The organism is Streptomyces sp. NPDC058685 (assembly GCF_042714725.1).
GTDB lineage: Bacteria > Actinomycetota > Actinomycetes > Streptomycetales > Streptomycetaceae > Streptomyces.
In genome coordinates this window covers 1-106,273 of record NZ_JBHXSL010000019.1, presented here as the reverse complement: position 1 = coordinate 106,273, position 106,273 = coordinate 1, and the positions used below count along the sequence as shown (strand labels likewise).

Annotated in this window: 87 protein-coding genes and 1 pseudogene; 45 read left to right on the top strand and 43 right to left on the bottom strand. The window is 70.8% G+C overall.

All coding sequences use genetic code 11. The features are described from left to right. Positions 1 to 126: 126 nt before the first annotated feature. Positions 127 to 1,350 (bottom strand): saccharopine dehydrogenase family protein, encoded by a 1,224-nt coding sequence (locus ACFWU3_RS18150; protein WP_384438016.1) that lies wholly within the window; start codon positions 1,348 to 1,350, stop codon positions 127 to 129. 176 nt (positions 1,351 to 1,526) lie between these two features. Here ACFWU3_RS18150 and ACFWU3_RS18145 point away from each other — a divergent pair, with 176 nt between their 5' ends. Next, positions 1,527 to 2,243: a TetR/AcrR family transcriptional regulator gene (locus ACFWU3_RS18145; RefSeq protein ID WP_384438014.1), complete on the top strand. Its 717-nt coding sequence runs from the start codon at positions 1,527 to 1,529 to the stop codon at positions 2,241 to 2,243. 88 nt (positions 2,244 to 2,331) lie between these two features. Here the strand turns inward: ACFWU3_RS18145 and ACFWU3_RS18140 are convergent, their stop codons facing one another. Next, positions 2,332 to 3,303 (bottom strand): hypothetical protein, encoded by a 972-nt coding sequence (locus ACFWU3_RS18140; protein WP_384438011.1) that lies wholly within the window; start codon positions 3,301 to 3,303, stop codon positions 2,332 to 2,334. Positions 3,304 to 3,568: 265 nt separating this feature from the next. Here ACFWU3_RS18140 and ACFWU3_RS18135 point away from each other — a divergent pair, with 265 nt between their 5' ends. The 9 genes from ACFWU3_RS18135 to ACFWU3_RS18095 all read left to right on the top strand — a co-directional run bounded on the left by ACFWU3_RS18135 (position 3,569) and on the right by ACFWU3_RS18095 (position 14,365). Next, positions 3,569 to 5,827 carry a heavy metal translocating P-type ATPase gene (locus tag ACFWU3_RS18135; protein ID WP_384438008.1) on the top strand — a complete coding sequence of 753 codons (2,259 nt, stop codon included), beginning with the start codon at positions 3,569 to 3,571 and terminating at the stop codon, positions 5,825 to 5,827. A gap of 218 nt (positions 5,828 to 6,045) precedes the next feature. Continuing rightward, the gene (locus tag ACFWU3_RS18130) at positions 6,046 to 6,405 is read left to right on the top strand and encodes an NADH-quinone oxidoreductase subunit A (RefSeq protein ID WP_384438005.1); all 360 of its coding nucleotides are present in this window, start codon (positions 6,046 to 6,048) and stop codon (positions 6,403 to 6,405) included. Next, entirely contained in the window at positions 6,396 to 7,733 is a 1,338-nt protein-coding gene (locus tag ACFWU3_RS18125; protein WP_384438002.1) for a hypothetical protein, read from the top strand. Before ACFWU3_RS18130 ends, ACFWU3_RS18125 begins: the two co-directional genes overlap by 10 nt. Then, entirely contained in the window at positions 7,726 to 8,640 is a 915-nt protein-coding gene (locus ACFWU3_RS18120; protein ID WP_384437999.1) for a complex I subunit 1 family protein, read from the top strand. Before ACFWU3_RS18125 ends, ACFWU3_RS18120 begins: the two co-directional genes overlap by 8 nt. Before the next feature lie 18 nt (positions 8,641 to 8,658). Further along, entirely contained in the window at positions 8,659 to 9,222 is a 564-nt protein-coding gene (locus ACFWU3_RS18115; protein WP_384437996.1) for an NADH-quinone oxidoreductase subunit J, read from the top strand. After that, a complete protein-coding gene (locus ACFWU3_RS18110) occupies positions 9,219 to 9,524 on the top strand; it encodes an NADH-quinone oxidoreductase subunit NuoK (protein WP_384437993.1) in 306 nt (101 codons plus the stop codon). The genes ACFWU3_RS18115 and ACFWU3_RS18110 overlap by 4 nt, the downstream gene beginning before the upstream one ends. Beyond that, positions 9,521 to 11,416: an NADH-quinone oxidoreductase subunit L gene (locus tag ACFWU3_RS18105; RefSeq protein ID WP_384437990.1), complete on the top strand. Its 1,896-nt coding sequence runs from the start codon at positions 9,521 to 9,523 to the stop codon at positions 11,414 to 11,416. The genes ACFWU3_RS18110 and ACFWU3_RS18105 overlap by 4 nt, the downstream gene beginning before the upstream one ends. A gap of 7 nt (positions 11,417 to 11,423) precedes the next feature. After that, positions 11,424 to 12,929, top strand: coding sequence for a NuoM family protein (locus ACFWU3_RS18100; RefSeq protein WP_384437987.1), 1,506 nt, complete (start codon positions 11,424 to 11,426; stop codon positions 12,927 to 12,929). Next, a complete protein-coding gene (locus ACFWU3_RS18095; protein WP_384437984.1) occupies positions 12,926 to 14,365 on the top strand; it encodes an NADH-quinone oxidoreductase subunit N in 1,440 nt (479 codons plus the stop codon). Before ACFWU3_RS18100 ends, ACFWU3_RS18095 begins: the two co-directional genes overlap by 4 nt. A gap of 81 nt (positions 14,366 to 14,446) precedes the next feature. Here ACFWU3_RS18095 and ACFWU3_RS18090 read toward each other — a convergent pair whose 3' ends face one another. The 4 genes from ACFWU3_RS18090 to ykgO all read right to left on the bottom strand — a co-directional run bounded on the left by ACFWU3_RS18090 (position 14,447) and on the right by ykgO (position 16,065). Beyond that, positions 14,447 to 15,142: a lysophospholipid acyltransferase family protein gene (locus ACFWU3_RS18090; RefSeq protein WP_384437981.1), complete on the bottom strand. Its 696-nt coding sequence runs from the start codon at positions 15,140 to 15,142 to the stop codon at positions 14,447 to 14,449. A 202-nt stretch (positions 15,143 to 15,344) separates the two neighbouring features. After that, positions 15,345 to 15,608 carry a type B 50S ribosomal protein L31 gene (locus tag ACFWU3_RS18085; protein ID WP_328862641.1) on the bottom strand — a complete coding sequence of 88 codons (264 nt, stop codon included), beginning with the start codon at positions 15,606 to 15,608 and terminating at the stop codon, positions 15,345 to 15,347. A 56-nt stretch (positions 15,609 to 15,664) separates the two neighbouring features. After that, complete coding sequence (gene rpmG, locus ACFWU3_RS18080) at positions 15,665 to 15,829, bottom strand: 50S ribosomal protein L33 (protein WP_313942455.1); 165 nt, start codon at positions 15,827 to 15,829, stop codon at positions 15,665 to 15,667. A gap of 113 nt (positions 15,830 to 15,942) precedes the next feature. Beyond that, positions 15,943 to 16,065 (bottom strand): type B 50S ribosomal protein L36, encoded by a 123-nt coding sequence (ykgO, locus tag ACFWU3_RS18075; protein ID WP_028801377.1) that lies wholly within the window; start codon positions 16,063 to 16,065, stop codon positions 15,943 to 15,945. A gap of 158 nt (positions 16,066 to 16,223) precedes the next feature. Between ykgO and ACFWU3_RS18070 the strand changes: the two genes are divergently transcribed. After that, positions 16,224 to 18,116: a Na+/H+ antiporter NhaA gene (locus ACFWU3_RS18070; protein ID WP_384437976.1), complete on the top strand. Its 1,893-nt coding sequence runs from the start codon at positions 16,224 to 16,226 to the stop codon at positions 18,114 to 18,116. A 114-nt stretch (positions 18,117 to 18,230) separates the two neighbouring features. Beyond that, positions 18,231 to 18,659, top strand: coding sequence for an ATP-binding protein (locus tag ACFWU3_RS18065; RefSeq protein WP_384437973.1), 429 nt, complete (start codon positions 18,231 to 18,233; stop codon positions 18,657 to 18,659). A gap of 23 nt (positions 18,660 to 18,682) precedes the next feature. On the opposite strand, the gene ACFWU3_RS18060 is transcribed toward ACFWU3_RS18065, so the two are convergent. Next, positions 18,683 to 19,513, bottom strand: a complete 831-nt coding sequence (locus ACFWU3_RS18060) for a SigB/SigF/SigG family RNA polymerase sigma factor (RefSeq protein ID WP_384438083.1) — start codon at positions 19,511 to 19,513, stop codon at positions 18,683 to 18,685. 254 nt (positions 19,514 to 19,767) lie between these two features. Continuing rightward, positions 19,768 to 20,118, bottom strand: coding sequence for a PRC-barrel domain-containing protein (locus ACFWU3_RS18055; RefSeq protein ID WP_384437970.1), 351 nt, complete (start codon positions 20,116 to 20,118; stop codon positions 19,768 to 19,770). Positions 20,119 to 20,458: 340 nt separating this feature from the next. Between ACFWU3_RS18055 and ACFWU3_RS18050 the strand changes: the two genes are divergently transcribed. After that, positions 20,459 to 21,223: a YqjF family protein gene (locus tag ACFWU3_RS18050; protein WP_384437968.1), complete on the top strand. Its 765-nt coding sequence runs from the start codon at positions 20,459 to 20,461 to the stop codon at positions 21,221 to 21,223. Between the two features lie 9 nt (positions 21,224 to 21,232). Here ACFWU3_RS18050 and ACFWU3_RS18045 read toward each other — a convergent pair whose 3' ends face one another. From ACFWU3_RS18045 to ACFWU3_RS18030, 4 genes are all read right to left on the bottom strand, one after another. Next, complete coding sequence (locus ACFWU3_RS18045) at positions 21,233 to 22,342, bottom strand: DUF475 domain-containing protein (RefSeq protein ID WP_384437965.1); 1,110 nt, start codon at positions 22,340 to 22,342, stop codon at positions 21,233 to 21,235. 69 nt (positions 22,343 to 22,411) lie between these two features. After that, a complete protein-coding gene (locus tag ACFWU3_RS18040) occupies positions 22,412 to 22,774 on the bottom strand; it encodes a UBP-type zinc finger domain-containing protein (protein WP_384437962.1) in 363 nt (120 codons plus the stop codon). 15 nt (positions 22,775 to 22,789) lie between these two features. Next, on the bottom strand, positions 22,790 to 24,283 hold the full coding sequence (locus ACFWU3_RS18035; protein ID WP_384437959.1) for an ATP-binding protein: 1,494 nt from the start codon (positions 24,281 to 24,283) through the stop codon (positions 22,790 to 22,792). After that, positions 24,280 to 25,938 (bottom strand): FAD-dependent oxidoreductase, encoded by a 1,659-nt coding sequence (locus ACFWU3_RS18030; RefSeq protein WP_384437956.1) that lies wholly within the window; start codon positions 25,936 to 25,938, stop codon positions 24,280 to 24,282. The genes ACFWU3_RS18035 and ACFWU3_RS18030 overlap by 4 nt, the downstream gene beginning before the upstream one ends. 202 nt (positions 25,939 to 26,140) lie before the next feature. Here ACFWU3_RS18030 and ACFWU3_RS18025 point away from each other — a divergent pair, with 202 nt between their 5' ends. Both ACFWU3_RS18025 and ACFWU3_RS18020 read left to right on the top strand, forming a co-directional pair. Beyond that, positions 26,141 to 26,545 carry a YciI family protein gene (locus tag ACFWU3_RS18025; RefSeq protein ID WP_384437952.1) on the top strand — a complete coding sequence of 135 codons (405 nt, stop codon included), beginning with the start codon at positions 26,141 to 26,143 and terminating at the stop codon, positions 26,543 to 26,545. Between the two features lie 130 nt (positions 26,546 to 26,675). Then, complete coding sequence (locus ACFWU3_RS18020) at positions 26,676 to 27,929, top strand: RNA polymerase sigma factor (RefSeq protein WP_384437949.1); 1,254 nt, start codon at positions 26,676 to 26,678, stop codon at positions 27,927 to 27,929. Positions 27,930 to 27,955: 26 nt separating this feature from the next. Here ACFWU3_RS18020 and ACFWU3_RS18015 read toward each other — a convergent pair whose 3' ends face one another. The 6 genes from ACFWU3_RS18015 to ACFWU3_RS17990 all read right to left on the bottom strand — a co-directional run bounded on the left by ACFWU3_RS18015 (position 27,956) and on the right by ACFWU3_RS17990 (position 35,598). Further along, positions 27,956 to 29,419, bottom strand: a complete 1,464-nt coding sequence (locus tag ACFWU3_RS18015) for a glucoamylase family protein (RefSeq protein ID WP_384437946.1) — start codon at positions 29,417 to 29,419, stop codon at positions 27,956 to 27,958. A 219-nt stretch (positions 29,420 to 29,638) separates the two neighbouring features. Further along, on the bottom strand, positions 29,639 to 30,838 hold the full coding sequence (locus tag ACFWU3_RS18010) for a glycoside hydrolase family 1 protein (protein ID WP_384437943.1): 1,200 nt from the start codon (positions 30,836 to 30,838) through the stop codon (positions 29,639 to 29,641). Positions 30,839 to 30,890: 52 nt separating this feature from the next. Then, a complete protein-coding gene (locus ACFWU3_RS18005) occupies positions 30,891 to 31,748 on the bottom strand; it encodes a carbohydrate ABC transporter permease (RefSeq protein WP_384437940.1) in 858 nt (285 codons plus the stop codon). Further along, on the bottom strand, positions 31,745 to 32,671 hold the full coding sequence (locus ACFWU3_RS18000) for a carbohydrate ABC transporter permease (protein ID WP_384437937.1): 927 nt from the start codon (positions 32,669 to 32,671) through the stop codon (positions 31,745 to 31,747). Before ACFWU3_RS18000 ends, ACFWU3_RS18005 begins: the two co-directional genes overlap by 4 nt. Positions 32,672 to 32,673: 2 nt before the next feature. After that, the gene (locus ACFWU3_RS17995) at positions 32,674 to 33,918 is read right to left on the bottom strand and encodes a sugar ABC transporter substrate-binding protein (protein ID WP_384437934.1); all 1,245 of its coding nucleotides are present in this window, start codon (positions 33,916 to 33,918) and stop codon (positions 32,674 to 32,676) included. Between the two features lie 618 nt (positions 33,919 to 34,536). Next, positions 34,537 to 35,598: a LacI family DNA-binding transcriptional regulator gene (locus tag ACFWU3_RS17990; protein WP_384437931.1), complete on the bottom strand. Its 1,062-nt coding sequence runs from the start codon at positions 35,596 to 35,598 to the stop codon at positions 34,537 to 34,539. 437 nt (positions 35,599 to 36,035) lie between these two features. Between ACFWU3_RS17990 and ACFWU3_RS17985 the strand changes: the two genes are divergently transcribed. Both ACFWU3_RS17985 and ACFWU3_RS17980 read left to right on the top strand, forming a co-directional pair. After that, a complete protein-coding gene (locus ACFWU3_RS17985; RefSeq protein ID WP_384437928.1) occupies positions 36,036 to 38,363 on the top strand; it encodes a chitinase C-terminal domain-containing protein in 2,328 nt (775 codons plus the stop codon). Between the two features lie 269 nt (positions 38,364 to 38,632). Then, complete coding sequence (locus ACFWU3_RS17980) at positions 38,633 to 40,306, top strand: lysyl oxidase family protein (RefSeq protein ID WP_384437925.1); 1,674 nt, start codon at positions 38,633 to 38,635, stop codon at positions 40,304 to 40,306. A gap of 64 nt (positions 40,307 to 40,370) precedes the next feature. Here ACFWU3_RS17980 and ACFWU3_RS17975 read toward each other — a convergent pair whose 3' ends face one another. From ACFWU3_RS17975 to rhaI, 4 genes are all read right to left on the bottom strand, one after another. Further along, on the bottom strand, positions 40,371 to 41,849 hold the full coding sequence (locus ACFWU3_RS17975) for a glutamate-cysteine ligase family protein (protein WP_313942476.1): 1,479 nt from the start codon (positions 41,847 to 41,849) through the stop codon (positions 40,371 to 40,373). Between the two features lie 126 nt (positions 41,850 to 41,975). Further along, positions 41,976 to 43,487, bottom strand: coding sequence for a rhamnulokinase family protein (locus ACFWU3_RS17970; protein WP_384438080.1), 1,512 nt, complete (start codon positions 43,485 to 43,487; stop codon positions 41,976 to 41,978). Between the two features lie 154 nt (positions 43,488 to 43,641). Continuing rightward, on the bottom strand, positions 43,642 to 45,681 hold the full coding sequence (locus tag ACFWU3_RS17965) for a bifunctional aldolase/short-chain dehydrogenase (RefSeq protein ID WP_384438077.1): 2,040 nt from the start codon (positions 45,679 to 45,681) through the stop codon (positions 43,642 to 43,644). A gap of 5 nt (positions 45,682 to 45,686) precedes the next feature. Next, positions 45,687 to 46,847 (bottom strand): L-rhamnose isomerase, encoded by a 1,161-nt coding sequence (gene rhaI / locus ACFWU3_RS17960; protein WP_384437921.1) that lies wholly within the window; start codon positions 46,845 to 46,847, stop codon positions 45,687 to 45,689. A gap of 255 nt (positions 46,848 to 47,102) precedes the next feature. On the opposite strand from rhaI, the gene ACFWU3_RS17955 reads away from it, so the two are divergent. From ACFWU3_RS17955 to ACFWU3_RS17920, 8 genes are all read left to right on the top strand, one after another. After that, the gene (locus ACFWU3_RS17955) at positions 47,103 to 48,668 is read left to right on the top strand and encodes a sugar ABC transporter ATP-binding protein (RefSeq protein ID WP_384437918.1); all 1,566 of its coding nucleotides are present in this window, start codon (positions 47,103 to 47,105) and stop codon (positions 48,666 to 48,668) included. Beyond that, a complete protein-coding gene (locus ACFWU3_RS17950; protein WP_384437915.1) occupies positions 48,665 to 49,702 on the top strand; it encodes an ABC transporter permease in 1,038 nt (345 codons plus the stop codon). The genes ACFWU3_RS17955 and ACFWU3_RS17950 overlap by 4 nt, the downstream gene beginning before the upstream one ends. Further along, on the top strand, positions 49,699 to 50,691 hold the full coding sequence (locus ACFWU3_RS17945) for an ABC transporter permease (RefSeq protein WP_384437912.1): 993 nt from the start codon (positions 49,699 to 49,701) through the stop codon (positions 50,689 to 50,691). The genes ACFWU3_RS17950 and ACFWU3_RS17945 overlap by 4 nt, the downstream gene beginning before the upstream one ends. Before the next feature lie 59 nt (positions 50,692 to 50,750). After that, entirely contained in the window at positions 50,751 to 51,836 is a 1,086-nt protein-coding gene (rhaS, locus tag ACFWU3_RS17940) for a rhamnose ABC transporter substrate-binding protein (RefSeq protein WP_384437909.1), read from the top strand. A 14-nt stretch (positions 51,837 to 51,850) separates the two neighbouring features. Further along, positions 51,851 to 52,201, top strand: coding sequence for an L-rhamnose mutarotase (locus tag ACFWU3_RS17935; protein ID WP_384437906.1), 351 nt, complete (start codon positions 51,851 to 51,853; stop codon positions 52,199 to 52,201). Then, complete coding sequence (locus ACFWU3_RS17930) at positions 52,198 to 53,640, top strand: arabinose isomerase (protein WP_384437903.1); 1,443 nt, start codon at positions 52,198 to 52,200, stop codon at positions 53,638 to 53,640. Before ACFWU3_RS17935 ends, ACFWU3_RS17930 begins: the two co-directional genes overlap by 4 nt. Then, positions 53,640 to 54,674 (top strand): LacI family DNA-binding transcriptional regulator, encoded by a 1,035-nt coding sequence (locus ACFWU3_RS17925; protein ID WP_384437900.1) that lies wholly within the window; start codon positions 53,640 to 53,642, stop codon positions 54,672 to 54,674. The genes ACFWU3_RS17930 and ACFWU3_RS17925 overlap by 1 nt, the downstream gene beginning before the upstream one ends. Before the next feature lie 126 nt (positions 54,675 to 54,800). Continuing rightward, entirely contained in the window at positions 54,801 to 58,070 is a 3,270-nt protein-coding gene (locus tag ACFWU3_RS17920; protein WP_384437897.1) for a family 78 glycoside hydrolase catalytic domain, read from the top strand. A gap of 64 nt (positions 58,071 to 58,134) precedes the next feature. Here ACFWU3_RS17920 and ACFWU3_RS17915 read toward each other — a convergent pair whose 3' ends face one another. From ACFWU3_RS17915 to ACFWU3_RS17900, 4 genes are all read right to left on the bottom strand, one after another. Further along, entirely contained in the window at positions 58,135 to 58,371 is a 237-nt protein-coding gene (locus ACFWU3_RS17915; RefSeq protein ID WP_384437894.1) for a chaplin, read from the bottom strand. A gap of 247 nt (positions 58,372 to 58,618) precedes the next feature. Continuing rightward, positions 58,619 to 59,530, bottom strand: a complete 912-nt coding sequence (locus tag ACFWU3_RS17910) for a GlxA family transcriptional regulator (protein WP_384437891.1) — start codon at positions 59,528 to 59,530, stop codon at positions 58,619 to 58,621. Next, on the bottom strand, positions 59,527 to 60,135 hold the full coding sequence (locus tag ACFWU3_RS17905; RefSeq protein WP_384437888.1) for an isochorismatase family protein: 609 nt from the start codon (positions 60,133 to 60,135) through the stop codon (positions 59,527 to 59,529). Before ACFWU3_RS17905 ends, ACFWU3_RS17910 begins: the two co-directional genes overlap by 4 nt. A gap of 111 nt (positions 60,136 to 60,246) precedes the next feature. Continuing rightward, entirely contained in the window at positions 60,247 to 61,170 is a 924-nt protein-coding gene (locus ACFWU3_RS17900) for a glutamate ABC transporter substrate-binding protein (RefSeq protein WP_384437885.1), read from the bottom strand. A gap of 403 nt (positions 61,171 to 61,573) precedes the next feature. On the opposite strand from ACFWU3_RS17900, the gene ACFWU3_RS17895 reads away from it, so the two are divergent. Beyond that, positions 61,574 to 62,386, top strand: a complete 813-nt coding sequence (locus tag ACFWU3_RS17895; protein ID WP_384438074.1) for an SAM-dependent methyltransferase — start codon at positions 61,574 to 61,576, stop codon at positions 62,384 to 62,386. 141 nt (positions 62,387 to 62,527) lie between these two features. On the opposite strand, the gene ACFWU3_RS17890 is transcribed toward ACFWU3_RS17895, so the two are convergent. Beyond that, entirely contained in the window at positions 62,528 to 63,430 is a 903-nt protein-coding gene (locus ACFWU3_RS17890; RefSeq protein WP_384437882.1) for a helix-turn-helix domain-containing protein, read from the bottom strand. An 87-nt stretch (positions 63,431 to 63,517) separates the two neighbouring features. Then, positions 63,518 to 63,733, bottom strand: coding sequence for a DUF397 domain-containing protein (locus ACFWU3_RS17885; RefSeq protein WP_356700758.1), 216 nt, complete (start codon positions 63,731 to 63,733; stop codon positions 63,518 to 63,520). A 311-nt stretch (positions 63,734 to 64,044) separates the two neighbouring features. Between ACFWU3_RS17885 and ACFWU3_RS17880 the strand changes: the two genes are divergently transcribed. Then, positions 64,045 to 64,455: an ATP-binding protein gene (locus ACFWU3_RS17880; protein WP_384437877.1), complete on the top strand. Its 411-nt coding sequence runs from the start codon at positions 64,045 to 64,047 to the stop codon at positions 64,453 to 64,455. A gap of 164 nt (positions 64,456 to 64,619) precedes the next feature. Here ACFWU3_RS17880 and ACFWU3_RS17875 read toward each other — a convergent pair whose 3' ends face one another. After that, complete coding sequence (locus ACFWU3_RS17875; protein WP_384437874.1) at positions 64,620 to 65,147, bottom strand: MarR family transcriptional regulator; 528 nt, start codon at positions 65,145 to 65,147, stop codon at positions 64,620 to 64,622. An 83-nt stretch (positions 65,148 to 65,230) separates the two neighbouring features. On the opposite strand from ACFWU3_RS17875, the gene ACFWU3_RS17870 reads away from it, so the two are divergent. Beyond that, positions 65,231 to 65,626 (top strand): HGxxPAAW family protein, encoded by a 396-nt coding sequence (locus ACFWU3_RS17870; RefSeq protein ID WP_384437871.1) that lies wholly within the window; start codon positions 65,231 to 65,233, stop codon positions 65,624 to 65,626. A 590-nt stretch (positions 65,627 to 66,216) separates the two neighbouring features. Here the strand turns inward: ACFWU3_RS17870 and ACFWU3_RS17865 are convergent. Then, on the bottom strand, positions 66,217 to 67,491 hold the full coding sequence (locus ACFWU3_RS17865) for a 4-hydroxybenzoate 3-monooxygenase (RefSeq protein ID WP_384437868.1): 1,275 nt from the start codon (positions 67,489 to 67,491) through the stop codon (positions 66,217 to 66,219). Between the two features lie 146 nt (positions 67,492 to 67,637). Between ACFWU3_RS17865 and ACFWU3_RS17860 the strand changes: the two genes are divergently transcribed. Then, positions 67,638 to 69,563 (top strand): glycoside hydrolase family 5 protein, encoded by a 1,926-nt coding sequence (locus ACFWU3_RS17860; protein WP_384438071.1) that lies wholly within the window; start codon positions 67,638 to 67,640, stop codon positions 69,561 to 69,563. Positions 69,564 to 69,579: 16 nt separating this feature from the next. Here ACFWU3_RS17860 and ACFWU3_RS17855 read toward each other — a convergent pair whose 3' ends face one another. Both ACFWU3_RS17855 and ACFWU3_RS17850 read right to left on the bottom strand, forming a co-directional pair. Next, positions 69,580 to 69,723 carry a hypothetical protein gene (locus tag ACFWU3_RS17855; protein ID WP_384437865.1) on the bottom strand — a complete coding sequence of 48 codons (144 nt, stop codon included), beginning with the start codon at positions 69,721 to 69,723 and terminating at the stop codon, positions 69,580 to 69,582. Between the two features lie 101 nt (positions 69,724 to 69,824). Beyond that, positions 69,825 to 70,643 carry a methyltransferase domain-containing protein gene (locus ACFWU3_RS17850; protein ID WP_384437862.1) on the bottom strand — a complete coding sequence of 273 codons (819 nt, stop codon included), beginning with the start codon at positions 70,641 to 70,643 and terminating at the stop codon, positions 69,825 to 69,827. A 138-nt stretch (positions 70,644 to 70,781) separates the two neighbouring features. Between ACFWU3_RS17850 and ACFWU3_RS17845 the strand changes: the two genes are divergently transcribed. Further along, a complete protein-coding gene (locus tag ACFWU3_RS17845) occupies positions 70,782 to 71,243 on the top strand; it encodes a GNAT family N-acetyltransferase (RefSeq protein ID WP_384437859.1) in 462 nt (153 codons plus the stop codon). Positions 71,244 to 71,387: 144 nt separating this feature from the next. On the opposite strand, the gene ACFWU3_RS17840 is transcribed toward ACFWU3_RS17845, so the two are convergent. After that, positions 71,388 to 72,065 carry a winged helix-turn-helix transcriptional regulator gene (locus ACFWU3_RS17840; protein WP_384437856.1) on the bottom strand — a complete coding sequence of 226 codons (678 nt, stop codon included), beginning with the start codon at positions 72,063 to 72,065 and terminating at the stop codon, positions 71,388 to 71,390. Positions 72,066 to 72,242: 177 nt separating this feature from the next. On the opposite strand from ACFWU3_RS17840, the gene ACFWU3_RS17835 reads away from it, so the two are divergent. After that, positions 72,243 to 73,091: a class I SAM-dependent methyltransferase gene (locus tag ACFWU3_RS17835; RefSeq protein ID WP_384437853.1), complete on the top strand. Its 849-nt coding sequence runs from the start codon at positions 72,243 to 72,245 to the stop codon at positions 73,089 to 73,091. 15 nt (positions 73,092 to 73,106) lie between these two features. On the opposite strand, the gene ACFWU3_RS17830 is transcribed toward ACFWU3_RS17835, so the two are convergent. The 3 genes from ACFWU3_RS17830 to ACFWU3_RS17820 all read right to left on the bottom strand — a co-directional run bounded on the left by ACFWU3_RS17830 (position 73,107) and on the right by ACFWU3_RS17820 (position 76,069). Further along, a complete protein-coding gene (locus tag ACFWU3_RS17830; protein ID WP_384437850.1) occupies positions 73,107 to 74,051 on the bottom strand; it encodes an NAD-dependent epimerase/dehydratase family protein in 945 nt (314 codons plus the stop codon). Between the two features lie 82 nt (positions 74,052 to 74,133). Further along, positions 74,134 to 74,799, bottom strand: coding sequence for a hypothetical protein (locus tag ACFWU3_RS17825; protein ID WP_384437847.1), 666 nt, complete (start codon positions 74,797 to 74,799; stop codon positions 74,134 to 74,136). Between the two features lie 220 nt (positions 74,800 to 75,019). Further along, positions 75,020 to 76,069: a glutathione S-transferase family protein gene (locus ACFWU3_RS17820; RefSeq protein WP_384437845.1), complete on the bottom strand. Its 1,050-nt coding sequence runs from the start codon at positions 76,067 to 76,069 to the stop codon at positions 75,020 to 75,022. Positions 76,070 to 76,578: 509 nt separating this feature from the next. On the opposite strand from ACFWU3_RS17820, the gene ACFWU3_RS17815 reads away from it, so the two are divergent. Further along, a complete protein-coding gene (locus tag ACFWU3_RS17815) occupies positions 76,579 to 78,273 on the top strand; it encodes a S8 family serine peptidase (protein ID WP_384438068.1) in 1,695 nt (564 codons plus the stop codon). A gap of 189 nt (positions 78,274 to 78,462) precedes the next feature. Further along, positions 78,463 to 81,369 carry an AAA family ATPase gene (locus ACFWU3_RS17810; protein ID WP_384437841.1) on the top strand — a complete coding sequence of 969 codons (2,907 nt, stop codon included), beginning with the start codon at positions 78,463 to 78,465 and terminating at the stop codon, positions 81,367 to 81,369. Between the two features lie 29 nt (positions 81,370 to 81,398). Here ACFWU3_RS17810 and ACFWU3_RS17805 read toward each other — a convergent pair whose 3' ends face one another. From ACFWU3_RS17805 to ACFWU3_RS17795, 3 genes are all read right to left on the bottom strand, one after another. Continuing rightward, a complete protein-coding gene (locus ACFWU3_RS17805; protein WP_384437838.1) occupies positions 81,399 to 84,776 on the bottom strand; it encodes a pyruvate carboxylase in 3,378 nt (1,125 codons plus the stop codon). A 308-nt stretch (positions 84,777 to 85,084) separates the two neighbouring features. Further along, positions 85,085 to 86,143, bottom strand: coding sequence for an NAD(+)/NADH kinase (locus ACFWU3_RS17800; protein WP_384437835.1), 1,059 nt, complete (start codon positions 86,141 to 86,143; stop codon positions 85,085 to 85,087). Between the two features lie 237 nt (positions 86,144 to 86,380). Beyond that, positions 86,381 to 88,564, bottom strand: coding sequence for a discoidin domain-containing protein (locus ACFWU3_RS17795; protein ID WP_384437832.1), 2,184 nt, complete (start codon positions 88,562 to 88,564; stop codon positions 86,381 to 86,383). Positions 88,565 to 89,474: 910 nt separating this feature from the next. Here ACFWU3_RS17795 and ACFWU3_RS17790 point away from each other — a divergent pair. Further along, the gene (locus ACFWU3_RS17790; RefSeq protein ID WP_384437829.1) at positions 89,475 to 89,741 is read left to right on the top strand and encodes a hypothetical protein; all 267 of its coding nucleotides are present in this window, start codon (positions 89,475 to 89,477) and stop codon (positions 89,739 to 89,741) included. Positions 89,742 to 89,774: 33 nt separating this feature from the next. Here ACFWU3_RS17790 and ACFWU3_RS17785 read toward each other — a convergent pair. Next, positions 89,775 to 89,909, bottom strand: a pseudogene (locus tag ACFWU3_RS17785) (transposase); the annotation flags it as partial. Positions 89,910 to 89,974: 65 nt separating this feature from the next. After that, on the bottom strand, positions 89,975 to 91,027 hold the full coding sequence (locus ACFWU3_RS17780; RefSeq protein ID WP_384437826.1) for a LacI family DNA-binding transcriptional regulator: 1,053 nt from the start codon (positions 91,025 to 91,027) through the stop codon (positions 89,975 to 89,977). A 795-nt stretch (positions 91,028 to 91,822) separates the two neighbouring features. On the opposite strand from ACFWU3_RS17780, the gene ACFWU3_RS17775 reads away from it, so the two are divergent. The 4 genes from ACFWU3_RS17775 to ACFWU3_RS17760 all read left to right on the top strand — a co-directional run bounded on the left by ACFWU3_RS17775 (position 91,823) and on the right by ACFWU3_RS17760 (position 96,048). Continuing rightward, positions 91,823 to 92,740 carry a nitroreductase/quinone reductase family protein gene (locus ACFWU3_RS17775; protein WP_384437823.1) on the top strand — a complete coding sequence of 306 codons (918 nt, stop codon included), beginning with the start codon at positions 91,823 to 91,825 and terminating at the stop codon, positions 92,738 to 92,740. A 212-nt stretch (positions 92,741 to 92,952) separates the two neighbouring features. Continuing rightward, complete coding sequence (locus ACFWU3_RS17770) at positions 92,953 to 93,441, top strand: beta-class carbonic anhydrase (RefSeq protein WP_384438065.1); 489 nt, start codon at positions 92,953 to 92,955, stop codon at positions 93,439 to 93,441. A 100-nt stretch (positions 93,442 to 93,541) separates the two neighbouring features. Continuing rightward, positions 93,542 to 94,900, top strand: a complete 1,359-nt coding sequence (locus ACFWU3_RS17765; protein WP_384437821.1) for a bifunctional o-acetylhomoserine/o-acetylserine sulfhydrylase — start codon at positions 93,542 to 93,544, stop codon at positions 94,898 to 94,900. Further along, positions 94,897 to 96,048 carry a homoserine O-acetyltransferase gene (locus tag ACFWU3_RS17760; RefSeq protein WP_384438062.1) on the top strand — a complete coding sequence of 384 codons (1,152 nt, stop codon included), beginning with the start codon at positions 94,897 to 94,899 and terminating at the stop codon, positions 96,046 to 96,048. Before ACFWU3_RS17765 ends, ACFWU3_RS17760 begins: the two co-directional genes overlap by 4 nt. Positions 96,049 to 96,146: 98 nt before the next feature. Here ACFWU3_RS17760 and ACFWU3_RS17755 read toward each other — a convergent pair whose 3' ends face one another. Next, complete coding sequence (locus ACFWU3_RS17755) at positions 96,147 to 96,620, bottom strand: hypothetical protein (RefSeq protein ID WP_384437818.1); 474 nt, start codon at positions 96,618 to 96,620, stop codon at positions 96,147 to 96,149. A gap of 330 nt (positions 96,621 to 96,950) precedes the next feature. Here ACFWU3_RS17755 and ACFWU3_RS17750 point away from each other — a divergent pair, with 330 nt between their 5' ends. From ACFWU3_RS17750 to ACFWU3_RS17730, 5 genes are all read left to right on the top strand, one after another. Beyond that, positions 96,951 to 99,659: a glycoside hydrolase family 97 catalytic domain-containing protein gene (locus ACFWU3_RS17750; RefSeq protein ID WP_384437815.1), complete on the top strand. Its 2,709-nt coding sequence runs from the start codon at positions 96,951 to 96,953 to the stop codon at positions 99,657 to 99,659. Between the two features lie 111 nt (positions 99,660 to 99,770). After that, complete coding sequence (locus tag ACFWU3_RS17745; protein WP_384438059.1) at positions 99,771 to 100,748, top strand: zinc-binding dehydrogenase; 978 nt, start codon at positions 99,771 to 99,773, stop codon at positions 100,746 to 100,748. Positions 100,749 to 101,015: 267 nt separating this feature from the next. Next, positions 101,016 to 101,414 carry a YybH family protein gene (locus ACFWU3_RS17740; protein WP_384437812.1) on the top strand — a complete coding sequence of 133 codons (399 nt, stop codon included), beginning with the start codon at positions 101,016 to 101,018 and terminating at the stop codon, positions 101,412 to 101,414. Positions 101,415 to 101,482: 68 nt separating this feature from the next. Further along, positions 101,483 to 101,866 (top strand): metalloregulator ArsR/SmtB family transcription factor, encoded by a 384-nt coding sequence (locus tag ACFWU3_RS17735; RefSeq protein ID WP_384437809.1) that lies wholly within the window; start codon positions 101,483 to 101,485, stop codon positions 101,864 to 101,866. Beyond that, on the top strand, positions 101,863 to 102,363 hold the full coding sequence (locus tag ACFWU3_RS17730; protein WP_384437806.1) for an SRPBCC family protein: 501 nt from the start codon (positions 101,863 to 101,865) through the stop codon (positions 102,361 to 102,363). Before ACFWU3_RS17735 ends, ACFWU3_RS17730 begins: the two co-directional genes overlap by 4 nt. Positions 102,364 to 102,435: 72 nt before the next feature. On the opposite strand, the gene ACFWU3_RS17725 is transcribed toward ACFWU3_RS17730, so the two are convergent. Further along, positions 102,436 to 103,098: a TetR/AcrR family transcriptional regulator gene (locus ACFWU3_RS17725; protein WP_384437804.1), complete on the bottom strand. Its 663-nt coding sequence runs from the start codon at positions 103,096 to 103,098 to the stop codon at positions 102,436 to 102,438. A gap of 161 nt (positions 103,099 to 103,259) precedes the next feature. Between ACFWU3_RS17725 and ACFWU3_RS17720 the strand changes: the two genes are divergently transcribed. After that, on the top strand, positions 103,260 to 104,591 hold the full coding sequence (locus ACFWU3_RS17720) for a YncE family protein (RefSeq protein WP_384437801.1): 1,332 nt from the start codon (positions 103,260 to 103,262) through the stop codon (positions 104,589 to 104,591). Positions 104,592 to 104,812: 221 nt separating this feature from the next. Continuing rightward, entirely contained in the window at positions 104,813 to 106,186 is a 1,374-nt protein-coding gene (locus tag ACFWU3_RS17715) for a hypothetical protein (protein ID WP_384437798.1), read from the top strand. Positions 106,187 to 106,273: the final 87 nt, after the last annotated feature.

Below are 106,273 nucleotides of genomic sequence, written 5' to 3'. Positions count from 1 at the left end.
TTCCCGGGGGTTTGCGCCCACTTTCGGGGGGGCTTCTCTCCCGGGGGGGGGGGGTTTTGTGGCCCCCGGCCCCGGGGGGGGGGGGGGGGGGTGCATGAGCGCGGCCCGCACACCGGCACCGGCCGGTCACTGCTCCCGCATGCCCCAGGGCGAGCCGTACTCCGTCAGCAGATCCAGGAACGGCCTCGCCGGCAGCGCCTCGGGACCGAGGATCCCGCTGCCCGACCAGGCGCCGGACGCGAGCAGTTCGAGGGCGACCACCGGGTTGATCGCGGTCTGCCACACGACCGCCTGCGAGCCGTACTCCCGCATGGACCACTGGTTGTCGACCACGTGGTACAGGTAGACCTCGCGCGGGCGGCCGTCCTTGGTGCCCTTGACCCAGGTGCCGGCGCAGGTCTTGCCGTGCATCCGCTCCCCCAGCGTCGCCGGGTCGGGCAGGCACGCGGCCACCACGTCCCGCGGTGAGACCTGAACGGTCCCGGATCCGTCAGCCGCGGGCACCGGCACGGGGTCGGTCCGGTCGAGTCCCAGCAGGTGCAGCGTCTGCAGGGTCCGGATGAAGTCCTCGCCGAGGCCGTACTTGAAGGTGACGCGGCGTGCCTCGACCCAGCGCGGTACCAGCAGCACCTCTTCGTGCTCGACGTTCACACACTCCACCGGGCCGATGCCCTCGGGGAAGTCGAAGACCTCGGGCTCGCTGAAGGGGGCGGTGGTGAACCAGCCGCGGTCGGCCTCCCAGACGACCGGCGGGTTGAGGCACTCCTCGATCGTCGTCCAGATGCTGAAGGACGGGGCGAAGTCGTAGCCGTCGACGGTGAGGTTGGCTCCGTCGCGGATGCCGATCTCCTCGATCTCGTCGAAGAGTTCGTCGGCGGCGTGCCGGGCGAACACATCGGACAGACCCGGCTCGACGCCGATGCCGACGAGTGCGAGGGCGCCCGCCTTCTCCCAGTCCTCGGCGCGCTCGAACTGGCTGTCGCCGAGCTTGACCCCGCACAGCTCGTGCGGGCGCTCCGGGTGCGGGCGGGACAGGGACATGGCCATGTCCAGGTAGTTCGCCCCGGCGGACAGGGCCGCCTGGAAGAGCGGCATGACGAATCGCGGGTCGGTGGCGTTGAGCAGCACGTCGCAGTTCTCGCGCCGGAGCAGGGCGGCGACGGCGGACTCGTCGCTCGCGTCGATCCGCTCGGCGCTGAAGCGCTGGTCGGGCGCGAGGGCCGCGACGGCGGACTCGGCCCGCGCGAGGTCGTAGTCGGCGACGACCAGGTGGTCGAAGAAGGAGCGGCGGGCCGCGATCCGGGTGATGGCGGTACCGACCCCGCCGGCCCCCACGAGCAGTACACGCATGGCAGATCTCCGTTTCCAGGCACAGCCTGCAAGGCGCTGCTCCAGATTGCGGCGCCTGTCTTCATTCGATCCAACGCGTGCGCCACTATTCACGTCAATGGTGTTGGCATAAGGTCGACACGCCAGGACGCGGCCGTTTCGTGAGCCGTGGCCGGCTCGTGGCGAAGGAGCGCGCAGTGGCCAAGCCCGTCGTGCCGGAAGAGGCCCGGCGACGGCGCCGACCGACGAAGAACGGCGCGGTGCTGTCCGAGCAGGTGATCATCGACACGGCACTGCGCATGTTGCGGGAGCACGGCAGCGCCGGACTCACCGTCCGCCGCCTGGGGATCGCACTCGGCGCGGATCCGAGCACGCTGTACCGCTACTTCCGCGGTATCGACGATCTGACCCTGGCCATCGGGGACGTCCTCGTGGGGCGGGCCGTGGCGGGCTGGAAGGCCACCGGGGACTGGCGGCCGGACCTGCGGGACCTGGGGCTGCGGATCCACTCCGCATACCTCGGACATCCACAGGCCGCGGTGCTGACCGCGAGCCGGGTGAGCGGAAGGGCGCACGAGGTGGCGGCCGACGAGACGATCCTGGGAGTGCTGCGCACCGCCGGCTTCCCGGACGCGGGCGCCGTGCGGATCTATCACGCGTTCATCGACCAGGCGCTGGCGTTCTCGGCGCTCGACGCGGCCTCACTGGCTCTGCCGACGGCTGCCCGGGAGTCGGACGAGGAGGTCTGGCAGGCCACGTACGCGCGGCTGCCCGCCACCACGCATCCGCATATCGCGGCCACCGCGCACCTGCTCGTCGCGCGGATGAACGACAGCGCCTACCCCGCCGCACTGGAGATGCTGCTCGACAGCGCGGCGGCGCAACTGGGCCGTGCCGGATTCCCGGGCTCCTGATGCGCGCGGTGAGCAGGTGACCACGCGATGGACACGTGAGGAGCGCCAATTTCTCCGGCGCTCCTCGGTGCCCTGTTCAGATACCGGATCAGTGTCCATGCCCTCCGGTCCCACCGGTCTCGGCATGCCCGTCGGTCTCGGCCGGTGAGGATTCCTGTGGCGCGACGCCGACGCCCGCCTCGACCGTGAAGGCGGCGGTACGGACGGTGCCGTTGTGCCGGAAGTCGAGGAAGAGTCGGTAGGTGCCCGAGCTGGGAGCGGTGGCCGTGAACGAGATGCCCGGCCCCGGCCGGGTGCTGCCGTCGCCGGGCTCGCCGTTCGGGTGGACGTGGAGATAGGCGAGGTCTCCGGAGCGCAGGGCGACGAGGTGGCCGTAAGCACCGAGGTAGGGCTGGAGGTCGGTGACCGGCCGGCCGCCGCGGGCGACGTTCAGGGTGAGACGGCCGGCCTTGCCGGGCCGGAGGGTGCCGCCCAGGGTGACGGTGTAGCCGTCGACGGTCGCCGTCCGCGAGGGCCCCGGCATCTCCGCGGCCTTGAAGGGACCGGCGACGGGCAGATCCGCGCCGAGGGTGAGGTTCTTAGCGCCCTTCCCTCCGGGGGTGAAGTCGGCGAACACCCGATAGGAGCCCGCGGCGGGGAGGGTGACCGGGGTGGACCACGTGCCGTCGGAGGCCCTCGACGGGTGCAGGTGCTGGTAGGTGACCAGGTCGCGTGAGGCGAGGATCAGATGCAGTTCCTTGTCGTGCTCCCGTTGGAAGGCCTTGACCTGACGGCCTTGCCGGTCGCGGATGGCGAAGCGCAGTTCATCCTTCTCCCCGGCACGCAGGCCCGCCGTCTTCAGTTCGAGGCTGTAGCCCGCTTCGGAGATCTGGAGTCCTCCTGCCGCGGTGCCGGCCGAGCCGCCGCCGGGGTCCGGTGAGTCGTCCCCGGTGTGGCGGGAGTGAGCGGCGGGCTCGGGCTCGGACGTGAGGGGACCGACGGCGTTGCCGAGGCCGTAGGCGGCCCCGAAGGAGGCCACGAGGGCGGTGCCGAAGCCAGTGATCTTCACGACGGTATGCATGACGGTCCTTCCTGCGGGGCCCCCGGCTGGGGCTGCCTCGCCGAGCGTATACCCCTCGGGGGTATATGCAAGCGATCGGGGAACCGTTTGCCAAAAATACCGGGCAGGGGTATACCTGAAGACCTTCAGGGTACCCCCTGGGGGTATCAGATCGCATCTCCAGGAGGCACCCATGTCCCCGCCGCCGGGCCACCCGACCCCCCTGCCGGACAGGCCCGCGAGCCCGGCGCCCCGCCCTGTGCACCCACCAGCCCGAGGAGCAGTGATGACTGGCACGGTCACCGAAACCGCCGAGGTCGAACTCGCCATCGGCGGGATGACCTGCGCCTCGTGCGCGGCCCGGATCGAGAAGAAGCTCAACCGCATGGACGGTGTCCGGGCCACGGTCAACTACGCCACCGAGAAGGCCAAGGTCGTCTACGGCAGCGACCTGGAGGTCACCGATCTGATCGCCACCGTCGAGGCCACCGGATACACGGCCACCGAACCGGCACCTCCGCGCACCGCGCCCGGGACCGGCGAGGAGGGCGGCGCACCCGCGGAACCCGACGAGCTGCGGACGCTGCGGCAGCGACTGGTCACCGCCGTCGTGCTCGCCGTGCCGGTCATCGCGATGGCGATGATCCCGGCACTGCAGATCGAGTACTGGCAGTGGCTCTCCCTCACCCTCGCCGCCCCTGTCGTCACCTATGCCGCCTGGCCCTTCCACCGGGCCGCCTTCACCAACGCCCGGCACGGCGCGGCCACCATGGACACGCTGATCTCGGTCGGCACCTCCGCCGCCTTCCTGTGGTCCCTGTGGGCCCTGTTCTTCGGCACCGCCGGCACGCCCGGGATGACGCACCCCTTCGAACTCACCATCGGCCGCAGCGACGGCGCCGGGAACATCTACCTCGAAGCGGCGGCGGGCGTCACGGCGTTCATCCTCGCCGGCCGTTATTTCGAGGCGCGTTCCAAGCGCACGGCGGGTGCCGCCCTGAGGGCTCTCATGGAGCTGGGGGCGAAGGATGCCACCGTGCTGCGCGACGGACGGGAGGAGACCGTGCCCGTCTCCGAGCTGACGGTGGGCGACCGCTTCCTCGTCCGGCCCGGCGAGAAGATCGCCACGGACGGCACGGTCGTCGAGGGCTCCTCGGCGATCGACGCGTCGATGCTCACCGGTGAGTCCGTGCCCGTGGACGTATCCGCAGGTGACAGCGTCACCGGTGCCACTCTGAACACCTCGGGCCGTCTCGTCGTGCGCGCCACCCGCGTCGGCGGTGACACGCAACTGGCGAGAATGGCACGGCTGGTGGAGGACGCCCAGAACGGCAAGGCGGCCGCCCAGCGCCTCGCCGACCGGATCTCCGCGGTGTTCGTCCCCGTGGTGATCGCCCTCGCGCTCGGCACGCTCGGGTTCTGGCTCGGCAACGGCGCGGGGCTGACGGCCGCGTTCACCGCGGCCGTCGCCGTACTGATCATCGCCTGCCCCTGCGCCCTGGGGCTCGCCACACCGACCGCGCTGATGGTCGGCACCGGACGCGGTGCGCAGCTCGGCATCCTCATCAAGGGCCCCGAGGTCCTGGAGACGACCCGGACCGTCGACACCGTCGTCCTCGACAAGACCGGCACCGTGACCACCGGCACGATGACGCTGCTCGACGTCCACGTCGCCGAGGGCACGGACGAGACCGAGGCGCTGCGACTGGCCGGCGCTCTCGAGCACGCCTCCGAACACCCCGTCGCCCGGGCCGTGGCGGCCGGAGCGTCCGGCCGGGTCGGCGTCCTGCCGGTGCCGGAGGACTTCGCGAACATCCCCGGGCTGGGCGTCCAGGGCATCGTGGAGGGCCACGCGGTCCTGGTCGGCCGCGAGAAGCTGCTGAACCAGTGGGCGATCGAGCTGCCCGCCCAGCTCGCCCGCGCCACCCGCGAGGCGGAGGGCGCCGGGCGGACGGTGATCGCGGTCGCCTGGGACGGGGAGGCCCGCGCCGTCCTCGCAGTCGCCGACGCGGTCAAGGACACCAGCGCCGAAGCCGTACGACGGCTGCGCGGTCTCGGGCTCACGCCGATCCTGCTCACCGGCGACAACGCGGCAGTCGCCCGTGCCGTCGCGGCCGAAGTCGGCATCGACGAGGTGATCGCCGAGGTGATGCCCGAGGACAAGGCCGATGTCGTCAAGAGGCTTCAGGCCGAGGGCCGTTCCGTGGCGATGGTCGGTGACGGTGTCAACGACGCCGCCGCCCTCGCCCGGGCCGACCTCGGACTCGCGATGGGTACCGGTACCGACGCCGCCATCGAAGCGGGCGACCTCACCCTCGTACGAGGTGACCTGCGGGCCGCGGCGGACGCGATCCGGCTGTCCCGCAAAACACTCGGCACCATCAGGTCCAACCTCTTCTGGGCCTTCGCCTACAACGTGGCAGCCCTGCCGCTCGCGGCCGCCGGGCTGCTCAACCCGATGATCGCGGGCGCGGCGATGGCGTTCTCCTCGGTCTTCGTCGTGGGCAACAGCCTGCGACTGCGCAGCTTCCGGGCCACCGTGTGATGGCGGCCGGCCAGGAATCGCCGTCGTACCCGATCTCCCTCCCCCATACCCCCTGCCCGTATAAGCTCGCGCCGACCGCCCCTGCGCCGCGGAGAGTTCGCCTCGGCCCGCTCCCGGGGCCACCCGGGGATGCTCCGGGGAGTCGCGTCCGCACCGGTGCACGGCGGTCCGTGCGCCGACTGCGGCGAAGGTGAGGCGAGCGCGGGAGGGGCGATCTGATGGCGGGTGCGGACTGGCTTCCGGTGCTCCTGCTGCTGGGGGTGGCCTCGGCGGGCATCGCGGTCGTGTACGCGGTCGGCGGTGTGCTGCGGGTCGTACGGGAACCCCTCGTGGACGTGATGCCGTTCAGCGGAGGCCTGAGTCCGCAGGAGCACCCCTTCTCCCGCTTCCACGTGCGCTGGTACCCGGTGACGATGATCTTTCTCGCCTTCGACATGGAGATGCTGTTCATGTACCCCTGGACGCTCGTCGTCGGCGAGGTCGGCGTCACCGCCGTGGTGGAGATGTTCCTCTTCCTGGGCATCCTGCTGGCCGCGGTGGGCTACGCATGGCGGGAGGGCGCCCTGCGATGGACCTGAGGAAACGAATCCTGCGGACAGCGCTGGCCCGGCCCGCCGTCCTGCCGGCGGTCTGCCCGGGTGCGACCGGGTCCCGGGTCCTCCTGGAACGCGAACTGCGGTCGCGCGGCTGGCCCTTGGCCGCCGGCCCGGCGACGGCGAACCTCCTCGCCGTGGTCGGCCGTCCCGATCCCGCCCGGATGGACTGGTGCGAGGGCCTGTGGCGCGCGATGCCCGCCCCGCGGGCCCGCATCGTCATCGTCGCTCCCGAACAGATCGCGCGCGGTCTCGACGCGGGCGCTGCCGCACTGCTGCGCCCCGCGGCCGCCGGCCCTCCACTCCCCCGTCCCGGTGCGCGGCCGGAGGACCACCGGCACGGGTCCGCGCCGCACACCGCTCATGAGGGACACGGTGAGGACGGGTCGCGTCACGGCACGCACGAGACGCACGGACGTCACGGCGCGCACGAGACGCACGGCGAGCCCGTTGGCCACGGCGGACACGGCGACCGCTCAGCGCACGGCGGGCATGAGGGTCACGACATGGCGATGGAGGTCTCCGGCCTGCCCATGGCCGACCGCGCCGACGACCGGGACGGGCTGCGGCTCGATCAGCTCCATGTCCCTCTGGGACCCGCCCTGTTGGACTGGCCCGCGGGTCTGGTGCTTCGGCTCTCCTTGCAGGGTGACGTGGTGCAGCGCGTACACGTCGAGCGGATCCCCGCCCTCGCCGGCGACGGGCGACCGTTCTGGGACGAGCCGTGGCTGCGCGCCGCGGCCGGTGAGGAGGTGCCCGGCGGACTGGCGGCGCGACGGCTGTGCGCGGCTCATCTCGACAGCGTGGGCCGCCTGTTGGCGGTGGCCGGCTGGCCCGCACAGGCGCAACAGGCCCGGGCCGCACGGGACACCGCGCTGGAGGGGGCTCCGGCGAAGCATGTCGTGGCGGCGGTCTCGCCGTTGGTGCGCAGGGTCGGCCGTTCGCGGACCCTGCGATGGCTGACCGGAGGGGTGGGCGTGCTGGACGCGCGCACGGCCGCGGCAGCGGGCGTCTCGGGCCCTGCGCTCGCCGCGGGCGGAGATGTCTGGGACCGCTTGGACATGTGGCTCGACGAAGCGGCTCACGCCGCCGCGATGTGCGAGGAGACCGCCCCCCTCGACGGTTCGGACCCGATCGGACCGCGCGGCGCTCTCGACGGCCCGATGCCGCCGTCGCAGGCGCTGCTCGACGTACTCCCCCGGCTCCTGGAGGGCGCGGAGTTCGCGAGCGCCCGGCTCACCGTGGCCAGTCTCGACCCCGATCTCGACGAACTCACGCAGAGCGTCGCGGCGATGACGGTGACTCATGACTGAGACGACCTCGCTGTGGTCGGTCCTCGTCCTGCCCTGCGTCCTGGTGCTGGTCGCCGCGTGCGCGGCGACCGCCGATGCCGCGCTGGGGTCGGGGCCCGGCGGTACGCGGCGCGCGGGGCCCGGGCGTGAGGTCCTGCGGCTCCTGGTGCAGCAGCGCCGTACGACGAACGCCTCGGACCACCTGCTGCTGCGTGTGGGTGTGACGCTTCTGCCGGTGGCCGCGGTCCTCGCCGGGGTCGTGGTGCCGCTCGGCTTCACGGCGGTGAGTGATCTCCCCGACGGGATCGTGTGGTTCAACGCGATGGAGGCCCTCGCCTGGGCGGCGGTCTGGCTGACGGGTTGGGGGCCGAACTCGGCCCTGTCGATGATCGGTGGCTACCGGTTCCTCGCCCAGGGCCTGGCGTACGAGATCCCGCACATGCTGGCCATCACGACCGCCGCGCTGGGAGCGGAGTCGCTGCGCGTCGGCGCGGTCGTCGACGCGCAGGCCGGGCTCTGGTTCGCGGTGTGGATGCCGGTCGCGTTCGTCGTCTATCTGGCGAGCGCGCTGGCGATGGCGTTCTGGGGTCCTTTCGACCAGCCCGTCGGCAGCGACGCGGCCGGCGGGGCAGCGGCCGAACTGTCCGGAGTGGAACGGGTGCTGTTCCTCGGCGGGCGCCGGCTGCTGCTCACGGTGGCCGCGGCCACCGCCGTTCCGCTGTTCCTCGGCGGCGGCCACGGACCGTGGCTGCCGGGCTGGGTCTGGACCCTGATCAAGACCGCGGCGGTCCTTGCCGTACTGATGTGGGCACGGCGCCGGCTGCCGGTGCTGCGCATGGACCGCTACATGGAAGTGGCCTGGGTGGTGCTGACACCGCTGGCCGTCCTCCAGGCCCTGGTGGTGGCACTGGTGGTGCTCGGCCGATGACCGCTGAAGGGGCGCCCCGTGCTGAGTGATGTCGTCTTCTTCGTCCTGGCCGTCCTCGCCGTCACCGCGGGGGTGATGGTCTTCGTCGTCGACTCCATGGCCCGGGCGACGTTCTCGCTGCTGATCTCGCTGCTCGCCGTGGCGGGCGTGGTCGTCCTGCTGGGTCTGGACTACCTGGGCATCGTCATCGCCTTGATGATGACGATCGAGATGGCCATCATGGCCGTCTTCATGATCATGTACATGATGAATCCGGCCGGCCTGATGCCGATGACCATGATGCACAACGCCAAGGGCTCCGCGGTCCTGTGCACCGCGCTGTTCGTCCTCCTGGCGGCCGGGATCCTGCTGGCGCCGTGGCCCGCGCGCAAGGGACGACCGCCGCGGGACGTGACCATGGACCTGGGGCTCTCCCTGATGGGACCTCAGATGCTGACGATGATGACCCTGGGGATGGCGCTGTTCGCGACGATCGTCTCCAGCGTGGTGCTGGCCACCCGCCGCGGCCGCTACGACCGCCTCGGCGACGAGCTCGACGCGCGGCGCCCCGACGACCCGGTGCGGGGAGGGGTGGGCCGGTGAGCCTCCAAGCCGTCCTGCTGCTGGCCGCGGCCCTGTGGTGCACCGGCCTGTTCGGCGCCCTGACCCAACAGTCGATCGTCATGCTGATGATGGGGCTGGAGCTGATGCTCGGTGGCGTCGTCGTCGCCGCGGCCGGCGCGTGGTACTACGTCGCGCCGGGCCGTGCGGACGGACAGGTCGTCGTCATCGTCGCGGTGACCGCCATGGCACTGGAGATGGCGATCGGTTTCGCGATCGTCACCGCCCTGTTCCGTGACCGCGAGGTCGACATGACCGACATGGCCGCGGAGCTGAAGGAGTGAGCGGCGTGCTGTGGGCGCTGATCGCCCTGCCCCTGGGGGCGGGAGGCCTCCTGCTGGTGGCCGGCCGCCGTGCCGACCGGGCGGCGGCCGTCACCGCCGTGACCGCGATGCTCGTGACCGTGGGGCTCGCGGTGACCGTGGCCTTCACACAGCCGTCCGTCCGTGCGCCCTTCCTGTCCGGCCTGCCCGCCGAACTGACCGTCGACGGGCTGTCCGGTCTCCTCGCCGTCACCGTCGCGGCCGTCACCCTGCTCGTCCTGGCCTTCAGCGCGGCCCAGTTCGGACCCGACCAGGCGCGCGCCCGCTTCTTCGGACTCATGCTGCTCTTCGCCGGAAGCATGCTCGTCACTGTCACCGCCGCCACCCTGCCGGTGCTGCTGATGGGCTGGGAGGTCATGGGCGCCACCTCCTGGGCACTGATCGGCTACTGGTGGCGCGACAGCGAGCGCGTCGGCGCCGCCGACACCGCCTACCTCACCACACGCACCGCCGACCTCGGTCTCTATCTCGCCGCCGGCGCCGCACTCGCCGCCGACCCCACCGGCACGCTGGCCCTGGGCGACCTGGCGGAGGCGGCGGACCCGTGGCGTTCCCTGATCTGCGCCGGACTGATCGCCGCGGCGTTCGGCAAGTCCGCCCAACTGCCGTTCAGCTTCTGGCTCTCCCGCGCCATGGCCGGTCCGAGCCCCGTCTCCGCTCTGCTGCACTCCGCCACCATGGTCGTCGCCGGTGCGTATCTGCTGCTGCGTACGAGCCCTCTGCTGGAGGCGTCCGGCTGGGGCACCCACGTGGTCGCGTGGACCGGAGCGCTCACCGCGATCGTGCTGGGCCTGGTGGCGCTGGCGCAGAACGACCTCAAGCAACTGCTCGCCGCTTCCAGTTGCGCCCAGATCGGCTTCATGGTGCTGGCCGCGGGAGCCGGAGGGATCACGGGCGGCACTCTCCAGCTGATCGCGCACGCGGCCGCCAAGAGCCTGCTGTTCCTCATCGCCGGAGCGTGGCTGACCGCGCTCGGCACCAAGGCGCTGCCCGGACTGCGCGGCGCGGCCAGGCGGTACCGGGTGGCCGGTGTGCTGTTCACCGTCGGCGCGTGCACCCTAGCCGGGCTGCCGCCGTTGTCGCTGTGGGCGACGAAGGACGTGGTGCTGGCGGCAGCGCTGGAGACCTCACCCTGGTTGTACGCAGCGGGGCTGACGGCCGCGGTGGTGTCCGCCCTGTACAGCGCCCGAGCGGTGTGGTTCGTCTGGCAGCCGGCGCGGACGGACGATCACGGTCTCGACAGCGAGGGGCGCGGAACCCGGCAGGTTCCCGGGCGGGTACTGCCGCCCCTGGCCGTGCTCGCCCTGGCCTGTGCCCTGCTGAGCCCGTTGGCGTTCGACCCGGCGCGCGCCGCCGTGTCCCGGGTACTGGGTGCGGGGTCCGAGCCCGCCCCGCACCTGTGGGAGTGGATGCTCTCCGGTGCCCTCGCTGTCGTCGCGGCGTCGGCCGCCTGGGCGTGGGCCTCTTGGAAGGCACCGGTTCCCGCCGGGTCCCCGGGCTTCGGCGGACCGAGCTCACCGACCTTCTTCGGCGGCTGGCTGAGGCTGGAGCAGGCTGCCCATCTGCTGCTGGTACGGCCGGTGTTCGCCCTCGCCCGGACTGCCGCGCGGTTCGACGACCGCGTCCTGGACGCCGCCGTGCGCGGCGCGGGCCGCGGGGCGCTGGACCTGGCCCGCTGGTCCGATCAGCGGCTGGAGGCGGGGGTCGGCGGCTCGGTGTCCGCCGTCGCCTCGGCCGGCCGCGCGCTGGGCCGCCTCGCACGACGGCCCCAGACGGGCCTGCTGCACCAGTACCTCGCGCAGGCCGTCGCGGCCTTCACCGTCCTTGCCGTCGTGTTCGTCCTCGTGAAGTAGGTCCCCGGTGCTGACCGTCCTCGCCTTCGCCCCGCTCGCCGTCGCCCTGCTGCTCCTCGCGCTGCCCCGCCGCACGTCCGACCGGACCGTCCGCGCGATCTGGACGGCGACGACGGTCGCCCTTCTGGCCTTCGTCGTCGTCCTGTGGGCCGGCTACGACGCGGACGGAGGGATGCAGTACGAGACACGGGTGCGGTGGATCCCCGGCGCGGGCGTCGGCTACCACGTCGGTGTCGACGGGCTGTCCCTGCCGATGCTCGGCCTGACCTGCGTGCTGTTCGCGGCCTGCGCCGTACGGTCCTGGCGCGACACCCGCCGGATCCGCGAGTTCGCGGCGCTGTTCCTGTTCCTGGAGACGACGTGCCTGGGTCTGTTCGTCTCGCTGGACCTGATCCTGTTCTTCGTCTTCTTCGATCTGTCCATCGTGGGCATGTACTTCGTCATCGCCGGCTGGGGCCACCGGGACCGTGCCCGCGCGGCACTGATGTTCTTCCTCTACACCTTCCTCGGTTCGCTGGTGCTGCTGCTCGGCTTCATCGGGCTCTATCTGGCCGCCTCCCCGCACACCTTCGACATGGTCGACCTCGCCGCGGCGAACCCCCTCGCCGGACGTGCCGGGTACGCGGGTGCGGTGCTGCTGGCGATCGGCATCGGGCTGGCGGTCAAGACACCGACCGTGCCGTTCCACACCTGGCTCCCGCTCGCGCACACCGAGGCTCCGGCTGCGGGGTCCGCGGTCCTGGCCGGGGTGCTGCTGAAGATGGGCACCTACGGCTTCCTGCGGATCGCCATGCCGATGCTGCCCGATGCCTGGCGCCGCCACGCCACCGTGATCGTCGTCATCGGTGTCGTCTCGATCCTCTACGGAGCACTCGTCGCCCTGGCCCAGACCGACTTCAAGCGGATGATCGCCTACACGTCGGTGAACCACATGGGCTACATCGTCCTCGCCGTCGGCGCGGCCGCCGCGACCGCGGACACCAGCCGGCAGGCCCAGGCGCTCGCGGTGACCGGCGCGGTGACCCAGATGGTCAGTCACGGCCTGCTCACCGGCGCCCTCTTCCTCCTCGCCGGCTCCCTCTACGAACGCGGCCGCACCTACGACATGGACGCGTACTCCGGCATCGCGGCGCGCGCACCGGTGCTCACCGGCATGACGGTTGTCGCCGCCTTCGCCTCCCTCGGACTGCCCGGCTTCTCGGGCTTCATCGCGGAGTTCCAGATCTTCACCGGCAGCCTCGGGCCCCGGCCGCTGGCCACGGCCCTGTCCGTCCTCGGCATCCTGCTGACCGCCGCGCTGTTCCTGCGCGCCCTCCAGAAGATGTTCCTCGGGCCGCTGCGCCTGCCCGACGCACCGGGAGCGGCCCGGCCGTTCGGTGATCTGCGCGCCCACGAGAACACGGCGGTCGTGCCGCTGCTGGCCCTGGCGGTCGTGGTGGGCATCACTCCCGGCTTCCTCCTCGACGTCATCGAACCCGCCTCCCACACGGTGCTGGAGCTGCTGACGCGATGACGGAGATGAACGAGAATCCCGTCGCCATCCTCCCCGAGATCTTCCTGGCCGCCGGGGCCGTACTCGGCCTGCTGCTGGGGGCCTGGCTGCCCCGCTCCCGCCAGTGGATCGTCGGTGCGGTCGCCGGGGCCGTCTGCACCGCGGGCATCGTCGCTGCCGCCGTCGCGGCCTCCGGAAGCCCGACCGCCGTCTTCGGCGAGTCGTTCGCCGTCGACCCGCTCACCGGCGCCTGCCGCGTCGTCATCCTCGGCGGAGGTCTGTTGGTCCTCGCCCTGAGCGTGCGCCCCCTGCACGCCGACCGGCGCGAGGCCGAGTTCTACGTGCTGCTCCAACTCGCCCTGCTGGGGGCGGTGATGCTGGCCGGGGCCCAGGGCCTGCTGCTCCTCGCCGCCGCCTACCTGCTCGCCTCCATCCCCACCTACACCCTCGCCGGCTTCCGCAAGGACGGGCCCGGCACCGAAGCGGCCCTGAAGTACTACGTCATCGGCGCTCTCCTCGGCGTTCTCATGCTCACCGGCGTCACCCTCGTGTATGCCACCGGCCGCGCGACCTCGTACCCCGTCCTGGCCACGGCGCTGGTGGACGCGCCCGAGGCGCTGCTCGCGACGGGGGTACTGGGCGTGCTGGCCGGCCTGCTGTTCAAGGCCGGTGCGGTGCCCGCCCACTTCTGGGTCCCGGACGCGGTGCAGGGCAGCAGTCCACCGGTCGCCGCGCTGCTCGCCACCCTGCCGAAGATCGGCGCTCTCGCCGCCGTCTTCCGCCTCGGGGGCGTGCCCCTGGCGGGCGGTCCCCTGCCGTGGGCGGCGCTGATCGCCGTTCTGGCCGCCGCGTCGATGACCCTGGGCAACCTCGCGGCCTTCTTCCAGAGCAACGTCAAGCGCCTGCTGGCCTATTCGACCATCAGTCAGGTCGGCTATCTGCTGATGCCGGTGGCTGTCGTGACCGCCTCCGACCGTGCCCAGCCGGCGCTGCTGTACTACCTCGCGGCCTACACCGTCACCAACCTCGGGGCGTTCGCCGTGGTCTGCGCTCTGCCCGGGCGGACGACCGTCGACGACTACCGCGGACTGGCGCGTGAACGGCCTCTGTTGGCCGTGAGCCTGGTCGTCTGCCTGCTGGGTCTGGTCGGCACCCCGCCCACGGCCGTCTTTCTCGGCAAGCTCGAGGTGTTCAGCGCCGTCATCGACGGCGGTTACGTCTGGCTCGCCGTGCTGGCCGCGATCAACACGGTCGCGTCCGTCTTCTACTACCTGCGGTGGATCGTCCCCGCGCTGAGCCGTGGTGATCGTCGGACGCCCGAGGCAGGCCGGCAGGCGCACGGCGAGGGAAGCCGCACCGCCCGCACGGTCGCCTGCACCGCGGCCGCCGCCTCGCTCGTACTGGGAGTGATCGGCGGACCGGTGCTGGCCCTGCTGGACGGACCGCTCACACGGTGACCGAACACGAACAGCGACCGACCGCGAACCGGCTCCGCACCCCGGATCGTCCAGCAGCGGCCGCGCCGGGCAGGGCACGTGTCACGCTGCCACCGACTCACGAGCGACTTCCTCGGCGGGCGCGATCGGGCAGTGCTCACCGACATGACCGGCAGCGGTGCGCCAGGCAGCCGTCACGGCCTGGCGCACACGCGCCGACGCCAGGGACGCGTCGCCCGTGAGCCGCAGGGGCGCTCCGACGTGGACATGCAGGGCAGGCCGTCGCACGGGAGCGGTGATCAGGCCCGCGAGCTGCTTCGCCCAGGTGCCGGACGAGAGCCGCCGGGCTCCCACCTGACCGAGCGGCGAGACGAGCGCTCCGGTGTGCTGCGCGAGCCGGGCAACGCCCGTGCGGAACGCGGCGGGAGGTGCTTCACCCGAGCCCTTCCGGGGCGGGATGCCGCCCTCGCCGTAGATGAGGACGATCCGGCCGTCGGCGAGGGCGTCCGCGGCACCGGCCAAGGCGTCGGACGCCCGGGGGCCGTTGCGGTGCACCGGGACGAAGCCCTCGCGGGTGAGCGCCCGGCCGAGTCCCGGGATGCGCCAGAGCCCGGCGGCCGCCAGCACCACGGGCTCGACGCCGAGGCGGTGCAGCGCGGCGAGCACCACGGCCGGGTCGGCGAGGGAGGTGTGGTTCGCGACGACGACACTTCCGGGCGCGAGCCGGGCCTCGGGGTCCGTCGTCACGGTGAGACGGCCGAATGCGGGCACCACGGTCCCGGCGATACGGCTGAGCATGGGCGGACCTCCACAGGCAAGACGACGGGAAGAGATCCTCATCGTCGGCCGCGGGGCAGGCGGGCGCCTGAGCGCTGCTACTCATCTGCGAGTAGGTCGTTCCTGCCGGTCGTAGGGAGGCACGGCAAAGGCCCCGGTGTCCGGGTCGGCTGACCCTGACACCGGGGCCCTGCCCGGTTCAGATCCCCGCGTCGGCGGCTCCTCAGCCGCGGCGGGCGGCGGCGCTGTTCCCGTAGCGGCGCTCGAAGCGCTGTACGCGGCCGGCGGTGTCCATGACGCGCGAGGTGCCCGTGTAGAACGGGTGGCTCGCGGAGGAGGTCTCCACATCGATCAGGGGATACGTGTTGCCGTCCTCCCACTGGATCGTCCGTGCGGAGTCGGCGGTCGAACGCGTCAGGAACGCCACGTCGGCGGCACGGTCACGGAAGACGACCGGACGGGATTCGGGGTGGATACGAGGCTTCATGCGGTGTCCTTCCTGCTGCCGTCCGCCGGCCGTGAAGAACCGGCGGAATGCGTGGTTCAGCGCTCCTCGCGGAACAGGACGTGCTCTCCCGCTGCCGCGTCGAACTTGCGCAGCACGAGGCGGTCGGGATCGTTGAGCCGGTTCTTCCGTGTCACGTACGTGGTACCGGTGCCGGCCGACGACCGGAGCGTGACGACGGGACGTGCGGTGCTGCGGGCCATGAATCCTCCTTGCGCGGAACACCCACCTGAGCTTGTCCCGCTCATGTCAATGTCTGCTTGCTTCAACGGCGGGCCGCCCCGGGGTATTCCCCCCGGGCGAACCCGCCGGTGGGTCAGCCCTGGCGAGCCTTGAAGCGGGGGTCCTTCTTGTTGATGACGAAGGTGACACCCCTCCGTCGGACCACCTGCGCTCCCGGCTTCGACTTCAGGGAACGAAGAGACTTACGAACCTTCACGGCGGTTCCACCTTCCATCGGGCCCCAGGCCGGAAAGCCTGTGCGGATGCGACAACGGGGAACCCACCGCCGCTATTCCTCCGGCGAACCATCGGGCGGCCGGAGCCCCGCTGCCGCGCGGAGGTGCTGAGGCCGCACCGTGCGGAGATACTGCTCCGGTGAGCGGGACAGCGGACGACTCCGGCTTCTCGGGTCAGACGACCGATGCCGGTGAGGTCAACAAGCCCCTGCGGGACTTCCTCCGTACGGAGACGGGCAGTGCCGCCGTACTGCTCGCTGCCGTGGTGGCCGCCCTCGTCTGGGCGAACGTCGATCTGCACGCGTACGAGATGGTGTGGGCCACCGATCTGTCCGTCCGGATCGGCTCGTACGGTCTCTCGCTGGATCTCCACGAATGGATCAACAGCGGACTCATGACGTTCTTCTTCCTCGTCGTGGGCCTGGAGGCGCGGCGCGAGTTCGACGTGGGCGAACTGCGCGACCGGCGCTGGGTGCTGCTGTCCCTCTTCGCCGGCATCTGCGGCATGATCGTGCCGGTTCTCATCTATGTGGCGATCAACAGCGGTCGCGATTCCGTGCACGGCTGGGGTGCGGCGATGTCCACGGACACCGCCTTCGCACTCGGCATCCTCGCGATCCTCGGCTCGCGGCTCCCGGCGTCGCTGCGGGCCTTCATCCTGTCCGTCGCCGTGGTCGACGACCTGATCGCGCTGCTGGTCATCGCCGTCTTCTACAGCGAATCCATCCATCTGCCGGCGCTCGCCGTGGCCGCCGGCGCCATGGTTCTGATCCTCGTGGTCCGCTTCACGGGCTTCGGACGCGGTCCGCTGTACGCGGTGTTCGCCGTGGTCGTCTGGGTGGCACTCCTGACAGCGGGCATCGATCCCGTGGTCACGGGGCTCGCGGTGGGGGCACTCGCCGTCGCCTACCCGGCAGCGCGCAGCGATCTGGAGGCCGCCAGCGGGCTGTTCCGCCGCTTCCGGGAGCAGCCGACGCCGGAACTCGAACGGTCCGTGCGGCGGGGCCTGGCCTCCGCCGTCTCGGTGAACGAGCGCCTGGTGCAGATGTACCACCCCTGGACCAGCTATGTGATCGTGCCGCTGTTCGCCCTGGCCAATGCCGGTATCCCGGTGGGCGCGAGCGAGCTGGCGCGCGCCTTCACCTCCCCCGTGTGCCTCGGCATCCTCGCCGCGTACGTGGTCGGCAAGCTGGTGGGCATCCTCGGCTCCACGGCGCTGGTCACCAAGCTCACCCGTCGCCGGCTGCGCCCGCCGGTCGGCTGGGGCTCGGTCGCCGCGGCCGGCAGCATCGCGGGAGCCGGCTTCACGGTGTCCCTGCTGATCGCCGCGCTGGCCTTCGAGGGCGAGGAACTCGACAACGCCAAGGTCGGCATTCTCGCCACGCTGATCGGCGCTTTCGTCGTCAGCTGGTCGATCACCCTGGTGGTCGGGCTGCTGCCCGCCCACCGTCGCGCCCGCGCCCTGCTCGGAACCACCGAACCCCTCACGGACCTCGCCGTCCCCGTCGACGAGGAACGCGACAGGATGCGCGGCCCACGGGACGCTCCGGTGACCGTCGTCGAGTACGGCGACTTCGAGTGCCCCTACTGCGGCCAGGCGGAACCGGTCGTACGGGAAATGCTCGCGGAGGACGGGGACGTCCGCTATGTGTTCCGGCACCTGCCGCTGACCGATGTGCACCCCAACGCCCAGCTCGCCGCCGAGGCGGTGGAGGCCGCCGGAGCACAGGGGGCGTTCTGGGAGATGCACGACCTGCTCATGGAGCGGCAGGACGCGCTGCGCCCCACCGACCTGGTCCGCTACGCCTCGGAGCTGGGGCTGGACGTGGACGCCTTCCGCCATCACATCAAGCGTCGTCGTGGAGCCGGGCGGATCGCCGATGACGTGGAATCCGCCGATCTGAGCGGTGTGACCGGTACCCCGACGTTCTTCGTCAACGGGCGCCGCCATCAAGGGGCGTACGACATCGCCGGCCTGACGGAGGCCGTCGAACTGGCCCGCCAGCGCTCCCTGCTCACCCCGCCTGCCTGATCCCCGCCCGCCCGGGCCCGCCGGCCGGCCGAAGGCCCGCAGAACGCCCGGTGACCGGGCCCTGAGCGGGTACTCGACAGGCCGGAGCCGCTATCGGTGCAGAGAGGGCAGACCATGACCGACACCTCGTTGAGGGCCGTGGGGTGGGCCCAGTCCTTCCCCGTGTCCGACGGCGTACGGGCAGGACGCGAGTGGGCACGGGAACATCTGGAGGCCCTGGGCTGGACCGCGCGGGCCCCGGAGACGGTGGACGCGGTGCTGCTCACCGTCTCCGAGCTGGTCACCAACGCCCATGTGCACGCCCACAGCGACGCCCAGCTCATCCTGACCTGGGACAGCGAGTGCCTGCACGTCAGCGTCCACGACTCGGACACCGGGGTCCCCACGCCCCGCGAACCCGATGCGACCAGGCCGTCAGGACGAGGGCTCGTGCTGATCGACGCTCTCGCGGATCACTGGGAGACCCGTCCCCAGCCGGGGGGCAAGACCATCACGGCCTGCTTCACCCCGGCCGGCGAGCCGTCGCCGCACCCCGCTCACTGACAGATCTCAGGACAACGCGGGGCTCACTGGTCGGTGAGCAGGCCCGAACGCAATTTGCCCAGGGTGCGCGCCAGCAGCCGTGAGACGTGCATCTGGGAGATGCCCAGTTCCTCGCCGATCTGTGCCTGGGTCAACTCGCCACCGAAACGCATGTCGATGATGGTCCGCTCGCGGTCGTCCAGCCGGTCGAGCAGGGGAGCGAGGGCGTGGAGGTCCTCGAAGAGGTCCATCGCCGGATCGCGTTCACCCATGGTGTCCGCGTAGACACGCCCACCGTCGCCCGCCTCGTCGTCGCTGACACCGGGTGTGTCGATGGAACCCGCGGTGTAGCCGTTGGCGGCGACCAGCCCTTCGAGGACCTCCTCGTCGGTCAGGTCCAGGTGCGCGGCCAGCTCCTTGACGGTGGGGTCGCGGTCCATACGGGTGCAGAGCACTTCCTTGGCCTTGGCCAGGTCGACGCGCAGCTCCTGGAGGCGACGCGGCACGTGCACGGCCCAGGTGGTGTCGCGGAAGTACCGCTTGATCTCGCCCACGATGTAGGGCACGGCGAACGAGGTGAACTCGACCTCGCGGGCCAGCTCGAACCGGTCGATCGCCTTGATCAGCCCGATGGTGCCGACCTGGACGATGTCCTCCATCTCACCGCTGCCGCGGTTGCGGAACCGGCGCGCCGCGAAGCGCACCAGGGACAGGTTCATCTCGATCAGCGTGTTGCGGGCGTACTGGTACTCGTGGGTGCCTTCGTCCAGAGCCTGGAGCCGGGAGAAGAACAGCCGCGACAGCTCCCGGGCGTCCTTGGGGGCGATCTTGCCCGCGTCGTCGATCCGGGGCAGTTCGCCCGTGGCACCCACCACCGCCGGCGGTGCCGACCGATGGGTCGTGCGGGGCGTTCCGCTCACCTGTGTGAATGTCGTCACGACGTCACCTCGGGATAGGGGCCTGTCAGGCACCTGCCCGGACAGAGCTGTCCTACACCGTTGCCGCCCGACAACTTTTGCACCGGATCACAGCGGGCCGGACCGGGACCACCGGAACAAGCCGCCTGAACGGGACCGGCCGGCCCTGGGGATCGGGCCATGAGCAGGGCATGTCCCCGGCCAGATGGACGTCAGGCGCGATGGCTGCCGTAGTACCCGCCGAGCTGCTGGTGATAGCCCAGATCCCCGAGGTGCTTCTCCTTGTCGAACTCCGGAGCGTCCTTGATCTGCTCCTTCGTGCGGTCGACGTGGATCGTCTCGCCCTCGGTGTCGATGCGGGAGACCGTGCCGGCCGGCAGCAGAACCTGCTTGCCGAAGATCCAGACGCCGGTGTCGACGACCAGATAGGCGGAGCCGATGTCGTCGGAGTGCTTGTCGACCTTGCCGACGCTTCCGTCCAACGCCTCGACCTTGTACCCGACCAGGTCGATCCCCGCGATATGCCCGGCCGTCTGCGGGTAACCCCAGATGTTCTCGCTCACGCGCGGCTCCTCGTCTGCGATAGACACCGGCCGCCTGGCCCCTGCCTGGAGCCTCCGGCCCTGACGGACTCCGAGTTCCCCTCCGGGAGCGGGTCACACACCGGGCAGGACACGGCTCGGTGCCGCCGCAACGGGGTCAGGGTCGCCCTGGGGTGGATCGGCGAGAAGGCGGGCCGGCTGAGGTTCAACGGCCGCGTCGCCTCCCGGTCGCCGCTGAGCGACGTCCTGGAGCCGCAGGTCATGAGGCGTACGTCCGTCGCGGCCGATGCGCCGGCCGGCGGGCGCACACGTGCTTGACGCCGGAGCCCGGTCCATCGGCCGCGTCTGAGATGCTGGCGCGGTGTCCCATCCATCGTTCGACGCGGGCCCGATAGCGGCCGACCCTCCGCACCGTACGGAGAACCCGCTGCTCACGCAGTCGTGGCTGGACCTGGCCTTCCTGCACTGGGCCGTGGACCCGGCCGATGTGGCACCGCTGCTCCCCACCGGAACCGTGCCCGACACGCTCGACGGGGTGAGCTACGTCGGGCTCGTCGCCTTCCGTATGCACCGCGTGGGGTGGTTCCGGCTGCCCGGCGTCCCGTATCTGGGGACCTTCCCGGAGACCAATGTCCGGCTCTACTCGGTGGACGAGCACGGACGGCGTGGGGTCGTCTTCCGTTCACTCGACGCCTCGCGGTTCATCCCCGTGGCGGTGGCCCGCGCCCTGTTCCGACTGCCGTACATGTGGTCGCGGATGGCCATCCGTCACACGGACGACACCATCACCTACGACAGCGCCCGGCGGTGGCCGGGGCCTCGCGGCGCGCACAGCAGGATCAGCATCCGCATCAGGGAGAGCATCGAGGCGCCGACCGACCTCGAACACTTCCTCACCGCTCGCTGGGGCATGCACAGCACGTTCTTCGGACGGCAGCTCTACCTGCCCAACACCCACCCCCGGTGGCCGCTGCACCGCGCCGACCTCATCGAGTGCGACGAGTCCCTCATCACGGCCGCCGGGCTCCCGGAACCCGTCGGCGACCCGGTGAGCGTCCTGTACTCGCCCGGGGTCCCCGTACGGTTCGGCCGCCCCGCCCGGCCGGGTGGCATCCCCACTCCCTGACGGCGCCGATCAGGGGTCTTCACCGTCGGCGGCGAGCGCCCTGTTGCGGCGTACGGACGACAGGAACGACGCACCGATCAGCACGACGCCGATCAGTCCGGTGATGATCTCGTTGATCTGGTACTGGATGGTGACCAGCAGGATCACGGCGAGCGCGCCGATCGCGTAGTGCGCGCCGTGCTCCAGGTAGACGTAGTCGTCGAGCGTGCCCTGGCGGACCAGGTAGACGGTCAGCGACCGGACGTACATGGCGCCGATGCCGAGACCCAGCGCCATGAGCACGATGTCGTTGGTGATGGCGAAGGCGCCGATGACACCGTCGAACGAGAACGACGCGTCCAGGACCTCCAGGTAGAGGAACATGAAGAACGCGGCCTTGCCCGCCAGGACCACGGCGGACGGCTCCTGTCCGCTGCGCCGCGCCTTCTCCTCGGCCTCGTGCTCGCGCTCCTCCTCCTCTTCGAGCCTGTCCTCGAAGAACCCGGAGAGTCCGCCCACCACGAGATACGTCACCAGACCCGCGACACCCGCGATGAGCACGGTCTCGCCCTTGTCGACGTGGGTGCCGCCGTGCTGATGGGCGTGGGTCGCAAAGGTGGTGGCGCTGATCAGCAGGACGATCAGGGCGATGCAGACCGACAGCATGTCGATCTTGCCGAGCTTGGCCAGCGGGCGTTCCAGCCAGCCGAGCCATTTGATCTCACGGTCGGTGAAGACGAAGTCGAGGAAGATCATCAGCAGGAACATTCCGCCGAACGCGGCGATCGAGGGATGCGCGTCCGTCACGAGTTCCTGGTAGCGCGGCTTGTCGGTCAGGGCGAGGTGCACCGCGTCGACCGGACTGAGCTGGGCGCTGACGGCGACGATGACGACCGGGAAGATCAGCCGCATACCGAAGACGGCGATCAGCACGCCGACCGTGAGGAAGATCGTCTGCCAGAAGGCGCTCATCTTCTTCAGGATCCCGGCGTTGATCACCGCGTTGTCGAACGACAGCGAGACCTCGAGCACGGTCAGGATCGCCACGACCCCGAGTGCCGTCCAGCCGTCGTAGAACACCGCCAGCACGAGACCGAGGGCGGTGACGCCGAACGACCAGCGAAACGTCTTCCACAGCATCCGCCATCCCCATCAATCGCGTAGGCAGACCGACATCACCCCACCATAGGCACTTCGGTCGCCCCGCGATCAGTTGACGTGCTGCTGCCAGTCAGGAGGCACCGCACCCTGCGGCCCGGGCGTCGGCTGCGCGAGGGGATGGGCGACGGGAGGCGGCAGTTGGGGGCCGCCTTCGTAGTACTGCTCCGTCTCGACGTTCCAGAACCACTCCTCCCCCGGTTCGAAGCTGGTGAGGAACGGGTGCCCCTCCTGCTTCGCGTGCCGCGTGCCGTGCTGCGACGGTGACGAGTCGCAGCAGCCGATGTGGCCGCACGCGGCGCAGCGGCGCAGATGCACCCACCAGCCCGGTCCGTCGCCGGCCAGGCACTCGGCGCACCCCTCGCCGCTGGGCTTCGCCGAGGGGTCGATCCCGGGAATCCGGTCGTCTGCCATGGCGTCTCTCCTCACTCAGCCGGAGGCTGGTTCGGTTCCGGTACCGCCGACGTCCTCGGGCGGCGGACTGTCGTCGTCCGTGGGGGGTGTGATGGGCAGACAGACGCGGAAACGTGTGTCGCCGGGCTGCGAATCGACCCGGATGTCGCCGTGGTGCTTGTTGACGACGATGCGATAGGAGATGTCGAGACCGAGTCCGGTGCCCTCGCCGACCGGTTTGGTGGTGAAGAAGGGCTCGAAGATCCGCGGCCGGACGTCGGCGGGGATGCCGGGGCCGGTGTCGCGGAACTCGACGAACAGCCGGTCGCCCTCGCGCCAGGTGGTGATGGTGAGGGTGCCGCTGCCGTTCATCGCCGAGAGCGCGTTGTCGATGAGGTTCGTCCACACCTGGTTGAGTTCGGCGCCGTACGCCGGGACGGATGGCAGCGTGCGGTCGAACTCCTTCACCACGCGCACACCGGAGGGAACCTTGGCCTGGAGCATCACGAGCGTGGCGTCGAGCAGTTCGTGCACGTCGACGGGCTGCTGGGCGGAGCGGTCGAGCTGCGAGTACTGGCGTGCCGCGTCGACGAGTCCGGAGATACGGCTGACGGCGTCCTCGATCTCGCTCATCAGCAGCTCGGTGTCGACGGTGTAGGTGAGCCACCCCACCGCTGCCTGCCGGTTCTCGTCGCCCAGGTCGTCGGTCGCGTCGGCCAGCCACTCGGGGTCGATACCACCGGCGACGAGGACGGGTGCGATGTCCCAGGGCCGGTCGACCTCGTGGTCCTCCAGCCAGTCGGCCACCTCGTCCTCGGCGTCGGACGACTCGATCGCCGACAGCTTGGGGGCGTTGGTGGCCCGCTGGACGGCCGCGTCCTGCATCTCCACCAGCCGGTGCAGTCGCGTCCCGTCCACCCGGCCGTCGGCGATGAGGGCGAGCTTGTGGCGCATCTTGGTGACCCTGTCGCGCAGGGTGTCCGTGGCCCGGACAGCCGCGGCCGCGGGGTTGTTGAGCTCGTGTGTGAGGCCGGCGGTGAGGGATCCGAGGGCGACCAGCCGTTCGCGTTCCCCGACGATGGTGTTGCTGGCCCGGGTCCCGAAGAAGAGTCCTTCGAGCAGATGCAGCGCCATCGGGAACCAGGTGCGGACGGCGTAGGAGAACTCGTCGGCGGGCAGGACGAAGAGTTCGACGTCGGTGATCGCTTCCAGGGTGTTGGGGTATGCCTGATCGACCCGGTCCCCCATGTAGGCCTGCGTGGCCCCGGCGTAGACGCCCCTCTGGTCGGTGCGGTTGAACTCGACGTCGTCACCGTGGACACGGCGGCCGATCGAGACCGTGCCGCTGAGCAGGACGAAGAAGCAGGTGGCGTCCTCACCCTCGGAGTACACGGGCGAGCCGGCCGGCCGTGTCTCGACGCGGCCGCGTTCGGACAGCCACTGCAACTGCTTGTCGTCGAGCGACTCGAAGAGGAACAGTTCCTGAAGTTCGGCCGGGGTGAGCCCGGTGCGCGGGCCCGGGTCGTTCATGGCGCCTCCAGATAGCGGTGCACCAGGGAGACGGCCATGGCGCCCTCACCCACCGCGGATGCGACCCGTTTGACGGAATCAGCGCGTACGTCACCGGCGGCGAAGACTCCGGGCACGCTGGTTTCGAGGTGGTACGGGTCCCGGGACAGCGGCCAGTGGGCGGGCCTCGCCCCTTCGGTCAGCAGGTCGGGACCGGTGAGCACGAAACCGCGGCCGTCGCGGGCCACGACGCCGTCCAGCCAGTCGGTGGGCGGCTCGGCGCCGATGAAGATGAACAGCCAGGAGGTGTCGGTGGTCACCACGTCCCCGGTCCGGTTGTCGCGCAATGTCAGGCGTTGCAGATGCCTGTCGCCCTCGCCGCCCGTCACTTCGGTGTGCGGATGGACCTCGATGGTGTCGATGGCGCTGATCTGCTGCACGAGGTAGTACGACATGGACCGGATCAAGTCGGCGCCGCGGACGAGGAGATGGACGCGCCGCGCGTAGCGGGAGAAGTAGACGGCGGCCTGGCCGGCGGAGTTGGCGCCGCCGACGATGTACACGTCCTCGCCGGAGCAGTTCGCGGCCTCGAAGGACGCCGAGCCGTAGAAGACGCCCGCTCCGGTGAACTCGTCCAGGCCCTCTCCCTCCAGGCGGCGGTACGACACTCCGGTGGCGAGGACCACCGTGTGCGCACCGATGGAGGTGCCGTCACTGAACCGCAGCACCCGGCCGGCTCCCGCAGCTTCCAGGGCGACCACCTCGCGGGCGCTGAGGATCTCGGCGCCGAAACGGGTGGCCTGGCGGCGGGCCCGGTCGGTGAGCTGCGCCCCGGAGACTCCGTCCGGGAAGCCGAGGTAGTTCTCGATGCGGCTGCTCTGGCCGGCCTGCCCGCCCGTCGCCCTCCGCTCCACGAGGACGGTCCGCAGGCCCTCGGACGCCGCGTAGACGGCGGCCCCGAGGCCGGCGGGGCCTGCACCGATCACCACGACGTCGTAGAAGTCGGAGGCCGGTGTCGTGCTCAGGCCGACCTGGGCGGCGAGCTCGGCCTCGGTCGGCGACTGCAGGGTCTTGCCGTCGGACGTGATCACCAGCGGTACGTCGTCGGCGCTCAGGCCCGCCGCGTCCAGGAGCCGTCTGCCCTCGGGCTCGTCGGCCGCGATCCAGCGGTAGGGGACGAGGTTGCGGGCGAGGAACTCCCGCACCGCGAAGGAGGGCGCCGACCAGCGGTGGCCGACGATCCGGGTCTCCCCCGCCCCTCGTTCGGGAGCGTTCGACCACAGCTCCAGCAGGGAGTCCAGCACCGGGTAGAGGTTCTCCTCCGGAGGGCTCCACGGCTTGAGCAGATAGTGGTCGAGGTCGACGATGTTGATCGCGTCGATGGCGGCCCCCGTGTCGGCGTACGCCGTCAGCAGGACGCGTCTGGCCAGCGGGAAGAGGTCCATCGCCGCTTCCAGGAACTGCACGCCGTTCATCGTCGGCATGCGGTAGTCGGCGATCATCACGGCGAGGGGTTCGCCCCGCAGCTTGACCTCGCGCAGAGCCTCCAGCGCCTCTTCGCCCGACGGTGCCCGGAGCACGCGGTACCGGTCGCCGTACCGGCGACGGAGGTCGCGAGCGATGGCTCGGGAGACTCCTGGATCGTCGTCGACGGTCAGGATGGTCGGCTTCGCCATGCCCACCATCATGCGCCGCACCCCTCACGAATGCGATGTGAATGCCCGACGAGGGCGGATCCGGCGGTCGGGGCGGCGCCCGGTGGAGGCTGCCGCCAGATTTTTCGGCAGATCGTCCGGAGGCTGTCGAAAACGCGGCCCGTGCTTCTACCTACCTGTGAGGGCGCCCCAGGAGGGGCTCCCCGGACAGAGGGAGACCACCATGAAGTACATGCTGCTCATGCAGTTCAGCGCGGACATGCAGGACGCGCTGCCGCCGATCACCACCTGGTCCGCCGACGAGATCAAGGCGCACATGGCCTTCATGAACGAGACCAATCAGCAGCTCACGGCCAGCGGCGAGCTCGTCGACGGCCAGGGACTGGCCATGCCGGAGACGGCCAAGATCGTCCGGGGGCACGGCAGCGGGGCACCGGTGGTGACCGAGGGCCCCTTCCCCGAGACCAAGGAGTTCCTCGCCGGCTACTGGATCGTGGACTGCCCGACCCCCGAGCGTGCCGTCGAGATCGCGGCGGGCGTGTCGGCCGCTCCCGGCCCCGGCGGAGCGCCGCTGAACATGCCGATCGAGGTGCGGCAGGTGATGTCGGCCCCGACGGCCGACCTGTAGGAGGAAGCGGTGGGGCCCTCACCCCGGCCCCACCCGCCGCCCGGCCGATCGACGCCTGCCGACGCCTGCCGACGCCTGTCGACGCTGATCGAGGACAAGGACCACGACGCTGACCGACCTGCCCGAGTCCGTGAGCGACCTGCTGCGCCGCCTGGCGCCGCAGGTCGTCGGCGTACTCACCCGGCGCTACGGCGACTTCGAGACGGCCGAGGACGCGACCCAGGAGGCTCTGCTCGCGGCCACCCACCAGTGGCCGGAGGAAGGGCTGCCGCGCAATCCGCGCGGCTGGCTGATCAAGGTCGCGCAGCGGCGGATGACGGAGCAGGTCAGGAGCGAGCAGGCCCGGCGCCGCCGGGAGGAACTGGTCGCCGCGCAGCACCCGGCGGACCGGCGGACCGCGCCGGCGGCGGACACCGCGCACGGTGCGGACCACGACGACACACTCATGCTGCTCTTTCTGTGCTGCCACCCCGCGCTGTCGCCCGAGGCGGCGATCGCGCTCACGCTGCGTTCCGTCGGGGGTCTGACGACGGGCGAGATCGCCCAGGCGTTCATGGTTCCGGAGCCCACGATGGGCCAGCGGATCAGCAGGGCGAAGCAGCGCATCAAGACGTCGGGGATCCCGTTCCGCATGCCGGACCGCGAGGAGTGGCCGGACCGGCTGGACGCGGTTCTCCAGGTGCTGTACCTGATCTTCAACGAGGGTCACACGAGCAGTGCGGGCCCGGATGTCCGGCGCGTCGAGCTCTCGACCGAGGCGATCCGGCTGACGCGCGCCGTGCGGGCCCAGCTCCCCGACGACGGCGAAGTCACCGGGCTGCTGGCCCTGATGCTTCTGAACGACGCGCGCGGACCGGCGCGGACCGGCCCCGCCGGTGAACTGATCCCCCTGGCGGAACAGGACCGGGGCCTTTGGGACGCGGAGGCGATCACCGAGGGCGTCGCCCTGATCACCGCCGCGCTGCCGCGCGGCCCGGTCGGCCCGTACCAGGTGCAGGCGGCGATCGCCGCGGTGCACGACGAGTCGCCGACCGCCGAGGAGACGGACTGGCCGCAGATCCTCGCGCTGTACGGCGTGCTGGAGCGCATCTCCGCCAACCCGTTCGTCGTACTGAACCGGGCCGTCGCCGCCGCCATGGTGCACGGCCCCGACGCCGGGCTGAAGGTACTGGAGGACCTGGCGTCCGACGCGCGGCTCAAGGACCACCACCGGCTGTACGTGGTGCGCGCCCATCTGCTGCGGATGGCCGGGGACCGGGAGGGGGCCGTGGCGGACTACCGGGCCGCCGCCAACCGGACGGCGAGCCTCCCGGAGCGGCACTACCTCACCATCCAGGCGGCCGAACTCGCGGCGGAGGGCGAGGGCGGGGCCGCGCACTCCTAGGAGCGGACAGGTGCGCGGGCCACTTCTCAGATACTGAAGCGCTCCTTGGCCAGCAGCGGGCGCACCCGTGAGCCGAACCCCCCAGTGATGAACGGCTGTTGCAGCAGACCCGGGCGCAGCTCCTGAGCCAGGGCCGCGGCGATCATGCCCTGGTCGAGTGCCAGGACGAAGTCGCTGACGCGGCCGGTGCGGACGTTCACGGAGTCACGGAAACCGTAGCCGTCGTCGTATGCCCCGAAGTCCCTGTCGATCGCCCGCAGATTGGCGAGGGCGTCCCGTCGGGCGTAGGGCAGGGCCAGGAAGGAGGCGTGCGGGGTGACCACACCGTTGGTGTACGCCGATGCGGGCGGCAGCGGTTCGCCCGGGGTGACGTACGTGCGGTCGGTGTTGGAGGCGTAGCCGTCGGCCTGCATGCCGATGGCGTCGACGCCGTACTCCTGATAGCCGCCCTCCGGCACATTGCACGGCGAGAATCCCCAGTAGCCGTACCGTGCCTCGAAGAGGCCGTGCTCGATGTGGGAGCGGACGAAGCGGTGGTGGGTGATGCCCCAGGACCGCGGTGACCAGGAGGCCTCGGGGACGAAGAGCGGCACCATCAGCGCCTCGAACATCGAGCCACCCCAGGTGGGGACCAGCTTGCGGCCGCGGTAGGTGTAGTGCCCCTGCCAGAGCCGGACACCGTCGACGGTGTCGTACGCACCCTGCGGCATCTGCTCCTGCTCGTGTTCGGGGAGCATGGTGCGCAGCATGTGCCAGTAGTGCTCGCCGGGCAGCGAACCGTCCGCGATGCCGAGGTAACTGGCCATCCGCGGTTCGGTGTTGAGGGCGCCGTAGTGGTGCGGGGTCGGCTCCCCCGTGTCCGTCCAGAAGCCGCCGCGCAGCTGGCCGGGCCCGGCCACCGGGTCGGCGGGGTCGTACGGCGTGTAGAAGTACGACCAGTCCGCGGCGGCGAGGAGCCGGGCGATCCGGCTGCGCAGGCGCGGCTCGGCGGATGCCGCGACGCGCAGTCCGGTGACCAGCCAGGCGTTGTCGACGGAGGAGAGGAAGGGCCGGACCGGGTCTCCGGTGCCGGGCCAGTTCGTCAGGACCGAACCGTCGTGCGCGTCGTACCAGTTGAGCCAGAAGCCGTGATGGCGTTCCAGCTTCTCGACGGAGGCGACGGTTCGGGTGAGGCGGCGGTGCAAGGTGTCACCGTCGATGACGCCCAGGCCGGCCGCGGCGACAGTGGCCCACAGTCCGCATCCGATGTTCGTCGGGGACGTGTTCCGCGAGACGACGGGGCCGCCGGGCCGACCGAGGTCCAGCGTGTCGGCGGCCAGACCGATGTCGGTCGTCATGGCCTCGATCGAGCGGTAGGTGTCGCGGAACCAGCGGCGCAGCAGCGCCGATTCGGACTCGGTCCGGCCGGCGGCGGTGGCGCTTCCGGCCGAGGGCAGGGAGAGGGCGGCGGCCCCTGCGGTGGTGGCTGCGAGGAACGAACGACGGTCCATGCGGATCCGGCTCCTGAAGTCTGGGGACTGGGAGAGGTGGCTGTTCGTGCAGGCGTGTCGGGTCGGTCGGGCGGCGGACGGGCCCGGGAGGGGGGAGCGGGGGACGGGCGGATGTCAGGGTCCGCCCGTCCCCGGTCCGTACCGGGCGGTGCTGCCCGGTGGCGCGGCGTCCGGCAGGGGGTGCCGGTGCGATGTCAGCGGTGGATGCGAGTGGGCCGTTCAGCCTTCGCCGCGCGGGAGTTCGCGGCTGCGCCCGAGCCCACCGAGCCAGACCGCGGACGGTTTGGCGGTACGCGCGAACGTCTCGGGGTCGACGGCGATCAGGCCGAAGGTGGGCCGGTACGAGCCCCATTCGTAGTTGTCGAGTGCGCTCCAGGCGAGATAGCCCTGGATGTCGAGGCCGTCCTCGATCGCCCGCGCCACTTCGTTCAGCGCGCCGGTCAGGTAGTCGACGCGGCGCGTGTCGTCGGCCGTGGCGATGCCGTTCTCGGTGACGACGAGCGGCACGTCGCCGACGATGTCGGCGGTGTGACGCAGCGCGTGTCCGACGGCCGCCGGATAGTACTCCCACTGGGTGAGCGTGCGTTCGGCGTCCTCGGGGGCGGGGATCGGTCCGTCGGCTCCGATGCGCGTACGGGTGTAGGACTGCACGCCGACCCAGTCGTCGTCCCGCGCGGCCTCCAGGAAGACGTCCTCGCGCGGGTGCCGGTAGGCCGCCGTGACCTCTTCGGCGCCGGGCAGGGCCTGGTAGACCTGGTTGGCGATCGTCCAGCCGACTTTGATCTGCGGATTGAGGGCCCGGACCTCCTTGACGGCGGCGCGGTGGGCCTCGATGACCGCGCAGGTCGTCTCCTCGTCGGGGGTGGGCAGTCCGGCCGGCGGGAAGCCCACGTCGCCCGCCTTGGCCGCTCCCGCCATCACGGCGATCATGTTGGGCTCGTTGATGGTGCACACGTACGGCACACCCTCGGCGATCACCGGCGCCGTCGCGGCGACGTAGCGGGCGAACAGGGCGACGGCTCCCTCGGCGGTCCAGCCGCCCCGCTCGTCGAACCACCGCGGGACCGTGAAGTGGTGCAGCGTGACCATCGGGCGCAGCCCGCGGGCGATCGCACCGTCCACCATGCGCCGGTAATGCGCGAGTTCGGCGCGCGAGAAATGGCCGGGCGCCGGTTCGATCCGGGCCCATTCGATGCTGAACCGGTAGTCGGTGAACCCGAGTCCGGCCAGCAGGTCCATGTCCTCGTCCCAGCGGTGGTAGCTGTCGCAGGCGTCGAGGCTGGGCTCCTCGATGTGGGAGGTACCGCTGTGCTCCCTGTGCCACCAGTCGCTGTTGGTGTTGTTGCCCTCGATCTGGTGGGCGGCGGTGGACGCGCCCCACAGGAAGCCGTCGGGGAAGGGGGTCGTGCTGTGCGTCATCGTGAGAACTCTCCGGTACGGACGGTGGGGGGGATCGGGGGCCCGGGGCTCGCTACTTCATGCCCGCGGTCGCGATGCCCTGGGTGAAGTGGCGTTGCAGGGCGATGAACACGATCAGGACGGGCAGGACGACCAGGAACGATCCGGCCATGAGCATGCCGTTGGAGCCCGCCGACTTGTTCGGGTCGGTCGCGAAGGTGGCCAGCGCCACCGGCAGCGTGTACTTGTCGGGGTCGTTGGTGGCGATCAGCGGCCAGACGAAGTTGTTCCAGGAGCCGAGGAAGGTCAGGATCGACAGGGTCGCGAGGGCGGGTTTCACCAGCGGCATCACGATCCGCCAGAAGATGAACCACTCCCCGGCGCCGTCGAGGCGGGCCGCCTCCAGCAGGTCGTCGGGGATCGACAGCATGAACTGCCGCATGAGGAACACCCCGACGGCGCCCGCGGCGAACGGCAGCACCAGCCCGGCGTACGAGTCGATCAGCTGAAGTCTGCTCATCAGGACGAAGAGCGGCAGCAGCATCAGATTGCCGGGCACCATCAGCGCACCGAGGACGATGGCGAAGACCTTGCCACGGCCGCCGAAGTCCAGCTTGGCCAGCGCGTAGCCGAGCATCGAGCAGAAGACCAGGTTGCAGACGGTCACGAACACGGCGACGATCACCGAGTTCATGAAGTACAGCGGCATGTCGAGCCGGTCGAGCAGCTCGGTGAAGTGCTGGAACGTCCACTCCGTCGGAATCCAGACCGGAGGACTGGCGGTCAGTTCGCGGTCCGTCTTGAAGGCGGACAGGACCATCCACAGGAACGGCGCCGCCATCACCAGCAGTCCCGCGGACACGACGACGTAGACCGCCGGCCTGCGGATGCGGGAGGCGCCTCGGATGCCCGGAGCTCGGGTACCGCTCATGACGTGTTGTCCTTCAGCAGTCGGAGCTGGAGCACCGTGACGGCCATGATGACCACGAACAGGACGTACGCCATGGCGCTCGCGTAGCCCATGTGGAAGAAGTTGAAGCCCTCGCGGTACATGTGCAGGGAGACCGTGAGCGTGGAGTCCGAGGGGCCGCCCTGTGTCATCACGAAGGGTTCCTCGAAGACGTTGAGGTAGCCGATCGTGGTGATGACGGTCGCGTACAGCGTCGTCGGCCGCAGGAGGGGCACGGTGATCCGCCGGAGCTCCTGGAAGGGTCCGGCGCCGTCGAGCCGCGCGGCCTCGCGCACTTCGGTGGGGATGGCCTGGAGCCCTGCGATGAACAGCACCATCACGGTGCCGAGGTTCCGCCAGACCGCCATCGCGATGAGCGACGGCATGGCGAGCGTCTCCGACCCCAGGAAGTCGGGTGCGGTGAAGCCGGCTTCGGCGGCGAGGCCGGCGATCAGGCCGTCCGTCGGGTCGAGGACGAAGCGCCATACGACGGCGACGGCGACGATGCTCGTGACGACGGGCGCGTAGAAGCCGACGCGGAAGAAGGTCCGGGCGCGGTCGATGCCGTTGTTCAGCAGGACGGCGACGAGCAGGCCGAGCAGGACCGTCACCGGGACGCCGACGACCACGAAGTACGCGGTGTTGAACAGCGCCTCGAGGAACTTCTCGTCCTCGAACAGCTTGGTGTAGTTCTCCAGGCCGATGAACTCGGCGTCGAGCGGGTGGGTGACATTGCGCAGCCCGAAGTCGGTGAAGCTCATGAGGAGCGTGGCGACGATCGGGAATGCCATGAACACGGCGAACAGGACGAGGAAGGGTGTGGAGAACAGCCACCCGGCGGCGTTCTGCCTGCCGAGGCGGCGCGGTGGCCGCGTCTTCGCGGCCGGTGTGGTCGTGGTGCTCATGGCTATCGGGAGACCAGGTCCTCGACACCGGACTGGGCCTTGCCGGCGGCCTCCTGCCCGGAAGCCTTGCCCTGCGTGACCGACTCCAGCGCGGTGTCGACCGAGGCGGAGATCTCCGACCAGGTGGGCAGGGTGGGCGTGGACTTCGCGGTCTTCATCTGCTGGAAGAACACCTTCATGCCGGGGTCCTGCGCCAGCTCGCCGGAGGACCAGGCGGCGAGGTTGGCCGGGAGGTCGTGGGTGCGGCGGTACCAGTCGGCCTGGGCCTGTGCGCTGGTGAGATGGGCGACGAATTCCTTGGCGGCGGCCTTGTGTTCGCTGTCCCTGGAGATCACCAGGCTGGACCCGCCGGCCATCGAGGTGGAGGACTTCGCGGTCGGCACGTCGGCGACCGCCCACTTGCCCTTGAGGTCCGGGTACTGCTCGTCGATCAGGGTCCTGATCCACGGGCCGGAGAAGAACATCGGGACGTTGCCGGTGTTGAAGTCCTTCAAGGGGTCGTACCCGGGCTGCACGCTCTTGGTGCTGAGGCCCTTGTCGAAGAAGGCGCCGTACTGCTCGAACGCGCCGACCGCCGCGGGGCTGTTCACCACGGCCTTGCCGCTCTTGTCGACGATCTCACCGCCCGCCGAGTACAGGAACGGGTAGAAGCTCTGGACGGTGTCCAGACCACGGGGCTGGAGATAGATGCCCCACTTGGTCTTCGCCTTGTCCTGATACGCGGACGCCATGCTCTCCAGCTCGGCGAAGGTCGCCGGGGGCTTGCCGACCCCCGCCTTCTGCGCGAGGTCGGTGCGGTAATAGAGGACGCGGGTGTCCACGTACCAGGGAACGCCGTAGGCCTCGCCGTCGACGACGCCCTGCTCCCAGCCGGCGGGGAAGAAGTCCTTCTTGTCGAAGGTCTTGGTGTCCACCGGCTCCAGCACACCGAGTTCGGCGAACTCGCCCATGTACGTGCTGCCCATCTGCATCACGTCCGGCAGGGTCCCGGCGGCGGCCGCGGAGACGAGCTTCTGGTGGGCGACGTCCCAGCCGATCGGGGTGACCTTGACGTCGATCTTGGGGTTGGCCTTGGTGTACTCCGCGGCCACCGCGCCGAGCTTCTCGCCCTCGGCTCCCATCGCCCAGACGGTCAGTGTCTGTTCGGCATCGGCGGCGACTCCCTCACCTCCCGACCCGCATGCGGTGAGTCCGCAGGCCAGCGATATCGCCAGGGCGGCCGAAACGGTTCGAGCGGTGCGGTGCATGGACGGCTCCTCCTTGAGCTCCGCAATGTATGCGCAGTCTGTAAGCGCATACATCACTCTCATGCAGCCTTTCCGGCCACCGCAAGAGGGGCTCAGGTCACGTTCTCGCAACGGGCGCGATGGGCGTGGGTGCCCGTCGAAGGCTAGGTGGAGGCTTTGCGGAACGAAAGTGGCAGATGTGATTCCGCATGCTGCGCACGATGCGGAGGTATGCCGTCCGAGCGCCCGGGCTCTCCCGGATTGAGGCGGTACCACCTGCAACGGGGGCGCGGGGTGCGGCATGCAGGCGCCTGGGGCAGGGGGACGTTCAGTGCCGCGACGTGAGGAACTCGTGGTGCGCCCGACAGGCGGGGTAACGGCGTACGCAGGGACACGGCGCGCCGCGTGAGCAGGGCCGCGGTACGGCCCGCGTCTTCGGGATGCGCTCTTCGGGAGGCGCAGGGGCGCAGCGTGCCCAGACTTGCGTGCGCGCAGGGTCGCAGTGTGCCGGAGGTGCGGCTGTGCGGCTGTGCCCCGCATGCGCGGCGTCGCGTGCGCGGGGTGCGCAGCACGGTAGCCGGGAATGCGCCCGTTTGCGCGCGAACAGCCCGCCCCGGTTACCCCGTACCGCCGGCCCGCTCAGCCGCACCCGCAACTCGCGCGCCGGGCCAGGGAGACGGGGAGGACCATCGAGACAGGTGGGCTGTCGCGGTCGCCCGTGAGGCGTCGGACCAGCAGGTCCACCGCCTCCTCCCCCAGCCGGCGCATCGGCTGCCGGACCGTCGTCAGCGCGGGCCGGACCAGTCGGCTGAGCGGAATGCCGTCGAAGCCGGTGACCGCGATGTCCTGCGGCACCCGGACGCCCCGGCGTTCCAGCGCGCGCAACGCCCCCACCGCCATTTGATCGTTGGCGAAGAGCAGCGCCTGCGGACGCTCCCCCGCCCGGTCGAGCAACGCGTTCGCGGCGCGCTCGCCCTCCGGCTGCGTCATCATCGGGGCGCGCAGGTCCGGAGCGTCGGGCACCGGCAGACCGGCCTCCGCGCACGCCTCGCGGAAGCCACGGAAGCGCGCCTCGGCGTCCGGCGAGTGCTCCTCGCTCCCGACGAAGGCGAGCCGGGTGAGGCCGTGGTCCCGGATGAGATGGCGCGCCAGTTCCCGCTCGCCGTCCGTGTTGGCCACCTCGATGTGGTCGAGGTGGTCGATCTCGCGCGGTCCCGCCAGCATCACCACCGGCAGCCGTCGTGAGATCAGCTCCAGGTCCTCGGTCGGTACGGTGCGTGCGAGGACCGCGAAGCCGTCGACCCGCCCGGCCACCTTCGCGACCAGGCTCTCGGGCCCGCCCTCCAGCGATGCCGCGATCAGCAGCGCGTAGCCGTGCCGCCTGGCCTCCCGCTCCATACCGCGGATGATCTGGTCGGAATAGAGCATCACCGCCGAGTCGTCGTACTCGTCGTCCGACTCGCCACCGCTCTCCGCGGCCGGGTCCGCGTAGTCGGGGAAGCAGAGTCCGAGTACGCCCGTGCGCCGGCTGGCCAGTCCGCGCGCGTTTCCGCTCGGTACGTATCCGAGGGCCCGAGCCGCCTCCAGGACGCGGTCTCGGGTCTGGGCCCGGACGGAGTCGGGGTTGCGGTAGACCCGCGAGACCGTGGCGATCGAGACGCCCGACCGTTCGGCGACGTCGTACACCGTGGGGGCACTCACCCGACCGACCGTCCATTCACCGTTCGACACCCAGGCGCTTTCCGGGAAACGACCCCGGTGAAAGCGCATTCACAGTAGGCCGCGACCCGGTGTACGGGCAAGGCGGTCCTGCCGTGGCGGCGCCATCGGGGCCCCATGACGTCAGGGCTCGATCCGACGGGGGCGGCCCGGACGGTCCGCGGGCTCGGAACGCCTGCGGGCTCAGACCCGGGGCACCGCTCCGCAGGGATCGTGGGATGACACCCCGACCGGAATGGTCCAGACCTATTGACGCACTGGTCTAGTCCTCTTAATCTCTGCGTCACCTGCGCGGATCCGGTCCCGGGCGGTGCGCACCTCCGGGACCAACTGCACCCATCCCCATGCCAGTTGTTGTGCGAGGCCGATCAACCCTGTGCCCGCGGGTGCAGGGGGACCCCCACCAGGAGGATCCGACCGTGCTGTCCCTCACCCGTACCAGAGCATCGCTGCTCGCAGCCGGCGCAGCCGCCGCCGCGCTGCTCGCCGGCTCACTGTCCTCAGGCGTCTCGCACGCCGCCGCCCAGGAGTCCTGTCGACCCGACGGGCTCTACTCGACCCCGGGCGTCGACGTCCCCTACTGCTCCGTCTACGACGCCGAGGGCCGGGAGAAGATGGGCGCGGACCACCAGCGCCGCGTCATCGGCTACTTCACCGGCTGGCGCACCGGCAAGGACGGCACGCCCGCCTACCTCGCCTCGGACATCCCGTGGAGCAAGGTCACCCACATCAACTACGCCTTCGGGCACATCGACTCCGCCAACCGGCTGTCGGTGGGCGCGGACACCCCGGCCAACGCCGCCACCGGCATGACCTGGCCCGGGGTCGCCGGGGCCGAGATGGACCCCGCCCTGCCCTACAAGGGGCACTTCAACCTGCTGACGAAGTTCAAGAAGCAGCATCCCGACGTGAAGACACTGATCTCCGTCGGCGGCTGGGCCGAGACCGGCGGATACTTCGCCGAGGGCGGCGAGCGGGTGAACTCCGGCGGCTTCTACTCGATGGCCACCAACGCCGACGGCTCGGTGAACCAGGCCGGCATCGACACCTTCGCCGAGTCGGCCGTCACCTTCATCAAGAAGTACGGGTTCAACGGCGTCGACATCGACTACGAGTACCCGACATCGATGAAGGACGCCGGGAACCCGCTCGATCACCAGCTCTCCAACGCCCGTCGTGCCGGCATCGTCAAGGGCTACGCGGCGCTGATGAAGTCCCTGCGCGAGAAGCTCGACCGCGCGGGCGCCGCGGACGGCAAGCACTATCTGCTCACCGTGGCCGCCCCCTCGTCCGGCTATCTGCTGCGCGGCATGGAGACCTTCCAGGTCCAGAAGTACCTGGACTACGTCAACATCATGTCCTACGACCTGCACGGCGCCTGGAACGAGTACGTGGGCCCCAACGCCTCGCTGTTCGACGACGGCAAGGACGCCGAACTGGCCTCCGCCGGTGTGTACTCCACCTCCCAGTACGGCGGCATCGGGTACCTCAACACGGACTGGGCGTACCACTACTTCCGCGGCTCGATGCCCGCCGGCCGGATCAACATCGGTCTGCCCTACTACACCCGCGGCTTCAAGAACGTGCAGGGCGGCACCGACGGGCTCTGGGGCAAGGCGGCCACCACCACCTGCCCGGCGGGGTCGGGGCTCACCAAGTGCGGTGACGGTGCGGTGGGCATCGACAACCTCTGGCACGACAAGGACACCGCGGGCAACGAGTCCCCGGCCGGCTCCAACCCGATGTGGCACGCCAAGAATCTGGAGAAGGGCGTGGTCGGCGACTACGTCACCAGGTACGGCTTCCCCGCGAACACCACGCTGACCGGCACCTACGCCCGCAAGTACGACGCGACACTGGTCGCGCCCTGGCTGTGGAACGCGCAGAAGAAGGTCTTCCTGTCCACCGAGGACGAGCAGTCGGTCGCCGCCAAGGCGGACTATGTCGTCGACCGCGGCATCGGCGGCACGATGATCTGGGAGCTCGCGGGCGACTACCGGTGGAATGCCGCCAAGGGGCAGTACGAGACGGGTGACACCCTGACCACCGCGATGTACGAGAAGTTCCGGACCGCCGCTCCGTACGGCGCCAGAAGGGCCGCGACCGCCCTGCCCGCCGAGGCGGTCAAGGTGGACGTGGACTTCGGCCAGTTCCCCCTCGGCGACTCCAACTACCCGATCAGCCCCAAGCTCAGGATCACCAACAACACGAAGTCGGCGCTGCCCGGGGGTACGGAGTTCCAGTTCGACTACGCCACCTCGGCGCCGGCCAACGCCAAGGACCAGTCCGGCTTCGGGACCACGATCGTGCGCAGTGATCACACCGGCAGCAACATCGGCGGTCTGAAGGGCGACGTCAACCGGGTGTCGCTGAAGTTGCCGGCCTGGCAGACCCTGGCACCCGGCGCCTTCGTCGAGCTGGACTTCGTGTACTACCTGCCGACGTCCACCCCCTCCAACTGGACGGTGACGTTCGGCGGCAGGACCTACGGACTCGCCGGTGATCTGACGCGCGGTACGACGGTGGTCGAGCCGGGTTCGGGCACCGGACCGAGCCCGGACCCCTCACCCGACCCGACCGGTCCGGGCACCTGCACGGCCCCCGCGTGGAGCGCCGGCACCGAGTACGGCAACCCCACGACGGTGTCCCACAAGGCGCACCAGTGGAAGTCCAAGTGGTGGACGAAGGGCGAGGAGCCCGGCACCACCGGTGAATGGGGTGTGTGGCAGGACCTCGGCGCCTGCTGACCTTCTCGGCGGACCGAACTCGCTTCTGCGGTGGCACAGTTCTCTCCTGTGCCACCGCAGACGCGTCCGTTAGCACAGCGCCGAGTGCCACGGGGCGAAAAGGCAGGGGGACGGCCGGATTGTCGCGGAACCGCCACCCTTTCGGACAAGGATCGACGACTTGAGGGTCCTCAGACAACCGGTTCGGGCGTCCCGCGTTCTGACAGGTCGGCCAGGCTCCGATCAGAACCGATCGGGTCATTCCGCTGGCTCCTGAGGACGAGGAACCGATGACCAGACCTCACCGCAATCGTCTCTGGCGCGCCGCATTCGCGGGCTCCGCCGCGCTGGCTGTGATCGCCGGCGTCGCCGCCGCCGCACCCGACGCCGCCAAGGCACAGACCACACCCAAGCTTCGGCTGATCGCCGCCTCCACCGCTGTCACTCTCGACCGGGACGAGGAGTCCGGGGTCTATCTCGACCTCGGCACCTACCTGACCGCCGAGGGCGCGCCCCTGGAGTTCCAGGTGAAGCGCACGTCCTACAAGGACCCTGTCGTGGCCCAACAGGTCATCCGCCAGGGGAAGAAGACCACGACCAAGACGCTGCCGAAGGGCCTCGTCAAGGACTTCACCGGCCTGGCCGGCTTCCTCCAGGTCACCATCACCGACAAGAACGGGAAGAAGGTCCTCAGCAAGCAGGAGACCTTCTGCCCGAACAACGCGTCCGGCCGCATCCGCCCGGACGCCCCGGCAAAGTCGAAGTATCCCGAGAGCTGTCCCACCAACCCCTTCACCCTCGGCTCGGTCTGGGGTGTCGAGAACGGCTGGGCCTCCAACACCTACCTCGGGTACTACTCCGAGCCGGTGGACCTGCCGGTGGGTGAGTACACCGCCAAGCTGTCGGTGACCAAGGCGTACCGCGATCTGTTCGGCATGCCCAACGAGACCAAGTCGCTCAAGGTGACCGTGCGCCAGAGCCCGCCGGGGGAAGGCCGGACCCCGCCCGGGGAAGGAGTGAGCCCGTCGAAGACCGGTCACTCCGGCCACGGCGCCGCCCACGGGAAGCCGGCCGCCGGATCCGGGCACGCCTACCACGAGGGCCGGGGGGCCGACGCGCCCGCGCCGCCCGCCCTGCCGTACGCGCTGAAGGCCGCCCGCGCGGCCGGTCACCTCGGTGACGGCCCGGGCCACACCGACGGCTCCCGGATCGCTCCCGCCCTCACGCCCAACGCCAAGCGTCCGACCGGCCGGGCGAGTGTGCCCAACGTGCCCAAGCCCGACCTGCGTTCGCTGCCGGCCTGGGACATCGGCATCTCCGACGGCGAGGACGGCGACGTCCCCGGCAAGGACTACATGGTCTTCAGCGCCAACGTGTGGAACGCCGGTCCCGCGCCGCTCGTCGTGGACGGTTTCCGCAGCCCCGGCAAGGACCTGATGGACGCCTACCAGTACTTCTACGACGCGAAGGGCAAGCAGGTCGGCTACACCCCCACCGGCACCATGGAGTGGGACCCGCGCATCGGCCACGAGCACTGGCACTTCACCGACTTCGCCAGCTACCGCCTGCTGAGCGCCGATCAGAGCGAGATCGTCCGCAGCGGCAAGGAGGCCTTCTGCCTGGCCAACACGGACGCGATCGACTACACGGTGAAGAATGCCAACTGGCACCCGTTCAACACCGATCTGTCCACCGCCTGCGGTCAGCAGAGCTCGATCTCGGTGCGTGAGGTCCTGGACGTGGGCTCCGGCGACACCTACACCCAGTACCGTCCCGGCCAGTCCTTCGACGTGACGGACCTGCCCAACGGCACGTACTACATCCAGGTCATCGCCAACCCCGAGAAGCGGCTTCAGGAGACGAACCTCAAGAACAACGTCGCCCTGCGCAAGGTCGTCCTCAGTGGCAAGGCGGGTGCCCGCAAGGTCACCGTTCCTCCGCACGACCTGATCAACGCCCCCTGAGGCACGGACACCCAGCACGAAGGCCCGGTCACCTCTCGGAGGTGGCCGGGCCTCTTTGCCGCTCTCAGTCCACCGGCCAGGTGTGGACGGGTGCGTTGAGATGCATGTAGTCGCTGTACTGCCGGGTCATCCGGCGCAGCGCCTCGCGGGAGCCGACGTGGCTGGAGTCGGCGATGTGATGGAACATCTCCTTCTGCCAGACCGCCCCGTTGCGGCCCGTGACGCACCGCTGCTCGATGATCCCCAGCAGCGGCTCCCGCCATGCCGCGTCCATGCCGGACCGCTCCAGCCCCTGGTGCGCCAGCGGCAGCAGCCGGCGCAGCACCAGCTCGACCACGGGCACCTCCCCCATGCCGGGCCAGTACAGCCGTGCGTCGATCCCGTTCCGCGCGGCGGCGTGCAGATTGTCCTCCGCGGCCGAGAACGACATGCGGGACCAGACCGGACGCTCCTCGTCGACCAGCGCGCGGGTCAGACCGTAGTAGAACGCTCCGTTGGCAAGCACATCCGCGACCGTGGGCCCGGCGGGGAGTACGCGGTTCTCCACGCGCAGATGCGGTTTGTCGTGGTCGATGGCGTACACCGGGCGGTTCCAGCGGTAGATCGTGCCGTTGTGCAGGGTGAGTTCGGCCAGCTCGGGGATGTCGCCGCCGTCCAGGGTCTGGAGCGGGTCCTGGTCGTCGCACAGCGGCAGCAGCGCGGGGAAGTACCGCACGTTCTCCTCGAAGAGGTCGAAGACGCTGTTGATCCACCGTTCGCCGAACCACACGCGGGGCCGCACCCCCTGCACCTTGATCTCGTCGGAGCGGGTGTCGGTGGCCTGCTCGAAGAGGGGGATACGGGTCTCGTGCCACAGCTCCTTGCCGAACAGGAACGGCGAGTTCGCCGCCAGTGCCACCTGGACGCCGGCGATGGCCTGTGCGGCGTTCCAGTATCCGGCGAACTCGTCCGGCGACACCTGGAGATGGAACTGGGTGCTGGTGCAGGCCGCCTCGGGCGTGATGGTGTCCGCGTACGTCCGCAGCCGGTCCACCCCGTCCACGGCGATCCTCAGATCCTCGCCGCGTGCCGCGAAGACCTGCTCGTTCAGCAGTCTGTAGCGCGGATCCTCCGACAGCGCGGCCTCGCCCACGTCCGGCTGCCGCAGGGTCGGCAGGATGCCCACCATGATCAGATGCGCGCCGACGGCGGCGGCCCGCTCCTCGGCATGATTGAGCGCGTCACGGATCTCCTGTTCCCAGTCGTCGGGGCCGCCGGCCGTGAGCCGCCGTGGCGGGATGTTGATCTCCAGATTGAACCGGCCCAGCTCGGTGGCCCAGGCGGGATCGGCGATCGCCTCCAGCACGTCGGTGCTGCGCATCGCGGGCCGGCCCTCGGCGTCCGCCAGATTGAGTTCGATCTCCAGACCGACCTGCGGTCGCTCGAACTCGAACCGGGAGTCGCGCAGCATCTGCGCGAAGGCGTCGAGGCACGCCTGCATCTTGATCCGGTACCGGCGGCGGTCCTCACGTGTGAACACCTTCGCCGGGACATCTCGTCCCATCGGCCCTCCCGAGTCCCCTCGGCAGACTGCCCTCTCCCAGAATCGCACTCCCGGGCCGACCCGACCAGCGAGGGAGCCGCGGCGGCCTCGCGTCATGGGGTGTGACGGCACGGGGGCGCCTCGGGTTCACCGGGGCCGGGCGGATGCCCCCTCGGCGCGGCGGCAGCGGGACGCCGCCTCGTCCCAGGCCTCACGCCTGGTGTCACGCGCACCCCCTGGCTCGTACACCCGCAGCTCCTGGGTGGCGCGGAGCAGCGCGCGCAGGCCCCCGAGACCTCCGGTGACGGCTCCCGCCGCACGTGCCTGCACCAGCAGATTCCCGAAGGCGGCCGCCTCCGCGGGACCGGCGACGACCGGCAGGCCCGTCGCCCGGGCCGTCAACCGGCACAGCAGAGGATTGCGCACTCCGCCCCCGACGATGTGGACCCGCGAGACGGAGCGTCCCGACAGCCGGACGGCGTCCTCGACGGCCTCGCGGTGGGCCAGCGCGAGCGAGTCCAGTACACAGCGCACCGTCTCGGCCTCGGTGCGGGGCTCGGGCTGCCCCGTCCGCAGACAGGCGTCGGCGATACGGCGGGGCATGTCGCCGGGGGCGATGAACGCCGGGTCGCTCGCGTCGACCACGGAGCGCAGCGGTACGGCGGTCGCGGCCGCCTCGAGCAGCGCGGCGAGATCCTGTGCCCGGCCCTGCGCCTCCCAGGTCCGCAGGCACTCCTGGAGGAGCCACAGGCCCATGATGTTGCGCAGATACCGGACCGTTCCGTCCACGCCGAGCTCATTGGTGAAGTTGGCCCGTCTGCTCGCTTCCCCGAGGACCGGCGCGGGCAGCTCCACCCCGGCGAGTGACCAGGTGCCGGTGGAGACATAGGCGAAGTCCTCGCCGTCGGCGGGAACGCCGACGACCGCCGATGCGGTGTCGTGCGAACCGACGACGATCACCGGCACCGGACCGGTGAGTCCGGTCTCTGCCAGCACCTCGGGGCGCAGGGTGCCGGCGGCGTCGCCGGGTGCGCGCAGCGGGGGGAAGAGGGCGAGGTCGATCCCCAGGCGCCGGGCGACGGTGGGGGACCAGTCGCGGGTGCGGGGGTCGACAAGCTGTGTGGTGGAGGCGTTGGTGATCTCCGTCCCGGCCCGGCCGGTCAGCCAGTAACTGATCAGATCAGGGATCATCAACACGTGCCGAGCAGCGGCGAGTTGGGGAGTTCCCCGAGCCGCGATCAGCTGATAGACGGTGTTGAACGGCAGATACTGGAGCCCGGTCGCCGCGTAGAGCTCGCCGGCCGGCAGAACGGCCGCGACCTTCTCCGCCACTCCGTTCGTACGGTCGTCCCGGTAATGGACCGGATTGCCGAGGAGCTCGCCGGACGCGTCGAGAAGTCCGTAGTCGACGGCCCAGCTTTCGATGCCGACGCCCGCGAGGCGTCCGTCCGACGCGGCGGCCGCGGCCCGCAGGCCGTCGAGCACACCCCGGTAGAGGGCGAGGATGTCCCAGTGCAGGGTGGCACCGGTCCTGACCGGCCGGTTGGGGAACCGGTGGACCTCGGTCAGCTCCAGTACGCCCGGGCCGGCGCGGCCCAGCATCACCCGCCCGCTCGACGCACCGAGGTCGACGGCGGCGAAGGCGAGGGGTTCGGTCATGTTCACCTCCTGCCGGTCCATGCTCACCTCCTGCCGGTCCATGCTCACCTCCTGCCGGTCCATGCTCACCTCCTGCCGGTCGGGTGCCGGCGCTCCGGGTCGGGTGCCGGGTCGGGTGCGGTGTTCCGGCTTGTCGTCATCAGGCGCCGCGCGGTCAGCGGAGAAAGGCGGCCGCCACCCCGGCGTCCACCGGGATGTGCAGTCCGGTGGTGTGCGAGAGATCCCCGCCGGTCAGCGCGAAGACCGCGTTGGCCACATGCTCCGGCAGCACCTCCCGCTTCAGCAGCGTGCGCCGGGCGTAGAACGCGCCGAGCTCCGCCTCCTCCACGCCGTACACAGCGGCCCGCTGCGCTCCCCACCCGCCGGCGAAGATGCCGGAGCCGCGCACCACACCGTCGGGGTTGACCCCGTTGACCCGGATGCCGTGCTCGCCGACCTCGGCGGCCAGCAGCCGGACCTGGTGGGCCTGGTCCGCCTTCGTCGCGCCGTAGGCGATGTTGTTCGGGCCCGCGAAGACCCCGTTCTTGGACGCGATGTAGACGATGTCGCCGCCCAGTTGCTGGGCGGTCATGGTGCGGACGGCCTCCCGGGAGACCAGGAAGGAGCCGCGGGCCATGATGTCGTGCTGGAGATCCCAGTCCTTCGCCGATGTCTCCAGCAACGGCTTGGAGATGGAGATCCCGGCGTTGTTCACGACCAGGTCGACGCCGCCGAAGGCGAGATGGGCGGCCGCGAAGGCCTCGGTGATCTGTTCCTCGCTCGTCACGTCGACGGTCACGGGGACGGCGTGATCGGGTCCGCCGAGCTCGGCCGCCACCGTCTCGGCGCCGGCACTGGAGCGATCGGCGACGACGACGCAGGCCCCTTCGGCGACGAGCCGGTGCGCGATCGCCCGGCCGATGCCGGAGCCGGCTCCGGTGACCAGCGCGATCCGTGCGGCCAGCGGCCTGGGCCTCGGCATCCGCCGGAGCTTGGCCTCCTCCAGTGCCCAGTACTCGATGCGGAACTTCTCGGACTCCTCGATCGGCGCGTAGGACGAGACGGCCTCGGCACCGCGCATCACATGGACGGCGTTGAGATAGAACTCGCCGGCGACGCGCGCCGTCTGCTTGTCCTTGCCGAACGAGAACATCCCCAGGCCGGGGACCAGCACGATCGACGGATCGGCACCGCGCATGGGGGGTGTGTGCTCGTCGGCGTGCCGCTCGTAGTACGCCCGGTACTCCTCGCGGTACTCCCGGTGCAGCTCCTTCAGCCGGTCCACGGCGGCGTCGAGCCCGGCGCCCGCCGGCAGGTCCAGGACCAGCGGCCGTACCTTCGTGCGCAGGAAGTGGTCGGGGCACGAGGTGCCCAGCGCCGCCAGTCGCGGATGCTCGGACCGGGACAGGAAGTCGAGCACCGGTCCGGCGTCGGTGAAGTGGCCGACCTGCGCCCGGTCGTGGGAGGCGAGGCCGCGGATCACCGGCGCGAGAGCGGCGGCGCGGACCCGTCGCTCGCCCTCGGGCAGGGGTTCGTAGCCGGCGAGCACCGGACCGAAGGGTTCGGGTGTGCCGCGCTCGGCCAGGAAGGTCTCGGCGGTGCGGATGATGTCCAGCGAGTTGCGCTCGCACTCCTCGGACGTCGCCCCCCAGGCGGTGATCCCGTGGCCGCCGAGGACACAGCCGATCGCCTGTGGGTGAGCCTTCTTGACGGCCGCGATGTCCAGGCCGAGCTGGAACCCGGGCCGCCGCCACGCCACCCACACCACCCGGTCGCCGAAGCACTCCTTGGTCAGCGCCTCGCCGTCCGCCGCGCACGCGAGCGCGACACCGGAGTCCGGGTGGAGGTGGTCGACATGCGCCGCGTCCACGAGCCCGTGCATCGCGGTGTCGATGGAGGGAGCGGCCCCGCCCTTGCCGTGCAGGCAGTAGTCGAAGGCGGCCACCATCTCGTCCTCGCGCTCGACGCCGGGGTAGACGGCGGTGAGCGCGCGCAGCCGGTCGAGCCGGAGGGAGGCCAGGCCCTCGGCGGTGAGCGTGCCGAGGTCGCCGCCGGAGCCCTTGACCCACATCAGCTCGATGTCCGTGCCGGTGACGGGGTCGGTGGCGGCGCCCTTGGCGGAGGTGTTGCCGCCCGCGAAGTTGGTGTTGCGAGGGTCCGCCCCGAGGCGGTGGGAACGGGCGAGCAGTTCGGCGGCCGTCGGGTGCTGCACCATGTCCTTCATGCCCCCCACCCGGCCTGCGTGCCGCCGACGCGCTCCTCGATGATCTTCTCGGCCCAGCCGGAGCGGCGGTAGGCGCCGACGGGATCGGGGTCGATGCCCATCTCCTCGCGCACATCCGCGAGGAGCGGCCGTACATCCGTGTTGTAGGCGTCCATCAGCGCCGCGTTGGCCTCCAGTACGTCGCCGCTCGCTTGTGCGGCGGCGAGGGCGTCGCCGTCCACGAGGAGCGCCTTGGCCGTGGCTTCCTGGACGTTCATCACCGAGCGGATGATCGCGGGGATCTTCGCCTCGATGTTGTGGCACTGGTCGAGCATGAAGGCGGTGCCGGGGACGAGGCCGCCACCGCGGATGACCTCGTACATGATCCGGAAGAGCTGGAAGGGGTCCGCCGCACCGACCATGAGGTCGTCGTCGGCGTAGAACCGTGAGTTGAAGTCGAAGCCGCCGAGTTTCCCCTCCCGCAACAGCAGCGCGACGATGAACTCGATGTTGGTGCCCGGCGCGTGGTGGCCGGTGTCCACGACGACCTGGGCCTTCTCCCCGAGCCTCAGGCAGTGCGCGTACGCGGTCCCCCAGTCCGGCACGTCGGTCGTGTAGAAGGCGGGCTCGAAGAGCTTGTACTCCAGGAGCATCCGCCGGTCGTCACCGAGGCGCGCGTACACCGCGGAGAGCGCGTCGGAGAGCCGGTCCTGCCGGGCCCGGATGTCGTCCTGGCCGGGGTAGTTGGTGCCGTCCGAGAACCACAGCTTCAGATCGCGCGAGCCCGTGGCCTCCATGATGTCGACGCACTCGAAGAGATGGTCCAGGGCCTTGCGGCGGACCGAGGAGTCGGGGTGGCACACGCTGCCGAGTCTGAAGTCGTCGTCCTGGAAGACATTGGCGTTGATCGCGCCGAGGCGCAGTCCGCGCTCCTCGGCGTACTTCGCGAGGGCCGCGTAGTCCTCGACCCTGTCCCAGGGAATGTGCAGGGCGACGGTCGGCGCCACGCCGGTGTGGCGGTGGACCTGGGCGGCGTCGTCCAGCTTCTCCTGCGGGGTGCGGGGGACGCCTTGCTGGGCGAAGACCTTGAAACGGGTGCCGGAGTTCGCGTACGCCCAGGAGGCCGTCTCGACGGTCTGCGTCCGGAGAGCGGCGATGACGGTGGTTCGGCTCGGCATGGTCAGCACTCCCGTGTCACGGACAACAACACCATGAATCGATTCATCAGGGTGAAGCTAAGGAGCCCGCAAGGGACTGTCAAGAGCTCAACCCGCGGGACTTCCACAGCCGTTGAGTCGCGAAAATCGACAGGGAAAATCAGGGCTGCAGACCCATTGACGGCGTCAGGCTCACGCGTCTAGCTTCCGTGAAACTCATTTGAAACCTTTCACGGCGTCAGGGACCAACGACCCCGGCGACCCTGAGGAGCCCCCATGAACCAGTCCGACACGGGCCCGGCCCCCGTTCTGGCGCTGACGGACGTCTCCAAGTCCTTCGGCGCCGTACGGGCCCTGCAGGACATCTCGTTGAGTCTTCTCCCCCGTGAGGTCCACGCCCTCGCCGGAGAGAACGGTGCGGGCAAGTCGACCCTCATCAAGATCCTCGCCGGGGTGCACCGGCCCGACGCGGGCACGCTGCTGCTCGACGGAACCCCGGTGGTCTTCCACGGGCCCGGCGACGCCCGCGACGCCGGTATCGCCGTCATCTACCAGGAGCCGACGCTCTTCCCCGATCTGTCCGTCGCCGAGAACATCTTCATGGGCCGTCAGCCGCTGGGCGCTCTGCGCCGTATCGACCGCGGCTCCGTACAGAAGGCCACCTCGGCCCTGATGACCCGGCTCGGTGTCGCACTCGACCCGCAGCGGCCCGCGCGGGGACTGTCCATCGCGGACCAGCAGATCGTCGAGATCGCGAAGGCCCTCTCCTTCGACGCACGGGTCCTGATCATGGACGAACCCACGGCGGCTCTCACGACCAGCGAGACGGCGCGCCTCTTCGCCGTCGTCGAGACCCTGCGCGGCGAGGGCACCGCCGTCCTGTTCATCTCCCACCGCCTGGAGGAGATCTTTCAGATCTGCCGGCGTGTCACCACACTGCGCGACGGACGGCTGATCGCCACCGAACCGCTGGAGGGCCTGACCGAGGAGGCGCTCGTACGGCGGATGGTCGGCCGGGATCTCGACGAGCTGTATCCCAAACAGCCCACCACCGTCGGGGAGTCGGCCCTGTCGGTGCGGCGGCTCACGCGGGAGGGCGTCTTCCGTGACGTGTCCTTCGACGTGCACCGCGGCGAGATCGTGGCGCTCGCCGGACTGGTCGGCGCCGGACGCAGCGAAGTGGTCCAGGCGGTCTTCGGAGTCGACCGACCCGACGCCGGTGAGGTCACGGTGGCGGGACGCAAGCTCCCCGCCGGCTCCCCCACCGCCGCGATGGACGCGGGGATCGCGCTCGTACCCGAGGACCGCAGACAGCGCGGACTGGTCATGGAGATGTCCATCGAGCGCAACATCGCCCTCACCGGCCTGGACCGGCTCGGCAGGGGCGGCCTCGTGCGCCGCGCCCTCGAACGGGCCAGGGCCGCCGACTGGGCGGTCCGACTCCAGCTGAAGTACAACAAGCTGTCCGACCCGGTCGGTGTGCTGTCCGGCGGGAACCAGCAGAAGGTCGTGCTCGCCAAGTGGCTGGCCACCCGGCCCGCCGTGCTCATCGTCGACGAACCCACCCGGGGCATCGACGTCGGGACGAAGGCAGAGGTCCACCGGCTGCTCTCGTCGCTCACCGCCGACGGACTCGCGGTGCTGATGGTCTCCTCCGACCTGCCCGAGGTACTCGGCATGGCCGACCGGGTCCTCGTGATGCGTGAGGGCCGGCTCGTCGCAGAACTGGGCCGGTCCGAGGCAACCGAGGAGACGGTGATGGCCGCCGCCACCGGTGCGGGAGCCGGCCGGCCGCCGGTACCCGCACCGTCAGCCGGTGACAACGAAAAGAGCTCCGCATGACCACCGCGCTCGACAAGCCGCCCACCACCGGGACGCAGCCCGAGCGTTCGGCGCGCTCCCTCGCCGACGCCGTCTTCCGCGCCCGCGAGATCAGCATCGGCGGCGCACTCGTCCTGCTGATCGCCGGTACCTGGCTCGCCAATCCGTCCTTCCTCGACGACCAGGGCATCAAGGACCTGCTGCTCAACTCCTCGATCCTGGTGCTGCTCGCCGTCGGACAGTCGGTCGTCGTCATCACCCGCAACATCGACCTCTCGGTCGGTTCCGTCGTCGGCCTGACCGCCTTCGCCTGCGGCCACTTCGTCTCCGGCACGGACCACAGCGCCGTCACCGTCGTCGTGCTCGGCATCGCGCTCGGTGTGGTGTGCGGACTGGTCAGCGGTGCGCTGGTCAGCTTCGGCCGGGTCCCGGCCCTCGTCGTCACCCTCGGCATGCTCTACGTCATCCAGGGCCTCGACCACGCATGGGCCCACGGCGAACAGATCAACGCCGCCAATGTCCCCGACGGGGTCCTCTCCCTCGGCAGCGGTTCCGTGGCGGGCATCCCCTACCTGCCGCTCATCTCCGCCGCGGTCCTGGCCGGCACCGCGTACTTCCTGCGGACCTACCGCAGCGGCCGCGAGCTGTACGCGATCGGCTCCAACCCCGAGGCCGCGCGGCTGGCCGGCATCCCGATCCGCCGGCGCGTCCTGGCCGCCTACGCCTTCTCGGGCGCGGTCGCCGGATTCGCCGGTGCCCTGTGGCTGGCGCGGTTCGGCACGGTCGTCGCCGACGCCGCGAACGGCTGGGAACTCACCGTCGTGAGCGCGGTCGTGGTCGGCGGAATCGCCATCACCGGCGGCACCGGCAGCGTGTGGGGAGCGGCGCTCGGCGCCCTGCTGCTCACCACGATCGGCAGCGCCCTGGTCGTACTGAAGGTGGACTCCTTCTGGCAGCAGGCGATCACCGGTGTCCTGCTGCTCCTGGCCATCACCACCGACCGTGTCGTCCAGGTGCGCACCACCAGCGCCCTGAGGAAGAAGAGCCGGCGATGAGCACTCTGACCAAGTACCTCCGCTGGGACACCGCGGTCGGGATCCTGCTGATCGCCGTCTTCCTCGCCGGCGCCGGCACCACCGACGGCTTCGCCGACACCGCGAACCTCTCGGCCGCGCTGGACGACACGGCGGAGATCGCGCTGATCGCGCTGCCCATGACGCTGCTCGTCGTCGCCGGGCAGGTCGACCTCTCCGTGGCCTCCATGCTGGGCCTGTCCAGCGCGCTGGCCGGTTCGCTCTGGGACGCCGGGTGGACCTTCGAACTGATCGTGCCGATCTGCCTGTTGACCGGCGTCCTCGGCGGACTCCTCAACGGCTGGCTGGTCACCCGGGTGGGACTGCCCTCGCTCGCCGTCACCATCGGCACGCTCACCCTCTACCGGGGTCTCGCCTCCGTGGCACTGGGCGACAAGGCCGTGGCCGACTTCCCGGAGTCGTACGCCCGGTGGGCCCGCTACACCGAGACCGTTCCCGGCACCTTCGTGCCCTATCCCGTAGCGCTGTTCGCCGTCCTCGCGGTCGTCGCCGCCGTCGTGCTGCACTGCACCGGGTTCGGTCGCTCCCTGTACGCCGTCGGCGCGCAGGAGGACGCGGCCCACTTCGCCGGTATCCGGGTCAAGCGGATCAAGCTGGCGCTGTTCATGGTCTCCGGGCTGGTCGCCTCGTTCGCCGGGATCGTCTACACGCTGCGCTACGGCAGCGCCCGCGCCGACAACGGCGTCGGGCTCGAACTGGTCGTCATCGCCTCGGTGTTGCTGGGCGGCGTCGACTTCGACGGCGGCAAGGGGACCCTCGGCGGCGCCGTCGCCGGCGTCCTGCTGATCGGCCTCCTCAACAACCTGCTCACCCTCAACGACGTGTCCAACGAGATCCAGGTGATCGTCACCGGACTGCTGCTCATCGCGTCCGTGCTCACCCCGAGGGTCATCACCACGGTCAGCGAACGCCGCCACCGCGCCAACGCCGCTGCATCACCCGTGAGTTGACACCGCACCTGCCCACCGCTCGTCCCGATGCCCGCCCCCGCAACCCGAAAGGCCCCGCCATGCATCCGCACTCCCGCGCACGCCGCCGTATCCTGCCCGCCGCGGCAGCCGTGTGCGCCCTCGCCGTCGCTCTCGCCGGCTGCTCGGGCACCACCAAGGACGACGCCGCGAAGGACACCGGGACCGCGGCCGCAGACGCGAAGGCTGATCCCGGCGCGCCGATGAAGAAGGGCCTCAAGCTCGCCTTCCTGCCGAAGCAGATCAACAACCCGTACGAGAAGATCGTCGACGACGCGGGGATCGCCGCGGCCAAGGAGTTCGGCGCCACCGGCAAGGAGGTCGGTCCCTCCGACGCCAAGGCATCGTCCCAGGTCTCGTACATCAACACCCTGATCCAGCAGCGCCAGGACGCCATCCTGATCGCGGCGAACGACCCCAACGCCGTCTGCGGCCCGCTCAAGCAGGCCATGCGGCAGGACATCAAGGTCGTGGCCTACGACTCGGACACCGCCAAGGACTGCCGGCAGATCTTCATCAACCAGGCCAGTTCCGAGGAGATCGGCCGCACCCAGGTGCAGCATCTCGCGAAGCAGCTCGGCAACAAGGGCGAGATAGCGATCCTCTCGGCCACCCAGAACGCGACCAACCAGAACACCTGGATCGAGTTCATGAAGGACGAGCTGAAGAAGCCCGCGTACCAGGACATGAAGCTGGTGAAGGTCGCCTACGGGGACGACGACGACCAGAAGTCCTTCCAGGAGACGCAGGGGCTGCTCAAGGCGTATCCGAACCTCAAGGGCATCATCTCCCCCACCACCGTCGGCATCGCCGCGGCCGCCCGCTACATCAGCGGCTCGTCGTACAAGGGCAAGGTCGTGCTCAACGGCCTCGGCACGCCCAACCAGATGCGCAAGTACGTCAAGGACGGCACGGTCGAGCAGTTCTCGCTGTGGGACCCCAAGAAGCTGGGCCGCCTCGGCGCCTACGCGGCGGCGTCCCTCGCCTCCGGCCGGATCACCGGGGCGCAGGGCGAGACGTTCACGGCCGGCGACCTGGGCGAGTACACGATCGGCAAGGACGGGGAGGTCATCCTCGGCCCGCCGACCGTCTTCGACGTCAAGAACATCGACGAGTTCGACTTCTGAGCCGGAGAGCCGGGATGCAACGCGTGTGCTTCGTCCTGAAGGTCCGCCGCGAGCGGACGGAGGAGTACCGCCGGCGGCACGCGTCCGTGTGGCCCGAGATGCTCTCGGCGCTCACCGCCGCCGGCTGGCGCAACTACTCCCTCTTCCTGCGCGAGGACGGACTGCTCGTCGGCTATCTGGAGACGGAGGACTTCACGGCCGCGCGGGAGGCGATGGCCGCCACCGGGGTCAACGCCCGCTGGCAGGCGGAGATGGCGGACTTCTTCGAGGCGCTGGAGGGCGCCGGACCGGACGAGGCGATGACGCCGCTGACCGAGGTGTTCCATCTCGGCGGCGACGCCGAGAAGACGGAGATGAGGACATGACCACCGAGGCCGGCGCTTTCCGACGCGTTCCCGCCGTCAGCCGCAGACCGAGGATCGGTCTCGTCGCGGGCGGACTGGGAGCCTACTGGCCGCAGTTCCCCGATCTTTTGCCCCGGCTGGAACGGTCGGCGGCTCGGGTCGCGGAGCGCATGCGGGCGTTCGACGCGGAGGTGGTCGACGTCGGCTTCATCTCGGACGCGACGGACGGTGCGGCGGCCGCCGAGCGGCTGCGGGCGGCCGACTGCGATCTCATCGTCGGCTTCCTGACCACCTACATGACGGCGACGATGCTCGTGCCGATCGCCCGGCGCAGCGGAGCGCCCGTGCTGCTCATCAACCTCCAGCCGACCGAGGCGATGGACCACGCGTCGTTCGGCACCGGGGACTGGCTGGCGTACTGCGGGGCCTGTCCGCTGCCCGAGATGGCCAACACCTTCGAACGCGTCGGCGTCCCCTTCCGTTCGGTGTCCGGGTATCTGGAGGACGAGCGGGCCTGGGAGCGCATCGGCCGCTGGATCAGGGCGGCGGGCGCCCTTGCGGTGCTCCGCGGCGGACGGCACGGTCTCATGGGCCATCTCTACCCCGGGATGTACGACGTCTCGACGGACCTCACGATGGTGCCGGGCCATCTCGGCGGCCATGTCGAGGTCCTGGAGTTCGACGATCTGCGGGTACGGGTCCAGAAGGCCGACGACGCGGAGGTGGAGGCCCGGCTGGCCGAGACCCGCGAGGTCTTCGAACTCGACGACAGCGTGGTGACGGAGGACCTCACGTGGGCGGCGCGGGTCTCCGTGGGCCTGGACCGGCTCGTTGCGGACTTCGACCTGGACAGCCTCGCGTACTACCACCGGGGCCTGGAGGGTGAGATCCACGAACGCCTCGGTGCGGGCATGATCCTGGGATCGTCGCTGCTGACCGCTCGCGGCATCCCCGCCTGCGGCGAGTACGAGCTCCGCACCTCGATCGCGATGCTCATCGCCGGACGCCTGGGCGGCGGCGGGTCGTTCACCGAACTCCAGGCACTGGACTTCCGGGCGGGCGTGGTCGAGATGGGCCACGACGGCCCGGGCCATCCGGCCGTCAGCGCCCGCAAACCGCTGCTCCGCGGGCTCGGCGTCTTCCACGGCAAGCGGGGCTGGGGCGTGTCGGTCGAGTTCGACGTACGCCACGGACCGGTCACGCTGGTGGGCCTGGGGCAGTCCCGTCAGGGCGCATACCGGCTGGTCGCGGCCGAGGGTAAAGTGGTCGGCGGTCCGCTCCTCGAGATCGGCAACACCACGTCGCGCGTCGATTTCGGCTGCGACCCCGGTGAATGGACCGACGCGTGGAGTGCCGGCGGGGTCGGCCATCACTGGGCGCTGGCCACGGGTCATCTGCTGCCCGACCTTCGCGCGCTGGCCGATCTCGGCGGACTGGAGCTGGTGGAGGTCTCGGCCTGATGACGCAGTCGGTGGGTATCAAGGATGTCGCGCGCGAGGCCGGGGTGTCGGTCGGCACGGTGTCGAACGTCATCAACCGGCCCGACTCGGTGGCGGAGGCGACCCGGACACGCGTCCTGTCCACCATCGACCGGCTCGGCTATGTGCGCAGCGAGTCGGCCCGCCAGTTGCGGGCCGGGCGGAGCCGCATCATCGCCCTGCTCGTGCTCGACATGGCCAACCCCTTCTTCGTCGATGTCGCGGCCGGTGCCGAACGGGTGGCCCGTGACGCCGGACTCGGCGTGATGCTCTGCAACAGCGCGCAGAGCAGCGACGAGGAGGCCGAGTATCTCGGCCTGTTCAGCGAGCAGCGGGTGCGTGGCGTGCTGGTGACCCCGGCGGACACCTCCGGGCGCAACCTGGCGGGCTTCCGGCGCCAGGAGATCCCGTTCGTCACCGTGGACCGGGTGGTGCCGAGCGCCGAGGGGTGTTCGGTGTCCGTGGACGACGTCGTCGGCGGCAGCCTCGCCGGGCGGCACCTGCTCGACCAGGGCCATGAGCGGATCGTGTACGTCAGTGGACCGCTTCAGCTCTCGCAGTGCCAGGACCGCCGTACGGGGGTGCTGCGGGCCCTCGCCGAGGCCGGGCTGGACGAGGACCGGCTGACGGTCCTGGAGACGCGGAAGCTCGATGTGTCGGCCGGCCGGGACGCGGGGGCCCGGTTGCTGGGGATGTCGCCCCGGCCGACCGCGGTGTTCTGCGCCAACGACCTGCTGGCACTCGGCGTGCTCCAAGCGCTCTTCGCCGCCGGCGTGAGCGTCCCCGACGAGATCGCGCTCGTCGGGTACGACGACATCGAGTTCGCCTCCGCGGCCGCGGTGCCTCTCACGTCCGTGCGGCAGCCCGCCGTCCGGATGGGGCGGCTGGCGGCCGAGCTGCTGATCGAGGAGACCGGGCCGGACGCGGCGAACCACCGCCATCAGCGGATCGTGCTCCAGCCCGAGCTGGTCGTGCGGGGCTCCTCCATCGCGAGGCCCCCTGCCAAGCGGCGCTGACGACCGCTCCAACAGCTGTTCTGCGCACCCTGGGTGACGCATCATCACACCTACTCCGGTGACGGACGCGAGTGCGTCGTCGTCGCCGTCACGCTCCATCTCACACTCCACAGCGAGGGACGAGTCATGAGCAGAAACTGGAACCGCCGGGTATTCCTGCGCGCGGCCGCCGTCACGGCGGCAGCCGGCGCCGCGGCAGGCACCATGGGCACCGCGTCCGGTGCGCCACGGCCGCCGGGACCCGGCCCCGGCGCGGGCCGGCTGCGCGTCGAGCGGACGACCGTCGAGTACGCGGAGGAACTCCTCGGCACCGACACCGCGACCCCGCACCTCGGATGGGTGCTCGCCGCGGGCGGCCGGGGCGCCGCACAGAGCGCTTACCAGCTGCGCGTCGCCGTTGATGCCCGTGACCTGAGCCGCCGTCCGCTGTGGGACTCGGGCCGCGTCGCCTCCGCCCGGTCGGTCAACGTCCCCTATGCGGGACCGGAGTTGAGGCCCCGCACCCGCTACCACTGGCAGGTGCGCGTCTGGGACGAACAGGGCCGCGCCTCCTCGTGGAGCGCCGTCCGCTGGTGGGAGACCGCTCTGCCCGCCGACGGCTGGCGCGCCCGCTGGATCGGCGCGGAAGCCGCCCCCGAGGCGCCCGGCTTCGACGGCGCCTCCTGGATCTGGTCGGCCGGCGCGACCTCCACCGACGCTCCGGCCGGACCCCGCTGGTTCCGTGCCGCGCTGGAACTGCCCGCCGGAGCCGAGGTGTCCCGGGCGACGGTGGTGGCCACCGCCGACGACGACTTCACCCTCCACCTCGGCGGAATGCAGGTGCTGCACGCCCCCGAGCAGACCGACGGCTGGCGCACCGGCCGAAGCGCCGACGTCACCGAGCCGGTGCGGGCCGCGGGCGGTCGCATCGTGCTGGCCGCGGTGGCCACCAATCGCGGCAACGTTGTCATCAACCCCGGCGGCCTCCTGGTCCGTCTGGAGGTCGAGACCGCCGACGGCAACCGCCATCAGCTCGTGACCGGCGACGGCTGGCGGGTCGAGGACTCCGAACAGGACGGCTGGCAGCGGCCCGACCACGACGACAGCGGCTGGGCCCCTGCCGTGGTCCTCGCCCCGTACGGCCAGGGCCCCTGGGGCACCGGCGTCACCGTCGGCGTCCCCGAGCTGCCCGCGCCGCTGCTGCGCCGGGAGTTCACCCTGCGCAAGCCGGTCGCCCGCGCCCGGCTGCACATCTCCGGACTCGCCTACTACGACGCGGAGATCAACGGGCGGCGCGTGGGCCGCCAGGTGCTCGACCCCGGTTTCACCGACTACGACGAGACCGTGCTGTACGCCGTCCACGACGTCACCGGCCACCTGGAGCGCGGCGTCAACGCCATCGGTGTGACCCTCGGCCGCGGCTTCTACGGCATGACCACCCCGAACGTCTGGAACTGGCACCGCCCGCCCTGGCACGGCGAGCCCCGGCTGCTGGCCCAGCTGGAGATCGATCACCCCGACGGCTCCCGCACGACCCTGGCGACCGGCCCCGACTGGCGGATCACGCAGGGCCCGACCCTCTCCAACTCCCTCTACGCCGGCGAGACCTACGACGCGCGCCGGGCACCACGCGCCTGGACCGAACCGGGCTTCGACGACGGCGGCTGGTCCCCCGCCGGTGTCCAGGAGGCCCCGAAGGGCACGCTCAGGGCCCAGCCCCACGACCCGATCGAGATCATCGAGACGATCCGGCCCACCGCCGTCACGGAGCTGAGCCCGGGGGTCCACGTCGTCGACATGGGGCGCACGCTCGCCGGCTGGACCCGGCTCACCGTCACCGCCGCCGCCGGGACCACGGTTCGCCTGATCCACGGCGAGAAGCTGAAGGCCGACGGCAGCGTGCACGCCGAGACCGGCCATGTGCCCGGGCGCTTCCAGACGGACGAGTACGTGTGCGCGGGCAGCGGCAGGGAGATCTGGGAGCCCAGGTTCTCCTACAAGGGCTTCCGTTACGTCCAGATCAGCGGACTGCCGCGTCGACCGCACCCGGACGAGGTGCTCGGCCGCGTGGTGCACACCAGGGTCGACGAGGTGAGCGAGTTCCGCTGCTCGGAACCCTTCTACGAGCGGCTCGACACGGCGATGCGCCGCACGGTGCTCAACAATCTGCACGGCATCCCGACCGACACCCCGATGTACGAGAAGAACGGCTGGACCGGCGACGCCCAGCTCGGCGCCCCCGTGATGGCGTACGCCTTCGGGGTCCACCGCTTCCTGTCCAAATGGCTCGACGACCTGGCGGACAGCCAGAACGCGGACGGCCAGTTGCCCGTCATCGTGCCGAGCGGCGGCTGGGGATACGGGGACCTTGGCCCCTCGCCGGAATGGACCACCGTCTATCCCTTCCTGGTCCGGGAGATGTACCGGGTGTACGGGGACGACCGGATCGCCAGGCAGCACTGGCCGGCGCTCACTCGCTATCTGGACTGGGAGATCAGCCGTCTGAAGGACGGTCTCGCGGTCACCGCCCTGGGTGACTATCTGCCTCCGGGCTACGGGGGCAATCCTCCCGAGGACACCCGTCTGACCGCCACGGCCTATCTGCGCCGCGCCCTGCTGCACACCGCCGAGATGGGCGACGTCATCGGCGAGACGGCGACGGCCGAGCGCTACCGGGAGAGCGCCGAGCGGCTCAGGACCGCCTTCAACGCGGCCTTCCTCGACCCGGTGTCGGGGCACTACCGCACCGCCAAGGACCCGGGATACCGGCAGACCAGCAATGCGATACCCCTGGCGTTCGGGCTCGTGCCGGAGTCCGCACGCACCTCGGTGGTCCGGAGCCTGATCGACGACATCGCCGCCCGGGGCAGCCACCTCAACACCGGCGCTCTCGGGACCAGCGTGCTGCTGCCCGCGCTGACGGCCGAGGGACACGCGGACGTGGCCCACGCCATCGCCACGCAGAAGACCTATCCCGGCTGGGGACACTGGTTCGAGAACGGCGCCGACACCATGTGGGAGATGTGGCCGCTCGACTCACGCTCGCGTGACCACTACTTCCAGGGAACCGTCGTGCAGTGGCTCTACGAGAACGTGGCCGGGCTGCGTCCCGGCGACGCCGGATACCGCACCTTCACCGTCCGTCCCGACGCGAGGGCGGGTGTCACCTGGGCCCGCACCGCGATCCGCACCGTCAGGGGGAGAGTGTCGGCGAGCTGGCAGCGATCGGGCCGGGAGTTTCGCCTCACGGTGGAGGTGCCGGTCGGTTCGCGGGCCGAGGTCCATGTGCCGGCGGCAAATCGCGCAGCTGTCACGGCACCGGAGGGTGCCTCCTACGACCGGACCGATTCCGGTCATGTGGTCCATCGCGTCCCGCACGGCACGTGGGTGTTCACGGCGCGGGACGTGGCCGGCTGACAGGAGGCCGACAGGGGTGTGGCCCCCGGACGATCGTCCGGGGGCCACACCGATCTCTGCTGCGTCAGTCGTTGATGCAGAGGTTGCCGGCCGCCGGGTTGAGCAGTCCGATGACGTTGACCGTATTGCCGCAGAGGTTGAGCTGCGCGTGGATCGGCACCTGGACGACGTTGCCGGACAGGAAGCCGGGCGAGTTCGCCGCGATGCCGTCGGCGTCGCTGTCCGCGGTGGCGAAGCCGGCGCCGCCGAGGACGAGGGCGCAGACACCGGCGGCAACTGCAGCGGTCTTGATGAGAGCCATGAAGAGATCTCCTGTACAGAAGCGGGGAGGCGGCCCCTGGCGCAGGCGCCCGCGACGGGCAGCCTGACGCCGCGGTCGGGAGCCGCCGAGCGTCTGCTGATGTGTCCCCCCACTCCGCGCGTTCCTCCCGCCGCAGGGACTTTTTGCGTCATATCGGGTGAATGCGTCTCTCTGCGGTCCGCCCGGCCTTCGCGTCCCCGCGCATCGCCCGCGACCAGCACGACCGTGCGCCGCCGTCTCCGCCGGATCACTGGGCGCGGGCGCGCATCCGGCGCAGCGTCCGCGCGTCCTGCAGACCCACCGACCGAGCGGCGGCATGGACGGTCGCGCCCTGGCCGATGAGGTGTTCCGCCCGCTCCAGCCGGAGGGTCTGCTGGTAGCGCAGTGGGGTGAGACCTCCGGTGACGCGCGTGAAGGAACGGGTGAGGGTGCGCTCGCTCACGCCGACGGCCGCGGCGAGTTCGGTCAGGCGCAGGGGCTTGTCGAACTGCGCGTCGATGAGGTCCTGAGCACGGTGGACCGTGTCACTGAGGTGCGAGCGGTGCCGGAGCATGACGCTGGTCTGCGGCTCGTCTCCGTTGCGCCGGGAGTAGACGACCATGCTGCGGGCCACCTGGGCGGCCGCGGCGGGGCCGTGCCGGGTGGCGATCAGATAGAGGGACAGATCGATGCCGCTGGCGATGCCGGCGGAGGTGACCACCCGGTCGTCGGCCGTGAACAGGACGTCGCGTACGAGGTGGGAGCGCGGATGACGACGGGCCAGTTCGTCCTGCACCTCGTGGTGGGTCGTACAGCGGCGGCCGTCCAGCAGACCTGCCTGGCCGAGTGCCTCCGCGCCGGAGCAGACGCCGGCGACCGTACCGCCGCGGGCGTGGTGTTCCCGCAGCTCCCTCAGGGAGGCCGGCCCGAGGACCGGGCTCTCCGCGAGCGTGCGCGCCCGCCAGCCCGGCACCACCACCAGATCCTCCGGCCCGAGTCCGGGCCAGTCGAGACGGGCCCGCAGCGGAAGCCCCTGGGCGGAGGCCACATCGGGCTGCTCCGCCACGTACCCGAGGGTGTAGGGGTGGCCGAAGTCCGCGGCCGTGAAGAAGACCTGCGCGGGTCCTGCCAGGTCGAGCAGATGCACTCCGGGCAGGAGCAGGAAGACGACCCGGCTCATGATCCCGTGGCGGTGTCCGGGAGCGCGGCCTCCACCTCGGCGACCGTGGTGATGGTGGCGAACCGTCCGGCGAGCACGTACGCGGTGCGCCGGACGACCTCGTCGGCGCCGAGGGTGCGAGGGTCGGACAGCAGGTCGTCGACGCTCAGGTCGTCGGGGGCGTCGGGGTGCGCGATCGGGTTGGTGGCGGTCGCGTCGACGACGAAGGTGACCCCGTAGCCCAGGTCGCTCGCGACCCGCGCGGTCGTCTCCACGCACTGCTCCGTGCGGATCCCGCAGACGATGACCTCACCGACCCCGTGCCGGGTGAGGGTCTGCTGCAGATTGGTGCTGGTGAAGGCGTTGTGCGAGGTCTTGCGGATCAGCGGCTCCGTGTCCAGGGGCCGCAGCTCGTCCATCAGCCGCACATGGCCGAGCTCGGGGTCGAACACACCGCCGGTGCCGGGTTCGCAGTGCAGCACCCAGACGACGAGGTCGCCCGCACGGCGTGCCGCCTGGACGAGACGGTCCGCCTTGCGGGCCACGTCCGGGTCCGAGATCGTCTTCCACTGCGGGCGGGCACGGAAGGATTCCTGGACATCGATGACAATCAGCGCTCGGGTCATGCCGTCAGTCTGACCTGCCAGGACGGGCGTCGAACAGGGCCGACGAGGTCCACGGGCGGACCGATCCGGTCACCGCGACCGCGGCGGTCCGGGGGTCCGCCCGCCCGTTCCTCAGTAGCGTTCGAGCATCGGCGGGCCGATCCAGCCGGAGCCGGACAGCCCGAGCGTCGCGTCGTACGCCTCCATGAGGTCGCCGTTCGTGTCGTGCTCCTCCAGGGCGTCGGACACCGCGTCGCGCAGGACCTTGTCGCTCTTGTCCATGCCGATGCCGTACGGCTCCTTGGTGAACGGCCTGCCGACGACCTTCAGCTTGGAGGGCCGCTGCGCGGCGAAGCCCATGAGGATGGCGTCGTCGGTGGTGACGGCGTCGACCTTCTTGGCGAGCAGCTGCTGGACGCACGCGGAGTACTTGTCGAGCTCCAGGGTCTTGGTGCCGTAGTCCGGCTTCTTGATCTCCTGGAGCGACGTCGAGCCCTTGATGGAGCAGACGGTCTTGCCCTGGAGGGAGAACGGTCCGGCGATGGACTTGTCGTTCTTGCGGATCAGGAGGTCGGCGCCGGCCACGAAGTACGGGCCGGCGAAGCCGACCTGCTTCTTGCGCCGGTCGTTGATCGTGTACGTGCCCACGTACAGATCGACGTCCCCCTGCGCGATGGCGCTCTCGCGGACGCTGGACTCGACCGTCTTGAACTCGATCTGGGCGGGCGAGAAGCCGAGATCGGCGGCGACCATCTTGGCCACCTCGGCGTCGAACCCGGATCGTGTGCCCTCCTTGTCCTCGAAGCCGAGGAAGGGGAGGTCGTTCTTGGCGCCGATGACGATCTTGCCGGCCTTCTGGGCCTTCTTGAGCGTCGGGGAGTCCAGGTCGACGGACTTGGCCACCGGGTAGGTGGGCAGCCTCGGCTGATCCTTGCCGCCCGAACCGCCGGTGAGCACGTCGTCGTCGGACGTGCCGGACTCGCTGCTGCTGCAGGCGGTCGCCGTCAGCGCGAGTACAGCGATCACCGCGGTGGCGGCAGACTTGCGGACCTTCATGATCAAGAATCCCTCATGTCCGGATAGAGCAGATGCGACGGCGGGAGCAGGGGACGCGCCGTCGCAGGGCCCCCGTGTCCGCTGGGAGGAGGGTATGGACGGAGTTCGGCCACCGTCAGTAGATCTGAGGAGAACTTGAGCATTACGATCCGGCCGCAACCGGACATTCCTGTCACTCCCGCAACAGCGCCGCGGCCTGCACGACTGCCGTCGGCACGGTGATCCAGACCATGGCCTGAACTCCGCGCAGGAGCTGGGGTGTTGAACTGCCCCTGAAGCAGAGTTGGCTGAAAAGGCATCACGCGCGTCTGTTCCCTCTCCCGTGGCCTATCCGGGTGGCTCCGCGCTCCTTAGCATGAGCGCCCAACAGGTCCTGATTTCTACTGACGCGGGTGAGAACTGGATGCGAGAGGAGTCGTGGCGCCCGGACGCCATCGACACGACGGTGCCCAGCGTGGCACGTATGTACGACTACTTCCTGGGGGGCAGCGACAACTACCAGTCGGACCGTGACGCCTGCGAGCAGCTGCTCAAGCAGGTGCCCAGCACCAAGGTGCTGGCGGTCAACAACCGCAGGTTCCTTCAGCGCGTCGTCCGCCTGCTGGCCGGCGAGTACGGCATCCGTCAGTTCATCGACCACGGGTCCGGCCTGCCCACCCAGGACAACGTCCACCAGGTCGCCCAGGCCGTCGACCCGGCGTCCAAAGTGGTCTATGTCGACAGCGATCCCATCGTTCTCGCCCATGGACGGGCACTGCTGGACGAGAACGACAACACGGCTGTCATCCAGGCAGACATGCGCGATACGGACCACATCCTCGGCCACGCGGAGACCACGCGGCTGATCGATTTCAGTCAACCCGTGGCGGCTCTCTTCGTCTCGGTCATGCACTGCATCCCGGACGAGGACGACCCGGCGGCGCTGATCCGGCGGGTGGCGGACCGCCTGGTCCCCGGCAGCTTCCTCGTCATCTGCCAACTGGTCAGCGACCGACCGGAGATCCGGAAGTTCGTCACCGACTTCATGGCGGAGGCCACCGGCGGCAACTGGGGCAGGGTCCGTGAGGAGGGCGAGGTCACGGAGTACTTCAACGGCCTCCAGATCCTTGAGCCCGGCCTGGTGGAGGTGTCGACCTGGCGACCGGACACCGATCTGGCGCCCACGCAGCTCACCGACGAGTGGATCGAGTGGGGCGGGGTGGCACGGCTCGGCTGACGCCCACGACGGAGAAGCGGCCCCGGTTCGCGCGCTACGGCGCGGGTGCCGGGGCCGTTCTCGTGCCGAGGTCCGTATTCGTGCCGGGCCGCTTGTGTGCCGGCCGCACGCATGCCCGGCCGTGTCTCATGTACAGGCCGGTCAGAGGGTGTCCATGCGCTCGCGCAGCGCCGCGATCGACTGCGCCGGCGTGAGGGCGCACGCGCCGAGCCGGTCGAGCATGTTCCGGTACTGCTCGACGCCCTGGGGCTTCTGGGTGAAGGTCGAGTCGGTGAGGTGCTCGATGTACACGGCGTCCTTCAGGTCGCCGAGGGCGAAGCGCAGATAGGTCACTCCGGTCCCCACGCCGACCGCGGCGGTCACGTCCAGCGGCGCGATCTGCAGGGTGACACGAGGGCGCTCCATCATGGCGAGCAGATGCTCCAGCTGTGCGCGCATCACGTCCCGGCCGCCGACGACCCGCAGCAGGACGGACTCGTCGATGACGGCCCAGAGCCGCGGCGCGTCCGGCTGGTCCAGCTGACGCTGCCGTTCCTGGCGCAGCTCGACGCGCCGCGTCACCTCGTGCTCGAGCAGATGTCCGGGGCCGGCCTGGATGACGGCACGGGTGTAGTCCGGCGTCTGAAGCAGCCCGGGTACATAGAACGGCTCGTAGGTACGGATACGTTCGGCCGCGCCTTCGAGCGCGACCAGCGGCGTGAAGAAGTCGGAGAGGACGTCGCTGAACGACCGCCACCAGTCGGGCCGACGGGACTGGTCGACCAGCCGGAGGAACTCGGCGACGCGCTCCTCGCCGTCCACCCCGTACAGATGCAGCAGAGCCAAGGCGTCGACCTGCTTGCAGCCGTGCCGCCCGAGCTCGATGCGGCTGGTTTTCGACTGCGAGAAACCCAGCTTGCTGTCGACATCGACGGGATCCAGTCCGGCGGCGACGCGCAGTTCGCGCAACTTGCCGCCGACGATGAGCTTCAGTGCCGTCGGGTTCTTCTCCACCGCCCCTAGCGGTCGTACGAACAACGACGCATTCGGATCGGCTGCAGCCATCGGGCGCTCCTGCGGACGCGGGGAAGACGCCCAGTATCCACCAACGGGGCTTCCATGGCTCGGAATACGTCGCACTTGGAGCGATTTTCAGCCGATGAAGAAGTCGAAGTCTCCGCCTCGGGCACCCGCCACGAACGCGGCGATCTCATCACGCGTATAGATCAACACGGGCCCCTGTGGGTCACGGGAGTTGCGCACCGCCACACGTCCCCCAGGGAGCTCTGCCAGCTCAACGCAGTTCCCGGTGGCATTGCTGTGACTGCTCTTGGTCCATGCCACGGAGCTCAGCCCCGTCGCACGCATGCCGTTGAAGAAAGACTCCACTGCAACAGCCCTTTCGCTTTCGTACGTTCGTTCGCGCCGACACCCAACCATTGCAATCCCAGATGCAATTGCATTCTTGGGTGGCGCTCGACCATACTCGCTCCACGGCGGCCGGCGCAGCGCCGAAGTCCATTTCCTCCAGGGGGACATGACCAGTGACAACTCACGTGTCAGCCTCATCGAGCACGAGCACCAGGCACGGAAGCCGGTTCTGCGGTGCGGAGCCTGGCGCGGAACCACTGCCCGCGACGATCCCCGCGGGCGAACCCCAGTGGGCCTGGAACCCGAGCATGAGCCAGACCGGGTTCGCCGCGTGCGGACTCGACGGTCAGCTCCAGAACGCCTCGCAGGCACGGCAGTTCGTCGCCACGACCCTCACCGGCTGGTCGCTTCCGAAGCTTGTCCCGGACGCCGAGCTGGTCGTCAGCGAACTCGTCACCAACGCGGTGCAGCACGCACTGGACCCGGCGTCGGCCGAGGACGGCGACTACCCGGTCTGGCTCGGCATCTTCCGGCAGCCCGGCGACCTCGTGTGCGCGGTCACCGACCCGAGCTCGACGGCACCACGACCGCGCAGCGCGGACGAATGCGCGCTCGGCGGCCGGGGCCTGCACCTCATCAGCGCGCTCTGCGACACATGGTCGTGGTCCCTGACCCCGCCGAAGGGCAAGACGGTCTGGGCGACGCTGCCCCTTCACTGACGCCGGCGTGTTCGCTTACGCCGGCGTGACGACGGCGGTGAGGTACGGCGACGACGCCCGCCTCGTGCGGGTCCTCGGCCGCGCGTCTCTCGCGGGCCCGGCCGGATGCACCCGCCTTCGCGCCGCCCGGCCCCCGGCCGCTCACGGGCCGTTAGACCGCCGGACTACGGCACCGCTCGGTCCCCTGACGCCGGGCCCCCGCGCCGCGTCTCCTCCAGGGAGACCTGCATCGCATCCCTGGCCCGCGTGAACCAGTCGGCCAGCACCGCCACCTCGTCCGGCGAGTAGTCGGCGAAGAGCGCGGCGATGCGCTCGTAGAACGGGCCGTAGACCTCGAGAATGCGGGCCTGGGCCGACTCCTCCATCACCACGCGCACCCGGCGGCGGTCCCCCGGATCCGCCTGGCGGCGCACATAGCCGGCCTTCTCCAGACGGTTGAGCACACCCGTCACCGCGCCCGTGGTCAGCCGGGCCCGCTCGGCCAGGTCGCCCGCCGCGAGCGACTCCCCCGCCAGACCGGCCTCGATGACGAACCCGAGGCAGGTGAGGTCGGTGACGTTGAGTCCGAGCCGCCCCGCGATGTCCTGCTGGCCGAACTGCGCCAGCGCGATCATGCGGTCCATCGCGTACTGCGCCTCTGCGGCCGTCGCCTCCGGGCGCGCCTTGCCCTCCACCCAATATCCCCTTAGCATCTAAGTTACTTAGTTCGTAAGACATTCCTGGGTGAGGTGTGCCCAGGTCGCTGATCTATCACACCACCGGTGAGGAGCCAGAGATGAGTGCGCACGGCGATCACGACATGGGCCACACGGTGGCCGGCTGGACCGGCACCGCGATGGCCACCGCGGGTACCGCCGTGCTCGGCGCGGGGCTCGCCGCCGGCTCGCCCTGGGGCCTCGGTCTGGGGGGCGCCGTCGTCGTGCTCGCCGCGCTCACCACCTGGCTGCTGCACCTTGCGGGGTGGGGCAAGCCCAGTGGGCCCCGGCCCCCCGGACGTCGCGGCTGGCGCACCCGGGACACCACCGTCCGGTACGGGCACCCGGACTGTGTCGGATGCCGGCTGGCGGGCCGCAGGCCGGAGGCGGCCCCGGCCGTCGCACCGCACGTCCCACCGGCCACCGCCGGCACTCCGGTCACCGCGGACGCTCCCGCGCTGCAGACATCAGGGTGATCCGGCACCCCGCGCCCGGCCGGGGACCGCGATACCGACGGTGCCGATGCGGACGCGCATCGGTGCCGGTGGGCACGCGTCGCGTCGGCCACCGGCGCGGTCAGGCGCTCGGCCGACTGCGCTCCGCCCGTCCCGAAGCACCCGTACAGCACCCCGCGGTCGCAGGGCGCGGGCGGGAGCGCCAGTTCGGTGCGGGGTGAGCGGGTCCGGACCTCCAGCGCCGCCAGTTCCGTACGGCGTACGGCAAGGTCCCAGGCGGCTGTCGGCCGTATGCGGGCGTTGCTGTCAGCCGTATGCGGGTGTTGCTGTCGGCCGTGCGCGCGAGCGCCAGGGCGGCAGCCGATCGGTCCTCAGCCGTTCGCACATGAGCAGCACGGCGACTTCCGGACCGTATCCACTCTCCCGCACCGGTCGGCGGTCCCGGACCGAGGAGATCCAGCGCCCACCCGATCCGGTCCGGCCCGGTGGTCCGCGCAGCACTCATGGTCCGGCTCCCTCGCCCCCGGGAGGCGTCACCGATCATCCGCGGTCCGGCGGACGGCGGCCGGAAACACGGTCACTGCGCCGGAGTGGCACGGCCCCGGGGCGGCTCATGCCGTGCCGGGGTGGCCCCCGCCGTCGATGTCCTTGCCGATGTAGAGCTCGGCGAAGGCGGCCGCCGCCGCGGGTGACTCGAAGATCCGCCGCAGCCGCGCCGTCGCGGACGCCGCCCGGAACGGGTCGCCGGACGACGCCCCGTGCATCACCTCCGCGAGCCACTGCGAGAACTCCTGGTACTGCCAGACCTGTCGCAGACAGGCCGCCGAGTAGCCGCGCAGCCCGCTGTCGTCGGCCTTGGCGCAGTGGGCGACCAGCGCGTCGCCGAGCAGCAGCGCGTCGTGCAGCGCCAGGTTCATGCCCTTCGCGGCGATCGGCGCCGCGAGGTGGGCCGCGTCGCCCGCCAGATACAGCCGGCCGTACGACATCGGCTCCACGACGTAGTTGTGCATGTCCAGCACGCGCTTCTCGATCAGCGGACCCTCGGCGAGCGGCCGGGCTCCGTCCGCCGACAGCCGCGTCCGGAGTTCGGACCACACGCGGTCGTGCGGCCAGTTCTCCGGGTCGTCGCCGGGCGGGCATTCGAGGTAGTAGCGGGTGACCTGGGGGCTGCGGGCCATGTGCGCGGCGAAGCCGCGGCTGTGCACTCCGAAGACGACACAGTCGTTGGACGGCGGCGCCTCGGCGAGGAGGGCGAGCCAGCCGACGCCGTAGTCGTGCCGCGCCACTGCCGCGTGCTCCGGGGGCATGCTCGCGCGGCTCACTCCCCGCGCCCCGTCGCAGCCGGCAACGGCCTCGCACACGATGCGCCCGCGCTCGCCCGTGTCCGGGTCGGTGTAGGAGACCTCGGGCCGGTCCGTGTCGATGGCCTGCAGTCGCACGTCCCGTACACCGAAGCGGATCTCGCCGCCCAGCTCGTCGGCGTACCTGCGGACCAGGTCGGTGACCAACAGCGGCTGCGGATAGACGAAGTGGCGGTTGCCGGTCATCTCGCCGTACGGGAAGCGATGGCGCTCCCCCGCGAAGCGGAACTCGAACTCACCGTGCATCTCGGTGTTCTGGAGCAACCGGTGGGCCAGACCGCGCCGTTGGAGTGCCCGTACGGCCCACTCCTCGAGGAATCCCGCGCGGGGCCGCTGCTCGATGAACTCTCTGCTCTCCGTCTCCAGCACGACGCAGTCCACGGATGCGGCCCGCAGGATGTTGGCGACGGTGAGACCGGCGGGACCCGCGCCGATGACGACGACCCGGGTGCGGGACGGCGTGACGGGCGACGAGGCGGAGGCGGGAAGCGGAGAGGCGTCAAGAGACGGGGAGACGGCGACCATGTCCAGCATTATGACGGTGCTCAGTCAGCCTCGACGGCCGGGAAAGTGTCCGGAGCAACTCTGTTCACCACCACCCGGTCCCGCCATTATGGCGCAGTCATGTCAACCGCCAACCGGGGTGCCCACGGCCGGTGTTCGTCGAATGGATGGTCGTGAAACGGTCCCTGATCAGGTTCGTGCCCGCCGCCGTGCTCGTCCTGCTGGCGGGTTCCGCCGTGCTGCCGGCCCAGGCGGCCGAACCGCCCCGCCCCGCGGCCGCGGAGAAGCCGGCTGCGCGGCAGGCGGCGTGGACCCCTCCGCTGAGCACGCGCGGCCGCTACATCGTCGACGCGGAGGGCAACCGGTTCAAGCTGAAGTCGGGCAACTGGCATGGTGCGAGCGGGACCTGGACCGGCTCGGGAAGCCCGGAGAACGCCGCGGACAACCACGCGGGCGAGAAGTCCGACCGTATGCCGCTCGGTCTGGACCGCGCCTCCATGGCCGCGATCGTCTCGGGCTTCCGTGAACTCGGGCTCAACAGCGTGCGGTTGCCGTTCTCCAACGAGATGCTGCGCGACACCCGTCCGGTCGCGGACGCGTCGGTGGCCGCCAACCCGTCGCTGCGCGGCAGGACCCCGCTCCAGGTGTACGACGCGGCCGTCGAGGCACTCACGGGCGCCGGCTTCGCGGTCGTGCTCAACAACCACACCAACACCACAGGCTGGTGCTGCGGCGTCGACGGCAACGAGCGGTGGAACGCGAGCCAGAGCGACGCGACCTGGGAGAACGACTGGCTCTTCATGGCGCGGCGCTACCGAGCCAACCCGCGCGTCGTGGGCGCCGACCTCTACAACGAGGTGCGCCGCTCGGTGTGGGACGACCCCAACTGGGGCCTCGGTGACCGCCACGACTGGTTCGCGGCGACGCAGCGGCTCGGCGACCGCATCCTCCAGGAGGCCAACCCGGATCTGTTGATCGTCGTCGAGGGCATCAACTGGACCGGCATCCCCGTCGACGGCCTGCCGCACGAGCGCCCCACCCTCGAGCCCGTTCAGCGGCTCTCGCACACCCTGGTCAGGTCCGGCAAACTCGTCTACTCCGCGCACTTCTACGACTACACGGGCCCCCGCCACAGCGGCGCGACCGGCACGGGTGAGACCTCGGACAACCGCTACCGGGACTTCACCCGCGCCGAACTCCGCGACGTACTCCACCGACAGGCGTTCTACGTCAGCGGCGAAGGGGACCGGCACTTCACCGCCCCGGTGTGGATCAGCGAGTTCGGCGTCGGCGGCCGGGACGAGCACGGTGAGAAGCAGCGGGCGTGGTTCGAGAACTTCGTCGACTTCCTCGTCCAGGCCGACGCCGACTTCGCGTACTGGCCGCTCGTCGGATGGCACGAGAACCGCAAGGGCAACGGCTGGGCCCTGCTGCACTGGGACGCGGCCGGCGGGCGGATCGGGGTCTTCGACGGTGACGACTGGCGTGCCGGTGCCTGGAGCCGGCTGATCGCCGCCGACGGGCGCACCGGCCAGGTGGCCCCGGTCGACCGCTGGTCGATGCTCAGCCCCGACCACGGGGACTTCGTCCAGTCCCTGCGGATGCGCGCCCTGCCCGACTGGGACTCCGGCGCCCGCAAGGCGGTCTGCCCCGACGGTCAGCGGCTCGTCGGCCTCGGACACACCGGCAACCGAGGGCTGTGCACCGACGCCGGCGCGCGGGACCCGTGGGCCCCGGGCGCAGGTCACGAGGTGGTGCGGGACGAGCGGTACGTCGGCACCGGTGACTGGGCCTCGGGGTACACCAAGCTGGAGTGCCCGCCCCGCCATCTGCTCGTCGGCTACAGCGTCCGTGGGGCTGCCGTCTCCGCCGTCCTGTGCGCGGCCTCCGACGCGGCGCCCGGGGGCGTCGGCCGGACCGTGTGGTTCGACCGCGGCGACAGCCGTCCCGCGGCCGCGAAGGGCGGAGACTTCGCGCAGGGGCGCTACAAGGGGCAGTGCGCGGACGACGAGTACGCGGCCGGTGTCGCGTACACCGGCCGCCTCGGCTCGTCGAGGACGCCCGACGCCCTGCTCTGCAGAAAGCTCCGCTGAGGCCGTCCGGTCGCGGTCAGCGCGACCGGAACTTCCGCAGCGTCTCCTTCGCCTGGGCGCGCTTGCGCGGGTCGGCCGCGGCCCTCCGGCCCTGCTCCATCATCCGGCGTCCCTTGGGACTCCGGGCGAACGACTTGATGCGGTCCAGGATTCCGGCCATGTCTCCTCCAACTGATCACCTATGCGTCACGGAGTGCCTACCCCCGGTCGCCCGGTCGATGTGCGTCGGGAAGAAAGCATCCGCGCTTCGGCCCAGTCCGCTCAGGCGGGGCGGTGGGCGATGACGCCGAACATGGTCACGGACAGATGGAGCGCACCGTGCTCGCCGGCCGCCAGCAGCTGTTCGTAGAGCCGGTCCCGCTGGGGCTCGGTGATCAGCCCGCTGCGGACGGCCGTCTCCCCCAGCATCCTGATCAGCGGCTCCACGGTCTCCAGACGGTCCTGGATGAGGGCCTGAGAGCCCACGTCGTCGATCTCGAACCCCTCGGCCCTCAGCTGACCGACGAGCCGGCGCCCCGCATAGGGGTTCGCCGCGGCGGCGAGCGCGGCAGCGCTCAGGGCCTTCACCACCTCGGGCTCACCGGGGTGCAGGATGGCCGTCGCCCAGTCGGTGTCCAGAAGAGCGACGCGGCCGCCGGGCCGGAGGACACGTGCGATCTCCCCGGCCGCCTTCTGCGGCTCGTCCAGGTGCTGGAACACCCGCTCGCACCACACCAGGTCGACCGAGGCATCATCGAGGGGCAGCGCCAGGGCGTCGCCCTCGGCGAATCGGGCGGTGCTGCCCGCTTCGGCGGTCCGCTGCTCGGCGACCGCACGCAGACCGGGGTTCGGCTCCACGCCCAGCGCATCGCCGCCGGGCGACACCGCCGCGGCGAGCGCCCGCACCTCCGATCCGGTGCCCGTGCCGATGTCGAGCACCCGCTCCCCGGGTCGAGCGTCCAGCCCGCGATGGGCCCAGGCACGCAGGCGGCGCACCCCGGGGGTGCCCTCCTGGGCGTCCAGGGCGGCGACGAGCCGTTCGACGCTCGACGCGGAGATGTTCCCCGCGTGGAACTCGGAGGTCGGTCGGGACTCCCCCATGGCGATTCCTTCCGCAGTGAGCTCACTGGTCGTCCAGCGGGCACGCGGCCGGTTCCTCGCCGGTCGTCGCGTCGGCCACTGCCCTGATCCCATGCTCGCACCCGGGGTGTCCGCCCGTCTGTGGCAGAGTCTCCCCCCATGAACAGCGACGATCTGCTCCTGCGGCGCGCGGAGGACGCGGACGCGGACGAGATGGCCCGCACATGGCTGCGCTCCTTCTCCGCGGCCCTTCCCACGGTGCGAAGGGCGCACAGCGACGACGAGGTACGCGCGTGGTTCACACACGTGGTCGTTCCCCACCACGAGAGCTGGGTCGCGGTCGCCGACGGCTCGGTCGCGGGGCTGCTGGTGCTCGACGGCCCGGAACTCGACCAGCTGTACCTGGATCCGTCGTGGCGGGGCCGCGGGCTGGGCGACCGCCTCGTGGGGCTGGCCAAGCGACAGCGCCCCGAGGGGCTGGCGCTGTGGACGTTCCAGGTCAACGGGCCGGCGGGACGGTTCTACGAACGCCACGGCTTCACGGAGGTGGAGCGCACCGACGGCTCGCGCAACGAGGAGCGGGAGCCGGACGTCCGCTACCTCTGGAAGCCGGGGTCGTAGGCAGGGACTCCGGCCGCACCGGCCGGCCGGAGTCGCCGTTTCCCGGGGCTCGCCGGAGTCGCCGTTTCCCGGGGCTCGCCGGAGTCGCCGTTTCCCGGGGCTCGGAGGTCCCAGAAGGCCCGCGGTCCCAGCAGCCACGCGGTCTCAGAAGGCCCGCGGCACCGTCGCGAACGGCGGCAGGGTGAACCAGACCGGGACCGCCCTGCGCAACGCCTCGGGGCCCTGCACCGCGACCGCACCCGAGCGCAGGGCCTCGGCCCAGGCCAGGTCGCCTCGCCAGATCTCGATCATGCGCCGCAGGGCGGCGGAAACCGTGACAGTCACGTCGAACCCCGGGTCGCGGTCGCAGACGTCCGCCTCGGTCGGCGTGATCACCAGCCACCAGTCCCGTACCGGGAGGGGCACGTCCGAGAACAGGAACCGGATCACGGACCGGCCGTCGGGTACGGCTCCGTGGTCGACGCGGCGGTGCATGTCCCACAGCAACAGTTTCGGGTCGAGATCCTTGTCGCCGAGCTCACCGATCCAGCGCACCCCCCAGACGCTCAGCGCCTCGATCACCGGACGCAGCTCCTCGCCGGCCGGCGTCAGGACGTACCGGACCTCGTGCCCCACCGCGCGCCGCTCCACGATTCCGGCGCGCACCAGCTGCTGAAGCCGTTTCGAGAGCAGCGTGGGGGACATCCGCGGCACCCCGCGGCGCAGCTCGTTGAAGTGTTCGGTGCCGGTCATCAGCTCCCGTACGACCAGCAGCGTCCAGCGTTCGTCGAGCAGCTCCATCGCCTTGGCGACGGGGCAGAACTGGTAGTACGAGGACCCCATAGGGGCAGGCTACGACCGGTCCGGTGACCCGACCACCGACGGCGGCGGCGGATACGGCTTCCGTCCCCGGCGCCGCTGGTACAGATTCCGTACTAGGGGCGGTGGCCGTTCGTTTCCTACGCTCGATACAGGGCGCCGGCCAGTCTCCGTCCGGCGCGAGAGCCGAGGAGAGCCGTCATGACCGAAGCCACCGAAGCCACCGAAGCCGCCGAGGCCGACCGCGCGCTGAAGACCAGACACCGGAAGATGTGGGCGCTGGGCGACTACTCCGCCGTGGCGGCGGAGCTCATTCCGGATCTCGGCGCGACCCTCGTCGAGGCGTGTGCTGTACGGAGCGGGCAGCGGGTGCTGGACATCGCCGCCGGTACGGGAAACGTCGCGATTCCCGCCGCCCTCACCGGGGCCGAGGTCGTCGCCAGTGACCTCACGCCGGAGCTGATGGACGTCGGGCGCAAGCTCGCTGTCGAACGCGGGGCCGAGGTGGAGTGGCGGGAGGCAGACGCCGAGGCCCTGCCGTTCGCCGACGGTGAGTTCGACACGGTGATGTCGTGTCTCGGCGTCATGTTCGCGCCCCACCATCAGGCCGCCGCGGACGAACTGGTCCGGGTCTGCCGGACGGGCGGCACCATGGGCCTGATCTGCTGGACCCCGGAGGGCTTCGTCGGGCAGATGTTCGCGGCGATGAAGCCGTACGCCCCCAAGCCGCCTCCCGGTGCGCAGCCCCCGCCTCTGTGGGGTCAGGAAGCTCATGTCCGCGAACTCCTCGGCGACCGGGTGACGGACTTGGAGGCACGACGGCAGACCGTGCGGATCGGCCTTTTCGACAGGCCCGACGCGTTCCGTGAGTACTTCAAGGCGAACTACGGGCCGACCGTCGCCACCTACCGGAACATCGCGGACGACGCCGAGAAGGTCGCGGCGCTCGACCGCGACCTCGACGACCTCGCCCTGCGCCACGCGGACGCCTCCGGGACCACCGCGCTGGACTGGGAGTACCTCCTCGTCACCGCCCGCAGAAGGGCCTGAGGCCCCGCGGGGGCGTCACCGGGAGCGGTACCACTCGACGGTCGCCGCCACCGCCTCCGCGTGCGGTGTGGGTTCGAACGGCCCCAGCGCGGTACCGAACTTCGAGCTGTCGACGACGAAGGGAGCGCTGAACTGGTAGGCCGTTTCCCGCAGTTCGCGCAGCATCGGTGAGAACAGGCCGCCCACGGCGAGCACGGCCGGTCCCGCGACGGCGATCCGGGCCGGCACGGGTCGCCCGGCGGCCTCGGCGGCGAGATCGGTGAACTGCCGGGCGGTCAGCGCTTCGTCGGCCGGCAGGTGCCAGACCTGACCGTCCGCCTCGGGGCGGTCGGCGAGCGTGACGAGCCCGCGCGCGATGTCCGGCAGGTAGTGCAGCGTGTGCGGCTGGACCGTACTGCCGAGCCACTGGGGCTTCCTGCCGGCCAGGAGACGCCCGAACAGGGTCTCGCCCGCTGTGGAGTTGGTGCCTCGCGGCCCGTAGTAGTCCGACGCCCGGCCGATCGCGACCCGCACCCGGCCCGCGCGGTGTGCGTCGAGCAGTTCGGCAGCCATCTCTGTGCGGGTCCGTCCCTTGCGGCCCCGCGCCGCGGCCGGGAGGTCCTCGTGGAGGGGCCCGTCGACGGGCCCGTAGGAGTACAGATTGTCGGCGAACACCAGCTTGGCGCCCGCGGACTCGGCGGCGGCGAGCACCGAGCGGGTCAGCGGGGGGAACAGCTCGGGCCATTGGGTGTACGCAGGGGCGGCGCAGTGGTGGACGACCGTTGCCCCGGCGGCCGCCGAAGCGGCCTGGGCCGGGTCGGCGGCGTCGGCGGCGACTCCCTCGGCACCTTCCGGAGCACGGCCACCGCGGCTCACGGCCCGCACCGGGCGTCCATGGCGCAGCAGTTCGGCCACCACCGCGCTCCCGATCGCACCGGTGGCGCCGAACACCACATGAAGCCCATCGCCGGGCGAGGTCATCGCAGCTCCTCGAAGGTCGGTCACCGCACGGTCGCGGTTCCGTCCAGTCTCCATGATCCGCGCGGCGGACGGGTCAGGACGGTCAGGGCGCCAACTGCCCTTCCACATCGGCGACTTCGGGACCTGTACTCCCGGCCGGCATCTTCCAGCGGTAGGAAGCACGCACGCCGTCCGTGTAGACGATCCTGCCGCTCCCGGCCTGCGCGGGAGTGAGGTCGAAGACCTTGGCGGCCATCCGCGTGGCGCCCGGTTCGACGGGGCCGGAGCTGTCGTATCCGTCGAGGGCGACTCGGCCGGCGTTGCCGTTGCCGGCGGGGATCGTCTGCCCGTCGGGCGTCAGCCACTCCCAGCCACCGCCGGCGGCCGGCAGTTCCTCGGAGGCAGGGTTCGCGCTCAGCGACTTCTGCTTCATCGTCACGACGGCGAAGACGCCGGACTGCGGTGTCGCTCCGGCGCCTTGGTCGGCATAGACCACGGACGACGGAGTGATCTCCAGGATGCCGACGGTCCTGGCGCCCACGGTCCGGGACGGCTCGCCGAGGTCGAGAGCGGCGGGCCCGGAGTCCGCGGGGCCCGGCTCACCGGCGGGTGTGGGTGTGGCGGATGCCGGTGTGGCGGGCGCCGTGGGCAGCGGTCGTGTCGTGGACGGCGCCGCGTCACCGCCGCCGGCCTCGGCGCCGCCCTCACATGCGGTCAGGGCGAGGCAGGTGGCGGCGGTGACGACAGCGGCGAACAGGGTCTTGCGCATGGTGTCCCCCCAAGGCTTCGGTACGCAGAGCGAAGGTACCGCCACATAGGGGGCGCACGGGGCGATCGTCACGGTGTCGGTACGTATGGGGCCCGGCCGTGACAGATCCACCGTCCGCGGGCGGACACGTCTGCGGCCGTTCCCGGCGACGGCAGGCGGGCGGAGTCGTCACGGATCCGGCACCCACGGGGGCACAAGATCACCCGCGGTCCGACAGGTCTCAGGGGCGCCCCGCCGCAGAGACCTCCTCCCCGGCGGGCACCGGCCCCGGGGGTGTGCCGTCGCCGAAGGGCCGTCCGCCCAGCTCCTCGCGGTGGTGCGGGGTCAGCCACCCCGACGTGTCCGGTCCCAGCGGCACGATCTTCGTCGGGTTGATGCCTTCGTGCACCTGGTAGTAGTGCCGCTTGATGTGGTCGAAGTCGACGGTGTCGCCGAAGCCGGGCGTCTGGAAGAGGTCCCGGACGTACGCCCACAGCACCGGGTCCTCGGTCAGCTTCGAGCGGTTGCACTTGAAGTGACCGTGGTAGACGGCGTCGAAGCGCACGAGCGTGGTGAACAGCCGGATGTCCGCCTCCGTGATCGTCTCCCCCATGAGGTAGCGCCTGTCCGACAGCCGCTCGGAGACCAGATCGAGCTGCCGGAACACGTCGTGGTAGGCGGTCTCGTACTCCTTCTGTTCCGAGGCGAAACCGGCCCGGTAGACACCGTTGTTGACGTTCCGGTAGATACCGCCCATCACCTCGTCCATCTCGTCGCGGAGCCGCTCGGGGTAGAGGTCGGGGGCGCCGGGGCGGTGCAGCTCCGTCCACTCCGTCGCGAAGTCCAGGGTGATCTGTTGGTAGTCGTTGGTGACGAGCTCGCCGGAGGGGACGTCCACGACCGCCGGTACGCTCACGCCGCCCGGGTAGTCCTTCTCGCGCGCGTCGTACGCCTCGCTGAGGAAGCGGATCCCGAGCACGGGGTCGCGGTCGTCCGGGTCGAGGGTGAAGCGCCAGCTGCGATCGTCCTGGATCGGGTCGGTGACGGCGAGGGACACCGCGCTCTCCAGTCCGAGGAGCCGCCGGGAGACGAGCGCGCGGCTCGCCCAGGGGCAGGCACGGCTCACCACCAGGCGGTAGCGGCCCGCCTCCACCGGCCAGCCGTCCCTCCCGTCAGCGGTGATGCGGTCGGCGAAATGACTGGTGGACCGCTTGAAGGGCTTCTTCCCGTACCCGGCGTTGCCCCCCTGGCCGTCGCGCGTGCTGCCGTCACTGTCGGTGGGGCGGCTCATGTCCTGTCTCCTTACGGTCTGCGTCCTGCCGCACGGCCGGGTGCGGACGTGCGCTGTACGCATGCCCAGTCTGCGCCGCGCCCTGCCCTCTCGCGGGTCCCCGCACGGGGTGACAAGGGTTTTCCCCGTATCGGGTTCATCTCGGCGTTCCCTACTGTCTGCCGAACCGGCGGATCTCGTGCCCCGACTCGTTGATGTCAGGTGCATGGAAATCAGGGGTTTCGCCGGTGGCGGCCCTTGACCAGGGGCCGTTTGCGACGGCGGGGGGCGCACGGGCGTACCCGGCCCAGGGAATCGCGGGTCGCACCCCCACAGCGAACCGCGATTCCCGCGCCGTCCGCCGCGCTCCGCGCCGTCATCTGAAGGGGAACACCTTGAACGGTTCCAGACGGAGACTCATAGCCGTCGTGGCTGCGAGTGCCACGATCGCCGCCGTGGCCGCCACGTCCTCCGTAGCCCTCGCCGCCACCCCGACCCCCTCGCCGAAGCCGGCTCCGGCCTCGCAGGCCATGGCCGGCCTGCCGGTCTCGCCGGTCGAGAAGGTCATCGTCACCTACAAGGCGACCTCGGCGGAGGCACGTTCCAACACCGCCGCCGCCGGTGACGCGACCGCCAAGGGCTCCGCGACCGGCGAGAGCCTTGCCTTCGAGCGCCGGCTCGCCGGCGGTGCCGCCCTGGTGGACCTGGGCGGCGAGACCTCGAAGAAGGACCTCACCGAGGTCATGAACGCCTTCCGCGGTGACCCCTCGGTGGCGTCCGTCGAACCCGACATCCGCGCCTACGCGATGGCGGTCACACCCGACGACACCGAGTACGCCAAGCAGTGGGACCTGTTCGAGGCCACCGGCGGCATGAACGTGCCCGGCGCCTGGGACAAGACCACCGGCAGCGGTGTCACGGTCGCCGTCATCGACACCGGCTACGCCACCCACTCCGACGTCGCGGGCAACGTGGTATCGGGCTACGACTTCATCTCCTCCTCCGCGGACGCCCGCGACGGCAACGGCCGGGACAACAACGCCAAGGACGAGGGCGACTGGAACGCCACCGACGGCGAGTGCGGTGCGGGCTCCAAGGCGAGCAACTCGTCCTGGCACGGTACGCACGTCGCGGGCACCGTGGCGGCGACCACGAACAACACCAAGGGCGTCGCCGGCATCGCGTACAACGCGAAGATCCAGCCCGTCCGTGTGCTCGGCAAGTGCGGCGGCTCCTCCGCGGACATCGCCGACGCGATCACCTGGGCCTCGGGCGGCAGCGTGCCCGGCGTCCCGGCCAACGCCACCCCGGCGAAGGTCATCAACCTGAGCCTCGGCGGTTCGAGCGCCACCTGCCCGAGCGTCTACCAGAACGCGATCAACGGCGCCGTCTCCCGCGGCACCACGGTCGTCGTCGCGGCCGGCAACAGCAACGCGAACGCCTCCGGCTTCACCCCCGCGAACTGCGCCAACATCATCAACGTGGCCTCCACCAGCCGCGAGGGCAACCGGTCGTTCTACTCGAACTTCGGCACCAGCGTCGATGTGGCCGCGCCCGGCGGTGAGACCCGTCGCGCCACCGACACCCCCGGTACCGTGACGACGCCCGAGAACGGCATTCTCTCCACCCTGAACTCCGGTACCACCACGCAGTCGGCGGAGAACTACAAGCCCTACCAGGGCACTTCGATGGCCGCCCCGCACATCGCCGGTCTCGCCGCGCTGCTGGAGTCGGCCAAGCCGGCCCTGACGCCCGCCGACATCGAGTCCGCGATCAAGGCCAACGCCCGTGCGCTGCCCGGCACGTGCACCGGCGGCTGCGGCACCGGCATCGCCGACGCCACCAAGACCGTGAACGCCGTGACGACCACGACCCCCGGTGGCGCGACCTTCACCAACGCCGCGGACGTCACGATCAACGACAACGCGACCGTGAGCTCCACGATCGCCGTCTCGGGCCGCTCGGGCAACGCCCCCGCCGCGCTCAAGGTCGCCGTCGACATCAAGCACACCTGGCGCGGCGACCTCGTCGTCGATCTGGTCGCCCCCGACGGCACCGTGCGCAACCTGAAGGCGTCCTCGTCCTCCGACAGCGCCGACAACGTCGTGGCGACCTACACCGTCGACGCCTCCAGCGAGGTCGCCAACGGAATGTGGAAGCTGCAGGTCCGCGATGTGGCCTCGGGTGACACCGGTTACATCGACTCCTGGAGTCTCACCTTCTGAGCACCCGCACCACAGCAGCACAGGGCTGGTCAGGGGCGCGTTCGCGGCACATTCCGCGGGCGCGCCCCGCCGCTGTTCCCGGACCTCGCGTCCGAATGTCGGACGCGGGGCCTGGACTGCCGTGGCCTGATTCGTATGCTCTGCACTCACAGGCAGAGACCTGCGCAGGTCACAAGGGGGGTGAAGGGCGTGACGACGACGGTTCACCGCCCCGCGCCGGTGGGGCGGGCCGAGCTCCTCGCCCGGCTCGAGCGGGTCCTGAACACCCGAGGGCGCGCGCTCCTCACCGGTCCCGCCGGAATCGGCAAGACGGAGATGGCCCTGGCCGCCGCCGCACAGGCCGAGTCCCGCGGCGAGACCGTGCTCTGGCTGGCCACGCTCCCCGCCGACCGGGACATACCCGGAGCGGCGGCGGCCGCTCTCCTCGCCTCCGTCCGCGCGTCCGTCTCATGGCCCGCCGCCCCGTCGCCCGCCGGGCCCGGCGGTCCCGGACCGGTCGACGCACTCGAAGCACTGCCAGGACCGCAGCGCAGCGCCGTCGCCATGCTGTGCCGCGAGGCGCCCATCCCCGAAGGTGGTTGGGACCCCATCGCGCTGCGGCTCGCCCTGGCCCAGATCCTGCGGACCCTCGCCGCGCAGGCTCCGGTCCTGCTCGTCGTCGACGGCGTCCAGCACATCGACGCCGACAGCGCGGACCTGCTGCGCTTCGCGCTGCATCTGGCTCCGCCGGCGCTGCGGGTCATCGCCGCCGAGACCCCTTCCGCGTACTCCCCCACCGCTCCGGGACCCGGCGAGCCCCCGCAGGACCCGTCGGGCCCCGAAGCCCTGTGGGTGCCCTCCGAGGCCGATGTGCTGTTCGTGCCGGCCCTGCACGCCGACGAGATCGCCGAACTGCTCGTCCACCACCGGCTGCCGTCCCGGATGGCCGGCCGTATTCACCGGGCCAGCGGCGGCAACCCCCGTCTCGCGCTCGCCGTCGGCCGTTCGCTCGCCGACGCCCGGACACCGGTCCACCACGCCGAGGCACTGTCGCTGTCGGGCCGCGCCCGCGACCTCGCCCGGCAGCTCCTGGGCGCCGCGTCCCCGGCCGTACGCGGCACCCTGCTGCTCGCCGCCCTGGCGCTGCGGCCGACGGCGGCCCTGATCCGCCGCGCGGGCCGTGCCACGGCAGAGGCCGACCTCGCCGCCGCCGAGCGGGCGAACCTCATCACGCTCACCGAGGACGGCACCGTCGCCTTCAGCGCCGGCGTCCTGCCGTCCACCCTCGTGCACGACGCCTGCTGGAACGAGCGCAGCGCGGGACACACCGCACTGGCCCGCGTGGTCAACGACCCCGTCGAAGCGGTGCGGCACCGGGCGCTGGCCGCCGACGCGCCCGACGAGCACCTCGCGCACGAGGTGGCCGCGGCGGCGGACACCGCGCGGCGCCGCGGCAACAGCGCCCTGGCCGCCGAACTGGCCCTGCTCGCCGCGGAGTCGACACCCGTCGAGCACGGCGGACAGCGGATAGCGCGGCTCGTGGACGCGGCCGAGGAGGCCGCGCGGGCGGCACGCGCGGATCTCGCGATGCGCGCCGCCACCGATCTGCTGGCCCGTGACGCCACCCCCGCCGACCGGGTGCGCGCACGCCTCGCTGTGCTGGACACGGCGGGCCAGGGGCTCGGCGACCTCGACGAGACCTATGTGCACGCCATGGAGGACTCGGAGGACGACACGGCCCTGCGCGCGGCCGTCCAGCTCCGGCTGGCGGTCAAGTACGTGCTCGCCGACGGCGATCCCGTCCGCTCCCGCGCGGCCGCCGTCGAATCGGCCCGGCTCGCCGCATCGGTGGGCGACCGGCAGACGGCGACCCGGGCCCTGACGGTGCAGGCGCGCATGGAACGGGTCCTCGGCTCCGCGGAGGAGCAGCGGGTGCTCGCGGAGGCGCGCGCGCTCGAACTGGTCGACCGCCCGCTCGGCATCCGCAACGCGGCCCAGATCCTGACGATCCGTCATGCCCTGTTCGACGACCGGCTCACCGACGCCCGCGATCAGCTGAACGCACTGCTGCCTCTCGTGGAGCGGCGGGGCACGGTCGAGGACGCCATCGAACTCTTCCGTACGCTCGCGGAGATCGAGGCCCGCCAGGGCCTGTGTGCCGCGGCGGTGGCCCACGCCGGACGGTCCCTCGCCCTGACCCTGGAAGCCGGGCTGTCCCCGGGGCCCGCCTGGTACGCCCTGGCCCTCGCCGAGACCGCGGGCGGCAGTTTCGCGCGCGCCGCGAGCTACGCCCGGCGCAGCGTCCAGGCGTCCGAGGAGGAGGGCGACCGGGTCTTCCTCTCCCGCAGTCTCTACGCGCTCGGACGGGTCCAACTCGTCGCAGGCGACGTGACGGACGCCGTGGAGACGCTGCGCCGTGTCCGCGCGGACGAGCAGGCCCAGTCGACCGTCGACCCGTCGATGCTGCGCTGGCACGAGGAGTTGGCGGAGGCTCTGGTCGCCGCCGACGCCCCGGAAGAGGCCGCCTTCCTCCTGGCCGGTGTCCGCCCGGTGGCCGAACGGCTCGGCCGGACGACGGTGCTGCTGGGCTGCGACCGGGCGTACGCGCTGTATCTGGCGGCGAGCGGCAAGCCCGAGGAGGCGGCGGAGCTGCTGACGGAGACCGCCGAGCGGTTCGACGCGGCGGGCCTGCCACTGGAGCGGGGGCGCGCTCTCGTCGCGCTGGCCCGCGTCGAGCGTCGCCGCCGACGGCGCTCCTCCGCACAGAACGCCCTCCAGACGGCCGCCGCCGTCTTCGAACGCACGGGAGCACTGCCCTGGCTGGCGCTGGCGGCGGAGACACCGTCCCGCTCGGCCGAGCCCGATCCTGCCCGAGGCGGCGCTCCGAACTCCCTGACGGAGGCGGAGCTGCGTCTCGCGGCACTGGTCCGCGAGGGCGCCAGCAACCAGGAGGCGGCGGCGAAGCTCTACCTCAGCGTGAAGACGGTCGAGGCCCGCCTGACCCGCATCTACCAGAAGCTGGACGTCCGTTCGCGTGCACAGCTGGCGACCGCGCTCAACTCCTGGCCCGCGCACCGTCCGCCGCCGGAGACGACGGACGGCCCGGCGGGCCCCTGAGGAGCGCGCCGGACCGTCCACGGTGTGCGTCAGCCGAGCTCGATGAGCAGATCGCCCGCCTCGACCTGCTGGATCCTGCCGATCGCGAGCCTGCTCACGGTGCCCGCGCTCTGGGCGGTGATGGACGCCTCCATCTTCATCGCCTCGATGGTGGCGACCGTCTGACCGGCGTCCACCGAATCACCCTCGGCGACCTGGAGCGTGACCACTCCGGCGAACGGCGCCGCGACATGGCGCTCGTTGCCGCGCTCCGCCTTCTCCGCCGCCTTGACCTCGGTCGCGACGGACTCGTCCCGCACGGCCACCGGCCGCAACTGCCCGTTGAGGGTGGCCATGACCGTACGGAACCCCCGCTCGTCGGCCTCGGAGATGGCCTCCAGCTCGATCAGCAGGGTCACTCCGGGTTCCAGGGTGACCGTGTGCTCGGTCTCCGGCTCCAGGCCGTAGAGGAAGTCCCGCGTCGGCAGGACCGAGGTGTCGCCGTAGGACTCGCGGTGCGCCTCGAACTCCTTGGTCGGGCCGGGGAACAGCAGCCGGTTCAGGGTCGCCCTGCGCGTCTGAGCAAGCCCGCGCCGGTCCTCGTCGTCGAGGGTCGGGGCGTCCGCCTTCTCCGGTCGACCGTGCAGCGCGCGGGTGCGGAAGGGCTCCGGCCACCCGCCGGGCGGGTCGCCCAGCTCACCGCGGAGAAAGCCGATCACCGAGTCCGGCACGTCGAACTTGCCGGGGTCGGACTCGAAGTCCGAGGCCTCCACGCCCGCGCCGACCAGATGCAGCGCCAGGTCGCCCACGACCTTCGACGACGGGGTCACCTTCACCAGGCGGCCCAGCATCCGGTCGGCCGCGGCGTAGCAGTCCTCGATCAGTTCGAACCGGTCGCCGAGGCCGAGCGCGATGGCCTGCTGGCGCAGGTTCGACAACTGGCCGCCGGGAATCTCGTGGTGGTAGATCCGGCCGGTGGGCGAGGCGAGACCGGACTCGAACGGTGCGTAGACCTTCCGGGTCGCCTCCCAGTACGGCTCCAGGTCGCCGACGGCCTGGAGCGAGAGCCCGGTGGCCCGCTCGCTGTGGTCGGTGGCGGCGACCAGCGCCGACAGCGGCGGCTGGCTGGTGGTGCCCGCCATCGACGCGACGGCGGCGTCCACGGCGTCCACTCCCGCGTCGATCGCGGCGATCAGCGTCGCGAGCTGTCCGCCCGCCGTGTCGTGGGTGTGCAGGTGCACCGGCAGGTCGAACCGCTCCCGCAGGGCGGTCACCAGGGTGCGGGCGGCCGGCGGCCGCAGCAGGCCCGCCATGTCCTTGATGGCCAGGACGTGCGCCCCGGCCTCGACGATCTCCTCGGCGAGGCGCAGGTAGTAGTCCAGCGTGTAGAGGGTCTCGGCGGGGTCGGAGAGATCGGCGGTGTAGCAGAGGGCGACTTCCGCCAGGGCCGTGCCCGTGGCCCGCACCGCGTCGATCGCCGGCCGCATCTGGTTGACGTCGTTGAGGGCGTCGAAGATGCGGAAGATGTCCATACCGGTCGCCGCGGCCTCGGCCACGAACGCCTCGGTCACCTCGGTCGGATAGGGCGTGTAGCCGACGGTGTTGCGGCCGCGCAGCAGCATCTGCGTACAGATGTTGGGCACCGCTTCGCGCAGTTGGGCGAGCCGCTCCCAGGGGTCCTCGGCGAGGAAGCGCAGCGCCACGTCGTAGGTCGCTCCGCCCCAGCACTCCAGGCTGAGCAGTTCCGGGGCCGTCCGGGCGACGTAGGGGGCGACGGCGAGCAGATCGCGGGTCCGCACCCGGGTCGCGAGCAGTGACTGATGCGCGTCACGGAACGTCGTGTCGGTGACGGCCACGGCCTTCTGCCTGCGCAGTTCGGCGGCGAACGCCTCCGGTCCGAGAGCCGCGAGGCGCTGCCGGGAGCCGTCGGGCGCCGGTGTGGTGAGGGAGACGGCGGGCAGCTTGTCGACGGGGTCGATGACCTGCGGCCGCGGGCCGTGAGGCCGGTTGACGGTCGTCTCCGCGAGATACGTGAGCATACGGCTGCCGCGGTCGGCGGAGGGGCGTGCCCGGATGAGCTCCGGGTGCTCGTCGATGAAGCTCGTGGTGATACGGCCGGCCCGGAAGTCGGGGTGGTCGAGCACGGCGCCGAGGAAGGGCAGATTGGTGGACACACCGCGGATGCGGAACTCGGCGATGGCGCGGCGCGCTCGACGGGCGGCGTTCGCGAAGTCATGCCCGTGGCAGGTCAGCTTGACGAGCATCGAGTCGAAGTGCGCCGACACCTCCGCACCGGTGTGCACGGTGCCGCCGTCGAGCCGTACGCCGGGGCCGCCCGGCGACCGGTAGGCGGAGATGGTGCCGGTGTCGGGCCGGAAGCCGTTGGCCGGGTCCTCGGTGGTGATGCGGCACTGGAGCGCGGTGCCGTTCAGCTCGATGTCGTCCTGGGTCAGCCGCAGTTCCGGCAGCGACATCCCGGCCGCGATGCGCAGCTGCCCGATCACCAGGTCGCGGCCGGTGACCTGCTCGGTGACGGTGTGCTCCACCTGGATGCGGGGGTTCATCTCGATGAAGACGTGGTTGCCGCGCTCGTCGACGAGGAACTCGACGGTGCCCGCGTTCACATAGCCGATGTGCCGGGCGAAGGCGACGGCGTCGGCGCAGATGCGCGCCCGCAGTTCGGGGTCCAGATTCGGGGCCGGGGCGATCTCGACGACCTTCTGGTGGCGCCGCTGCACCGAGCAGTCCCGCTCGTACAGGTGCACCACATTGCCCTCGGCGTCGGCGAGGATCTGCACCTCGATGTGGCGGGGGTTCACGACCGCCTGCTCGAGGAAGACCGTGGCGTCACCGAACGCGGACTGCGCCTCGCGCATGGCCGCGTCGATGGATTCGCGCAGCTCGCCGGGCTCGGCGACCCGGCGCATGCCCCGGCCGCCGCCGCCCGCGACCGCCTTGACGAAGACGGGGAAACCGATGTCCTCGGAAGCCGCCACGAGCGTGTCCACGTCGGTGGTGGGCTCCGACGACTTGAGGACCGGCACGCCGGCCTCCTTCGCCGCCGCGACGGCACGGGCCTTGTTGCCGGTCAGATGCAGGACCGAGGCCGGGGGCCCGACGAAGGTGATGCCCGCTTCCGCGCAGGCGGCGGCCAGGTCGGGATTCTCCGAGAGGAATCCGTAGCCGGGGTAGATCGCGTCGGCCCCCGCCTTCTGGGCGGCCTTGACGACCTCGTCCACGGACAGATAGGCCCGTACGGGATGGCCGGGTTCACCGATCTGATACGCCTCGTCCGCTTTGGCCCGGTGCAGTGAGTTGCGGTCCTCGTGCGGAAAGACCGCCACCGTGGAGATGCCGAGCTCGAACGCAGCGCGGAACGCGCGAATGGCGATCTCACCGCGGTTGGCGACCAATACCTTGCCGAACATCAAACTCCCCAGTCGTGTCGCGGGCCGGCGGCCTCGGGACGGGCGCTGTCGCCACCGGAGCCTCGGGCGTCCGGTGCCCTCGTGGAGGGTGTCGTCGTGGACGGTGTCGATGAGTTCGCTGATCGGTGCACCACGCTGTGCACCGCACCGGCCGACGTCGGGTGACGGGAGGCCGGAGCGTGGCCACCGTACCGGACGACCTGCGACGGATCGCGAAGCCGGTGACGACCGGTGCGCGTAAGTTACCGGCCGGTTCGTCCAGCTCGCAACGGATGTCGCCGTGGGATGACCAACACCGCCCGCCTGTTTCAGACGTCGTAGCCCGGGGGCAGACGCAGGTGTTGCAGATCGGCCGGGACCGGTTCCGAGGCCGGCCACAGACGCGCGGGGTCGCCCGCCGCCGCGGCCGCCGGAGCGTCCGTGAGCCCCATCCGGTCCCGCAGCCGGCCGTAGAAGTCGGTCGGTCCGAGCCGGATCACCCGCAGCCGGCGCTCGGCGGCGAAGACGCCGATCCAGTCGCCGGGGTCGAGCAGCCCCCGCAGCTGACCGTCGACGCTCACCGCGGCCCGTCCGGAGTGCGGCAGGACCCGCAGCCCGATCGGCTCGTCGGGGGCCGCGACGACGGACCGGTTGAAGGTCATGTGCGGGGCGACCGGAGTGAACACCACGGCCTCGGCGAACGGCGAGACGACCGGACCGCCGGCGGCGAAGCTGTAGGCGGTGGACCCGGTGGGGGTCGCGACCAGGACGGCGTCCGCGGAGTACGAGGCGAGCAGCCGCCCCGAGACGTAGACCCCCAGAGCGACCTGGCGGTCGCGGACGAGCTTCTCCACCACGACGTCGTTGACCGCCCGGACGTGCAACGACACGCCCCACCCGCCCTGATCGGACTCGTCGGGGACGACCGGAGGCGGAAGCATCGGGCCCCGGCCGTAGCAGAGCACCGTCTCCATCTCCTGAGGCAGTTGGAGGCGACGTGAGGCCCGCATGGTGAGCAGCATGCGGGTCTCCACCCGGGCGCGCCCGGCGTGTACGGCGTCGAGTGCCCGGCGGACGTCCGCCGCCGGGACCTCGGTGAGGAAACCCACCGTGCCCAGGTCCACCCCGAGGACGAGCGCGTCGCTCTCGGCGGCCAGCCGGGCTCCCCGCAGGAAGGTGCCGTCGCCGCCCAGGGTGACGATCAGATCGGGATGCCCGGCGGCGTCGACCTCCTCACGTGCGCTGTGCCGCTGCTCGCCCTCGTTCCACACGTCGATCTCGGTGCAGGCGATGCCGTGCTCCGCGCACCAGGCGATCACGACATCGGCCGCCGCCACGGCCTCGGGGCGCCCCCGGTGCACCACGAGTCCCACTCGCTTCACTGTCATGTCGTGTCCTCTCCGGTGGTACGCCTCGCACGATCAACGATCAGAGAGGTGCGCGGAGTGGACGCGGCGCGCCGCAGGCGGCTGGATGAGCCGTGCACGTTCACCCGGTAGTCGGCGGCACGGCGTCCGGCCGGCGCCGCGGTGCGGCGCCGGCCGGTGAGGTGCGCCCCGGGGCCCGTTCCGGAGGCACGTTCCCGCGGCCGGTGGGGCGGACATGCCCGACCCGCCGGACCTGCTCTACGGGAAGTTGGCGACGACCGAGGGCACGGTCGACGTTCCCGAGGTGGGTGAGCCGGTGTTGTTGATGACGTGCTCGTACTGCCCGTTGCCGCTGAGCGAGACGACGAGCAGGCCGTGGAATCTCACGCCCGGTTTCACCGGGGCCTGGAAGCCGTGGTCCTGCCGGATCGTCGGGTCGACGTTGTAGTAGCAGTAGCTGCCCATCCCCCAGCCCTCGTGCGTGTTCACCGAGTCGGCGACCTTGTAGGCCGCGTATCCCTTGGTGGCGCCGTTCTGGATGGCGGCCTGGTTGGGTGCGTCGTACGCCTTCTCGTTCTGGAAGAAGATCGTTCTGCCGCGTTCGCCGTACCACTCCACGTCGTACTTGTTGAAGTGCTCGACGAACAGTCCGGTGGCCAGCACGTCGTCACCGCCCACCCGGACCCCGTAGTCGGCGCGGTTGGTCTCCCAGCCCACACCGTCGCCGTGGTCGGCGCGCCACACCCAGGTGTGGTCGATGATCGCGTCGTCGCTGTTGACGACCATGCTGGTGGTGGCCTTGCCGGGGCCCGCCCCGCCGACGCGGATGAACACGTCCTGGACGGTCGTCGGGTTCACCGCGTGATCGGCCGACGATCCGGCCGGACCGACCTCCAGCAGGGTCGGGGAGTTGACCGGGCCCGCGTCGATGAGGAAGCCGGCCAGCTTCACACCGTCCACGTCGGCCACCTTCATGGCGGTCACACCGTTGTCCGGAATGATCGTGGCGAGTCCGAGACCGAGCACGATCGTGTTGGCACGGTTCACGTTGATCGTGCTGTCGACGTGGTACACGCCGGGAGTGAACAGCAGGTGCAACCCCTGGTCGAGTGCCGCGTTGATGGTGGCCGCGGTGGCACCGGGCTTGACGACGTAGAACCTGCTCAGCGGGATCGACTCGCCCTGCGGCGTGCCGTTGCCCCACGAGGTGCCGCGGGCGCCCACCCGCTTGGCGGGCGCGAACACCTTGTACTCGTCGCCGTCGAGGTACAGGAACGGCTTCTCGCGTGAGACCGGGGTGGTCTCCAGCGTGGTGTAGGGCGGGTTGGGGAAGCTCTGCGCCGGTGCCCCCTGTACACCGGAGAAGGTCATGTTCCACACGCCGTTGGTCCAGCCGCCGACCGAGCTGTCACGGGTGTACCACTGCTGCTGCGAGTACGGGCCGACGGTGCCGTCGATCTTGCTGTCGGCGATGTAGCCGCCGCTGGCCCAGCCGTAACCGCTCGGCGCGAGGTTGAGCCCGCCCTTGACGTGCATACGCCGGAAGGGCGCCGCCTGGGAGACCGCCCAGCGGTTGGTGCCGTTGACCGGGTTGACCGCGAGATTCTCGGCCGAGCGCCAGAAGTTCTGGGTGGCGTTGCCGTTGAACCAGCCGGCGTCGACGGTCACGTCCCCGTTGAAGGTGGTGTCGTCCGGGTTCAGCCCGAGGCCCGAGATGGACGTGTAGAAGCCGATCTGGGCGTTGATGTTGTTGTACGTGCCGGGCTTGAAGAGCAGTTGGTAGCGGCTGCTGCCGAACTGCGCCGACTCCTGCTGCCGGAAGATCTGGTCGAGCCTGCCCTGGATGTTCGGGGTGGACGGGTCGAAGACGACGACGTTGGGGCCGAGGTCACCGCCGCCCGGTATCTGCGGGCCGCCGTCCGTCGTCCCGTAGACCTTGAACTCCCAGAGCGAGTAGCCGTACTGGGTGGCACGGGCCGTGCCGTACACCCGGACGTAGCGCGCGGTGCCGGAGACGTTGAGCGTCTCGGTGCCGCCGGTGGCGGTGGTGGTCGAGTGCGCCGTGGTCCAGCTGGTCCCGTTGGTGGAGAACTCGACACGGTACGCCTTCGCGTAGGCCGTCTCCCAGGCGAGGACGACCTGGTTCACCGTGGCGCTCGTGCCGAGGTCGACCTGGATCCACTGCGGGTCGCTGAACGCGCTCGCCCACCGGGTGCCGTTGTCGCCGTCCACCGCGGCGGATGCGGGTGTTCCGCCGTTCTCCTGGCTGGAGGCGGTCACCGTCTTGCCCTGGGAGAGCAGGACGGGCGCCGCGTGCGCCGACGTGGCGGGCAGGATGCCGAGCAGGGTCGCGACGAGGGCGGTGATGACGAGTGCCGTCAGCGTGCGGTACCGCGCGGGGCCGGCGGGGGGGCGCAGGGGTCTGGCGAGGGTGGCGGGCATCAGCGGCTCCTGTGATGTCAGGGGTGGGGGCGAACGCGCGCATGAGAGAGCGCTCTCTCACCGTTGTCGATGCTCAACCTGTCAGACAGCCGCGTCAAGACTTGTGCACACGATCGTTCGTCAACTGCCTCTGACGGCCTGCTGTGTTCGGGATCTGAAGGCGCGCAGCGGGGTCGGATCCGTCCCCGGGGCCCCAACGCCTTAACCAAGCACGTGAGTTGAATTGACCTGTCCGCAACACTTGACGGTTCAAAGGGTGACGTCCACCCTCCCGGTTGCGGGGAGCGCTCTCTCCCTTTCACAACACCCTCGCCCGCTGGAGGAGTTCGCCTGGACGTCCCGGTAAGGCACCGAGGAAGACCCCGCAGGGCCAGAATGGTCTGGCATGACTTATGTGATCACCGCCGCTCAGCCTGACGACGCCGCGACGTTGGGGCCCATGCACCTGCGGAACCACCTCAACGCAGACGCAGGGATCGACGAGTCCCCTACCTCTGGCGAGGAAGACTGCCAACCCTGCCTATGACCCGCGAGGCCCCATCGGCCGCCGACTTCAGCAGAGCACGGGCATCGGGCCGTGCCCGGTCACGGCACCACCGTCGTATCGCGTCGTGCTCACCGGCGCCGTGTCCCGGGAGCTCCGGCTCCAGCCGCTCATGCTCCTGGCTGTCCGGCGGACGGGTGAGCAAGGGAACCTCAGCGACTGCTCAAGTGAGTTGATCATCCCGCCAAGATCGATAGTGTTCATGCTGCTCCACCGAACACGACGCTCTACAGCGGCAGTAGCAGCGACGGATGCTGCAAGTACAGCAGTAGACGGACCGCCGGCCGATTGGTCCCGACAAGGGAGCACGGCTGACCGCGGCGGCCGATGGAAACATCTCGGCTTCCGATTTTGAAAGGTTGCGGAATGAATGCTCTCACCGCTCTGGCGTCAGCCGCTTTCGGCTCCTCCCTGTATCTCACGACTTTCTCGGCTGTGAGCTGGCTGAACCAGATGCCCTCGCGTATCAGAATCACCGGCCTGGTGGTAACCGTCATGGTTCTGTGCGCAGTTATCGGGATGATCGCGTTCGCGAGCCTGAGCGTCACGATCGGGTTCATCGTGGGTGCCGGCATGACACCGCCCGTACACCGGTGGATCCTGCAACGACGCAGCCCCGTCGCCAGTTCCTGACCTTTCGGCGTGACTCGAACCCTGGGGAACCGGCAACTGCTGCCGGACGCCTGCCTCGTTCCAGTCCCGCAGCCGCCGCCGGCACGTCATCCCCGACCGAAGCCCAACTCCTGCGGCAGGTACTCCCATGGGATGCCGGTGCAGCCCGAACAGGGTGCCGCACAGCACCTGCCAGGCCCTACGCCGACACGGAACGTGCAAGCGGCTTCCACCTTGAGCTGCCCAACAGACGCTCAGGCCGACTCGCGTACCACCAGGGCCGGATGGAAGATCACCGACGGCGGGCGCAGTCCCGGCTGGTTGATCTGCCGCAGCAGCAGCCTGGCCATCTCGGACGACATCTCCTCCACCGGCTGACGCACGGTCGTCAGCGGAGGGTCACAGGCCAGGGCGGCATTACTGTCGTCGAAACCGACGACAGCGACGTCCTGCGGCACCCTGCGGCCTTCCCGCGCGAGCACGGGCAGCGCGCCGAGCGCCATCAGGTCGGACGCGACGAAGACACCGTCGAGGTCGGGCCGCCCGGCCAGGAGCTTCTTCATCGCGGCGGCCCCTCCCGCGTGGGTGAAGTCGCCCTCGACGCAGGCGACATCGTCGATGCCGTGCCGCGCCATCGCGCCGAGAAACCCGTCGAGACGCTCCTGTGCGGCCGGCATGTCCTGCGGGCCCGTCACGGTGCCGATCCGCCGGCGGCCGAGCCCCACCAGGTGGTCGGCGGCCAACTGGACGCCCGCGCGCTGGTCCACCTCGACATAAGTGACGCCAGTGAGCTGCGCACGCCGCCCCGCGTGAACGGCGGGCAGCCGCGTCTCGGTGATCATCTGCGGCAACGGGTCCGCGCCGTGGGCGGAGACGAGCACCACGCCGTCGACATGCCCTTGCCGCAGATAGGACAGCAACTGGCCGCGGGAGACCTCGTCGTCCACCAGCATGAGCATCATCTGCACCCCGGCCGGGCGCAGGACGTCGAGCAGTCCGCCGACCACCCGCCCGAAGTAGGGGTCCGTGAACATCCGCCCGATGAACGGAGTGGCGACGGACCGCTGTTCCTGCTCGGAGACCACGAGGGCTATGGAGTCGGTACGCCGGGTCACCAGCGACCGGGCGGCGCGGTTGGGTACGTAGTGGGTGGCGGCGATGGCCTCCTCGACGATCTGCCGGAGCGCTGGATCCACCGTCGTCGCACCGTTGATCACACGGGAAACGGTGGCCCGGGAGACGCCGGCCACCCGGGCCACGTCCTCGAGGGTCACGGGACGTGTGGACTGGGGCACGTCGGCAGTCATGACCTCTTTATACCGGCAGGTACCGGCGGTGCGGCGGCCGGTTCCCCCGATGGTTGCGCCTGACACCTACCGCAGCGAGGACCGAAGTCCTTCGCATGCCGTGCCCCGCGTGCACATCGGTACAGGGCAGCCCCATCCGGTTCAACAGCGGGAGTGTCTGAACAACACGGCTCTCCCAACCGCGCGCGAGAGAAGCTTCCTCGACTCACGGCGCAGGGAGCGCTCTCCCGTAGAGACTGGAGAGCGCTCCCCGAGCTGTCAAGGAGTGCCGCGAGAGCGAGTTGAGGCCCGACAGCGCGCTCAGGCCGGCGTTGACAGACTCGCGCGGGGCTGGTTGTAATGACCGGCGTGACGCGCGGCGTCGGCCACAGAGCAGTGGGCCGGCCGGCGATCGAGCGATCACCACGCACCGAAGGGTCCCGCCATGAGTTCACACTCCGCGACCTGCGTCTGACCTGAACGTCCCGCGCACCCCCTCGGCGGTTGCGCGCCACGCTCGCCTCATGCGCCCCCATCATCTCGTTCTGCCGCTTCCGTAGGTCATCCGTACGCAGCCGTGCCGTGGCCCGTGCGCAGCCTCGGCCGGCCCTGTCGCCATCGCCCCGAGTCCCGGGGTGTGTGGTGCACGGCTGCCGGGCCGCGTGATCGGGTCCCGTGCCCGGCAGCGCCCGCGATGCCCGCAGGCATCCACCCGGCCGTCCCAGGTCACAGCCCTCCCTCGCCATCTGTCGGCGATCCATGGGCGATCCCTCGGCGTCAGCGCCGTCACTCACCGTTCAGGAGTATCGAGACCGTATGCCCACGTCCTCCCACCAGCACGTCATCGAGGAGTTCCGAGCCGGCCGGGGAAAGGTCGGCGGACCCTTCGAGGGAGGTGATCTCCTTCTGCTGACGACCACCGGCGCGCAGTCCGGCAAGGAGCACACCACCCCCCTCGGCTTTGTGCGCGACCGCGATCTGCTGCTGATCGTCGCGTCCAACCTCGGCGCCTCCCGGCACCCCGACTGGTACCACAACCTGCTCGCCCACCCCCTCGTCCAGGTGGAGATCGGCACCGAGTCCTTCGAAGCCGTCGCGGTACCCGCCGAAGGGGCCCGCCGTGACCGGTTGTTCGCGAGTGTCGTCGCGGTGTCGCCCGGCTATGCCGACTACCAGGCCCTCACGACCCGGACCCTGCCGGTCGTGGTGCTGGAACGCACCGAGCCGGAAGATCAGCCGCGGCCGATCAACTCCCTGGCCGACAAGCTCCTGGAGGTCCACACCTGGCTGCGTTCCCAGCTGCGCCACGTACGGGCCGAGGCGGACGCGCACCTCGCCGCACGCGCGGCGCAGGGGCCCGGCGCGACAGCGGCCCCCGGGCTCGGATTCCAGATCCGGCAGCACTGTCTCGCGTTCTGCGAGACCTTGACGTTCCATCACACCAGTGAGGACGCGCACATCTTCCCCGCCATCGCGCACTACCATCCGGACCTGGTGCCCGTGCTCGACCGACTCCGCCAGGAGCACGGGGCCGTGGCCCGGATCAAGGACGAGCTGGCGGCACTGCTGGCCGACATCGGCGCCGCCGATCCGCGGCAGTTCCTCGCCGAACTGGACCGGATGACCGACGAACTGACGGCGCACCTCGACTACGAGGAGCAGTGGCTGCTGCCGGTCCTGGCGGAGGTTCCGTTCCCGCCGGGTCCGGGTCCGGCTGCGGGTCCCGCCGAATAGCACCTGAGGTGTGAACGGACGGGCGGCGGATGTGGTGATCCGCCGCCCACGCGGGCCCTCGGTTCGCGCGGGATCACGGTTCACACAATCGTGCAACATTGCCGCTTCATTGCAGCCCTGTGGCCATGTCGGGCCGCCCCTTCCCCGTTCGATTTTCCGGTCGTTACGTTGCCGAAGACCGCACCGGAGAAGGCGAGTTCACTATGCCGGAGATCTCAGCGACCGACGAATACCTGACCAACAACCAGGCCTATGCCGCATCGTTCAGCGGGCCCCTTCCCCTCCCGCCCTCGCGGCAGGTCGCCGTGGTCGCGTGCATGGACGCGCGGCTGAACGTGTACGCGATCCTGGGCCTCGACGACGGCGAGGCGCACGTCATCCGCAATGCCGGCGGTGTGGTGACGGATGACGAGATCCGCTCGCTGGCCATCAGCCAACGCCTCCTCGGCACCCGCGAGATCATTCTCATTCACCACACCGATTGCGGGATGCTCACGTTCACCGACGACGGATTCAAGGGGCAGATCGAGAAAGAGACCGGAATCAAGCCGCCCTGGTCCGCGGAGTCCTTCTCCGATCTCGAGGATGACGTCCGGCAGTCGATCCGCCGCATTTCCGCGAGCCCTTTCGTGCCGCACACCGATTCCGTCCGCGGGTTCGTCTTCGACGTGGCCACCGGACACCTCGCGGAAGTCTCCTGACCACCTCGGGCATCCGTCACGGCACGCCCCCGGGCCCCGGCCGCACCGCCGCTTCCCACCCAGCCTGCCCCTGCCTCCGCCTCCGTACGAAGAGAGAGCCATGAGCCAGCCGATCGACTCCGTCACCGCCGGACACACCCCTGACGGCGCAGCCCCCGATCCCGCCTCCCGCTGGTCGTTCGAGACCCGGCAGATCCACGCGGGGACGGCGCCCGATCCCGTCACCGGCGCCCGCGCGGTGCCGATCTACCAGACGAGCTCCTTCGTCTTCCGCGACACCCAGCACGCCGCCGACCTGTTCTCGCTGGCCGAACCGGGCAACATCTACACCCGCATCCACAACCCCACCCAGGACGCCTTCGAGCAGCGTGTGGCCGCGCTGGAGGGCGGAGTCGCCGCGGTGGCACTCGCATCCGGGCAGGCGGCCGAGACCCTCGCGATCCTGACGCTGGCGAGCGCCGGCGACCACATCGTCTCCAGTGCCTCTCTCTACGGGGGCACGTACAACCTCTTCCGGCACACGCTGCCGAAGTTCGGGATCGAGGTCTCCTTCGTCGACGACCCGGACGACGTGGAGGCATGGCGCGCCGCGGTCCGGCCCAACACCAAGGCGCTGTTCGCGGAGACGCTCGGCAATCCGCGCGGCAACGTGCTCGATGTCCGGGCCGTCGCGGACACCGCGCACGAGGCCGGGGTACCGCTCATCGTGGACAACACCGTGCCGACCCCGTTCCTGCTGCGGCCGATCGAGCACGGCGCCGATGTCGTGGTGCACTCGGCGACGAAGTTCCTCGGCGGCCACGGCACCACCATCGGCGGTGTCGTGGTGGACGGCGGCACCTTCGACTTCGGTGCCCACGCCGAACGCTTCCCGGACTTCAACGAGCCCGACCCCAGCTACCACGGTCTGCGCTACTGGCCCGCTCTCGGCCCCAGCGCCTTCGCGGTCAAGCTCCGGGTCCAACTGCTCCGCGACCTCGGCCCCGCCATCTCGCCGCACTCGTCCTTCCTGCTCCTCCAGGGCGTGGAGACGCTCAGTCTCCGCATCGAACGGCACTCGGCCAACGCACAGGCGCTGGCGGAGTGGCTGGAGCAGCGCGACGAGGTGGCGGCGGTCCACTACCCGGGCCTGCCGTCGAGCCGTTGGTACGAGGCCGCGCAGCGCTATCTGCCCCGGGGCTCGGGCGCCGTCCTCTCCTTCGAACTGCGCGACGGCGTGGCGGCGGGGAGGAAGTTCGTCGACGCGGTCGAGCTGTTCAGCCATCTCGCGAACATCGGGGACGTCCGCAGCCTGATCATCCATCCCGCGTCCACGACCCACAGCCAGCTCGACGCCGACCAGCTCGCGGCCACGGGAGCGTCCCCGGGCCTCGTGCGGCTCTCGGTCGGCATCGAGAACATCGCCGACCTGAAGGCCGATCTCGAAGCGGGGTTCCGAGCGGCCAAGGAGGCCTCCTGACCGCGGAGGCCGCGGCGACCGTCCCTCTCCTCCCGGCCACGGGGGCCTGGCAGGAGGGGGACGCGCCGGGCCGGCGCCGATGGGCGGTGCTGGAGAAGCCGTTGCCCCTGGAGGCCGGCGGTGCGCTGCCCGGCGTACGCATGGCGTACGAGACCTGGGGCCGGCTCGCCCCGGATGCCTCCAACGCCGTGCTCGTCCTGCACGCGCTGACCGGCGACAGTCACGTCAGCGGTCCCGTGGAGCCCGGCCACCCGACACCCGGCTGGTGGGACGGCCTGATCGGCCCCGGCAGCGCGGTGGACACCGACCGCTGGTTCGTCGTCGCCCCGAATGTGCTCGGCGGCTGCCAGGGCAGTACGGGCCCCTCCTCACGCCGCGCGGACGGCAGGCGCTGGGGCGGCAGCTTCCCCTTCCTCACTCAGCGGGACCAGGTCTCGGCCGAGGCATGCCTGGCCGACCTGCTGGGGATCGACCGCTGGGCGGCGGTGATCGGCGGGTCGATGGGCGGCATGCGCGCGCTGGAGTGGGCGGTGTCCCGTCCGGATCGCACGGAGTCCCTGCTGCTGCTCGCCTGCCCGCCCTCCGCGAGCGCCGAACAGATCGCCTGGGCCGACATCCAGCTCCGCGCCATCCGTTCGGATCCGCACTGGCGCAACGGCGACTACCACGACGCGGGAGACGGCCGTGGCCCGCACACCGGCCTCGGCCTCGCTCGCCGGCTGGCCCATGTCACCTACCGCAGCGAGCCCGAACTCGACGCACGCTTCGGCCGAGCCGCCCAGGGCGACGAACAGCCCTGGCGGGGTGGCCGGTACCAGGTGGAGTCCTACCTCGACCATCACGCGGCCAAGCTGGTCCGCCGTTTCGACGCCGGGAGCTATGTGACGCTCACCGAGTCGATGAACAGCCACGACATCGGCCGGGGACGTGGCGGCACGGCCGCGGCACTGGCCCGCGTGCGGGCCCGGACGCTGGTCGCGGGTGTCGATTCCGACCGGCTGTACCCACTGCACCAGCAGGCGGAGCTGGCGGCCGGCATTCCGCATGCGGACCGCTCGCGGACGATCGAGTCGCCGTACGGGCACGACGGGTTCCTGATCGAGACGGGACAGGTCGGGGCGCTGGTACGGGAGTTGCTCGACGGGTAGGCCCGCTCTCCATGTGCCGTGGAGCTGCGACGGCCGGGGCGGCGGGTACGCCCTGTCCGCCGCGCGGGCCCTCCCCAGCCCGCCGGACACACCCACCCTCACGCCGCCATCGCCACACCCGTCCTCGCGAGCACCGGCTCGCGGCGCACCGTTCGCTCCCCGCCGAACACCATCACCCGCAGGACCGCGAACCGTGCGATGCCCGCCAATGCCGAGGCCGTCAGATACACGGCCTGTTCGGTGAGGGCCGACGGGGCCGGCTGCACCGCGTACAGGGCGAGCAACGCCCCCGTCGTGAAGGCGTAGCTGACGGCCACCGTCAGTCCGGACCGGAGGTGAACCCCCCAACCCCTGCGCTCACTGCGGAAGGTGACCCTTCCGTGCAGTTCCGTGGCGATCAGGGTCGAGACGACGGTGATCACCGCGTTGGCGACCGCCACCGGCAGCAGGTCGTGGGTCAGAACCAGGACTCCGCTCGACGCCAGCCCCACGCCACCGCCGCAGAGGACGAACCGGACGAAGGCCGCGACCATGTGCCCTGACGGCTTCGGCTGGTTCGACTGCGGGGTCACGGGAGGGCCTCCGATACGGGTTGCTGGGCTCGTGTTCCATTCCAGTCCAGAACCTAGGGGGAGCGCGTCGGCCCAGCGATGGGGTTCACCCCCCACTTCGATCAGGGTTGCCCCCTACGACCCGGGGGGTATCCCCCCGGGCCGGGCGGTCGTCCTCTGCCCCCGTGCCGGGACGCGCGTGCCTCCCGGCCGTGACGCGAGGGGTTTACAGCTTCAGGAGAACGCTGTAGTCACTGGTGGTGCGCCGTCCGATTTCGTTTGAGCCTGTTGGTAGTTGAGGAACTATCAGCTGCACTGCGGCGCGCAGAGCGGGACTGACAACGTTGCCACATGGCGAGGTGGAGGCTTTCGGTGCTCACTGGGTCACCCAGCTCCAAGTTCGGACTTCTGACATGGTTGGCCGTCGTGCTGAGCACCGTGCTCGGCGTCGGCACGCTCACGGCCCCGGCATCCGCCGAGGAGCGGAGAGGCGGATCCTGGACGGTCACGCGGCAGACAGGGGCATCGGGTCTTCTGTCGGCCGATGTGCGGCTCGACGGCACGGACGGCACGTTGTCGTTCGCCGTCCGCCGAGGCGGGGCGACCGTACTGGAGCCCGCGCCCCTCGGCATCGTCACCGACGCCGCCGATCTGACCGCGGGTCTGCGGCTGCGCGACCGGGACACCCGCGAGGTGACCGAGCGCTACACGACGACGACCGGCAAGGAGCGCCGGCGAACCGCACGGATGACACAGACGCGCTTCTCGTTCGCCGGTGACGGCGGCGCCCGGCTCGACCTCGATGTGCGGGTGTCCGACGACGGGGTCGCGTACCGGTATGTGCTGCCGGACGAGGACGGCGTGACCGTCCTGCGGGAAGCGTCCGCCTTCCAGCTTCCCGCCGCGTCCCCGGCCTGGCTCATGCCCTACACCGTCAACTACGAGCGCCCGCGCACCGAGACGACCGCCGGAGGGGCGGCCGCGGGTGACTACGGCCATCCCTCGCTCTTCCGCTCCGGCGACAGTTTCGTGCTGCTGACCGAGTCGGACGTCGACGGCCGGTACGCGGGCAGCCGTCTGACCCACGAAGCGGGCAGCGCCCGGTACACGGTCCGGCTCGCGGACGAACGCATCAGCTCGCCCGGCCCGCTGGCCACACCCTGGCGCACCGCCGTCATCGGCGACCTGGCCACGGTCACCGAGTCCACGCTCGTCGACGACCTCGCCCCGGCGTCCCGCATCCGGGACACGTCGTGGATACGGCCGGGCAAGGTCGCCTGGTCCTGGCTCGCCGGATTCGGCGCCGCGCAGCGGAGCCTGGAGACGCAGCAGCGGTTCGTCGACTACAGCGCGGCTCACGGCTGGGAGTACACGCTCGTCGACGACGGCTGGAAGACCACCGACTGGATGCCCCAGCTGATCTCCTACGCACAACAGCGGGGAGTGAAGGTCCTGTTGTGGATGCACTGGAGCGATCTGGACACCGCCGCCGAGCGCGCGGAGGTGCTGCCCAGGATCAAGAAGTGGGGCGCGGCCGGGCTGAAGATCGACTTCATGGACTCCGACTCCCAGGCACGCTTCCGCTGGTACGACGACATCCTGAAGGCCACCGCCGAGCAGAAGTTGCTGGTCAACTTCCATGGTTCGACGCTGCCGCACGGCATCCAGCGCACCTGGCCGCAGGTGATGACGATGGAGGCGGTCTATGGCGCCGAGCAGGGCAACGTCTCCGTCGCCGATGTCACCACCCTGCCGTTCACACGCAATGCCGTGGGTTCGATGGACTACACACCCATGGGGTTCCAGTTCGGTACGCGCAACACCTCCGAGGCCGCCGAACTGGCACTGTCCGTCGTCTACGAATCCGGGTTCCAGAACTACGCCGGCTCGGTCCAGGCCTATCGGGACCGGCCGCAGTTGGAACGCTTCCTCGAGCAAGTGCCCACCGTCTGGGACGAGTCCAGACTCCTGTCCGGCCACCCGGGCGACGGCGCCGCCTTCGCCCGGCGCAGCGGCGACCGCTGGTTCCTCGGCAGCGTCACCGCCGACGGCCCCGCCACCCAACGGGTACCGCTCGGCTTCCTCGGTTCCGGTCGCTGGCGGGTCGAGGTGGTACGCGACGGAGCGGACGGGCTGGTCCGCGAGTCCCGCGTCGTCGATCGTCGCGACAGCCTGTCGGTGCCGACCGTGCGCAATGGCGGGTTCGCCGCGCTCGTCTGCCGGGACACGCCCGGGCGCACCACCTGCGACGAGCCGGTCCGCCGTGTGCCGCTGACCTCCCTGACGGCGACGCCGATGACAACGGAGGCAGAGCCGGGAGGGAGCATCGCGGTCGACAGCCGGTTCCTCGTCGAGGAGTTCGGCCCCGCCGCGGATGTCCGGCTCACGGCGAGCGCTCCAGCCGGCTGGACGGTCCGGGGTGCGGGCGCCGAGGCCGAACGGCTGGCCACGGGCGGCAGGCTCGATGCGCACTGGACGGTGCAGGTGCCGAAGGACACGGCCTACGGCAACCACGACGTGGTGGTGGCCGCGGAGTACCGGGCTCCCGGGTCCTCGCCGCGCACTCCCCCGCTGCGTTCGCTGAGGACCGTGCGCGTCTTCGTCTCGCCGCCCGGGGTCGACCATGTGAGCGACCTGCCGTTCGTCACCGAGCGCAACGGCTGGGGCCCCGTCGAGCGCGATCAGTCGAACGGCGAGAACGGCGCGGGTGACGGCGGCCCGTTGACCATGCGCGGGACGACGTACGACAAGGGTCTCGGCATGCATGCCGAGGGCGAGGTCGCCGTCGACATCGGCGGGGCGTACGACCGGTTCACCGCGAACGTCGGCATCGACGACGAGGTCAGCGGTGCGGGCACGGTGGTCTTCCAGGTCATCGGCGACGGGCGGGTGCTGGCGACGACGGGCGTACTGAGCCGCACCGATGCCGCGCATCCGATCGATGTCGACGTCACGGGTGTACGGCGGCTGACGCTCCGCGCGACGGACGGCGGCGACGGCATCAACTTCGACCACGCGGACTGGGGTGACGCCCAACTGCGGTTGCCGGACGCCTCCTGAGGCGGAGCCCCCTCCTGTCTCGGTGGTGTACGGCCGTGCCAGTGGCGCGGCCGTACACCACCGGTCCACCATGGCCGGGCCGAAGGATCACAGGAGGACGTCGTGGACGCGATGATGAACGCCGTGGTGCTCGACGCACCGGGGCCGGTGGACCACCTGCATCTGCGCCGTCTCCCGGTCCCCGAGCCGGGCCCCGGCCACGTGCGGATCAGGGTCGAGGCGTTCGGGCTGAACCGGTCGGAACTGCACACACGCCTCGGGCTCGCCGAGGGGGTGACCTTCCCCCGCGTGCTCGGCATCGAGGCGACGGGAACGGTGGACGCCGACCCGGACGGTCAACTGCCGCAGGGCACGCAGGTGGCCACCATGATGGGCGGCATGGGCCGCACGTACGACGGCGGATACGCCGAGTACACGGTGGTGCCGCGGTCGCAGGTGATTCCCTTCCGCTCGGACCTTCCGTGGGAAGTCCTCGGTGCCGTACCCGAGACCCTCCAGACCGCGTACGGATCACTGACCACCGGCCTGGACCTCCGGCCCGGGCAGACGCTGCTGATCCGGGGCGGCACCTCGGCGCTCGGGCTGGCCACGACCGCTCTGGCGAAGCAGCTCGGTGCGACCGTGCCGGCGACGACCCGCAGCGCGGGTCGCCTCGACGACCTCGCCGCCCATGGTGTCGATCATCCGCTGGTCGACGACGGCGGCATCGCCGACCAGGTACGGAAGATCGTGCCCGAGGGCGTCCATGCCGCCCTGGAGCTGGTCGGCACGCCCACGCTGCCCGACACCCTCGCCGCCACCCGCGTCCATGGCACCGTCTGCTTCGCGGGCATGCTGTCGAACGAGTGGACGGTGCCCGACTTCTATCCCATCGGCTACCTCCCGAACGGCGTCCGGCTGACCGGCTACGGAGGCGAGGCCGCCGACCTGCCGGCCGAGGTGCTGCAAGGCCATCTCGACCGCATCGCCGGCGGCAGCGTGGCTCTCGGGCCCGTCCACGTCTACGCGCTGGACGAGATCAGAACCGCGCACGACGACCTGGAGCAGGGCAGGAAGGTGGGCAAGCTCGTCGTCCGTACGGCGTCGTGACGTGACCGCGGGGTGAGGCGGCCGCGTCGCGGACGCGGGCGGGGGAGGCGGCCGCGTCGCGGTGCGCACCCGACCTGGCGCCCCACCACGGCCGACGGCGTCCGGCCGGCCCGGCACCGCTGGACAGCCCGGCCGACGGTGCGACGCTGAAGGGGTACAGACCTGCCGGCGGCGAGACGGCCGATGAATCGCGCGCGTCGGGACGGTCTGCCCCTGTGGGCGGTGCGAGCGTTCCGTCTACGGAGGCGAGCGGAAAGGAACGAGGTCATGACCGACGACGAGACCCGGATCCGGACCCTGATCGAACGCTGGGCGAAGGCCGTGCACGAGGGCGACATCGAGGGTGTCCTGGCCGACCACGCCGACGACATCGTCATGTTCGACGTACCGCCGCCCGACGACGGCGTCCGGGGCATCGACCGCTACCGCGAGACCTGGCCGCCGTTCTTCGTCTGGCAGCAGCAGGGCGCCTGCTTCGATCTCCTCTCGCTCGACGTCACGGCCGGGGACGACGTCGCCTTCGCGCACGCGCTGCTGCGCTGCGGCACCGAGGAGGAGTTGCGGAAGGACCCCGGGAGCCGGCTGCGTCTGACGATCGGGCTGCGCAAGGAGGCCGGCCGCTGGGTCGTCACGCACGAGCACCATTCGTTCCCGGCCAAGGTCTGACGCCGCCGCCCTCCCCCACGCTGTCCGGCCGCCTGGAAAACCCGTAACCGATGGGTTACGCTTTCCCCATGGACGAGGTGGCAGAGGCGATCGCCGATCCGGTGCGCCGGGAGATCCTCGTCATGCTCCGGGGCGCCGCGCTCACCGCCGGCGACATCGCGCGTCGGTTCACCATCAGCCGTCCGGCCGTCAGCCGCCATCTGCGCGTCCTGCGCGAGAGCGGCCTGGTCCACGACGAACTGGTCGGCAGACAGCGGTTCTACCGGCTCGACACCGCGCCGCTCGTCGAGGTCGCCGACTGGATCACGGCCCTCCGGGCCCCGGAGGGCTGGGCGCACCGGCTCGACGCGCTGGAGACCGAGGTCCGCCGCACCACTCGTGAGCGCACCCGGCGCGAGCGCACCGGACAGCCCGTCCCAGGATCCGTCGAACGCACAGAGGACACCGCATGAACCCCACACCCACCGGCCGGCTCCTGCGTACCGCCGACGGCAGCGACCTGGTGGTCACCCGCACGATGCGGGCGCCCATCGACGACGTCTGGGCGAGCGTCACGGAGCCCGAGCGCACCGCCCGATGGTTCGGGCCCTGGAAGGGCGACGCCGCACCCGGCCGCACCATCCAGGTCCGGATGTCGTTCGAGGAAGGGGCACCGTGGTTCGACGCGCAGATCGACGCGTGCGAGCCCGCGCGACGCCTTGCCCTGACCACGGCGGACGAGGCGGGCGCCTGGCACATGGAGCTGCGACTGTCCGAGTCAAACGGGACCACGGAACTCCAGCTGATCCATCACCTCAGGTCCGACCAGGGCGTCGGCGAGATGGGGCCCGGCTGGGAGTACTACCTCGACAATCTGGTCGCCTCGCGCGACGGCACGCCGGCGCCTGTCTTCGACGACTACTACCCGGCGCAGAAGGCGTACTTCGAGGAACTGGCCACGCGCGACTGAGGCGCGGGCACCCGACCCCGCGGACCGGACCGCTCCGCGGGGCGCCGGCCGGTGGCAACCGGTGGTCCGGGATCAGCCGGTGGTCGCGTCAGCCGCCCCCGGCCTCATGATTCCCAGCAGTATCCGCACCAGCTCGTCCACGACCTGATCGAGCGTCGCATCGACGCGCCCCGCACTCCAGTCGTGCAGCAGTCCGTTCACACTGCCGATGAACGCCGCGGCGGCGATGCGGTAGTCGCGCGTCGCCGCTTCGCCGCGCTCGGCCGCCGCGGTCGCCTCGGCGCAGATGAGGTCGACCCAGCGTGCACGCCGGTCCAGCCGTTGCTCCTCCAACCGCGGGCTGACACCGATGATCTCGACGAACGAGATGCGGATGCGCCGGGGGTCGCCGGTGACATCGGCCGCATACGCGCGGAAGGCAGCCGCGGCCCGCTCGGCCATGGGCCGCCCCTCCGCTTCCGCGAGCGCGGCCACGGCCGCCGCCTCCGCCCAGTCGTTGACCTGGAGATGAACGGCGGCGAGCACGTCCTCCAGCGTGCGGAACTCCTCGTAGAACTGACGCGTGGACAGACCCGCTGCCTCGCTCAGCGCCGAGACGGTCGTGGCCCGGTAGCCCGGGCTCTTCCCGAAGAGCTGGAGTCCGGCGGAAAGGAACCGCCGTCGCCGGTCGGCCCGGCGCTCCTCCGCCGACCTGCCCCCGTAGCGGCCGGTCGGTTGTCTCAGCCTGCCGGCCACTGTGCCTCCCCCGCTGACGTCCCGGCCATTTTCTCCTGTCACGACTCTTGTGGCGCGCGCCCCTTGTCGTTACTTTCCAGTAGCTCAATCTGAAGTCAGCCGTATTCAGATCCTCGCCCAGCATCGCAAGGCCCGACCCGCCCCCACGGAAAGGACCGCAGATGTCCCTGCCCGCACGCCGGCATCCCTGGCGCGACACCCCCTCGGCCGCTTCCCCACGGCGCCCGTTACTGCGCACCCTCGGCACCCTCGCCACCGTGGTCGCCCTCACGGTCACCGGTTCGGCCACGGCACTCGCCGCCCCGGCGACACCCGCCCCGACCGTCACCCAGGACCCGGCCCCCGGCCTCCAGCAGGTGATGTTCGTCGGCAACAACTGGGACGGCACCGCCGATGTCATCAAGGCCCGCGGCGACTTCGCCAGGATCGGCAGGATCAATGTCATCCCGGACAGGGACCAGCGCCTGACGGAGATCTACCTCAATCCGCTGAAGCTCGTCTTCTTCCTCGGCATCCGCAGCGGCCCCGGTGAGGGTCACGACCAGTTCGTCGACGACATGTACGCCACACCCGACGGCACGGCGATGGTCGTCTCGCGCCCGAGCTTCGCGGACGTCGTGTCGATCGACCTCGCCACCGGACGCATCAACTGGCGCTTCCCCGTCTCCGGCTTCCGCTCCGACCACATGGCGGTCTCGCCCGACGGGACCCGCGTCGCCGTCTCGGCGTCGACGTCCAACACCGTGCACGTGCTCGACATCCGGACGGGCAGGCAACTCGGCTCGTTCAAGACCGGCGACAAGCCCCACGAGAACGTCTTCACCGGCGGCGGCAGGTACTTGTGGAACATGTCGATCGGCGAGGTCAACACCGCGCTGGACGACCCGCTGATGGACTGGACGAAGGGCGACCGGCGCATCACGGTCGTCGACACCGAGACCTTCAAGGAGGTCAAGGTGATCGACATGCGGGCCCGTCTCGACGCCTTCGGCCGCAAGGACCTCTCGGACTCGGTACGGCCCGTCGCCTTCACACCGGACGAGTCGAAGCTGTACTTCCAGGTCTCCTTCTTCAACGGCTTCCTCGAGTACGACATCGCCTCCGACAGGATCACCCGCCTCAAGACGCTGCCGAAGAACCCGGCGACCAGCGAGGACCGCACGACCTGGGTCAACGACTCCCGCCATCACGGCATGTCGATGAGCCCCGCCGGCGACAAGCTCTGCGTCGCCGGGACCATGGACGACTACGCCACGGTCGTCGACAGGGCCTCGCTGCAGGAGGGGCCTCTGGTGACGGCCTCCAAGCCGTACTGGGCGACCGTCAGCGGTGACGGAGCCTCCTGTGTCATCTCCGAGGCCGGCGCCGACCGCGTGACCGCGATCGACTTCGCCACCGGCCGGAAAGTGGCGTCCGTGGACGTCGGCGACCACCCGCAGCGGGTCCGGATAGCGCATGTGACGGCCGGCTGGACCGGTCCCGAGGCGCCCTGACTGCCGGTCAGCAGGCTCCGCGCGAGGGCCGGACCGGTCGCCCGGTCCGGCCCTCGTCCCTGCCGCACGACGCCGCGACCGCCGGCCACCCCCCGAATGCCGGTCCCGGATGGCGGAACGCCCTGACCTCGCGTTTGGATGAAGCGAAGCGTGCGCCTCCTCATGGCGCACAGAGGCCATCACGGTGCCGTCACCGTGGAATCTGGCACAGGGAGCCCGCCATGTCCTTTGAACCCACCTCCTCCCCGGAGGACCGTTCCGACGACGGTTCTGCGGGTCGGACGGGTCCCTTCCCCGCGGGACGACCGGATGCGACCGCGAGCAACGACGAGCCGATACGCACCCTCCTGTGGACCGCGGCGACGCACCGTCCCCTGGACGAGGTCGCCGCACTCGTCAGCCTGCTGAACCGGACCGGTGAACTGTCGCGTCCCGGCGACGAAGCACTGCGCGCCGCCGCGGTGGCCCGTCCTCTGGAAGAGGTCCGCCAGCTGGTCACTCTGCTCAACGAGACACCCCACGACACCGGCGAGGCCGGTACGACGCTTCGCGCGGCAGCCATGGGCAGGTCGATCGAGGACGTCGCCGAACTGGTGGCGATCCTGGGTATGGACCACGGCACGCGGAGCGCCACGGGGTCGATGACCGTGCCCGGCGCGGAGTCCGGGACCGAGCCCCGCCCGGAGTCCGGCGCGGAATCGGACAGGTCGGACCGATCGGACAGGTCGGACACTGAGTCCGAGGCACCGTTCGGCACGGAGCCGCAAGCACCGCACAGCACCGAGTCCGGCACGGAGCCGCAAGCACCGCTCGACACGCCGTTCGGCACGGCGCCGCAGGCGCCCCACGGCGCCGAGTCCGGCACGGAGTTCGGCGCGGACCCCCACGCGCCGTCCGCGTCCGTTCTCGCCCCCGGCTTTCCGCCCGCGTTCGACGAACTCCCCGGCGTCCACGACACCACCCACTTCGCCACGGGTGAGGGCTGGCCCGCCGTGCACGTCGGCGCCGCGGCCGCCACACAGATGGTGGACCGCCCCGCCACGCAGCTCGCGACCCGGCCCGTCATGGTGCGCACGACCGCGCCGACGTTCATGGCGTCCGCCGGCACCCTGCCGGTCCTGGTCCCGCCTCTCTCCGTCCCAACGGCCGCGCCGTCCACGCCCGCCGCCGAGGCGGCCACCCCTGCCCGCGGCCGCTCGTCGGTCGTGCGGTCCCTCCCGCGCTGGGCCGCGGCACTGGCCCTGTCGGCGTGCGGCGTGATTCACGTACCCATGGATCTCGGAGCCCTCCGTGACGGCGGGTACGCGGACGTGGTGTCGCCGGCCATCGCCGTCCTGTGCCTCGTGTTCGGCATCTGGCTCGCGGTGCAGGAGTCGGTGGGGACCTGGGCGGCGGCCGCCGCGACGGCCATCGGGGTGCTCACCGTCTATTCGACATCGGGCTTCGGCGCCGTCGACGTCCTCGGCAACACGCTCGGCGAGACCTTTGCCTGGGCGGATGTGACGGCGGTGAGCTGCGCGGCACTCGCCGCGGTGCTGGCCGCAGCCGCCCTGTTCAGCCGTCAGAAGGCCGCCGGGCCCGCCGGCGAAAGCTGACAGACGCACCACCGGATCGCCGCCGCCCGAACCAGGGCGGGGGCGGTTCCGCGGTCCCGCCCACCCCCCCGCGCAAACCCTGGGGTT

Bases quoted from the DNA above. Each gene is read 5' to 3' on its own strand.
- ACFWU3_RS18135 (WP_384438008.1), top strand. From the start codon at position 3,569: ATGACTGGCACGGTCACCGAAACCGCCGAGGTCGAACTCGCCATCGGC.
- ACFWU3_RS17780 (WP_384437826.1), bottom strand. From the start codon at position 91,027: ATGACTGCCGACGTGCCCCAGTCCACACGTCCCGTGACCCTCGAGGAC.
- ACFWU3_RS17730 (WP_384437806.1), top strand. From the start codon at position 101,863: ATGAACCCCACACCCACCGGCCGGCTCCTGCGTACCGCCGACGGCAGC.
- rhaI (WP_384437921.1), bottom strand. From the start codon at position 46,847: ATGCCGAGCCGAACCACCGTCATCGCCGCTCTCCGGACGCAGACCGTC.
- ACFWU3_RS17975 (WP_313942476.1), bottom strand. From the start codon at position 41,849: ATGGGACGAGATGTCCCGGCGAAGGTGTTCACACGTGAGGACCGCCGC.
- ACFWU3_RS17800 (WP_384437835.1), bottom strand. From the start codon at position 86,143: ATGACAGTGAAGCGAGTGGGACTCGTGGTGCACCGGGGGCGCCCCGAG.
- ACFWU3_RS17925 (WP_384437900.1), top strand. From the start codon at position 53,640: ATGACGCAGTCGGTGGGTATCAAGGATGTCGCGCGCGAGGCCGGGGTG.
- ACFWU3_RS17805 (WP_384437838.1), bottom strand. From the start codon at position 84,776: ATGTTCGGCAAGGTATTGGTCGCCAACCGCGGTGAGATCGCCATTCGC.
- ACFWU3_RS17850 (WP_384437862.1), bottom strand. From the start codon at position 70,643: ATGGGGGAGTCCCGACCGACCTCCGAGTTCCACGCGGGGAACATCTCC.
- ACFWU3_RS18085 (WP_328862641.1), bottom strand. From the start codon at position 15,608: ATGAAGCCTCGTATCCACCCCGAATCCCGTCCGGTCGTCTTCCGTGAC.
- ACFWU3_RS17835 (WP_384437853.1), top strand. From the start codon at position 72,243: ATGACCGAAGCCACCGAAGCCACCGAAGCCGCCGAGGCCGACCGCGCG.
- ACFWU3_RS18035 (WP_384437959.1), bottom strand. From the start codon at position 24,283: ATGAACGACCCGGGCCCGCGCACCGGGCTCACCCCGGCCGAACTTCAG.
- ACFWU3_RS18130 (WP_384438005.1), top strand. From the start codon at position 6,046: ATGGCGGGTGCGGACTGGCTTCCGGTGCTCCTGCTGCTGGGGGTGGCC.
- ACFWU3_RS18000 (WP_384437937.1), bottom strand. From the start codon at position 32,671: ATGAGCACCACGACCACACCGGCCGCGAAGACGCGGCCACCGCGCCGC.
- ACFWU3_RS17815 (WP_384438068.1), top strand. From the start codon at position 76,579: ATGGCCGGCCTGCCGGTCTCGCCGGTCGAGAAGGTCATCGTCACCTAC.
- ACFWU3_RS17790 (WP_384437829.1), top strand. From the start codon at position 89,475: ATGAATGCTCTCACCGCTCTGGCGTCAGCCGCTTTCGGCTCCTCCCTG.
- rhaS (WP_384437909.1), top strand. From the start codon at position 50,751: ATGCATCCGCACTCCCGCGCACGCCGCCGTATCCTGCCCGCCGCGGCA.
- ACFWU3_RS18140 (WP_384438011.1), bottom strand. From the start codon at position 3,303: ATGCATACCGTCGTGAAGATCACTGGCTTCGGCACCGCCCTCGTGGCC.
- ACFWU3_RS17945 (WP_384437912.1), top strand. From the start codon at position 49,699: ATGAGCACTCTGACCAAGTACCTCCGCTGGGACACCGCGGTCGGGATC.
- ACFWU3_RS17840 (WP_384437856.1), bottom strand. From the start codon at position 72,065: ATGGGGTCCTCGTACTACCAGTTCTGCCCCGTCGCCAAGGCGATGGAG.
- ACFWU3_RS17905 (WP_384437888.1), bottom strand. From the start codon at position 60,135: ATGACCCGAGCGCTGATTGTCATCGATGTCCAGGAATCCTTCCGTGCC.
- ACFWU3_RS17965 (WP_384438077.1), bottom strand. From the start codon at position 45,681: ATGGTGCAGCACCCGACGGCCGCCGAACTGCTCGCCCGTTCCCACCGC.
- rpmG (WP_313942455.1), bottom strand. From the start codon at position 15,829: ATGGCCCGCAGCACCGCACGTCCCGTCGTCACGCTCCGGTCGTCGGCC.
- ACFWU3_RS17795 (WP_384437832.1), bottom strand. From the start codon at position 88,564: ATGCCCGCCACCCTCGCCAGACCCCTGCGCCCCCCCGCCGGCCCCGCG.
- ACFWU3_RS18095 (WP_384437984.1), top strand. From the start codon at position 12,926: ATGACGGAGATGAACGAGAATCCCGTCGCCATCCTCCCCGAGATCTTC.
- ACFWU3_RS17845 (WP_384437859.1), top strand. From the start codon at position 70,782: ATGAACAGCGACGATCTGCTCCTGCGGCGCGCGGAGGACGCGGACGCG.
- ACFWU3_RS17920 (WP_384437897.1), top strand. From the start codon at position 54,801: ATGAGCAGAAACTGGAACCGCCGGGTATTCCTGCGCGCGGCCGCCGTC.
- ACFWU3_RS17750 (WP_384437815.1), top strand. From the start codon at position 96,951: ATGGCGAGGTGGAGGCTTTCGGTGCTCACTGGGTCACCCAGCTCCAAG.
- ACFWU3_RS17955 (WP_384437918.1), top strand. From the start codon at position 47,103: ATGAACCAGTCCGACACGGGCCCGGCCCCCGTTCTGGCGCTGACGGAC.
- ACFWU3_RS18125 (WP_384438002.1), top strand. From the start codon at position 6,396: ATGGACCTGAGGAAACGAATCCTGCGGACAGCGCTGGCCCGGCCCGCC.
- ACFWU3_RS17900 (WP_384437885.1), bottom strand. From the start codon at position 61,170: ATGAAGGTCCGCAAGTCTGCCGCCACCGCGGTGATCGCTGTACTCGCG.
- ACFWU3_RS17970 (WP_384438080.1), bottom strand. From the start codon at position 43,487: ATGACCGAACCCCTCGCCTTCGCCGCCGTCGACCTCGGTGCGTCGAGC.
- ACFWU3_RS18150 (WP_384438016.1), bottom strand. From the start codon at position 1,350: ATGCGTGTACTGCTCGTGGGGGCCGGCGGGGTCGGTACCGCCATCACC.
- ACFWU3_RS17765 (WP_384437821.1), top strand. From the start codon at position 93,542: ATGAGCCAGCCGATCGACTCCGTCACCGCCGGACACACCCCTGACGGC.
- ACFWU3_RS17930 (WP_384437903.1), top strand. From the start codon at position 52,198: ATGACCACCGAGGCCGGCGCTTTCCGACGCGTTCCCGCCGTCAGCCGC.
- ACFWU3_RS17735 (WP_384437809.1), top strand. From the start codon at position 101,483: ATGGACGAGGTGGCAGAGGCGATCGCCGATCCGGTGCGCCGGGAGATC.
- ACFWU3_RS17855 (WP_384437865.1), bottom strand. From the start codon at position 69,723: ATGGCCGGAATCCTGGACCGCATCAAGTCGTTCGCCCGGAGTCCCAAG.
- ACFWU3_RS17720 (WP_384437801.1), top strand. From the start codon at position 103,260: ATGTCCCTGCCCGCACGCCGGCATCCCTGGCGCGACACCCCCTCGGCC.
- ACFWU3_RS17830 (WP_384437850.1), bottom strand. From the start codon at position 74,051: ATGACCTCGCCCGGCGATGGGCTTCATGTGGTGTTCGGCGCCACCGGT.
- ACFWU3_RS18090 (WP_384437981.1), bottom strand. From the start codon at position 15,142: ATGCTCAGCCGTATCGCCGGGACCGTGGTGCCCGCATTCGGCCGTCTC.
- ACFWU3_RS17890 (WP_384437882.1), bottom strand. From the start codon at position 63,430: ATGGCTGCAGCCGATCCGAATGCGTCGTTGTTCGTACGACCGCTAGGG.
- ACFWU3_RS17865 (WP_384437868.1), bottom strand. From the start codon at position 67,491: ATGGTCGCCGTCTCCCCGTCTCTTGACGCCTCTCCGCTTCCCGCCTCC.
- ACFWU3_RS18040 (WP_384437962.1), bottom strand. From the start codon at position 22,774: ATGGCAGACGACCGGATTCCCGGGATCGACCCCTCGGCGAAGCCCAGC.
- ACFWU3_RS17860 (WP_384438071.1), top strand. From the start codon at position 67,638: ATGGTCGTGAAACGGTCCCTGATCAGGTTCGTGCCCGCCGCCGTGCTC.
- ACFWU3_RS17880 (WP_384437877.1), top strand. From the start codon at position 64,045: ATGAGCCAGACCGGGTTCGCCGCGTGCGGACTCGACGGTCAGCTCCAG.
- ACFWU3_RS17980 (WP_384437925.1), top strand. From the start codon at position 38,633: ATGACCAGACCTCACCGCAATCGTCTCTGGCGCGCCGCATTCGCGGGC.
- ACFWU3_RS17915 (WP_384437894.1), bottom strand. From the start codon at position 58,371: ATGGCTCTCATCAAGACCGCTGCAGTTGCCGCCGGTGTCTGCGCCCTC.
- ACFWU3_RS17885 (WP_356700758.1), bottom strand. From the start codon at position 63,733: ATGCGTGCGACGGGGCTGAGCTCCGTGGCATGGACCAAGAGCAGTCAC.
- ACFWU3_RS18025 (WP_384437952.1), top strand. From the start codon at position 26,141: ATGAAGTACATGCTGCTCATGCAGTTCAGCGCGGACATGCAGGACGCG.
- ACFWU3_RS18045 (WP_384437965.1), bottom strand. From the start codon at position 22,342: ATGCTGTGGAAGACGTTTCGCTGGTCGTTCGGCGTCACCGCCCTCGGT.
- ACFWU3_RS17775 (WP_384437823.1), top strand. From the start codon at position 91,823: ATGCCCACGTCCTCCCACCAGCACGTCATCGAGGAGTTCCGAGCCGGC.
- ACFWU3_RS18005 (WP_384437940.1), bottom strand. From the start codon at position 31,748: ATGAGCGGTACCCGAGCTCCGGGCATCCGAGGCGCCTCCCGCATCCGC.
- ACFWU3_RS17895 (WP_384438074.1), top strand. From the start codon at position 61,574: ATGCGAGAGGAGTCGTGGCGCCCGGACGCCATCGACACGACGGTGCCC.
- ACFWU3_RS17745 (WP_384438059.1), top strand. From the start codon at position 99,771: ATGATGAACGCCGTGGTGCTCGACGCACCGGGGCCGGTGGACCACCTG.
- ACFWU3_RS17935 (WP_384437906.1), top strand. From the start codon at position 51,851: ATGCAACGCGTGTGCTTCGTCCTGAAGGTCCGCCGCGAGCGGACGGAG.
- ACFWU3_RS17740 (WP_384437812.1), top strand. From the start codon at position 101,016: ATGACCGACGACGAGACCCGGATCCGGACCCTGATCGAACGCTGGGCG.
- ACFWU3_RS17715 (WP_384437798.1), top strand. From the start codon at position 104,813: ATGTCCTTTGAACCCACCTCCTCCCCGGAGGACCGTTCCGACGACGGT.
- ACFWU3_RS17820 (WP_384437845.1), bottom strand. From the start codon at position 76,069: ATGAGCCGCCCCACCGACAGTGACGGCAGCACGCGCGACGGCCAGGGG.
- ACFWU3_RS18010 (WP_384437943.1), bottom strand. From the start codon at position 30,838: ATGACGCACAGCACGACCCCCTTCCCCGACGGCTTCCTGTGGGGCGCG.
- ACFWU3_RS18015 (WP_384437946.1), bottom strand. From the start codon at position 29,419: ATGGACCGTCGTTCGTTCCTCGCAGCCACCACCGCAGGGGCCGCCGCC.
- ACFWU3_RS18030 (WP_384437956.1), bottom strand. From the start codon at position 25,938: ATGGCGAAGCCGACCATCCTGACCGTCGACGACGATCCAGGAGTCTCC.
- ACFWU3_RS17825 (WP_384437847.1), bottom strand. From the start codon at position 74,799: ATGCGCAAGACCCTGTTCGCCGCTGTCGTCACCGCCGCCACCTGCCTC.
- ACFWU3_RS17950 (WP_384437915.1), top strand. From the start codon at position 48,665: ATGACCACCGCGCTCGACAAGCCGCCCACCACCGGGACGCAGCCCGAG.
- ACFWU3_RS18065 (WP_384437973.1), top strand. From the start codon at position 18,231: ATGACCGACACCTCGTTGAGGGCCGTGGGGTGGGCCCAGTCCTTCCCC.
- ACFWU3_RS17875 (WP_384437874.1), bottom strand. From the start codon at position 65,147: ATGCTAAGGGGATATTGGGTGGAGGGCAAGGCGCGCCCGGAGGCGACG.
- ACFWU3_RS18120 (WP_384437999.1), top strand. From the start codon at position 7,726: ATGACTGAGACGACCTCGCTGTGGTCGGTCCTCGTCCTGCCCTGCGTC.
- ACFWU3_RS17995 (WP_384437934.1), bottom strand. From the start codon at position 33,918: ATGCACCGCACCGCTCGAACCGTTTCGGCCGCCCTGGCGATATCGCTG.
- ACFWU3_RS17870 (WP_384437871.1), top strand. From the start codon at position 65,231: ATGAGTGCGCACGGCGATCACGACATGGGCCACACGGTGGCCGGCTGG.
- ACFWU3_RS17910 (WP_384437891.1), bottom strand. From the start codon at position 59,530: ATGAGCCGGGTCGTCTTCCTGCTCCTGCCCGGAGTGCATCTGCTCGAC.